101 protein-coding genes, 4 tRNA genes, 1 other RNA gene and 1 pseudogene (1 of these 107 running past the window's edge) are annotated in these 115,343 nt (G+C 62.8%); 59 read left to right on the plus strand and 48 right to left on the minus strand.

The genetic code is table 11. The features are described from left to right. Positions 1-357 precede the first annotated feature (357 nt). The 4 genes from dapB to grpE all read right to left on the minus strand — a co-directional run bounded on the left by dapB (position 358) and on the right by grpE (position 5,130). Complete coding sequence (dapB, locus tag EA795_RS05605; RefSeq protein ID WP_122076055.1) at positions 358-1,164, minus strand: 4-hydroxy-tetrahydrodipicolinate reductase; 807 nt, start codon at positions 1,162-1,164, stop codon at positions 358-360. A gap of 85 nt (positions 1,165-1,249) precedes the next feature. Then, a complete protein-coding gene (dnaJ, locus tag EA795_RS05610) occupies positions 1,250-2,377 on the minus strand; it encodes a molecular chaperone DnaJ (RefSeq protein ID WP_122076057.1) in 1,128 nt (375 codons plus the stop codon). A 170-nt stretch (positions 2,378-2,547) separates the two neighbouring features. After that, the gene (gene dnaK / locus EA795_RS05615; protein ID WP_014853942.1) at positions 2,548-4,461 is read right to left on the minus strand and encodes a molecular chaperone DnaK; all 1,914 of its coding nucleotides are present in this window, start codon (positions 4,459-4,461) and stop codon (positions 2,548-2,550) included. A 99-nt stretch (positions 4,462-4,560) separates the two neighbouring features. Next, positions 4,561-5,130: a nucleotide exchange factor GrpE gene (gene grpE / locus EA795_RS05620; RefSeq protein WP_014853943.1), complete on the minus strand. Its 570-nt coding sequence runs from the start codon at positions 5,128-5,130 to the stop codon at positions 4,561-4,563. A 190-nt stretch (positions 5,131-5,320) separates the two neighbouring features. Between grpE and recN the strand changes: the two genes are divergently transcribed. Next, positions 5,321-6,994: a DNA repair protein RecN gene (recN, locus tag EA795_RS05625; protein WP_122076059.1), complete on the plus strand. Its 1,674-nt coding sequence runs from the start codon at positions 5,321-5,323 to the stop codon at positions 6,992-6,994. A 69-nt stretch (positions 6,995-7,063) separates the two neighbouring features. Here recN and fur read toward each other — a convergent pair whose 3' ends face one another. Next, positions 7,064-7,471: a ferric iron uptake transcriptional regulator gene (gene fur, locus EA795_RS05630; protein ID WP_058076200.1), complete on the minus strand. Its 408-nt coding sequence runs from the start codon at positions 7,469-7,471 to the stop codon at positions 7,064-7,066. Between the two features lie 94 nt (positions 7,472-7,565). Between fur and EA795_RS05635 the strand changes: the two genes are divergently transcribed. Continuing rightward, positions 7,566-8,072, plus strand: coding sequence for an outer membrane protein assembly factor BamE (locus EA795_RS05635; protein ID WP_122076061.1), 507 nt, complete (start codon positions 7,566-7,568; stop codon positions 8,070-8,072). Between the two features lie 42 nt (positions 8,073-8,114). Here the strand turns inward: EA795_RS05635 and EA795_RS05640 are convergent, their stop codons facing one another. Then, positions 8,115-8,435, minus strand: coding sequence for an RnfH family protein (locus EA795_RS05640; RefSeq protein ID WP_122076063.1), 321 nt, complete (start codon positions 8,433-8,435; stop codon positions 8,115-8,117). After that, positions 8,428-8,862: a type II toxin-antitoxin system RatA family toxin gene (locus EA795_RS05645; RefSeq protein ID WP_014853948.1), complete on the minus strand. Its 435-nt coding sequence runs from the start codon at positions 8,860-8,862 to the stop codon at positions 8,428-8,430. The genes EA795_RS05640 and EA795_RS05645 overlap by 8 nt, the downstream gene beginning before the upstream one ends. Before the next feature lie 237 nt (positions 8,863-9,099). On the opposite strand from EA795_RS05645, the gene smpB reads away from it, so the two are divergent. Continuing rightward, entirely contained in the window at positions 9,100-9,582 is a 483-nt protein-coding gene (gene smpB / locus EA795_RS05650) for an SsrA-binding protein SmpB (protein ID WP_014853949.1), read from the plus strand. A gap of 39 nt (positions 9,583-9,621) precedes the next feature. Here smpB and EA795_RS05655 read toward each other — a convergent pair whose 3' ends face one another. Then, positions 9,622-10,404: a GntR family transcriptional regulator gene (locus EA795_RS05655; RefSeq protein WP_065983515.1), complete on the minus strand. Its 783-nt coding sequence runs from the start codon at positions 10,402-10,404 to the stop codon at positions 9,622-9,624. Positions 10,405-10,671: 267 nt separating this feature from the next. Between EA795_RS05655 and EA795_RS05660 the strand changes: the two genes are divergently transcribed. The 18 genes and pseudogenes from EA795_RS05660 (at position 10,672) to EA795_RS05745 (ending at position 31,696) form a co-directional block, all read left to right on the plus strand. Then, complete coding sequence (locus EA795_RS05660) at positions 10,672-12,366, plus strand: L-lactate permease (RefSeq protein WP_122076065.1); 1,695 nt, start codon at positions 10,672-10,674, stop codon at positions 12,364-12,366. Positions 12,367-12,478: 112 nt separating this feature from the next. After that, on the plus strand, positions 12,479-13,300 hold the full coding sequence (locus tag EA795_RS05665; RefSeq protein WP_014853952.1) for a (Fe-S)-binding protein: 822 nt from the start codon (positions 12,479-12,481) through the stop codon (positions 13,298-13,300). Then, entirely contained in the window at positions 13,297-14,736 is a 1,440-nt protein-coding gene (locus tag EA795_RS05670; RefSeq protein ID WP_122076067.1) for a LutB/LldF family L-lactate oxidation iron-sulfur protein, read from the plus strand. The genes EA795_RS05665 and EA795_RS05670 overlap by 4 nt, the downstream gene beginning before the upstream one ends. A gap of 90 nt (positions 14,737-14,826) precedes the next feature. Further along, a complete protein-coding gene (locus tag EA795_RS05675) occupies positions 14,827-15,498 on the plus strand; it encodes a LutC/YkgG family protein (protein WP_122076069.1) in 672 nt (223 codons plus the stop codon). After that, complete coding sequence (locus EA795_RS05680; RefSeq protein WP_122076071.1) at positions 15,495-18,344, plus strand: FAD-binding and (Fe-S)-binding domain-containing protein; 2,850 nt, start codon at positions 15,495-15,497, stop codon at positions 18,342-18,344. The genes EA795_RS05675 and EA795_RS05680 overlap by 4 nt, the downstream gene beginning before the upstream one ends. Before the next feature lie 161 nt (positions 18,345-18,505). Continuing rightward, complete coding sequence (locus EA795_RS05685) at positions 18,506-18,811, plus strand: PA2433 domain-containing protein (protein WP_014853956.1); 306 nt, start codon at positions 18,506-18,508, stop codon at positions 18,809-18,811. Positions 18,812-18,969: 158 nt separating this feature from the next. Then, positions 18,970-19,348, plus strand: a transfer-messenger RNA (tmRNA) gene (ssrA, locus tag EA795_RS05690). A gap of 167 nt (positions 19,349-19,515) precedes the next feature. Continuing rightward, the gene (locus EA795_RS05695; RefSeq protein ID WP_122076073.1) at positions 19,516-20,745 is read left to right on the plus strand and encodes a tyrosine-type recombinase/integrase; all 1,230 of its coding nucleotides are present in this window, start codon (positions 19,516-19,518) and stop codon (positions 20,743-20,745) included. Positions 20,746-20,786: 41 nt separating this feature from the next. Then, positions 20,787-21,251: a hypothetical protein gene (locus tag EA795_RS05700; RefSeq protein WP_122076075.1), complete on the plus strand. Its 465-nt coding sequence runs from the start codon at positions 20,787-20,789 to the stop codon at positions 21,249-21,251. Between the two features lie 76 nt (positions 21,252-21,327). After that, on the plus strand, positions 21,328-21,549 hold the full coding sequence (locus tag EA795_RS05705) for a helix-turn-helix transcriptional regulator (RefSeq protein WP_122076077.1): 222 nt from the start codon (positions 21,328-21,330) through the stop codon (positions 21,547-21,549). Next, positions 21,549-22,457, plus strand: coding sequence for a toprim domain-containing protein (locus tag EA795_RS05710; protein WP_122076079.1), 909 nt, complete (start codon positions 21,549-21,551; stop codon positions 22,455-22,457). The genes EA795_RS05705 and EA795_RS05710 overlap by 1 nt, the downstream gene beginning before the upstream one ends. Further along, complete coding sequence (locus tag EA795_RS05715) at positions 22,454-24,019, plus strand: DUF3631 domain-containing protein (RefSeq protein ID WP_122076081.1); 1,566 nt, start codon at positions 22,454-22,456, stop codon at positions 24,017-24,019. The genes EA795_RS05710 and EA795_RS05715 overlap by 4 nt, the downstream gene beginning before the upstream one ends. After that, a complete protein-coding gene (locus EA795_RS05720) occupies positions 24,019-24,315 on the plus strand; it encodes a hypothetical protein (protein WP_122076083.1) in 297 nt (98 codons plus the stop codon). The genes EA795_RS05715 and EA795_RS05720 overlap by 1 nt, the downstream gene beginning before the upstream one ends. 156 nt (positions 24,316-24,471) lie before the next feature. Next, positions 24,472-24,664, plus strand: a pseudogene (locus EA795_RS21610) (transposase); the annotation flags it as partial. 43 nt (positions 24,665-24,707) lie between these two features. Continuing rightward, complete coding sequence (locus tag EA795_RS05730) at positions 24,708-26,267, plus strand: type I restriction-modification system subunit M (RefSeq protein WP_122076085.1); 1,560 nt, start codon at positions 24,708-24,710, stop codon at positions 26,265-26,267. Next, positions 26,264-27,394 (plus strand): restriction endonuclease subunit S, encoded by a 1,131-nt coding sequence (locus EA795_RS05735; protein ID WP_122076087.1) that lies wholly within the window; start codon positions 26,264-26,266, stop codon positions 27,392-27,394. The genes EA795_RS05730 and EA795_RS05735 overlap by 4 nt, the downstream gene beginning before the upstream one ends. A gap of 1 nt (position 27,395) precedes the next feature. Next, entirely contained in the window at positions 27,396-28,601 is a 1,206-nt protein-coding gene (locus EA795_RS05740) for an AAA family ATPase (protein ID WP_122076089.1), read from the plus strand. Then, entirely contained in the window at positions 28,598-31,696 is a 3,099-nt protein-coding gene (locus EA795_RS05745; RefSeq protein ID WP_122076091.1) for a type I restriction endonuclease subunit R, read from the plus strand. The genes EA795_RS05740 and EA795_RS05745 overlap by 4 nt, the downstream gene beginning before the upstream one ends. 1,304 nt (positions 31,697-33,000) lie before the next feature. Here EA795_RS05745 and EA795_RS21005 read toward each other — a convergent pair. The 5 genes from EA795_RS21005 to EA795_RS05770 all read right to left on the minus strand — a co-directional run bounded on the left by EA795_RS21005 (position 33,001) and on the right by EA795_RS05770 (position 40,689). After that, entirely contained in the window at positions 33,001-33,159 is a 159-nt protein-coding gene (locus tag EA795_RS21005) for a hypothetical protein (protein WP_158601296.1), read from the minus strand. A gap of 126 nt (positions 33,160-33,285) precedes the next feature. Then, on the minus strand, positions 33,286-34,197 hold the full coding sequence (locus tag EA795_RS05755; protein WP_122076095.1) for a restriction endonuclease: 912 nt from the start codon (positions 34,195-34,197) through the stop codon (positions 33,286-33,288). A 28-nt stretch (positions 34,198-34,225) separates the two neighbouring features. After that, on the minus strand, positions 34,226-37,411 hold the full coding sequence (locus EA795_RS05760) for a type I restriction endonuclease subunit R (RefSeq protein WP_122076097.1): 3,186 nt from the start codon (positions 37,409-37,411) through the stop codon (positions 34,226-34,228). Beyond that, positions 37,412-38,716 carry a restriction endonuclease subunit S gene (locus EA795_RS05765; protein WP_122076099.1) on the minus strand — a complete coding sequence of 435 codons (1,305 nt, stop codon included), beginning with the start codon at positions 38,714-38,716 and terminating at the stop codon, positions 37,412-37,414. Then, the gene (locus tag EA795_RS05770; RefSeq protein WP_122076101.1) at positions 38,713-40,689 is read right to left on the minus strand and encodes a type I restriction-modification system subunit M; all 1,977 of its coding nucleotides are present in this window, start codon (positions 40,687-40,689) and stop codon (positions 38,713-38,715) included. The genes EA795_RS05765 and EA795_RS05770 overlap by 4 nt, the downstream gene beginning before the upstream one ends. A 683-nt stretch (positions 40,690-41,372) precedes the next feature. On the opposite strand from EA795_RS05770, the gene EA795_RS05775 reads away from it, so the two are divergent. The 4 genes from EA795_RS05775 to EA795_RS05790 all read left to right on the plus strand — a co-directional run bounded on the left by EA795_RS05775 (position 41,373) and on the right by EA795_RS05790 (position 44,482). Further along, positions 41,373-42,347: an ABC transporter substrate-binding protein gene (locus tag EA795_RS05775; RefSeq protein WP_122076103.1), complete on the plus strand. Its 975-nt coding sequence runs from the start codon at positions 41,373-41,375 to the stop codon at positions 42,345-42,347. A gap of 59 nt (positions 42,348-42,406) precedes the next feature. Continuing rightward, on the plus strand, positions 42,407-43,297 hold the full coding sequence (locus EA795_RS05780; RefSeq protein WP_058076193.1) for an ABC transporter permease: 891 nt from the start codon (positions 42,407-42,409) through the stop codon (positions 43,295-43,297). After that, positions 43,297-44,091: an ABC transporter ATP-binding protein gene (locus EA795_RS05785; RefSeq protein ID WP_014853959.1), complete on the plus strand. Its 795-nt coding sequence runs from the start codon at positions 43,297-43,299 to the stop codon at positions 44,089-44,091. The genes EA795_RS05780 and EA795_RS05785 overlap by 1 nt, the downstream gene beginning before the upstream one ends. Before the next feature lie 181 nt (positions 44,092-44,272). After that, positions 44,273-44,482, plus strand: a complete 210-nt coding sequence (locus EA795_RS05790) for a hypothetical protein (protein WP_014853960.1) — start codon at positions 44,273-44,275, stop codon at positions 44,480-44,482. A 4-nt stretch (positions 44,483-44,486) separates the two neighbouring features. On the opposite strand, the gene mdtD is transcribed toward EA795_RS05790, so the two are convergent. Further along, positions 44,487-45,899, minus strand: a complete 1,413-nt coding sequence (mdtD, locus tag EA795_RS05795) for a multidrug transporter subunit MdtD (RefSeq protein ID WP_122076105.1) — start codon at positions 45,897-45,899, stop codon at positions 44,487-44,489. A 316-nt stretch (positions 45,900-46,215) separates the two neighbouring features. Between mdtD and EA795_RS05800 the strand changes: the two genes are divergently transcribed. From EA795_RS05800 to EA795_RS05815, 4 genes are all read left to right on the plus strand, one after another. Beyond that, positions 46,216-46,749 (plus strand): iron transporter, encoded by a 534-nt coding sequence (locus EA795_RS05800; protein WP_014853962.1) that lies wholly within the window; start codon positions 46,216-46,218, stop codon positions 46,747-46,749. Positions 46,750-46,763: 14 nt separating this feature from the next. Beyond that, positions 46,764-47,096: a cupredoxin domain-containing protein gene (locus EA795_RS05805; protein WP_014853963.1), complete on the plus strand. Its 333-nt coding sequence runs from the start codon at positions 46,764-46,766 to the stop codon at positions 47,094-47,096. Positions 47,097-47,174: 78 nt separating this feature from the next. Then, positions 47,175-48,032 (plus strand): FTR1 family iron permease, encoded by an 858-nt coding sequence (locus EA795_RS05810; protein WP_122076107.1) that lies wholly within the window; start codon positions 47,175-47,177, stop codon positions 48,030-48,032. Continuing rightward, on the plus strand, positions 48,029-49,405 hold the full coding sequence (locus EA795_RS05815; protein ID WP_122076109.1) for a 4Fe-4S binding protein: 1,377 nt from the start codon (positions 48,029-48,031) through the stop codon (positions 49,403-49,405). Before EA795_RS05810 ends, EA795_RS05815 begins: the two co-directional genes overlap by 4 nt. A gap of 27 nt (positions 49,406-49,432) precedes the next feature. Here the strand turns inward: EA795_RS05815 and EA795_RS05820 are convergent, their stop codons facing one another. The 3 genes from EA795_RS05820 to EA795_RS05830 all read right to left on the minus strand — a co-directional run bounded on the left by EA795_RS05820 (position 49,433) and on the right by EA795_RS05830 (position 52,505). Then, positions 49,433-50,128, minus strand: coding sequence for an anaerobic ribonucleoside-triphosphate reductase activating protein (locus EA795_RS05820; RefSeq protein ID WP_058076937.1), 696 nt, complete (start codon positions 50,126-50,128; stop codon positions 49,433-49,435). Then, positions 50,125-50,289, minus strand: coding sequence for an anaerobic ribonucleoside-triphosphate reductase (nrdD, locus tag EA795_RS05825; protein ID WP_014853967.1), 165 nt, complete (start codon positions 50,287-50,289; stop codon positions 50,125-50,127). Before nrdD ends, EA795_RS05820 begins: the two co-directional genes overlap by 4 nt. Before the next feature lie 218 nt (positions 50,290-50,507). Then, positions 50,508-52,505 carry a ribonucleoside triphosphate reductase gene (locus EA795_RS05830; RefSeq protein WP_122076112.1) on the minus strand — a complete coding sequence of 666 codons (1,998 nt, stop codon included), beginning with the start codon at positions 52,503-52,505 and terminating at the stop codon, positions 50,508-50,510. A gap of 236 nt (positions 52,506-52,741) precedes the next feature. On the opposite strand from EA795_RS05830, the gene EA795_RS05835 reads away from it, so the two are divergent. Both EA795_RS05835 and EA795_RS05840 read left to right on the plus strand, forming a co-directional pair. Continuing rightward, complete coding sequence (locus EA795_RS05835; RefSeq protein WP_014853969.1) at positions 52,742-53,419, plus strand: Crp/Fnr family transcriptional regulator; 678 nt, start codon at positions 52,742-52,744, stop codon at positions 53,417-53,419. 98 nt (positions 53,420-53,517) lie between these two features. Then, positions 53,518-53,952, plus strand: a complete 435-nt coding sequence (locus EA795_RS05840) for a putative zinc-binding protein (protein WP_014853970.1) — start codon at positions 53,518-53,520, stop codon at positions 53,950-53,952. Positions 53,953-54,023: 71 nt separating this feature from the next. On the opposite strand, the gene ubiT is transcribed toward EA795_RS05840, so the two are convergent. From ubiT to ubiU, 3 genes are read right to left on the minus strand one after another with little or no spacing between them, the layout of a single operon-like run. Further along, on the minus strand, positions 54,024-54,515 hold the full coding sequence (gene ubiT / locus EA795_RS05845; protein ID WP_014853971.1) for a ubiquinone anaerobic biosynthesis accessory factor UbiT: 492 nt from the start codon (positions 54,513-54,515) through the stop codon (positions 54,024-54,026). Further along, the gene (locus EA795_RS05850) at positions 54,509-55,399 is read right to left on the minus strand and encodes a U32 family peptidase (protein WP_122076114.1); all 891 of its coding nucleotides are present in this window, start codon (positions 55,397-55,399) and stop codon (positions 54,509-54,511) included. The genes ubiT and EA795_RS05850 overlap by 7 nt, the downstream gene beginning before the upstream one ends. A gap of 20 nt (positions 55,400-55,419) precedes the next feature. Further along, complete coding sequence (gene ubiU / locus EA795_RS05855; protein ID WP_058076185.1) at positions 55,420-56,415, minus strand: ubiquinone anaerobic biosynthesis protein UbiU; 996 nt, start codon at positions 56,413-56,415, stop codon at positions 55,420-55,422. A 300-nt stretch (positions 56,416-56,715) separates the two neighbouring features. Between ubiU and rsmA the strand changes: the two genes are divergently transcribed. From rsmA to EA795_RS05890, 7 genes are all read left to right on the plus strand, one after another. Next, entirely contained in the window at positions 56,716-57,519 is an 804-nt protein-coding gene (gene rsmA / locus EA795_RS05860; RefSeq protein ID WP_014853974.1) for a 16S rRNA (adenine(1518)-N(6)/adenine(1519)-N(6))-dimethyltransferase RsmA, read from the plus strand. 11 nt (positions 57,520-57,530) lie between these two features. Further along, positions 57,531-57,914 (plus strand): Co2+/Mg2+ efflux protein ApaG, encoded by a 384-nt coding sequence (gene apaG, locus EA795_RS05865; RefSeq protein WP_014853975.1) that lies wholly within the window; start codon positions 57,531-57,533, stop codon positions 57,912-57,914. Continuing rightward, positions 57,911-58,735 (plus strand): symmetrical bis(5'-nucleosyl)-tetraphosphatase, encoded by an 825-nt coding sequence (locus EA795_RS05870; RefSeq protein ID WP_058076183.1) that lies wholly within the window; start codon positions 57,911-57,913, stop codon positions 58,733-58,735. The genes apaG and EA795_RS05870 overlap by 4 nt, the downstream gene beginning before the upstream one ends. Next, positions 58,732-59,058: a thiosulfate sulfurtransferase GlpE gene (gene glpE / locus EA795_RS05875; protein ID WP_122076116.1), complete on the plus strand. Its 327-nt coding sequence runs from the start codon at positions 58,732-58,734 to the stop codon at positions 59,056-59,058. The genes EA795_RS05870 and glpE overlap by 4 nt, the downstream gene beginning before the upstream one ends. 273 nt (positions 59,059-59,331) lie before the next feature. Beyond that, on the plus strand, positions 59,332-61,254 hold the full coding sequence (locus tag EA795_RS05880) for a PrkA family serine protein kinase (protein WP_014853978.1): 1,923 nt from the start codon (positions 59,332-59,334) through the stop codon (positions 61,252-61,254). A gap of 93 nt (positions 61,255-61,347) precedes the next feature. After that, positions 61,348-62,625 carry a YeaH/YhbH family protein gene (locus EA795_RS05885; RefSeq protein WP_065983768.1) on the plus strand — a complete coding sequence of 426 codons (1,278 nt, stop codon included), beginning with the start codon at positions 61,348-61,350 and terminating at the stop codon, positions 62,623-62,625. Positions 62,626-62,652: 27 nt separating this feature from the next. After that, complete coding sequence (locus tag EA795_RS05890) at positions 62,653-64,203, plus strand: SpoVR family protein (protein ID WP_122076118.1); 1,551 nt, start codon at positions 62,653-62,655, stop codon at positions 64,201-64,203. Between the two features lie 47 nt (positions 64,204-64,250). On the opposite strand, the gene dnaB is transcribed toward EA795_RS05890, so the two are convergent. The 8 genes from dnaB to rnr all read right to left on the minus strand — a co-directional run bounded on the left by dnaB (position 64,251) and on the right by rnr (position 73,702). Continuing rightward, positions 64,251-65,645, minus strand: a complete 1,395-nt coding sequence (gene dnaB / locus EA795_RS05895) for a replicative DNA helicase (protein WP_014853981.1) — start codon at positions 65,643-65,645, stop codon at positions 64,251-64,253. 158 nt (positions 65,646-65,803) lie between these two features. Beyond that, positions 65,804-66,250 (minus strand): 50S ribosomal protein L9, encoded by a 447-nt coding sequence (rplI, locus tag EA795_RS05900; RefSeq protein ID WP_014853982.1) that lies wholly within the window; start codon positions 66,248-66,250, stop codon positions 65,804-65,806. A gap of 21 nt (positions 66,251-66,271) precedes the next feature. Further along, entirely contained in the window at positions 66,272-67,165 is an 894-nt protein-coding gene (locus EA795_RS05905) for a hypothetical protein (RefSeq protein WP_058076930.1), read from the minus strand. Positions 67,166-67,200: 35 nt separating this feature from the next. Beyond that, complete coding sequence (gene rpsR / locus EA795_RS05910) at positions 67,201-67,431, minus strand: 30S ribosomal protein S18 (protein WP_014853984.1); 231 nt, start codon at positions 67,429-67,431, stop codon at positions 67,201-67,203. A gap of 28 nt (positions 67,432-67,459) precedes the next feature. After that, positions 67,460-67,879 carry a 30S ribosomal protein S6 gene (rpsF, locus tag EA795_RS05915; protein ID WP_014853985.1) on the minus strand — a complete coding sequence of 140 codons (420 nt, stop codon included), beginning with the start codon at positions 67,877-67,879 and terminating at the stop codon, positions 67,460-67,462. A 175-nt stretch (positions 67,880-68,054) separates the two neighbouring features. Next, positions 68,055-70,220 carry a PAS domain-containing protein gene (locus EA795_RS05920; protein ID WP_122076120.1) on the minus strand — a complete coding sequence of 722 codons (2,166 nt, stop codon included), beginning with the start codon at positions 70,218-70,220 and terminating at the stop codon, positions 68,055-68,057. Positions 70,221-70,418: 198 nt separating this feature from the next. Then, on the minus strand, positions 70,419-71,174 hold the full coding sequence (rlmB, locus tag EA795_RS05925) for a 23S rRNA (guanosine(2251)-2'-O)-methyltransferase RlmB (protein WP_014853987.1): 756 nt from the start codon (positions 71,172-71,174) through the stop codon (positions 70,419-70,421). Further along, positions 71,171-73,702: a ribonuclease R gene (rnr, locus tag EA795_RS05930; RefSeq protein WP_122076122.1), complete on the minus strand. Its 2,532-nt coding sequence runs from the start codon at positions 73,700-73,702 to the stop codon at positions 71,171-71,173. The genes rlmB and rnr overlap by 4 nt, the downstream gene beginning before the upstream one ends. A gap of 204 nt (positions 73,703-73,906) precedes the next feature. Between rnr and EA795_RS05935 the strand changes: the two genes are divergently transcribed. The 4 genes from EA795_RS05935 to EA795_RS05950 all read left to right on the plus strand — a co-directional run bounded on the left by EA795_RS05935 (position 73,907) and on the right by EA795_RS05950 (position 74,563). Beyond that, positions 73,907-73,993: transfer RNA gene (locus tag EA795_RS05935), tRNA-Leu, on the plus strand. Between the two features lie 103 nt (positions 73,994-74,096). Continuing rightward, a tRNA-Leu gene (locus tag EA795_RS05940) sits at positions 74,097-74,183 on the plus strand. A gap of 103 nt (positions 74,184-74,286) precedes the next feature. Further along, positions 74,287-74,373 (plus strand) — tRNA-Leu (locus EA795_RS05945). A 103-nt stretch (positions 74,374-74,476) separates the two neighbouring features. Beyond that, a tRNA-Leu gene (locus EA795_RS05950) sits at positions 74,477-74,563 on the plus strand. A gap of 148 nt (positions 74,564-74,711) precedes the next feature. On the opposite strand, the gene EA795_RS05955 is transcribed toward EA795_RS05950, so the two are convergent. The 11 genes from EA795_RS05955 to EA795_RS06005 all read right to left on the minus strand — a co-directional run bounded on the left by EA795_RS05955 (position 74,712) and on the right by EA795_RS06005 (position 87,716). Beyond that, entirely contained in the window at positions 74,712-76,007 is a 1,296-nt protein-coding gene (locus EA795_RS05955) for an adenylosuccinate synthase (RefSeq protein WP_122076124.1), read from the minus strand. A gap of 87 nt (positions 76,008-76,094) precedes the next feature. Continuing rightward, on the minus strand, positions 76,095-77,282 hold the full coding sequence (locus EA795_RS05960; protein ID WP_058076225.1) for an ATP phosphoribosyltransferase regulatory subunit: 1,188 nt from the start codon (positions 77,280-77,282) through the stop codon (positions 76,095-76,097). Between the two features lie 280 nt (positions 77,283-77,562). Then, positions 77,563-78,435 (minus strand): protease modulator HflC, encoded by an 873-nt coding sequence (gene hflC, locus EA795_RS05965; protein ID WP_014853991.1) that lies wholly within the window; start codon positions 78,433-78,435, stop codon positions 77,563-77,565. Beyond that, positions 78,435-79,622: an FtsH protease activity modulator HflK gene (gene hflK / locus EA795_RS05970; protein ID WP_058076173.1), complete on the minus strand. Its 1,188-nt coding sequence runs from the start codon at positions 79,620-79,622 to the stop codon at positions 78,435-78,437. The genes hflC and hflK overlap by 1 nt, the downstream gene beginning before the upstream one ends. A gap of 97 nt (positions 79,623-79,719) precedes the next feature. After that, positions 79,720-81,021, minus strand: coding sequence for a ribosome rescue GTPase HflX (gene hflX / locus EA795_RS05975; protein WP_014853993.1), 1,302 nt, complete (start codon positions 81,019-81,021; stop codon positions 79,720-79,722). Positions 81,022-81,033: 12 nt separating this feature from the next. After that, positions 81,034-81,288: an RNA chaperone Hfq gene (gene hfq, locus EA795_RS05980; protein ID WP_014853994.1), complete on the minus strand. Its 255-nt coding sequence runs from the start codon at positions 81,286-81,288 to the stop codon at positions 81,034-81,036. A gap of 95 nt (positions 81,289-81,383) precedes the next feature. Then, on the minus strand, positions 81,384-82,355 hold the full coding sequence (miaA, locus tag EA795_RS05985; RefSeq protein ID WP_014853995.1) for a tRNA (adenosine(37)-N6)-dimethylallyltransferase MiaA: 972 nt from the start codon (positions 82,353-82,355) through the stop codon (positions 81,384-81,386). Between the two features lie 96 nt (positions 82,356-82,451). Then, entirely contained in the window at positions 82,452-84,332 is a 1,881-nt protein-coding gene (gene mutL / locus EA795_RS05990) for a DNA mismatch repair endonuclease MutL (protein ID WP_122076127.1), read from the minus strand. After that, entirely contained in the window at positions 84,329-85,735 is a 1,407-nt protein-coding gene (locus tag EA795_RS05995; RefSeq protein ID WP_014853997.1) for an N-acetylmuramoyl-L-alanine amidase, read from the minus strand. Before EA795_RS05995 ends, mutL begins: the two co-directional genes overlap by 4 nt. A gap of 17 nt (positions 85,736-85,752) precedes the next feature. Next, a complete protein-coding gene (gene tsaE / locus EA795_RS06000; RefSeq protein ID WP_058076224.1) occupies positions 85,753-86,223 on the minus strand; it encodes a tRNA (adenosine(37)-N6)-threonylcarbamoyltransferase complex ATPase subunit type 1 TsaE in 471 nt (156 codons plus the stop codon). A gap of 2 nt (positions 86,224-86,225) precedes the next feature. Then, a complete protein-coding gene (locus tag EA795_RS06005; protein ID WP_122076129.1) occupies positions 86,226-87,716 on the minus strand; it encodes an NAD(P)H-hydrate dehydratase in 1,491 nt (496 codons plus the stop codon). A 69-nt stretch (positions 87,717-87,785) separates the two neighbouring features. On the opposite strand from EA795_RS06005, the gene queG reads away from it, so the two are divergent. Further along, positions 87,786-88,874, plus strand: coding sequence for a tRNA epoxyqueuosine(34) reductase QueG (gene queG, locus EA795_RS06010; protein WP_014854000.1), 1,089 nt, complete (start codon positions 87,786-87,788; stop codon positions 88,872-88,874). A 152-nt stretch (positions 88,875-89,026) separates the two neighbouring features. Here queG and EA795_RS06015 read toward each other — a convergent pair whose 3' ends face one another. The 3 genes from EA795_RS06015 to mpl all read right to left on the minus strand — a co-directional run bounded on the left by EA795_RS06015 (position 89,027) and on the right by mpl (position 91,443). Beyond that, a complete protein-coding gene (locus tag EA795_RS06015) occupies positions 89,027-89,323 on the minus strand; it encodes a YceK/YidQ family lipoprotein (protein ID WP_122076131.1) in 297 nt (98 codons plus the stop codon). Between the two features lie 24 nt (positions 89,324-89,347). Further along, a complete protein-coding gene (gene ubiX, locus EA795_RS06020; protein ID WP_014854002.1) occupies positions 89,348-89,977 on the minus strand; it encodes a flavin prenyltransferase UbiX in 630 nt (209 codons plus the stop codon). 116 nt (positions 89,978-90,093) lie between these two features. Next, entirely contained in the window at positions 90,094-91,443 is a 1,350-nt protein-coding gene (mpl, locus tag EA795_RS06025; RefSeq protein WP_122076133.1) for a UDP-N-acetylmuramate:L-alanyl-gamma-D-glutamyl-meso-diaminopimelate ligase, read from the minus strand. A gap of 287 nt (positions 91,444-91,730) precedes the next feature. Between mpl and psrA the strand changes: the two genes are divergently transcribed. The 8 genes from psrA to eutC all read left to right on the plus strand — a co-directional run bounded on the left by psrA (position 91,731) and on the right by eutC (position 101,637). Continuing rightward, positions 91,731-92,831 carry an iron-containing alcohol dehydrogenase PsrA gene (gene psrA / locus EA795_RS06030; RefSeq protein WP_122076135.1) on the plus strand — a complete coding sequence of 367 codons (1,101 nt, stop codon included), beginning with the start codon at positions 91,731-91,733 and terminating at the stop codon, positions 92,829-92,831. A 96-nt stretch (positions 92,832-92,927) separates the two neighbouring features. After that, positions 92,928-94,214 carry an MFS transporter gene (locus EA795_RS06035; protein ID WP_058076164.1) on the plus strand — a complete coding sequence of 429 codons (1,287 nt, stop codon included), beginning with the start codon at positions 92,928-92,930 and terminating at the stop codon, positions 94,212-94,214. Between the two features lie 14 nt (positions 94,215-94,228). After that, a complete protein-coding gene (locus EA795_RS06040; protein WP_058076163.1) occupies positions 94,229-95,149 on the plus strand; it encodes a LysR substrate-binding domain-containing protein in 921 nt (306 codons plus the stop codon). A 20-nt stretch (positions 95,150-95,169) separates the two neighbouring features. Next, positions 95,170-95,997, plus strand: a complete 828-nt coding sequence (phnX, locus tag EA795_RS06045; RefSeq protein WP_058076162.1) for a phosphonoacetaldehyde hydrolase — start codon at positions 95,170-95,172, stop codon at positions 95,995-95,997. Between the two features lie 136 nt (positions 95,998-96,133). After that, complete coding sequence (gene exaC, locus EA795_RS06050; protein ID WP_058076915.1) at positions 96,134-97,654, plus strand: acetaldehyde dehydrogenase ExaC; 1,521 nt, start codon at positions 96,134-96,136, stop codon at positions 97,652-97,654. A 190-nt stretch (positions 97,655-97,844) separates the two neighbouring features. Next, entirely contained in the window at positions 97,845-99,293 is a 1,449-nt protein-coding gene (gene eat / locus EA795_RS06055; RefSeq protein WP_058076160.1) for an ethanolamine permease, read from the plus strand. Between the two features lie 9 nt (positions 99,294-99,302). Continuing rightward, a complete protein-coding gene (locus tag EA795_RS06060; RefSeq protein WP_122076137.1) occupies positions 99,303-100,694 on the plus strand; it encodes an ethanolamine ammonia-lyase subunit EutB in 1,392 nt (463 codons plus the stop codon). Positions 100,695-100,842: 148 nt separating this feature from the next. Beyond that, positions 100,843-101,637, plus strand: a complete 795-nt coding sequence (gene eutC / locus EA795_RS06065) for an ethanolamine ammonia-lyase subunit EutC (RefSeq protein ID WP_014854007.1) — start codon at positions 100,843-100,845, stop codon at positions 101,635-101,637. Between the two features lie 5 nt (positions 101,638-101,642). Here the strand turns inward: eutC and EA795_RS06070 are convergent, their stop codons facing one another. Genes EA795_RS06070 through EA795_RS06080 form a run of 3 tightly spaced genes read right to left on the minus strand, consistent with a single transcriptional unit; the run spans position 101,643 to position 104,179 of the window. Next, positions 101,643-103,196, minus strand: coding sequence for an alkaline phosphatase D family protein (locus tag EA795_RS06070; RefSeq protein WP_122076139.1), 1,554 nt, complete (start codon positions 103,194-103,196; stop codon positions 101,643-101,645). Between the two features lie 27 nt (positions 103,197-103,223). Then, the gene (locus tag EA795_RS06075) at positions 103,224-103,652 is read right to left on the minus strand and encodes a RidA family protein (RefSeq protein ID WP_122076142.1); all 429 of its coding nucleotides are present in this window, start codon (positions 103,650-103,652) and stop codon (positions 103,224-103,226) included. Next, positions 103,649-104,179 (minus strand): carboxymuconolactone decarboxylase family protein, encoded by a 531-nt coding sequence (locus tag EA795_RS06080; protein WP_122076144.1) that lies wholly within the window; start codon positions 104,177-104,179, stop codon positions 103,649-103,651. Before EA795_RS06080 ends, EA795_RS06075 begins: the two co-directional genes overlap by 4 nt. A gap of 134 nt (positions 104,180-104,313) precedes the next feature. On the opposite strand from EA795_RS06080, the gene sigJ reads away from it, so the two are divergent. The 3 genes from sigJ (at position 104,314) to ppa (ending at position 106,739) form a co-directional block, all read left to right on the plus strand. Continuing rightward, a complete protein-coding gene (gene sigJ, locus EA795_RS06085; protein ID WP_122076146.1) occupies positions 104,314-105,192 on the plus strand; it encodes an RNA polymerase sigma factor SigJ in 879 nt (292 codons plus the stop codon). A gap of 66 nt (positions 105,193-105,258) precedes the next feature. After that, the gene (locus EA795_RS06090) at positions 105,259-106,071 is read left to right on the plus strand and encodes a M90 family metallopeptidase (protein ID WP_122076149.1); all 813 of its coding nucleotides are present in this window, start codon (positions 105,259-105,261) and stop codon (positions 106,069-106,071) included. A gap of 140 nt (positions 106,072-106,211) precedes the next feature. Then, positions 106,212-106,739, plus strand: a complete 528-nt coding sequence (gene ppa, locus EA795_RS06095; RefSeq protein ID WP_014854012.1) for an inorganic diphosphatase — start codon at positions 106,212-106,214, stop codon at positions 106,737-106,739. Between the two features lie 125 nt (positions 106,740-106,864). On the opposite strand, the gene EA795_RS06100 is transcribed toward ppa, so the two are convergent. Both EA795_RS06100 and EA795_RS06105 read right to left on the minus strand, forming a co-directional pair. Continuing rightward, the gene (locus tag EA795_RS06100; protein WP_014854013.1) at positions 106,865-107,473 is read right to left on the minus strand and encodes a LysE family translocator; all 609 of its coding nucleotides are present in this window, start codon (positions 107,471-107,473) and stop codon (positions 106,865-106,867) included. A 124-nt stretch (positions 107,474-107,597) separates the two neighbouring features. Beyond that, complete coding sequence (locus EA795_RS06105; protein ID WP_122076151.1) at positions 107,598-108,500, minus strand: LysR family transcriptional regulator; 903 nt, start codon at positions 108,498-108,500, stop codon at positions 107,598-107,600. A gap of 112 nt (positions 108,501-108,612) precedes the next feature. Here EA795_RS06105 and EA795_RS06110 point away from each other — a divergent pair, with 112 nt between their 5' ends. Further along, on the plus strand, positions 108,613-109,041 hold the full coding sequence (locus EA795_RS06110) for a VOC family protein (protein ID WP_122076154.1): 429 nt from the start codon (positions 108,613-108,615) through the stop codon (positions 109,039-109,041). Further along, the gene (locus tag EA795_RS06115) at positions 109,038-109,625 is read left to right on the plus strand and encodes a glutathione S-transferase family protein (protein ID WP_122076156.1); all 588 of its coding nucleotides are present in this window, start codon (positions 109,038-109,040) and stop codon (positions 109,623-109,625) included. The genes EA795_RS06110 and EA795_RS06115 overlap by 4 nt, the downstream gene beginning before the upstream one ends. Positions 109,626-109,976: 351 nt before the next feature. On the opposite strand, the gene EA795_RS06125 is transcribed toward EA795_RS06115, so the two are convergent. Continuing rightward, on the minus strand, positions 109,977-111,536 hold the full coding sequence (locus tag EA795_RS06125) for a TerC family protein (RefSeq protein WP_122076160.1): 1,560 nt from the start codon (positions 111,534-111,536) through the stop codon (positions 109,977-109,979). Between the two features lie 664 nt (positions 111,537-112,200). On the opposite strand from EA795_RS06125, the gene EA795_RS06130 reads away from it, so the two are divergent. The 3 genes in view from EA795_RS06130 to EA795_RS06140 are tightly spaced (at most 8 nt apart) and all read left to right on the plus strand, a layout consistent with a single transcriptional unit that may run on beyond the window. After that, positions 112,201-113,535: a flippase gene (locus tag EA795_RS06130; protein WP_122076161.1), complete on the plus strand. Its 1,335-nt coding sequence runs from the start codon at positions 112,201-112,203 to the stop codon at positions 113,533-113,535. Continuing rightward, entirely contained in the window at positions 113,532-114,593 is a 1,062-nt protein-coding gene (locus tag EA795_RS06135) for a nitroreductase family protein (RefSeq protein ID WP_122076163.1), read from the plus strand. The genes EA795_RS06130 and EA795_RS06135 overlap by 4 nt, the downstream gene beginning before the upstream one ends. Before the next feature lie 8 nt (positions 114,594-114,601). After that, positions 114,602-115,343, plus strand: partial view of a polysaccharide pyruvyl transferase family protein gene (locus tag EA795_RS06140; protein WP_122076164.1) — the 5' portion only. It continues 431 nt past the right edge of the window; only the first 742 of its 1,173 coding nucleotides appear in the window; it begins with the start codon at positions 114,602-114,604; its stop codon lies off the right edge, out of view.

Below are 115,343 nucleotides of genomic sequence, written 5' to 3' on the forward strand. Positions count from 1 at the left end.
AGCTATGAACAATTTTCCCCGGACACTAGTGAAGCTCTGCGTGGGAACGCAGTCAGAGGCGCTCTGCGCCTCAGGAGGGACGCAGAGCGTCCGCGTCTTGTACCCACGCAGAGCGTAGGCACCATCAATGCCGTGCCCGTTACGCCAACCTACTCAGGCCTCAGGCAGGCCTGCGGACCGCAATCGCCGAAGGCGCGCCTCCACAGGGTCCGGTGCGGCACCGGCTGCTTTCGTGGGAGGCCCGACCTCGGGGCGATGCTTTGAGCCTTGGCAGGCCTGCGATCGGCAATTGTCGCGAGGACACATCTCCCACCAGTTCGGGGGAGTATCTGCCGCTTTGCGAACGGCTGTTTTTCGCTACTTCAGCCCCAGCACATCCTGCATGTCGTACAGGCCGGCCGGCTTCTGGTCGAGCCACAAAGCCGCGCGGACCGCGCCCTTGGCGAAGGTCATTCGGCTGGAGGCCTTGTGGGTGATCTCGACGCGCTCGCCCTCGGCGGCGAAGAGCACGGTGTGATCACCGACCACGTCCCCGGCGCGCACGGTGGCGAAGCCGATGGTGTCGCGCTGACGCGCGCCCGTCTGCCCTTCGCGGCCGTAGACCGCGACTTTCTGCAGATCGCGCCCGAGCGCATCGGCCACCACCTCACCCATGCGCAGGGCGGTGCCGGACGGCGCATCGACCTTGTGCCTGTGGTGCGCCTCGATGATCTCGATGTCGACCTCGTCGCCGAGCACCCGCGCGGCGGTGTCCAGCAGCTTGAGGCAAAGATTCACGCCAACGCTGAAGTTGGCGGCGAAGACGATCGGGATCTCCTTGGCCGCGGCAGCGAGACGCTCCTTCTCGTCCACGGAAAATCCAGTGGTGCCGATCACCATCGCCTTACCAGCGCGACGGCAGACTTCCAGGTTCTTCAGGGTGACCGACGGGTGGGTGAAATCGATCAGCACGTCGAACTCGTCGACCGCTTTCGCCACATCACCGGTCAGCGGCACGCCCAGACGGCCGATTGCCGCCAGTTCGCCAGCGTCCGCACCGACCAGGGTACTGTCCGGTCGGTCGATCGCCGCGGTAAGCCCGGCAGCGCCCGCGGTCTGCTGCACCGCCTCGATCAGGGTCTTGCCCATGCGCCCCGCGGCGCCCATCACTGCTATACGTCGCATAACTCAAAGCTCCAAGCTGAAAGCCTGAAGCTGGAAGCTGCCCCGGCGCGTTTCAGGCTTCCGGCTTCAAGCTCCCAGCTTCCGATCAGACATCGCCGAAAAAGCGTTTCACACCCTCGAACCAACCGCTGGCCTTGGGCGAATGAGAGGTGTCGCCCTGAAGCGTGCCACGGAATTCTTCGAGCATTTCACGCTGGCGCTTGCTCAGGTTGACCGGCGTTTCCACCGCCACCCGGCACAGCAGGTCGCCTGCCGCACCACCACGCACCGGCGCCACACCCTTGCCGCGCAGGCGGAACTGCTTGCCGGTCTGGGTGCCTTCGGGGATCTTCAGCTTGACCCGGCCATCCAGCGTCGGCACTTCCAGCTCGCCGCCCAGCGCCGCGTCGGCGAAGCTGATCGGCACCTCGCAATACAGATGCTTGCCGTCGCGCTGGAAGATCGCGTGCTCACGCACGTTGACCACCACGTACAGATCACCCGCCGGGCCACCCTGGGTACCGGCCTCGCCTTCGCCGGTCAGGCGAATGCGGTCGCCCGTGTCGACGCCTGCGGGCACCTTCACGGAAAGCGTCTTCTGTTCTTCGACGCGGCCCTGGCCGTGGCAGCTGCCACAAGGATCGGAAATCATCTTGCCGCTGCCATGGCAGCGCGGGCAGGTCTGCTGCACGGAGAAGAAGCCCTGCTGCATGCGCACCTGACCGATGCCACCACAGGTGGTACAGGTGACGGGGCTGGTGCCCTTCTTGGCACCGGAGCCATTACAGGTCTTGCATTCGGCCAGGGTCGGCACGCGAATGGTCACCGTCGTGCCGCGCACGGCTTCTTCCAGATCCAGCTCCAGCGTGTAACGCAGGTCGCTGCCGCGCTGGGCACCACCGCGCGAACTGCCGCGGGTGCCGGTGAAGAAATCGCTGAACACGTCGCCGAAGATGTCGGAGAAGTTGGCGCCGCCATAGGCCGCACCTGCGCCAGCCCCCATCTGCGGATCGACACCGGCGTGGCCGTACTGGTCGTAGGCCTGGCGCTTGCTCGCATCGGAAAGCACTTCGTAGGCTTCGTTGGCTTCCTTGAAGGCTTCCTCAGCCGCCTTGTCACCCGGATTGCGATCGGGGTGGTGCTTCATGGCGAGGCGGCGGTAAGCCTTTTTCAGCTCCGCCTCGCTGGCGCCACGCTCGACACCCAGCACCTCGTAATAATCACGTTTGGCCATAAATTTCCTGAACCTTCAAATTCGTACCCTCCAGACACGCCGACGCGGGAGCAAGCCCCCGCGCAGCGGTCACGCCTGTCGCGAACGCGTCGCGGCAAGCCGGAAGGACAGGCAACCCGCGCTGTTTGCGACAGGCTGCGCGCCCTTCCATGTGGGTCACAAGTGGCGGATTACTTGTTGTCCTTGACCTCTTCGAACTCCGCATCGACCACATCGTCGCCCGGTTGCGCGCCGTCGCCAGCCGGCTGGCCTTCGCCACCCTGAGGCTGCTCGGCGTACATCTTCTGCGCCAGCGGCGTGGAAGCCTGGGACACCGCAGCGATCTTGGCTTCGATCTCGGCCTTGTCGTCGCCCTTGATGGCCACTTCCAGTTCGCCGATGGCCTTCTCGATGCTGGCCTTGTCTTCCTCGGTGGCCTTGTCGCCCGCCTCGGTCAGCATCTTGCGCGTGGCATGGACCAACTGGTCGCCCTGGTTGCGCGCACCGGCCAGCTCTTCGAACTTGCGATCTTCCTCGGCATTGGCCTCGGCGTCGCGGACCATCTGCTCGATTTCTTCCTCGGACAGACCGGAGTTGGCCTTGATCACGATGGACTGATGCTTGCCGGTGGCCTTGTCCTTGGCGGACACGTGCAGGATGCCGTTGGCGTCGATGTCGAAGGTGACTTCGATCTGCGGCATGCCACGCGGCGCCGGCGGAATCTCGGCCAGGTCGAAGCGACCCAGCGACTTGTTCTGCGCCGCCTGCTTGCGCTCGCCCTGCAGCACGTGGATGGTCACGGCGCTCTGGTTGTCGTCGGCGGTGGAGAACACCTGCGACTTCTTGGTCGGGATGGTGGTGTTCTTCTCGATCAGCGGCGTCATCACGCCACCCATGGTTTCGATACCCAGGGTCAGCGGGGAAACGTCGAGCAGCAGCACATCCTTGACGTCACCGGCCAGTACCGCGCCCTGAATGGCGGCGCCCATGGCCACGGCTTCGTCCGGGTTGACGTCCTTGCGCGCTTCCTTGCCGAAGAACTCGGCGACTTTCTGCTGCACCAGCGGCATGCGGGTCTGACCGCCGACCAGGATGACATCGTCGATCTTGCCGACGTCGATACCGGCATCCTTCAGCGCGATACGGCACGGCTCGAGGGTACGCTGCACCAGGTCCTCGACCAGGGCTTCGAGCTTGGCACGGGAAATCTTCACGTTCAGGTGCTTGGGACCGCTGGCATCGGCCGTGATGTACGGCAGGTTGACGTCGGTCTGCTGGCTGGAGGACAGCTCGATCTTGGCCTTCTCGGCGGCTTCCTTTAGGCGCTGCATGGCCAGCGGGTCACCCTTGAGGTTCATGCCGCTTTCTTTCTTGAACTCGTCGACCAGGTAGTCGATCAGGCGGATGTCGAAGTCTTCACCGCCGAGGAAGGTGTCACCGTTGGTGGCCAACACTTCGAACTGGTGCTCGCCGTCGACTTCGGCGATCTCGATCACCGACACGTCGAAGGTACCGCCGCCCAGGTCATAGACGATCACGGTGTGGTCGCCCTTGGCCTTGTCCATGCCGTAGGCCAGCGCCGCCGCGGTCGGCTCGTTGATGATGCGCTTGACGTCGAGCCCGGCGATGCGGCCGGCATCCTTGGTGGCCTGGCGCTGGCTGTCGTTGAAGTAGGCCGGCACGGTGATCACCGCTTCGGTGACCGGCTCGCCGAGGTAGTCTTCGGCGGTCTTCTTCATCTTCTTGAGGATTTCCGCGGAAATCTGCGGCGGGGCCATCTTCTGGCCATTCACTTCCACCCAGGCGTCGGCGTTGTCGGCCTTGACGATCTTGTAGGGGACCATCTGGATGTCTTTCTGCACGACGTCTTCGTCGAACCGGCGACCGATCAGTCGCTTGACCGCGAACAGTGTGTTGTGCGGGTTGGTGACCGCCTGGCGCTTGGCCGACTGGCCAACCAGGATCTCGCCATCGTTGGCATACGCGATGATCGACGGCGTGGTACGTCCGCCCTCGGCGTTCTCGATGACCTTGGCCTGGCCGTTTTCGAGGATGGAGACGCAGGAGTTGGTGGTCCCCAGGTCGATACCGATGATTTTGCCCATTTGTCTATCTCCGAAATCTTGGATGAAATCCGCGCCTGTTTACCGGCTGCGGGTAACACAAAAACGCTTGGCTACCAGATGGGGGTCGGCAGCCAGAATTCAAGCCTTCTCGTCAATCGAAGGCGGGGTTTGCGCCGGCGCCTTGCTGACCACCACCATTGCCGGACGCAGCAGACGGCCGTTGAGCAGGTAACCCTTCTGGAACACCTTCAGCACGCTGCCCGGTTCGGTGTGCGTGCTTTCCTCCATCGCCATGGCCTGATGATGCTCCGGATTGAACGGCTGGCCATGGGGATCGACCGGCTCGAGCTGGTAGCGTCCCAGCGTGTCCAGCAACAGCTTCAGCGTCAGCTCGACACCCTCGCGCATCGGCCGGATCGCCTCGTCGTCGGGGCTGGAAAGCTCGAGCCCACGCTCGAGGCTGTCGACCACCGCCAGCAGGTCACCGGCGAATTTCTCCAGGGCGAACTTATGCGCCTTCTCCACATCCTGTTCGGCGCGACGACGGATGTTCTGCAACTCGGCCGCAGTACGCAGAGACTGATCCTGCGCAGCCGCCAGCTGTTCCTCGAGGGACTGTACGCGTGCTGCCAGATCCTCGGTCACCTCGGCTTGCGCCTCTTCATTCTCTTCGGGGACCTGGTTATCCAGGTTCTGCTCATCGGCCATGTGATCCTCCTCATCAAGACGTCAGCGAGCCAGCGCTCGCGCTTGAGCGCCTATATGGGGGCGCGAAAGCGAGGTTCAAGGGAAAAACCGAATGCCATCAACAACGAGTATCGCCAGTTGCGATCTGCCGCTTGAAGCGGCCCGCAAAACCACTGTATAAATAGCCAGCCACGAAACCGGGAGCCCTGCCATGCTGGTTCATCTGTCCGTTCACAACTACGCCATCGTCGAACACCTCGATCTCGAACTGCAGCGCGGCATGAGCGTGATCAGCGGGGAAACCGGTGCCGGCAAATCGATCATGCTCGACGCCCTCGGCCTCACCCTGGGCGATCGCGCCGACAGCAGCGTCGTGCGCGTCGGCGCGGACAAGGCCGACATCCTCGCCAGCTTCGACCTGGATGACATCCCCGATGCGCGCGCCTGGCTCGCCGAGCGCGACCTGGACAATGACGGCCCCTGCATCCTGCGTCGCGTCATCACCGCCGAAGGGCGCTCGCGCGGCTACATCAACGGCACGCCCTGCCCCCAGGGCGACCTCAAGGCGCTCGGCGAGCTGTTGATCGACATCCACGGCCAGCACGAGCACCAGTCATTGCTCAAGACCGATACCCATCGCCGCCTGCTGGACGAATACAGCGGCAGCCAGGAACTCGCCCGCCAGGTGCAACTGGCCGCGCAACGCTGGCGCCAGACCCGGCAGGCCCTGGAGCGGCTGAGCAATACCAGCGATGACCAGCGCGCACGCCACCAGCTGCTGAGCTACCAGCTGGAAGAGCTGGAAGCGCTAGCCCTCGAGGACGGCGAGCTGGAACAGCTGGAGCATGAGCACAAGAACCTGGCCAACGCCGAACAGCTGCTCGGCACCTGCCGTCAGGTGCTGGACATGTGCAGCGAAAGCGACGCCGGCAACGTGCTGTCCGCCCTCACCTCGAGCCTGCAGCGCCTCACTGCGTTCCAGAGCCAGCCGGGCGCACTCGGCGAAGCCGTCAACCTGCTGGCCAGCGCGCAGATCCAGGTGGAAGAAGCCGTCGGCGAGCTGAACCGCTTCCTCGACCATTTCGATTCCGACCCCGAGCGCCAGCAGGCGCTGGAAGAACGCCTGGACAGCATCTATACCCTGGCGCGCAAGCATCGCGTGCAGCCACCCGAGCTGCCGGCGCTGCAGCAGCGCCTGCTCGAAGAACTCGAAAGCCTCAATGCCGATGACGAGGCACTGGAGCGGCTGAGTGAGGAGCTGACGGCCTATGCCCGGCACTACCAGGAGAAGGCGACCGAGCTGAGCGGCGTTCGACAGCAAGCAGCCGAGGCGCTGGCCGCCTCGGTAGAGACCGAAATCCAGCGACTGGGCATGCCTGGCGGCAAGTTCAGCATCGCACTCAAACCCAGCGCCGACGGCGAGCATCCTCCGCACGGCCTGGAACAGGTGGAGTTTCTCGTCAGCGCCAACCCCGGCCAGCCGCTGCGCCCATTGGCAAAGGTGGCTTCAGGCGGCGAGCTCTCGCGCATCAGCCTGGCGATCCAGGTAATCACCGCACAGACCTCGCGCATACCGACCCTCGTATTCGATGAAGTCGATGTGGGCATCGGCGGCCCTACCGCCGAAGTGGTCGGCCAGCTGCTGAGGCGCCTCGGCGAGCGCGGCCAGGTGTTGACCGTCACTCACCTTCCGCAGGTTGCCGCCCAAGGTCACCATCACCTGTTCGTGCACAAGGCCCGGGGGCGCGACGAAACCCATACGGCGGTCGCCACGCTGCAAGATCACGAACGCATCGAGGAGGTCGCTCGCATGCTGGGCGGGGTCGACCTGACCGAGCAGGCCCTGGCCCATGCACGGCAGATGATCAGCACCGCCCAGGCATGAGCGCGATTCACGCATGAAAAAGGCGACCCGCGGGTCGCCTTTTTTGCACTTGCCATGTCAAAGCCGTTATCACTCGGCTTTCTTGCGCACGTAGAGCACCAGATTGTGATCGACCAATTCGTAGCCGTGGCGCGCGACGATCTCTTTCTGCAGATTTTCGATGTCGTGATCGAAGAATTCGATGACATCGCCGGTATCGACGCAGACCATGTGATCGTGATGGCCACCGTCGGCCAGCTCGAATACCGCATGGCCGCCATCGAAGTTGTGGCGGACAACCAGTCCCGCCGCCTCGAATTGCGTCAGCACACGATAGACCGTAGCCAGCCCGACATCCTCGCCGGCCTCCATCAGCGCCTTGTAGACATCTTCCGCACTCATATGGCGTTGATCGGTGCTGTCCAGCATCTGCAGGATCTTGACCCGCGGCAGGGTCACCTTGAGGCCAGCTTTGCGTAGTTCGCTATTTTCAACCATGGTTGGCTTTCTCACTGCTGCTGTTTCGCAGCCTCCTTCAATACGGGTATGATCCGGGTCTTTGCCCAGCCAAGATAGTGGAAGTCACCCACCGATGCAAAACACCAAGCTCATGCTGTCCAGTCTCACGCTTGTGGGTCTGTTCGCACTCGCCGGTTGTTCATTCCCCGGGGTTTACAAGGTCGACATTCAACAGGGCAATGTCGTTACGCAAGACATGATAGACCAGTTACGCCCGGGAATGACCCGATCTCAAGTGCGGTTTATCATGGGCAGCCCGCTGATCACCGACACCTTCCATGCCAGCCGCTGGGATTACCTGTACAGCATCCAGCCTGGCGGCGGGCAGCGCCAGCAGGAGCGTGTCAGCCTGGTGTTCAACGACAGCGATCAACTGGCAGGCCTGGCCGGCGACTTCCTGCCGGGCGTCAGCCGCGACGAGGCGATCCTGGGCGCCCAGCCGACGACCACCGAACCCCTGCAGCCGACCACGGAAGATGAACGCCCGGCGCCAGGCTCGTTGCTCGAGCAGATTCAAGGTGACGTCGATGCCGCAGAGCCGGTACCGGTGCCCATCCCCGAACCGCTGGAAACCAACTGACAAGCGAGTCCACGTCGAGCCCGGTAGAACGGGCTCCACACCTTATTCCTCAGCCGCCTCGGCCTTGTTCTTCGCCGCCTTGGCGGCGCGCTGCTTGCGCACCTCTTTCGGGTCGGCGATCAAGGGTCGGTAAATCTCCACCCGCTCGCCCTCTTCCAGCACTCGCTCATCCGGCTTGGCCACTGCCTTGCCGAAAATCCCCAGCGGGGCGGTCGCAAGATCCAGTTCGGGAAAATGCGCATCCATGCCCGACTGCACCGCTGCCACACGCACCGTCGTGCCCTGAGGCACGGTCAGTCGGAGCAGTTTCTGCTTGTCCGCCCGGGCATAGACGACCTCGATGGCAATGGCCTGCTTATCCATAGAGTTGCTTCGCGCGATCACAGAAGGCATCGACCAGGGTATTGGCCGCCTGATTGAACAAGGGGCCAAGCGTGGCCTTGACCAGCGGCCCGGCATAATCGAACGTCAGGTCCAGGCTGATCTTGCAAGCCTTCTCCCCAAGCGCCTTGAATTCCCAGATACCGTGCAGGTGGCTGAATGGCCCCTCCTGCAGACTCATCTCGATACGCTTGCCCGGCTGCAGCTCGTTGCGGGTCAGAAAGCGCTGACTCATCCCCGCTTTCGCCACGGTCATGCTGGCTTGCATCTGCGTCTCGCTGGCAGACAGCACTTCGGTGGCGGAGCACCAGGGGAGGAACTGGGGATAGCTGGCTACGTCGTTGACCATGTCGAACAATGCGTGCGCCGGGTACGGCAGCAGTGCCGAGCGTTGAATATGTGTCGTCATGCAGACCCTTCTACTTCATCAGTCGACAGCCAAAGACCGCCACGACCGTCGACACCAGAGCATCGACAGCAAGGAACCAGCGCCCGCAGCATTCGCCGGATCAAGGCACTACCGGCACACGAGCGAGCGGAAAGATGGCACATTGTCGGGGATAACGCCCTTCCCTCTCAAGTTTGATGCCACGGCGGCGCGCAGGTTATCGCCAGCCGCAGCGTCACTCCCTATAATGCGCAACCTATGGCCAAACAGAAGAAACAGTCCCCCGGGACCATCGCGCTGAACAAGAAAGCGCTACACGATTACTTCATCGAGCAGAAATTCGAGGCCGGCCTCGTTCTGGCTGGTTGGGAAGTGAAAAGCCTGCGCGCCGGCAAGGCGCAACTGGTGGACAGCTACGTGCTGCTCAAGGATGGCGAGGCTTGGCTGATGGGCTGCCACATCACCCCGCTGACCACCGCCAGCACCCATGTCATCGCCGACCCGACGCGCACCCGCAAGCTGCTGCTCAACAAGCGCGAGCTGGGCAAGCTGTTCGGCGCCGTGCAGCAGAAGGGCTACGCCTGTGTCGCCCTTTCGCTGTACTGGAAGAAGCACATGATCAAGTGCGAGATCGCCCTGGCCAAAGGCAAGAAGGAATTCGACAAGCGCCACACCGAGAAGGAACGCGACTCGGCCCGCGAGATCCAGCGCGCCATGCGTACCAAGGGCAAGGACGACTGAGGCGCCGGCAACCTGGCTGGCGCTCTGGCGCCAAATCCCCTATAGGCCTTTCACCTTGTCGCCGTGCCTGCGTTGCGCCCGGGCCAGGCGCCGAGCTTCCTGCTGCCCCTCGGCCAATACTTCTTGCACGTAGTTGATATGTCGGTGGATCACGTTGCGGGCTTCGTCCGCGCGGCGTGCCATGATCGTCTCGTACAGCTCCCGATGCTGGCTCATGAGCATGTCGCGGGTTTCGTCACGCAGGGCATACATCCCCCCGATATTGGTCACCACGTTGCGCCTGAGCAGATCGAACAGGCCGCGAATGGTGTGCAGCAACACCGCGTTGTGGCTGGCTTCGGCGATGGCCAGGTGGAACTGCGCATCGGCCGCGCCCTCCTCGGCACGGGTCACCTTGCCTTCTCGTGCATAGCAGCTCTGCAGCGCCTCGAACGCCTCGGTCAGGCGCTGACGATCCACCTCGGTTGCGCGCAACGCGGCGTAATAGGCACAGCTGCCTTCCAAGGTGTGACGAAACTCCAGCAGATCGCGCTGGGCATCATCATTGTTCTCTAGCAGGTGCAGCAGCGGGTCGCTGAAAGTCGAGCCCAGCGACTCGGCCACGAAGTTACCGCCGCCGTGGCGACTTACCAGCAGCCCCTTGGCAGCCAGCTTGTGGATCGCCTCCCGAAGCGAAGGCCGCGACACGCCGAACTGTTCCGCCAACGCCCGCTCCGCCGGCAAGCGCTCGCCCGCCTTGAGCGTGCCCTCGAGGATCATCGCCTCGAGCTGAGTGACTATGTCATCCGCCAGCCGGCGGGGGCGCACCATTCCTACTTCCATTTCCACCCTCTACTGGTCTTACCAATAAGATCGAAGCCTAGCGATCGCCTTGAATACCTGCAAGGAGGCCAGCTGCGACCAAAGTCTATGGCGAGCTAATTGACGCATAAATATCGAGCTCTTACGCTGACTGTCTCTCTCGCACGATTGGTATTACCAATTTACAAGATAGCCAAAAAGCAGAGGAATCAAGCGTGAGTTCTTTCCATAACAATTCCATGGTCCGCTCCGGGCCCCATCTGAACCGAACTGCAGGGGGAGCCTGACATGTCCAACGGACTGCTTGCACTTTTCGCTTTCACACCCATTCTACTCGCAGCGGTCATGCTGATCGGACTTCGTTGGCCGGCCAGCCGCGCCATGCCGCTGGTGTACCTGTTTACGGCGGCCATCGGGCTGTTCGTCTGGGACATGACCTTCAACCGAATCATCGCCTCGACACTGCAAGGCCTGGTGATCACCCTCGGCCTGTTGTGGATCATCTTCGGCGCCATCCTGCTGCTGAACACCTTGAAGCATTCCGGCGGCATCACCGCCATTCGTGCCGGCTTCACCACCATCAGCCCTGATCGCCGCATCCAGGCCATCATCATCGCCTGGCTGTTCGGCTGCTTCATCGAAGGCGCATCCGGCTTCGGCACGCCCGCAGCGATCGCAGCCCCCCTGCTCGTCGCCGTCGGCTTCCCGGCCATGGCCGCTGTGCTGATGGGCATGCTGGTACAAAGCACGCCGGTATCCTTCGGCGCCGTCGGCACGCCCATCGTGGTGGGCGTCAACAGCGGCCTGGATACCGCGACCATCGGTGCGCAACTGGTCGCCCAGGGTTCCAGCTGGGACAGCTTCCTGCAACAGATCACCAGCAGCGTGGCCATCACCCATGCCATCGTCGGGACCGTGATGCCACTGGTCATGGCAATGATGCTGACGCGTTTCTTCGGCAAGGAAAAAAGCTGGAAAGCCGGCTTTGAAGTACTTCCGTTCGCGATCTTCGCGGGCCTGGCCTTCACCCTGCCCTACGTCGCCACCGGCGTCTTCCTCGGCCCCGAATTCCCGTCACTGCTGGGTGGCCTGATCGGCCTGGCCATCGTGACCACCGCAGCTCGTTTCAATTTCCTGGTGCCGAAGAACACTTGGAACTTCGCCGATGCCAAGGAATGGCCGGCAGAGTGGCTGGGCACTGTCGAGATGAAACTCGAAGACCTTGCTGCTCGCCCGATGAGCGCCTTCCGCGCCTGGCTGCCCTATGTGCTGGTGGGTGCGTTGCTGGTGATAAGCCGAGTCTTCCCTGAAGTCGGTAGCGCACTGAAGTCGGTGTCCATCGCCTTCGGCAATATCCTTGGCGAGGCAGGAATCAGTGCCAGCATCGAGCCCCTGTTCCTGCCCGGCGGCATTCTCGTCGCGGTGGTGCTGATCACCTTCTTCCTGCATGGCATGCGCGCATCGGAGCTGAAGGCCGCGGTCAAGGAATCCAGCAGCGTTCTGCTCAGCGCCGGCTTCGTACTGCTGTTCACCGTGCCGATGGTGCGCATCCTGATCAACTCCGGCGTCAATGGGGCGGACCTGGCCAGCATGCCGATCGTCATGGCGCGTTACGTGGCCGACAGCGTGGGCGGGATCTATCCATTGCTGGCGCCGTCCGTAGGTGCCCTGGGTGCCTTCCTGGCCGGCTCCAACACTGTCAGCAACATGATGTTCAGCCAGTTCCAGTTCGGCGTAGCCCAGTCACTGGGGATTTCCGGCGCAATGGTAGTCGCCATCCAGGCCGTGGGCGCCGCCGCTGGTAACATGGTCGCGATCCACAACGTGGTCGCGGCATCCGCCACCGTGGGCCTGCTCGGGCGGGAAGGCTCGACGCTGCGCAAGACCGTGTGGCCTACTCTGTACTATGTGCTCTTCACGGGGGCGATCGGCCTGATCGCCATCTATATGATGGGCGTTACCGACCCGCTGGTCGGACTATAAGAAAAAACAGAAACATGAAACGAGCCTTGCCCCTTCGGGGGCAAGACTGCATTCCATAACCGCACTTAGCAGCCTGCTTGCGGATAACCGGGCCCACCCGGAGACCAAACTGATGAGCGAACTCTTCTATGACGCCGCGCCCAACGCCACCCGCGTTGCGCCGCCGCTGCCGAAACCGCGCCAGTACCCCGCCAAGCCGAGCCAGGTCTACCTGTTCGGCACCTGCGTGGTGGACCTGTTCTATCCCGAGGCCGGCCTGGATGCCATACAGCTGCTGGAACGCGAAGGCCTGACCGTGCATTTCCCGCAAGGGCAGACCTGCTGTGGCCAGCCGGCCTATACCACCGGCTACACCGACGAAGCGCGCAAGGTGGCCCGTGCACAACTGGCGCTGTTCGCCAATGACTGGCCGGTGGTGGTGCCCTCGGGTTCCTGCGCCGGCATGCTGCGCCACCACTATCTGGAACTGTTCAAGGATGAGCCGGAAAGCCTGAAGAAGGCCCAGGCGCTGGCCGAGCGCACCTTCGAACTGGCCGAGTTCCTGCTTTATGTCTGCAAGGCCGAGTTCCGCGACCAGGGCACTCAGGTCAAGGTCGCCCTGCATACCTCCTGTTCCGCACGGCGCGAGATGAATACGCACCTGCACGTGCGTGAACTGCTGGCTCAGCTGGGCAATGTCGAGCGCGTCGAGCACGATCACGAAAGCGAATGCTGCGGCTTCGGCGGCACCTTCTCGGTGCGCATGCCGGATATCTCCGGCGCCATGGTGCTGGACAAGACCCGTGCGCTGAAGGAATCCGGCGCCCACCAGGTAGTCAGCGCCGACTGCGGCTGCCTGATGAACATCAACGGTTCGCTGGAAAAACAGCGCGAAGCACTTCGCGGCCAGCATCTGGCGTCCTTCCTCTGGCAACGCACGGGAGGTGCCCGATGAACGCTCCACAACGGATTCCCGCAATCGAGCTGGACTTCAAGGGCCGCGCCCACAACGCCTTGGGCGACGATCAGCTGCGACGCAACTTCCGCACGGCGATGGACTCGCTGATGACCAAGCGCGCCGCCTCCTTCAGCGACGCCGACGAACGCGAACGCCTGCGTGAGATGGGCAACCATATCCGCGCTCGCGCCCTGTCCAAGCTGCCGGAACTGCTGGAACGCCTGGAAGCCAACCTGACCCGCAACGGCGTGCAGGTGCACTGGGCGGAGACGGTGGAAGAAGCCAACCAGATAGTGCTGAAGATCGCCGAGGCTAGGCAGGCCAAGCAGGTGATCAAGGGCAAATCCATGGTCAGCGAGGAAATGGAGATGAACCATTTCCTCGAAGGCCACGGCATCGAGAGCCTGGAATCGGATATGGGCGAGTACATCGTCCAGCTCGACAACGAAAAGCCCTCGCACATCATCATGCCGGCCATCCACAAGAACGCCGGCCAGGTCGCATCCCTGTTCACCGACAAGCTCGGCGTGGAATACACCAAGGACGTCGATCAGCTCATCCAGATCGGCCGCCGCACTCTGCGGCAGAAGTTCTTCGAGGCCGATATCGGGGTCTCGGGCGTCAACTTCGCGGTGGCCGAAACCGGCACCCTGCTGCTGGTGGAGAACGAGGGCAACGGGCGCATGTCGACCACGGTGCCGCCGGTGCATATCGCCGTGACCGGCATCGAGAAGGTGGTGGAGAACCTGCGCGACGTGGTGCCGCTGCTCTCCTTGCTGACCCGCTCGGCCCTCGGCCAGCCGATCACCACCTACGTCAACATGATCTCCAGCCCGCGCAAGGCGCATGAGCTGGATGGCCCGGAAGAGGTGCACCTGATCCTGCTGGACAACGGCCGCAGCCAGGCCTTCGCCGACAGCGAGCTGCGCCAGACGCTCAACTGCATCCGCTGCGGCGCCTGTATGAACCATTGCCCGGTGTACACCCGCGTTGGCGGCCACACCTACGGCGAGGTATACCCAGGCCCCATCGGCAAGATCATCACCCCGCACATGGTCGGCCTGCACAAGGTACCGGACCACCCCAGCGCCTCGTCGCTGTGCGGCGCTTGTGGCGAAGTCTGCCCGGTGAAGATCCCGATCCCGTCGCTCTTGCGCCGCCTGCGCGAGGAAAACGTCAAGGCACCGGACGATCCGCACAAGGTCATGCGCGGCCAGGGCAGCAAGTATTCGAAAAAGGAACGGATGATCTGGAGCGGCTGGCGCCTGCTCAACACCAGCCCTGCGCTGTACCGGGTCTTCAGCTTCTTCGCCACCCGTCTGCGCAACCTGACGCCGTCCAACGTCGGCCCCTGGACGCAGAACCACAGCGCCCCGAAACCGGCTGCCCGCTCGCTGCACGAGCTGGCCAAAGAACACCTTGAGCACAGGTAGGGTGGAAAACTCGCCCGCGATTTTCCACCGCCCGCCTCGGTGGATAAGGCTCGCGCCGTTATCCACCTTACGCATGCCATGGAGCTGCCAATGAGCGCCAAAGCCAACATTCTCGCCAAGCTGAAGAAAAGCCTGGAAGGCACCACCCCGGTAGTCGATGACTACGACGAGTCGCTGGTCACCCAACCCTGGAGCTACGCGCCGGAGCAGCGCATCGCCCGTCTGCGCCAGCTGATGGAAGCGGTGCACACCGAAATCCACCTGACCAGCCAGGCAGCCTGGCCCGCCCTGCTGGAGCAGTTGCTGCACGACCGCCCGTTACCCAGCCTGCTGATCGCCCCGACCACGCCTTACGGCCAGCGCTTCGCCGAGCATTGCGCCGGTCGCGAAGGGCTGCCGACGCTCAAGGCCTACGACCGCCCCGTCGAGGAATGGAAGGACGAACTGTTCAACGACACCCCGGCCAGCCTCACCGGCACCCTCGGCGCCATCGCCTCCACCGGCAGCCTGATCATGTGGCCGACCCGCGAAGAGCCGCGACTGATGAGCCTGGTGCCGCCGGTGCATTTCGCCATCCTCAAGGCCAGCGAAATCCACGACAACTTCTACGAGATCCAGCAGAAGTTCCAGTGGGCCGCCGGCATGCCGACCAACGCACTGCTGGTCTCTGGCCCCTCGAAGACCGCCGACATCGAGCAGGTGCTCGCCTACGGCGCCCACGGACCTAAGGATCTGATCGTGCTGATCCTGGAGGACGCATGAACGCCGCCGTATCGCTCGAACGCTCGCCGCTGCCGGCAGCTTTCCTCGCGGCGGTCGAACGCCTGATCCCGGCCGAGCGCCGCTTCGACGACCCGCTCTCGACCCTGGCCTTCGGCACCGACGCCAGCTTCTATCGACTGGTGCCCAAACTGGTGGTGCGCGTCGAGTCCGAAGCCGAAGTGGTCGGCCTGCTCAAGCTGGCCCACACCGAGAACGTGCCGGTGACCTTCCGCGCCGCCGGCACCAGCCTGTCCGGCCAGGCGATTTCCGACTCGGTGCTGATCGTGCTGGGCGACAACTGGAACGGCCGCGAGATCCGCCACGGCGGCGCGCAGATCCGCCTGCAGCCGGGCGTCATCGGCGCCAATGCCAACGCCGTGCTGGCGCCGCTGGGGCGCAAGATCGGCCCCGACCCGGCCTCGATCAATGCGGCGAAGATCGGCGGCATCGTCGCCAACAACTCCAGCGGCATGTGCTGCGGCACCGCGCAGAACAGCTACAAGACCCTCGCCGGCCTGCGCATCGTGCTGGCCGACGGCACCCTGGTCGACAGCGAAGACCCGGCCAGTGTCGCCACCTTCCGCCAGAGCCACGCCGCGCTGCTCGACGAACTGGCCGAACTGGGCCGGCAGACCCGCGCCAACAGCGAGCTGGCGGCGAAGATCCGTCACAAGTACCGGCTGAAGAACACCACCGGCTTCTCGCTCAACGCCCTGGTCGATTTCGACGAGCCGCTGGACATCCTCAACCACCTGATGGTCGGTTCCGAAGGCACCCTGGGCTTTATCAGCGCGGTGACCTACGACACCGTGCCCGATCACCCGCACAAGGCCAGCGCGCTGATCGTCTTCCCCGACGTGGAAAGCTGCTGCCTGGCCGTGCCGGTGCTCAAGCAGCAGCCGGTCTCGGCCGTGGAACTGCTGGACCGGCGCAGCATGCGCTCGGTGGAGAACATGCAAGGCCTGCCGGAGTGGGTCAAGGCGCTCTCCGCCAATGCCTGCGCGCTGCTGATCGAGTCCCGCGCGGCGACCCAATCGCTGCTGCACGAGCAGATCAACCTGATCATGGCGTCCATCGCCCACTTCCCGGTGGAGAAGCAGGTCGACTTCAGCGAAGACCCGGTCGTCTACAACCAGCTCTGGCGCATCCGCAAGGACACCTTCCCAGCCGTCGGCGCCGTGCGCCAGACCGGCACCACGGTAATCATCGAGGACGTCACCTTTCCCATCGAACGCCTGGCCGAGGGCGTCAACCGCCTGATCCAGCTGTTCGAGACGCACGCCTACAGCGAGGCGATCCTGTTCGGCCATGCCCTGGAAGGCAACCTGCACTTCGTCTTCACCCAGGGCTTCGACGACCCGGCCCAGGTCGCCCGTTACGAAGCCTTCATGCACGACGTCACCCAGCTGGTGGCCGTGGAGTTCGGCGGCGCCCTGAAGGCCGAGCACGGCACCGGGCGCAACATGGCGCCCTTCGTCGAGCTGGAGTGGGGCAGCGAGGCCTATGCGCTGATGTGGAAGATCAAGCGCCTGCTCGACCCCACCGGCATCCTCAACCCGGACGTGGTGCTCTCCGAAGATCCGCAGATCCACCTGAAGAACCTCAAACCGATGCCCGCCGCCGACGAGATCGTCGACAAGTGCATCGAATGCGGCTTCTGCGAGCCGGTCTGCCCGTCCAACGGCCTGACCCTGACGCCGCGCCAGCGCATCGTCATCTGGCGCGACATCCAGGCCAGAAAACGCGCCGGTATCGATACCTCCGAGATCGAGCGGCTCTATCACTACCACGGCGTGGAGACCTGCGCCGCCACCGGCCTCTGCGCCCAGCGCTGCCCGGTGGGCATCAACACCGGCGACCTGGTACGCAAGCTGCGCGGCAGGGAAGCCCACAAGACCGGCACCGCCAACTGGCTGGCCGACCACTTCGCCACCGCGGTGCAGGGCACGCGCTTCATGCTGCACGTGGCCAACGGCGCGCACCTGATCATGGGTACGAAGGGCCTGGCGAAGATGTCAGCCGCCATGACCAAGGCCAGCAAGGGGCGCGTGCCACAGTGGACGCCGGCCTTGCCGCAACCGCTGCAGCGGCTGCACCTGCCCAAAGCGCAGCCCCAGGATGAGCGCCCGCGCGTGGTCTACCTGGCCGCCTGCGTCTCCCGCGCCATGGGCCCGGCGGCACGCGATCAGGAGCAGCAGCCGCTACTCGATGCGACCCGCTCGCTGCTGGAGAAAGCCGGCTACCAGGTGGTCTTCCCCGACAACCTCAACGATCTCTGCTGCGGCCAGCCGTTCGCCTCCAAGGGCTACGCCGAGCAGGCCGAGCGCAAGCGCCAGGAAACCCTCGACGCCCTGCTCAGGGCCAGCCGCGGCGGGCTCGACCCGATCTACTGCGACACCAGCCCCTGCACCCTGCGCCTGGTGCAGGACCTGGCCGACGAGCGCCTGCAGGTCTACGATCCGGTCAAGTTCATCCGCACGCAGCTGCTGGACAAGCTGGATTTCGTCCCGCAGGACGCGCCGATCGCCGTGCACGTCACCTGCAGCACCCAGCACCTGGGCGAGGCGCAGGCGCTGATCGACATCGCCCGGCGCTGCGCGAAAGAAGTGGTGGTCCCCGAAGGCATCCACTGCTGCGGCTTCGCCGGCGACAAGGGCTTCACCACACCGGAGCTGAACGCTCATGCACTGCGCAGCCTGAAGGACGCGGTGCAGGTCTGCGAGGAAGGCATCTCCACCAGCCGTACCTGCGAGATCGGCCTGTCGCAGCATGGCAGCATCGACTATCACGGCCTGGTCTATCTGGTGAATCGCGCCAGCCGCAGCAAGGGTGCGTCACCGGCCTGATCGATGCCGGGGCAAGGACGCCCCTTCATATAAATGAAACGCTTGAGCGCAACCGCAGTCCCAATTTCAGGGCCCGGCAGTCGGAGGGCTCCATTTGCCTCGGCGCCGCCACAGCAGTTCATCAGGCAGGCCCGCCGGGAAACAACCCCTGGAGGACGCTCATGAAACGATTCGCCCTACTTGCCACAGCCGCGCTGCTCGCCAGCCCGGTCGCCTTCGCCGACACGAATCTCTGCCAGACGAATCTGCAGGAAATCGACGACAACATGGCCACCAATATGGCCACCCTTGGAGAGCCGGCCAAGAGCCAGGTCGAAGAGTACGTCGAACAGGCCAGGCAGGCACAACAGTCAGGCGACACCGAAGCCTGTATCGCGCATACCACCAAGGCGTTGCAGGAACTCAAGGGTCCTGGCAGCTCCGGCAGTGGCGGCACCAGCGGAACCGGCTCGGGAGCCAGCAACTGACTTCATCAGTCGGACGCGAGCAGGTCAGCATGCTGGCCTGCCCTTTTTAATCTCATACCTTGAAATCCGACCAGCTACCCTCATCTATCGACCAAGCGTTCGACGCAGCTCCCGCTTTGGCGTAGACTGCGCGGGCATGAAGCTGCAAGCCGCTTCATGGGGCCGATTAGGATTCGACGCCGGTAACGAAACTCTAGGTGCATGCCGAGTTGGTAACAGAACTCGTAAATCCACTGTTGCAAACTTATAGTTGCCAACGACGACAACTACGAAGGGTACGCGCTAGCCGCCTAACCTTCATCTGGTCGCTTCGGCGCCAGCGGTCATGAGGGGATGCCTGTAAACCCGAAATGACTGTCAGACAGAACAGGATCGCCGCCAAGTTCGCTGTAGACGTAACGGTTAAAACTCATACAGCTCGCTCCAAGCACCCTGCCAATCGGGCGGCGCGGAGTTAACTCAGTAGATCTGGCTAAGCATGTAGTACCGACAGCGGAGAACTGGCGGACGGGGGTTCAAATCCCCCCGGCTCCACCAAATGTAAGTTTCCTCATGTTCCCACATGCACCGGAAACACCCCAAGAAGCCCGCCCCGTGCGGGCTTTCTTGTTTCTGTATGCTCCCCTATGCCCCTCTATAGCATTGCTTGCCGTGTATGCCTGTGTGTATGCTTCCGGATAAGTTGAACCGGAGGCATACAGAAGATGAAGCGTAGCGAGATCAAGCGCCGCCCATTGGCTGACACCGTGCTCGCTACCCTAGAGCCCGAGAGCTCCGTGTACCGGGAGCTGGACGGCAATGGCCTGTATTTCCGCGTCAAGCCGAGCGGGCAGAAGTCCTGGGAGCTCCGCTACAAGAAGGCGGACGGCAAGTGGTCCTGGTTGGGCATGGGCGGCTATCCCGAGGTGAGCGGGGCGCTGGCTCGCCAGAAGGCCGCGAAGCTGCGCGACAGCACGGCGAAGGACGGGAGCGCACTGGCGACCAAGCGCGCCATCCGTGCCTCCGAGATTGAGGCCGCCAACAACACATTCGAGCACCTTGCCCGCGAGTGGTACGCCATCAAGTGCAAGACCTGGACTGAAGGAACAGGCGTTCGCACCATCGGCGCCCTCGAAAAGCATGTATTCCCCGTATTTGGCAAACGACCGCACACGGGCATTATGCCGATGGAGTGGATGGAGTTCCTGCGCGGCATGGAGCAGACCGGTATCGTTGAGCAAACCAGCCGCGTGCGAGGCATGTGCAGAGAAATCTACGACCTTGCCCGAGTTACCGGGCGCGCCACCCACAACCCACTCGAAGGGCTGCACAAATTTCTACTGACCAAACCAGTGGAGAACTTTGCCCATGTATCCGTTGAGGAGCTCCCTGCCCTGCTCAGGGCCATCCGCTCCTACCCCCATGCACCCGATGTACGCATAGGCCTGCAACTGCTGACGATGCTCGCCTGCCGACCATCCGAGTTGCGAGAGGCGCGCTGGGAAGAACTAAACCTCGATACAGGCCTCTGGCTGATCCCTGCAGAGCGCATGAAACGCCGCCGCGAGCATCTGGTGCCACTGCCTGCTCAGGCTGTTGCCCTGCTACGCGAACTACAGAACATCACAGGCAACTATGCGCTGCTGTTCCCCGGCAAAGGCAAAACCACCCAGCCACGCAGCAACACCGTATTTCTAATGGCTCTGCGCCGTCTGGGCTACGAAGGCCGGCAGACCGGCCATGGTTTTCGTCACCTGGCCAGCACCATCCTCAACGAAAACGGCTTCGACTCGCAGCACATTGAGGCCCAGCTTTCCCACGTCAAGGAAGGCGTCCGAGGCGTCTACGACAAGAGCACTTATCTGGAGCAGCGCAAGGTGATGATGCAGTGGTATGCCGATCACTTGGACAAATTGGCGGCAGGCAATGTCGTGTCACTCAAGCGCCAGGCATGACGAACCCACTGCTATAACTCGCGCCTACATAGGTAACTCAAATGCGCAAATGGGACGACGTAACCCACGGAGGGCTCCTCTCAATAATCGAGTACCTCAAATGCAACTTTGATCCCGAGCTGTCACGCAAGGTGATCGAGCTTTTCCATGAGCGAATGCAAGACGACGAGTATGTCGCCCCGGACGTACTGTATGCACTGATGAAGCATGTGTTTGCCCGGATCATGGAAGGGCAAAGTGCCGACCAAGCCTTTGGCTTGAAGCGCATCAAGGGCAAATACAGTCGGACAGACACTTATGAGCGGGACATGCATGCCGCAGCCATTGTTGTTCTGAATTTACGCAAAGGCTGCAAATGGCTGGATGCGGTCGCCGATGCCTCCGAAACCCTGAATATCAGTGAAAGCACCGTGAAGCGAGCATGCGATGACTTCCGCGAAGGGTTTGAATTGCTGCCAGACGACGTTCTGATGCAAATGACCAGTCACTACGCGCGCTCAACATAAACGCACTTATGGTGATTTAGAGCACTCCACCTGGCCTATCTACCTTGCGCCCCGTAACCCATACGGAGGCGCTCAGATGCACCCTACCCACCCCGCGATTGACCAAGCTCTCATCCCTCAGACTGAGGTCTGCAAAGTCATTGGCCAGACCCGCTCCGGGCTGGACAAGCTGCGCAAGAAAGACCCGACCTTCCCCAAGCCCATCAAGTTCGGCAGCAGCCGCCAGGCTACGGCCTACTACGTCATCGCCGAGCTGAACGCCTGGCTGGCCGCAAAAATCAAAGAGCGTGACGCCTAATGGGCCCCGCTCTGCGCTTCACCCCGCTTGCAGTGAGCGATGCCGAAGTGTTGTTCCGCGACAAACTGGCTGCCACCTTCGGCGCGATGGATTGGCAGCCGGTAGCGGATGGTTCGATTCACCGCTTCCATGTCCCCGGCGACAAAGCCGGGACGCATAACGGCTGGTATGTGCTGTCCGCCGATGGCATCGTCTCGGGCTGCTTCGGTAGCTGGAAGGCCGGCAGCTCGTACACCTGGAGCAGTCGCAAGCCTGCCAATCCGCTGGAGTCCCAACTGATCGCCCAGCGCATAGCGCAGGCCAAACGTCAGCGGGATGCCGAGCAGTACCAGCGCCAGCAGTCCACTGCCGAGTATGCCAATCAGCTGTGGCGTGATGCTCGCCGCGCAGACCCCAATCATCCTTACCTGATCGCCAAGGGCTGCAGCCCGTACAACCTGCGCCAGCGGGGTGACGTGCTGCTGGTACCGCTGTATCACGACGGCAAGTTGGTGAACCTGCAACGCATCGGCGCCAATGGGCAAAAGCGATTCCTCTCCGGTGGCCGGGTGAAGGGCTGTTACTCGCCGCTCGGACTCATCACCGCAGGGCAACCGATGTACCTGTGCGAAGGCTGGGCCACGGGCGCCACCCTGCACGCCGAGACGGGCCACCCGGTCGCCTGCGCGATGAACTGCGGCAATCTGCTGGAGGTAGGCCGCCACCTGCAACGTCGCCACCCAGACGCGGTGATGATCTTCGCCGCCGATGACGACCGCCAGACCGAGGGCAACCCCGGCCGGACTGCCGCCACTTCCGCTGCCGCCGCCCTAGGCTGCGACCTGATCCTGCCCCCCTGGCCGGCTGACGCCCCTCTGCACCTGACTGACTTCAACGACCTGCGCGAATGGGTGAAGGCCGGAAAATGACTACTTCCGAATTCCAATTGATCCCCGCCTCCGTCACTCCCGACCCAATAGCCGAGGCGATTGCCAAGCTCAAGGAGGATGCCGGTGCTCTGTTCGAGCCCGACGTTCTGGCGCTGCTGCGCGAGGTGCGCGGCAGTGACCCGGCCCGCTGGGCGCGCTACCGGCAAGCCATCAAGGCAGCTGGCGCCGTGAGCATGGCCGACCTGGAGCGGTTGACCAATACCAGCAACACCGATGTCGGGGGGCGTGATGAGCTGTTCGCCCCTGTGACGATCCACCCCAATCCTGTGGATGGGACCGAGCTGCTGAACGAGATCACCGCAACCATTCAACGCCACGTCATTGCCGACACGCCGACTATCCACGCCGCCACGCTGTGGGCTGCGTTCACCTGGTTTATCGACGTTGTGGACGTGGCACCGATTGCCAACATCACCGCTCCGGAGAAGCGCTGCGGCAAGACCGTTATGCTGGGTGTGCTGGCGCGTCTGTCGTGCCGTCCACTCGCGGTGTCCAACATCGCCCCAGCGGCACTGTTCCGCGCCTTGGAACTGTGGACACCGACCCTGCTGATCGATGAGGTGGACGCCTTTCTTGCCGAGCACGAGGAAGCGCGCGGCATCCTGAATGCAGGCTTTACTCGTGACAGCGCCTTTGTGATCCGCTGCGTGGGCGACGGCCACACCCCGACCAAGTTCAACGTCTGGGGCGCCAAGGCTCTGTGCGGTATCGGTAAGATCGCCGACACCTTGGAAGATCGCAGCATTCCGTTGCGCCTGCGTCGCAAGATGCCAGGGGAGCGCACGGTTAAGATGCGACACGCTGCCCCGGAACACTTCGCCGTCCTGGTGGGCAAGCTGGCCCGCTTCGCCGTAGATAAGCGGGAGGCCGTTCGCCTGGCCAGGCCGGCCGAGATCGAAGGTTTGAACGACCGCGCGAATGATGCTTGGGAGCCGCTGCTTGCCATCGCCGGTGTGGCGGGGGGCGACTGGCCGCGCCTGGCTCGCCAGGCAGCCGTCACCTTGCACGGTCTGGAAGGAGAAGCACCCAGCATCGGCGCCGAGCTGCTGGGCGACATTCAAGCCGCATTCGAGCGTAAGCACACCGCCAAGCTCTTTAGCGCCGACCTGCTGCAAGCGTTGTGCGACGACGAGGAATCGCCCTGGGCAACCTGGAACCGGGGCAAACCGATTCAGCTCCGGCAACTGTCGCGCAAGCTGGCCGAGTTTGGCATCAAGTCGAAGGACGTTCGTCAGGGCTACGAGGTGAAGAAGGGCTACCACCTGGAGCAGTTCGCAGATGCCTTCGAACGCTACCTGTGCGCGGCCGACTCGCTCACTTCCACCAACACCCTCCCTGCAAGCGCTACACCGCTACAGTCCAGTAATGAAAAGGCCTACAGCGTTGCGGAGAGCGCTATTCCTCATGCCCCAAAAGAGCTTTCCGCTACAAGCAAAGCTAAAGCTAGCGCGGGTTGTAGCAATGTAGCGGATCAAACACCCCCTTACGACAACGAGGACGCAAAGCCGCTGTGGGATGAAAACGACACGGAGGAGCTGTAATGGGCGCCGCTATCGATTTCCTCCGCGAGCGTGGCTTGACGGCCCAGGCCAAGGGGAAACGTATCGTCGTTTCCCCTGCATCGAAGCTGACCCCTGATGTTCGCCTGTACGTGAAAGCCCACCGCCTGGAACTGCTCGCAGAACTAGCGGCGAATGACGGTCTGGAGCGCCGCAGCCATTGGCAGATAACCCTCGGAGGCAAAACCATCTGCACCATGGTTGGCGAGCCAGTGACTCATGCAGAAGCCTTGGAGGCCGCACATTGGCGCTGGCCAAATTCCGGCATCTTGGAGTAATCCTGACTAAGCAAGACTTGCAAGTTGAACAGCGCTCTAAGGAAATTCTGAAGAAGACTTCCCGTTTCTGGTGAAATACTCCCATCCCGTTACCCGAGCTTTTCGATGAGGTAGATGGCCTTCGCCGATGCTGAGTACGTCGGCAAACGCAAGTAGATCCGCAAGAAATTGCTCCTGATTGAGATGGGCCAGGTGTTGCCGTGGCAAGCTTGATAGCCTGACCGAGCCGCATCCGAAGGGCGAAGGGGGCCGTCCAGCCTATCCGCTATTGGCCATGCTGTAGGTGCATCCGCTGCAGAACTGGTTCGGCGAATCAAATCCACCGTCTCACTCAAGTCACTTCATCACGCGATGGAGAGACCAAGTAACCGAGTTGAATTAGGAAAATCAGAATGACCAGTATCCAACAACGTGCCGAATTACAACGCCGAATCTGGCAAATCGCCAACGATGTACGTGGTGCAGTCGATGGCTGGGACTTCAAGCAGTACGTGCTCGGCGCACTGTTCTACCGCTTCATAAGCGAGAACTTCGCCAGCTACATCGAGGGCGGTGACGAGAGCGTCAACTACGCCGAGTTGCCCGACAGCGTGATCACCGCAGACATCAAAGACGACGCGGTCAAGACCAAGGGCTACTTCATCTACCCTAGCCAACTGTTTGCCAAGGTGGCCGCCAGCGCCAGTACCAACGAGAGCCTGAATACTGATCTCGCCGCTATCTTTGCCGCCATCGAAGCCTCCGCCAACGGCTACCCCTCCGAGCACGACATCAAAGGCCTGTTTGCCGACTTCGACACCACCAGCAACCGCCTCGGCAACACTGTTAAAGACAAAAACACCCGCCTGGCCGCCGTACTCAAAGGCGTGGCCGAGCTGGAATTCGGCCATTTCGACGCGGCCCATATTGATCTTTTTGGTGATGCCTACGAATTCCTCATCTCCAATTACGCCGCCAACGCAGGCAAATCCGGTGGCGAGTTCTTCACCCCGCAGCATGTGTCCAAGCTGATTGCCCAGCTCGCCATGCACAAGCAGACCAGCGTCAACAAGATTTACGACCCGGCCTGTGGCTCCGGCTCACTGTTGCTGCAAGCCAAAAAGCACTTCGACGCCCACATCATCGAAGACGGCTTCTTCGGGCAGGAAATCAACCACACCACGTACAACCTGGCGCGGATGAACATGTTCTTGCACAACGTGAACTACGACAAATTCAACATCCAGCTGGGCAACACACTAATTGACCCGCACTTTGGCGATGACAAACCGTTCGATGCCATCGTCTCCAACCCGCCGTATTCGGTGAAGTGGATCGGCAGCGATGACCCCACGCTGATCAACGATGAGCGCTTTGCCCCGGCTGGCGTGCTCGCACCAAAATCCAAGGCCGACTTCGCTTTCGTACTGCACGCGCTCAGCTACCTCTCCAGCAAAGGCCGCGCCGCCATCGTCTGCTTCCCCGGCATTTTTTATCGTGGCGGAGCTGAGCAGAAAATTCGCAAGTATCTGGTGGATAACAACTATGTCGAAACGGTGATTTCGCTGGCGCCCAACCTGTTTTACGGCACTACCATCGCCGTGAACATTCTGGTGCTTTCGAAACACAAAACCGACACTACCACCCAGTTCATTGACGCTAGCGGATTGTTCGAGAAAAAAACGAACAACAACGAGCTATCAGACGCACACATCGCGCAAATCATGCAGGCGTTCGACAGCAAGGCTAATGTCGATCACTTCGCGAAGTCGGTGCCGTTTGAGCAGGTGGCCGCTGCCAACGATTACAACCTGTCGGTCAGCAGCTATGTAGAAGCACGCGACAACCGCGAAGTGGTGGATATTGCCCAGCTCAATGCCGAGCTGAAAACCACTGTTGCCAGAATCGACCAGTTGCGCAAAGACATTGACACCATCGTCGCGGAGATTGAAGGCGAGGAGTTGCAGGCATGAGCAGCGTGAGCTTTTTAGAAAAGCTGCTGGATGGGGTTGCAGTGAAGTGGATCGAGGTTGGCGAGTTAGTTGCACCTCAGCGCGGGAGAAGGCTCGTCAAAAGCCAATTGGAAGAAGTCGGCAGTTATGCCGTCTATCAGAACAGCATGAAGCCGCTCGGCTATTACCATGAAAGCAATGCTCAAGCTGGGGCAACTTTTGTGATTGTTGCCGGCGCAGCGGGTGAGATTGGTTTTAGCGATGTTGCTTTCTGGGCCGCAGATGATGTCTATTTTTTCCCAGAAGAAAATACTGTTAACAACAAATACCTTTATCACTTTCTTTTGATGAAACAGCATGAGATTTCATCTCAGGTTCGGAGGGCAAGCATTCCGCGCTTATCAATAGCCGCTGTTGAGAAGCTAGAAATCCCCATCCCCTCTCCAGATAATCCCAAAAAATCGCTGGAAATTCAGACCGAAATCGCCCGCATACTGGACGCCTTCACTGAGCTGAACGCCAAGCTGACCACCGAACTGACCGCCGAGCTGAGCGCCCGCAAAAAGCAATACAACTACTATCGTGACCAGTTGTTGAGTTTTGAAGACGAGGAAGTGGAGTGGAAGACGCTGGGGTCGATTACAACAAGTATTGCGTCAGGGCGAAATAAGGCTCGAACTGCCGAGGGCACCGTTCCAGTCTATGGATCGACAGGCCTGATCGGCTTTACTAGCGACGCAGCCTACTCGGGCGACGTAGTTCTTGTTGCTCGCGTCGGCGCGAATGCCGGGCGAGTTAATGCGGTATCCGGAGATTTTGACGTATCCGATAACACGCTCATAATTCGCCCCATAGATGCGTGGAATCTTCGATTCGCTTTTCACCAGCTTACGCACATGAATTTGAATCAGTACGCGGTAGGTGGTGGTCAGCCACTGGTTACGGGCAGTCTTTTAAAGAGCTTGCAAGTCCCGCTTCCTTCATTGAAAGAGCAAGAGCGCATTGCGGGCATTCTTGATAAATTCGACGCCCTAATAAACTCCATCAGCGAAAGTCTTCCCCGCGAAATCGAGTTACGCCAGAAACAGTACGAGCATTACCGCGACCTGCTGCTGAGCTTCTCCCAGCCGGAAACTGCAGAGGCATAACATGGGCAAGACGCTGAACGAAATCGCCAAGCAGCTGAAAGACGCCGACAAGAAGGTGCAGCTCATCTACGCCTTCAACGGCACAGGCAAGACACGTCTATCGCGGGCATTCAAGCAGGAGATTGATCCCAAGGTGGAGGGGGATGATGCGCCATTATCGGACTTGGCAGACAAGAGGATTCTCTATTACAGCGCCTTCACCGAAGACCTGTTTTACTGGGACAACGACCTGGCGCTCGACGCCGAGTACAAGCTGAAAATCCAGCCGAATTCGTTTACCGACTGGGTACTGAAAGACCAGGGGCAAGACCAAAGCATCATCAGTACGTTTCAGCGCTACACCAGCGACAAGCTCACGCCGCGATTCAATGAAGAGTACAAAACCAAAGGCGAGGGCGACAAAGAGATCACGGTCAAAGCTTTCTCTGAGGTGACGTTCTCACTGGAGCGCGGCGATGACGAGAATTCAGGAAATCTAAAAATCTCTAAGGGCGAAGAAAGCAACTTCATCTGGAGTATTTTCTACACACTGCTCGAACAGGCGATTTTCACGCTAAACGATGTTCAACCTGACTACCCTGAACCGACACCATTTGACAACCTGCAGCATGTGTTCGTCGACGATCCTGTCAGCTCTTTGGATGACAACCACCTGATCCAATTGGCCGTAGACCTTGCACAGATTATTAAATCCAACAAATCCAGCATCAGGTTCATCATTACGACTCATAACCCAGTTTTCTTCAACGTGCTTTGCAACGAGTTCGGCAGTGATGAAAAAACCGAGCACTACAGCTGGAAATCAAAATGGCTCAGCAAGTGGCGACTGGAGAAAAATGAGGACGGCACTCTTAACTTAGTAGCGCAGCCCAATGACTCCCCTTTTGCATATCACTTACATCTAATATCGCTGCTTGAGGAGGCCATTAAAAGCGGGCAGATCGAAAAATATCACTTCAATCTACTGCGGAATATTCTTGAAAAAACGGCGACATTTCTCGGACACAAACGGTGGGAACATCTCCTGCCGGAAACAGCCGATGGTTTGCCCAACCCTTCTGCAAAGCGGATTGTTAACTTCTCGAGTCATTCGAAGCATGCTGCCGAAGAAGTGCAGCCACTGAAGCCAGAAGAAAAGAAGATCCTTGAAAACTTGCTGAAACACATAGTCGAGCGCCATGGATTTTGGCGGGAAGAAAACACATGATCGAATACAGCCCCATCGCAGAATCGAAGAATTTCATCGTTCTGGATAAATACACCCAAGAGTGGAAGATCGCCGAGAGCTACCAGAGCGAAAGTGATCTGGAGCGAGAGTTCATTCAGGACTTGGTAAATCAGGGCTACGAATACCTGCCCGCCCTGAACACAACGCAGGCATTACTGGCGAATGTGCGTTTGCAGCTGCAGACGCTGAATAATGTGCAGTTTGCCGAAGGGGAATGGCAGCGCTTTATCGAGACCTTTCTCGACAAGCCCAGCGAAGGCATCGTTGGGAAAACCCGCAAGATTCACGACGACTATATTCACGACTTCGTCTTTGACGACGGGCGCATCCAGAACATCTACCTGCTGGACAAGAAGAACATCGCCCGCAACAAGCTGCAGGTGATCAAGCAATTCGAGCAGACTGGCAGCCACGCCAACCGCTACGACGTGACGATTCTGGTCAATGGCCTGCCGCTGGTGCAGGTAGAGCTGAAGAAGCGCGGCGTGGCAATTCGCGAAGCCTTCAACCAGGTGCACCGCTACAGCAAGGAGAGCTTCAACAGCGAGCAATCCCTGTTCAAGTATCTGCAGCTGTTCGTGATCTCCAACGGCACCGACAGCCGTTACTTCGCCAACACCACGCAGCGCAACAAGAACAGCTTCGACTTCACCATGAACTGGGCGAAGGCGGACAACACGCTGATCAAGGATCTGAAGGACTTCACGGCCACCTTCTTCCAAAAGCACACGCTGCTCAATGTGCTGCTGCACTACTCGGTGTTCGATGTCAGCAACACCCTACTGGTGATGCGCCCGTACCAAATTGCAGCCACCGAGCGCATTCTGTGGAAGGTCAACAGCGCGTATCAGGCGAAGAACTGGAGCAACACGGAAAGCGGTGGATTCATCTGGCATACCACCGGCTCGGGCAAAACGCTGACCAGCTTCAAGGCCGCGCGCCTGGCCACCGAGCTAGAGTTCATCGATAAGGTCTTCTTCGTAGTGGACCGCAAGGATCTGGACTACCAGACCATGAAGGAATACCAGCGGTTTTCACCGGACAGCGTGAATGGCTCTGACAGCACGGCGGGCCTCAAGCGCAACCTGGAGAAGGACGACAACAAGATCGTCGTCACCACCATCCAGAAGCTCAACAACCTGATGAAGAGCGAGGGCGACCTGCCTATCTACGGCAAGCAGGTGGTGTTCATCTTTGACGAGTGCCATCGCAGCCAATTCGGTGAAGCACAGAAAAACCTGAAGAAGAAGTTCAAGCGCTTCTATCAATTTGGCTTTACCGGCACGCCGATCTTCCCCGAGAACGCCCTGGGCGCGGAAACCACCGCCAGCGTGTTTGGCCGTGAACTGCATTCGTACGTGATCACCGATGCGATTCGCGATGAAAAGGTGCTCAAGTTCAAGGTGGATTACAACGATGTGCGCCCGCAGTTCAAAGCCATCGAAACCGAGAAGGACGAGAAAAAACTGAGCGCGGCGGAGAACAAGCATGCCTTGCTGCACCCAGACCGCATCCGCGAGATCACCCAGTACATCCTGAACAGCTTCCGGCAGAAGACCCACCGCCTGCAGGCGGGCAACAACGGTTTTAACGCTATGTTTGCGGTCAGCAGTGTGGACGCTGCCAAGCTGTACTACGAGAGCTTCAAGGAGCTACAGAAAGGCAGCGACAAGCCATTGAAGGTGGCCACCATCTTCTCATTCGCGGCCAATGAGGAGCAGGACGCCATTGGCGACATCCAGGATGAGACCTTTGATGTATCGGCAATGCACCTCAGCGCCAAGGAGGCTTTGAGCACAGCCATCGCCGACTACAACGCGCTGTTCAAGACCAACTTCAGCGTGGACAGCAACGGTTTCCAGAACTATTACCGCGATCTGGCCAAACAGGTCAAAGCCAAGGAAATCGACCTGCTGATCGTGGTGGGCATGTTCCTGACTGGCTTTGATGCGCCCACGCTGAACACTCTGTTTGTGGATAAGAACCTGCGCTACCACGGGCTAATGCAGGCCTACTCGCGCACCAACCGCATTTTTGACGCCACCAAGACCTTCGGCAACATCGTCACCTTCCGCGACCTGGAGCAAGCGACCATCGACGCCATCACCCTGTTCGGTGACAAGAACACCAAGAACGTGGTGCTGGAGAAGAGCTACAAGGAGTACATGGAAGGCTTCACCGATGCGACCACCGGAGAAGCGCGACGTGGCTTTGTGGACGTGGTGAAGGAGCTGGAAACACGCTTCCCCGACCCCGCTGCCATTGAAAAGGAAGCCGACAAAAAGGCGTTCGCCAAACTGTTTGGTGAGTATCTGCGCGTGGAAAACGTGCTGCAGAACTATGACGAGTTCGCCAGTCTGAAGGAATTGCAAAGCGTCGATATGACCGACCCAGCAGCGGTGGAAGCGTTCAAAGCCAAACACTATTTGAGCGATGACGACCTGACCGCGCTGCAAGCCATCACGCTCCCGCCCGAGCGGAAGGTTCAGGACTATCGCTCGACCTACAACGACGTGCGCGACTGGCTACGCCGAGAGAAGGCGGGGGCTGAGAAAGAGAAGTCCACCATCGACTGGGATGATGTGGTCTTTGAGGTGGACCTGCTGAAGTCGCAAGAGATCAATCTGGACTACATCCTGGAGCTGATCTTCGAGCACAACAAGAAGATCAAGAGCAAGTCGGAACTGGTGGATGAGGTGCGTCGGGTGATCCGGGCCAGTCTTGGCAACCGTGCCAAAGAGAGCTTGCTGGTGGACTTCATCAATCAGACCGATCTGGACCAGATTGGCGACAAGGCCAGCGTAATTGAGGCCTTCTTCACTTTCGCTCAAGCGGAACAGCATCGCGAGGCGCAAGAGTTGATCAGCGCTGAAAACCTGAATGCCGAGGCGGCAAGGCGCTATATCGCTACTTCACTCAAGCGGGAGTTCGCCAGCGACAGCGGCACGGAACTGAACGCAGTGCTGCCCAAGATGAGCCCGCTGAACCCGCAATACCTAGCCAAGAAGCAGAGCGTGTTCCAAAAGATCGCCGCTTTTGTTGAGAAATTCAAAGGCGTGGGTGGGGCGATCTAGTTAGGTCCTCCATCCGCCCTGAAGTCGGTACGCAGGAAATCAGTCGGTTAACGAGCCATGCTAGTAAGCAGGTTAGCGTGGGTGTAGTTAACGCATGGTGGTTAACAAGCCGGTTAACAGGGTATTGGCCTGTTTGAGGGGTGCAGAGCAATCCCATGTGGGCTGGCCCGCCGCCAAGCCGAGTGCGAGGATGGTTCAGGTGCTGTCTATCGGGACGGTTTGGTCTGGGCTGGTATCCAGGGCATTGGTATCCAGGCTGGTATCCACAGAAATGCGTGTTTTTAGGGCTAGAGCCGAGGGCCGAAAAGTCCCAGAGAAAGTGGGTTTGCGCACAGTCCGCGCGATGCCGACGGCAGACGTCAGCCCTTGATCTCCGCGCCTGAAGCGATAACGGATAGCCGGGCCAGCCAAGACAATGGTTGGCAGGACGGGATTAGTGGTTTGCTTAGTGTGGGAGCGGACCTGAGAAAACCTCAGATCGTCAACGCCGTCGCCGAAACGCGAAAACGCCAGGGGGTGGGGTAACACGGTAAACGCAGCATACGCTGCGGGTTATCTGCCTGAATGACAGGTTTTGACAGGTTCTCTGTGCGGTAAACGCAAGTACGCAAGCAGGTGGTACGCAGCCAGGTACGCACGGAAACCTGTCATTTGGGTTGCCTTCCCAAGTGGCTTCGCAGCCAGACCGTTATCCCCGTAGGTTGCTTTAGATATCGTGTGCTGCGAGTAGGTAACCATTGGCCTGTCGAGGTGCGACAGATCATCCTCTTCGCCCTCCCCTTTGCCTTGGTTGTCTTCCTTGTCGTGGTTGTCCGTCTTGTACATTTCTGCCTCCGACTTGGTGAGCCGCTGACATTAGCTCCAGCGGTGGCTGCTGAATGATTTCCGCCACTTTGATTAGCGCTTGGCTGTTTGGCAGTGCAGCCAGCTAGGTTTCCATAGTTGGTTACTAAGCTAGTTTCCACAGAAAAGCATTTTTCAGGGCTCGCCTCACCGGTCCGGACTTGCCTAGAAAAGTTCGACGCCGGTTCAGATGCCTCAGTCCGCAGAAGTATCCGCCCTGGAACCCAAAGACACGTCATTGGGGCGGAACATCAAGATGTGTAGGCAGGGTGGTCGACCTGGGAGCAGGCGGCTTGAGGGCGCGGGCTCAATCAATCAGTTAGGCCGGGAAGTGACTGATCAAGAAGCGAGAAAGCGGAGCTCAACGTTGGCCAGCAACAGGCCACGTGTATGCCTGTATGTATGCCTGATAATTTTCGACATGGATAACTCATTAAAAATCAATCTGTTATCTATCCAGTTCAGGTGACCCCGGCCCACCAATTTTGAAGACTCGAACCCCTGATTTTCCTAGAGAAGATCAGGGGTTTTGCTTTCTGGGGTAGCGGGTGTCGAAAGAGGTCGAAGGTTTGCGGCTGCTGATCGGCAGCGGCGATCTCGGCAAAATTGCTGATTGTCATCGAGCCATCCGGATACAGCCTCCATGAAATATTCCTTCAGCGGAATAGTGGCGTTTAGGAAGCGCTGGCAGCGGGTATTGCTGTAGGGCTGACTGCTACCGAAGGGTGGACTCGACGCCGAAAAGGCTATTCCTCCGCAAAGTAGTCACTGTCCAACTGCTTCACCTCGTACACCTGCTTAACGCTCACGCCCAGGTTGTTCTCCACCATCAACCGCGCCAGCTCCACGCCGTCGATGAGCACCACCTTGATGTCCAATCCAAGCGCCGCCTCTCGAGCACCAGCGGAGAAGTCCGAGGTAGTGATAAACACGCCCTTGCGCGCCCGCTGCCGGGTCAATGCGCCGATGAATTTGTCGATTTCGGGCCGATGTACCGTATTGCTCCAGCGCTTGGCCTGCAGGTAGATCACGTCCAGGCCGAGCTTGTCTTCCTTGATGATGCCGTCGATACCATCGTCGTTGGTGGCCTGGGTCGCCTTACCAGCCTCCTTACGCGAACCGCCGTAGCCCATGGCGAGCATCAGATCGACCACCAGTTGTTCGAAGAAGCTTGGCGTTGCCGCCCGTACCTGTGCCAGCAGCTCATCGGCGAGTGACTGCAGCAGCGCCTGGTGCGCCTCTGCCAGTTGTTCATCTGGCGTCGTTTCGGCGGCATCGAGCGCTACCACGGCCGGCGCATCTGCCGCCTGGGGCTTGGCGGTATGAAAGTCGGCAAACTCGGGAAACTGCTTCAACCAGCTCACGGTGATGCGTTGCGGGCCGCTGATCAGCGCGTCCCGGCCGCGTGCGGTGATCTGCACCATGCCTTTGGCTGGAATGCACAGCAGGCCGGCCTTGTTCAGGTAGGTGCGCGCCCAGCCCACACGGTTGTTGATCACCGTTTGATTACCTGAAGGCAATCGCTCTTTGCGCTCGTCCTCCGTCAGTTGGAACTGATCGGCAACGCGCTCGCGTAGCTCATTGAGTGCCAGCGGCACACCATCCTGCACGGTTGCCAGCACCGGGCGCATCACGCTTTGAAAATCCGGAATTGCCATTTCTACGTCCTTTCCCTGTTCGTGGCATTCACATGCCGCGCATACCGCTCTCATCGAAGCCGGTCGCCGACTTCAGCATCTTCAAAATCACTAACGCAAACGCCCGGCTCTTGGTTTCGTTATCCAGCACTTCCAGCGACATTTTTTCGTTGTCGGTCATGGCGTCCAACACGGAGTCCAGCACGCGCTTGGGGAACAAGCCATGCATCACCTGCTCTACCGAGTGATTGTTGACTTGGGCCATCACGTCTTCCTGGCGGCTGATGCGGTTGGCGATGCCGGTGAGGAATTGCAGTTGGTCTTCATCGCTCACCTCCGCGCCGAAGATATCGTTCAGAGCCTCGATGATTTCCGACAGGCGCTTCTTCTCCGGGTCATGGGCCTTGCCGCTGCCTAGCGCACTCGCTGGATCGAGGCCGTAATTGCCTTGCTCCTCGCTCAGCCGCAACTGATGCTCGGCGCGCTTGCGAAGACGGTAATGGCTCAACTGCAGCTCACCAAGATCTACGTCATCCTGATCCAGGCGATCAATACGCAGCAGCGGATACAGGTGCTTGGCATACACGCACAGCTGCTCCAGCTCGCGATCCTCATAGGGAATGATCTGCGAGAGGAATTCGTACAAGCGCACGAAGCTCTGCAGGTTCTTGCGGAACAGATCGAGTTGATCCACCTGCTCGCCGGCTTCCTTCACGGCTGCCTCGGCCTTTTTCAGGCCGGCGCTGTCGCCGTTCTTCTCGGCGGCACGCTTGAACTCCAGCGCGTGCTGGCGTGATTCCTGGGCCAGCTTGTAGCGTTTGGCAAAACGCTCCCTCGCAGGCGCGCAGTAGTAGCTGAGCTTGCTGGCGGCGGCCTTGGGGTCGAAGAAAGCCAGCGCGAACGCTGTCACTTCCTCCCAGTGGTAAATGCCCTCCGCATCCAGCTTCTTCTGCAGGTCATAGATGAGCTGCGGGTCGGTCACGTCGGTCAACTCGGCCTTGGTGTAGTACGGCAGGAAGGCGTCGAGAATGTCCTTGGCGTCATTGAAGAAGTCGAGGATGAAGGTCGGCTTGCTGTCGCCGAAGGTGCGGTTCAGGCGCGACAGGGTTTGCACGCAGTCCACGCCCTGCAGCTTCTTGTCCACGTACATGGCGCACAGCTTGGGCTGGTCGAAGCCGGTCTGGTACTTGTTGGCGGCGATCATCACGTTGAAGTCCTGGGTGTCGAAGGCTTCCGCCAGGTCGCGCCCGTTCAGGCCGGGGTTAAGCAGGCTGCTGCTTTCGGTCACCTCTTCGGGGATCACCCCGTCCGGCAACACGCTGCCGGAGAAGGCCACCAGCGGATGCACATCGTTGTAGCCCATCTGCTTCACATAGGCCTGCACCGCCAGTTGGTAGCGCACCGCCTCCTGGCGGCTGCTGGTGACCACCATGGCCTTGGCCTGGCCGCCCAGCAGGTGACGGATATTGGCGCGGAAGTGCTCGACGATCACCTCCACCTTCTGGCTGATGTTGTACGGATGCAGGCGCACCCAGCGCGCCAGCTTCATGCGCGCCTTTTTCGAGTCCACTTCCTCGTCGTCGCCTTCCGGGTGGGCGATCTTCCAGGCGGTGCTGTAGGTGGTGTAGTTCTGCAGCACATCGAGGATGAAGCCTTCCTCGATGGCCTGGCGCATGGAGTACAGGTGGAACGCCTCGGGCTTGTTGTCGGCACTGGGCGGCAATGTCGGGTCGGATACGCGACCAAATAGCTCCAGGGTCTTGGCCTTGGGCGTGGCGGTAAAGGCGTAATAGCTGATGCGCTCGTTGGGCGCGCGGGCAGCCACGGCAGCGTCCAGCAGCTCTTCGGCGCTGATTTCCTCAGCCTCCGGCGCATCGCTGCCGAGAATCTGCTTGAGCTTGCTGGCCGATGAGCCGGTCTGCGAGGAATGCGCCTCGTCGGCGATCACCGCATAGCGGCCGCTCGCCAGCTTGGGGTACTTGTCCAGCGCATCGAACAGCGCCGGGAAGGTCTGGATAGTGACGATGATGATGCGCGTCTGCTCAGCAAGCGCCTCGGCGAGTTGCTCGGATTTGCTCTGGCTGCCGATATCGCGGGTGATGCACTTGACCACGCCCTGGGCGTGCTCGAACTGGTAGATGGTGTCCTGCAGCTGCTTGTCCAGCACGGTACGGTCGGTAATCACGATCACCGAGTTGAACAACCGCTGGCCCTCGGCATCGTAGAGCGAGGCCAGCTGATGCGCAGTCCAGGCAATCGAGTTGGACTTGCCGGAACCTGCGCTGTGCTGGATCAGGTAACGCTTGCCCGGCCCTTCGGCGCGGGTGGTCTCGATCAGCGTGTTGACCACTTCCCACTGGTGATAGCGCGGGAAGATCAGGGTTTCCTTAGGTCTGCGGTTGCCGTCGGCATCCTCTTTCACGCTCTTCTGCAGGTGCAGGAAGCGGCCCAACACCTTGAGCCAGGCATCGGGCTGGAACAGGCGCTGCCACAGGTAACCGATGGCGTATTGGCTGTCGTCCGGCGCAGGCGGGTTGCCGGCACCGCCGTCGAGGCTGCCGAGGTTAAACGGCAGGAAGAAAGTCTCCTTGCCGGCCAACTTGGTGGTCATCGCCACTTCATCCTGGCTTACGGCGAAGTGCACCAGCGCACCACGCTTGAAGGTGAGCAGCGGCTCGGGCTTGCGCGTCAGTGGGTCTTTCACCGGGCGGTCGTAGCGGTACTGGCGCTTGGCGTTTTCCACGCTCTGTTTGAACTCGCTTTTCAGCTCCAGCGTAGCGACGGGGATGCCGTTGACGAACAGCACCAAGTCCAAGCGGGGGTTGTACTCGCCCTCGCGGTAGTGAGGGGAATACGACACCTCCGGCACCACGCGAAGGCGGTTGCATTGGTAGCGCTTGAGGGTATCCGGGTTCATGCCGTGGTCGGGCTGGAAGCTGCACGCCTCGATCTTTACCCCCGGCAGCTTGAAGCCGTGGCGCAGCACCTCCAGGGTGCCGTCCTGCTCCAGCTCGCGTACCAGCTTCTGCACCAGCACGGCGTCCGGGTTGTTCGGGCTGGCCTTGGCGAACTTGTCCCAACGCTCCGGCCAGGCGTCCTTGAAGTAGCCAAGAAAGTCCTCGGTATACAACGCCGCGCGTCGGTCATAACCGCTGGCCGGGCCGGTGAGCCAGCCCTGGGCGACCATGGCGGAGATAATGTCCTGCTGGAACTGGGCTTCCTTGCTGTCCGCCATTTATACGGCCTCTGCTACTTCTGATTTGGGGGCTTTGATGCTGGCCGGTGGCTGCCAGCCGCGTACGTCGATTTTGCCGGTAACGGCGGCGGAGATCAGGGCTGAGCGGCGTTCTTGAAGGAACCCAATCAGTTTTTCTGCCTCGGCGGTCGTGCTCAAGTTTTTTGAAGAGTCAACAGAAAGAAACTCGGCGATCTGCTGCTGCTCTTCCAACGGCGGGAAGGCAAATCGGTACTTCCGAAGCTGCTCTGCCGTCAGGTGGTCAATGGTCGTCTGATTGCCGCCCGCGACGAAAACCCCTTGCTGAGTAGCCATTTCCATGACGTAAAGGAAAAACTCGGAAGTATCCTTCTTAAGACTATGCGGGCGTAGCCGGTGAAGCGCCTTTTGGTAATAGCACTCATCCAGCTCACCTCGCCATATCGCTGAACGACCAACATAACTTCCACCTTCATTGACCAGAAGGTCGCCATGTCTGAGACGGTACATAGACTGCACATCCGGCGGAAAATCCATCACTGGAAGGTCAGCCGTATTGATTGAGTGCCACTGAACATCAAAAACACGGAGGTATGGCTTTAGGTGCTCGCCCTGAGCACGTTGTTCATTAAGCATTCGCCCGAGTTGTATTTCATAGCGATAGTTAGTTGGCACTACATCCCAATGCGCCGGCACCTCGCCCAGCCACTCCACGCCGGAGTCTTTCATCGGCACCGTTGGATCGAGGCCTTTGGTGACGGCGTGGGAGATCACGGCCTGGCGCTTTTCCTTGAGCAATTCGATCAGGCGCTGCTGCTCTTCGATCAGCGCGTCGATGCGGGCGGTTTCGTGGTCGAGGAAACGGGAGATTTGGGTTTGTTCGAGCTTGGTCGGGATTGCTGCTGGATGGTTCAGCAAATCGGCCTGGGTCATGCTCGGTAGGGCTGTACTGGTTGAGTAATAACCAAAAGGGATAGTGAGCGAGTTGTAATAAAAAAACTTTGCGCAGGCTCCTTTGGAAATCTCGGTGTAAAACATGGTGTCCACCGTCCAGAACCTGCCATTGATATAGAGCGGTTTGTCAATGGTCCCCTTGCGACCAAGCAAAACCGACTCACCCTCATAAAGGTACTGAGTAGCATTCGAGAACTGCCCTCCAGAACCAATTACTGGGTACTCTCCATCTGAGCTTTCAACCTCCTTGTAGTCTCTCCCATTGCGTATCTGCGCCATATTTTTCAGGGAGCCCATGACCCAATGCTCGGGGACTTCCCCCAGCCACTCAACCCCAGAATCCTTGTAAGCCGGATACGTCGGAAAACTCATGCCGACAGCCCCTCGATCATCTGCTTGATGCGGTCGGTGCAGGCTTTAAGGTCTCGGTCGATCTCTTCTAGCGGACGTGGCGGCTGGAACACGTAGAAGTGGCGGTTGAAGGGAATCTCGAAACCAACGATACCGACTTCGCCGTCCTGCGCGTCCGTCTTGCTTTCGTCGATCCAGGCATCCGGCACATGGGGTTTCACTTCGCGCTCGAAGTAGTCGTACACCGACTGGCCCAGCGGCACGTTCTCGTTGTCGCGAAGGCCGGCATCGGATTCCGGCTGGCCTTTGACCATGCAGATGTCCGCCTCGGGGTCGCGCTCGCTCAGAGCATTGAGGATGGCCTTCAGCTCGGGCGCGCTGGGCGATACATCGTGAGCGCTGAGCGCCTTCTTCAGCAGCTTGCTGAACTGCTCGCGGTTACGGTGCAGCCCGCTGGCGTCCATGGTCTGCAGGGCTTCGATCAGCCGCTGGCGTGCCGGGGCTTCCAGCTTCTCGATGGCTTTTTCTTCCCGTACTTTTTCGATGCGCCGGCTGCTTACCTGGAAGTTCAGGCGCAGCGGGCGTTCGACGGTGATGCGCCGGTAGCCGAAGGCTTCGACGGGGAAGATCTTGCTTTGCGCGGTTTCCTCGAAGCGGCCATACAGGCGCACCAGATCACTGATCTGCTCCTCGGTAATGTACTGGCGCTTGCTGCCCAGCGATTTGCGCATCTTGGCGAAGTGCTGGCTGCCGTCGATCAACTGCACCTTGCCCTGGCGCACAGCGGCCTTGTGGTTGCTCAGCACCCACACATAGGTGGCGATGCCGGTGTTGTAGAACATGTCGGTGGGCAGGGCGATGATGGCTTCGACCAGATCGTTCTGCAGCAGGTAGCGGCGAATCTCCGACTCGCCCGAACCGGCGCCGCCGGTAAACAGCGGCGAGCCGTTGAGGATGATGCCGATGCGCGAGCCACCTTCACGCGGGTCACGCATCTTGCTGACCAGGTGCAACAGGAACAGCAGCGAGCCATCGGACACGCGCGGCAGGCCGGGGCCAAAGCGGCCGTTGAAGCCCTTGTCCTTGTGCTCGTCGGTGATCTGCTTCTGGACCTTCTTCCACTCCACGCCGAACGGCGGATTGCTGAGCATGAAGTCGAAGCGGTTGTTAGCCAACTGGTCGTCGGACAGGGTGTTGCCCAGCTTGATGTTGGTGACGTCCTGGCCCTTGATCAGCATGTCCGCCTTGCAGATGGCGTAGGACTCGGGGTTGAGCTCCTGGCCGTGCAGCGACACGGTGACTTGCTGGCTGATGGACTGGATGTACTCGTCGCCCTCGGAGAGGAAACCGCCGGTGCCGGCAGTCGGGTCGTAGATGGTGACGATGCTGTTGGGCTTGAGCTTGTCGTCCTGCCCGGTGATCACCAGCGAGGTGGTCAGGTGCACGATATCGCGCGGGGTGAAGTGCTCCCCGGCGGTTTCGTTGGAGCTTTCCGCGAACTTGCGGATCAGCTCTTCGAAGATAATGCCCATGCCGAAGTTGCTGATGCGCTCGGGGCTCAGGTCGGTGGCGGCAAAGCGCTGCACCACCTGATAAAGCAGGTTGGCGGCGGCGAGCTGCTGCACGAAGTCTTCAAAGTGGAAGTGCTCGAAGATCTCGCGGGCGTCCTTGCTGAAGAACTGCACGTAGCTCATCAAGTCGGCAGCGGTCTGGGTGTCGGACAGCGTGCCGAGGGTCAACTTGGAGGCATTGAAGAACTGCTGCCCGGCCGCGCGCAGCAACAGCCGCTCACGCACCAGATCAGGCCGGCCTTCCTGCGCATAGGACTCACGGATCACCGCTTCCTTGGTCGGCTCCAACACACACTCCATCCGCCGCAGCAGGGTGAACGGCAGGATGATGCGGCCGTACTGCGACTGCTTGAAATCACCGCGCAGCAGGTCGGCAATCGACCAGAGAAAGGCGGCCGTCTGGGAATGGTTTTCCGTGTTCACGCAACTGCTCCAGGGCGATCGGTAAAAGCGGCTACTTTAACCCGAGCGGCGGCAGTCGATCAGACAAAAGAGGACACCTGCCTTCGTTTGCAGCCGCCGCTGGAACCAGCCCAGAATAGGTAGAGGGTTCAACTGCTGTAAAAGGTGGTACACAGCGCGCAATACGCAAACAGGTACACGGCGAATAGGGCCGGTTAACAGAACGCTTTAACAGACTGCTTACAAAGCCCGTTACCAAACCAGGTAGTTACCACCGAAAACCACCTCTCAGAAGATACCTGGAGGCCTTCGAACTCCTGATATCCGCCTGGTATCCACGGAACAGCAAACGGCCGTTATCAGCAATCGAATGCAAACGCCCCGACCGAAGAACAACGATTACCGACACGCGCCAGGCCCTCCATCAGCCACCCCACATATCTGGTCTTTGGCCGCCGGCTTTACTGGCAAAAATGCACCTATCCCCATATTCTCGTCCCGGCACTCTCGAACGCATCGACGGCAGCTCGCCACGGGCGGCTGGTCGATGAGGTTCGCCGTGTTGGGCAAGGCGCGTGACAGCCCTGGCGGACCAGTGCCAACCCGGTTCGCCAAGTTATCGCCAACCCTTGACCCGTGACTCGCTCGAACACGGACACAAAAACAACCAGACAGGGCCGAAGAGCCCGATAGGATATCCAAGCATGCTGAAGTCACCCCTAACCAAATGGCTGTCCCTGGGCGCCTTCGCCCTGACTCTGGCTACTCCGTTCGCGGCCGGCGCCGCCGAGCAGAAATCCGTGGCGGCCACCGCCATCGTCGAGCATCCGTCGCTGGATTCCGTGCGTGATGGCGTGCGCGCCGCGCTGGAGCAGGCTGGCTACAGCGGCGATAACCTCAAGTGGCAGTACCAGACCGCCCAGGGCAACACGGCCACCGCCGCGCAGATCGCCCGTAAGTTCGTCGGCGATCGCCCTGACGCCATCGTCGCCATCGCCACCCCCTCAGCCCAGGCCGTGGTCGCCAGCACCAAGTCCGTACCGGTGGTGTTCGCCGCCGTGACCGATCCGGTCGCCGCCCAGCTGGTACGCAACTGGGAACCCTCCGGCACCAACGTCACCGGCGTCTCCGACGAGCTGGAACTGGATCGCCAGATGGAACTGGTCAAACGCGTGATACCCGACGCCAAGCGTGTGGGCATGGTCTACAACCCCGGCGAAGCCAACTCAGTGGTAGTGGTCGAGCGCCTGCGCGAGCTGCTGCCGGAAATGGGCATGACCCTGGTCGAAGCCGCCGCTCCGCGCTCGGTGGACGTGGGCTCGGCCGCTCGCAGCCTGGTGGGCAAGGTGGACGTGATCTACACCAACACCGACAACAACGTGGTCTCGGCATACGAGTCGCTGGTCAAGGTCGGCATGGACACCAAGACCCCGCTGATCGCCTCGGATACCGACAGCGTCAAGCGTGGCGCCATCGCGGCGTTGGGCATCGACTACTACCAGCACGGCATTCAGGCCGGTGAACTGGTGGTACGCCTGCTCAAGGGCGAGGAACCCGGCAGCATCGCGCCGCAGAAGACTGCCGAGCTGAGCCTGTCCATCAACCGCTCTGCTGCTGCCGCCCAGGGTGTCACCCTGTCCCAGGAGCTGATCGACTCGGCCGCCGAAGTCATCGAATGATCTGACCTGCGCCGGCGCACCTGACGCCGGCGCAGCCGCTCACCAAAGGCACATCACCCATGTCACTGTTTTCCCTGTTTGGCGCCCTTGAAGTAGGCCTGATCTTCGGCCTGGTCGCGCTTGGCGTGTTCATCTCCTTCCGTCTGCTGCGTTTCCCCGACCTGACCGTCGACGGCAGTTTCCCGCTGGGCGGCGCCGTCTGCGCCGTGCTGATCGCCAATGGCACCGATCCTTTCCTGGCCACCCTCATCGCCACCGCCGCCGGCGCGCTGGCCGGCGTGGTCACCGCGGCACTCAACGTACACCTGAAGATCATGGACCTGCTGGCCAGCATCCTGATGATGATCGCGCTCTATTCGATCAACCTGCGCATCATGGGCCGGCCCAACATTCCGCTGATCATGGAACCGACCATGTTCAGCATCCTGCAGCCCCAGTGGCTGAGCGATTACGTGGCCCGGCCGCTGATCCTGCTGCTGGTGGTGATCGCCGCCAAGATTCTGCTCGACCTCTACTTCTCCACCCGCCAGGGCCTGGCCATCCGCGCCACCGGCTCCAACCCGCGCATGGCCCGCTCCCAGGGCGTCAACACCGGCGCCATGGTCATCCTCGGCATGGCCATCTCCAACGCCCTGGTGGCCCTGGCCGGCGCCATGTTCGCCCAGACCCAGGGCGGCGCCGACATCTCCATGGGTATCGGTACCATCGTCATCGGTCTGGCGGCGGTGATCGTCGGCGAAAGCATCCTTCCGGCACGGCGCATCTTCTACATGACCCTGGCAGTCATCCTCGGGGCGATCATCTACCGCTTCTTCATCGCCCTGGCGCTGAACAGCGATTTCATCGGGCTGCAGGCCCAGGACCTGAACCTGATCACCGCCGTACTGGTGGTCATCGCCCTGGTCATCCCGCTGATCAAACAGCGCCTGACCCGCAGGAGGCATGCCTGATGCTCAGCGCGCAGAATCTCAAGATCACCTTCAACCCCGGCACGCCCATCGAGACGCGGGCCCTGCAGGGGCTGTGCCTGGATATTCCCACCGGCCAGTTCGTCACCGTGATCGGCACCAACGGCGCCGGCAAGTCAACCTTCCTCAACGCGGTTTCCGGCGACCTGTCGGTGGACAGCGGCACGCTGCTGATCGACGACGAAGACGTCACCCGCCTGCCGGTGTGGAACCGTGCCAGCCGCGTGGCCCGGGTGTTCCAGGACCCCATGGCCGGCACCTGCGAAGACCTGACCATCGAGGAAAACATGGCCCTGGCCCAGCAGCGCGGCCAGCGCCGTGGCCTGGGCTGGGCCGTGCAGTCCTCCATGCGCGAGGAATTCCGCAGCCACCTGGCCACCCTCGGCCTGGGCCTGGAAAACCGCCTCACCGACCGCATCGGTCTGCTTTCCGGCGGCCAACGCCAGGCTGTCAGCCTGCTGATGGCGGCGCTGCAACCCTCGCGCATCCTGCTGCTGGACGAACATACCGCGGCCCTCGACCCACGCACCGCAGACTTCGTCCTGCAACTGACCGCTCGCATCGTCGCCGAAAAACAGCTCACCACCATGATGGTCACCCACAGCATGCGTCAGGCGCTGGACATCGGCGACCGTACCGTGATGCTGCACCAGGGCCAGGTGGTGCTGGATGTGGCCGGGGACGAACGCAAGGGCCTGGACGTGCCGGACCTGCTGCAGATGTTCGAGAAGGTACGGGGCGAGAAGCTGGCGGATGACGCACTGCTGCTCGGCTGAACGATGCGCAGCCCGGACACGCTTCACTGTCCGGGCGCTGATCGGGGATGCGGACAGCACCGTTCAGCGGATTAGCCGAGCGGGACGATGAGCGGATACGGCAAACGACGCAGCGAATGTCAGAATGACATCACCGCTGCGAGGCGCAGCCCTTTTCCCCGAATCGAACGCGAGCCTGCCGATGTCTGCCGAAAAACTCTACACGATCGTCCTGGAGCACAGCCTGGAAGTGCTTCTCGAAGCTGCCACGATGGAGCAGGTCGAGGCCTTCTGGGACGCGCATGACAGCCACTATTTCGGCCTGCGCATGGAGAACGAAACGGGGCCGCACGTTCGCGTGATCGTCACCGACGAGATACCCGAGGAAGAAGCCGAGCTGTGCGCCGGCTAACCGCTCACTCCACGTCGACCAACCTGGCCGCCATCTTCTGCTTGCTGTCCAGTTGAAAGAACAGCGCGGCGGCCAGCATCGACATGCCGCCAATGCACAGGAACGTCAGCTGGAATGCCCGCAGCACGGCCTCGCCGTCGGCGCCGGGCACCGTGAAGCCACCCAGCAAGGCCCCGGCCGAAGCGACGCCGAGACTCATCGACAGCTGCACCACCACCGACAACAGCCCATTGCCGCTGCTGGCATCCTGATAACTGAGCCCGACCAGGGTAACGGTGTTCATCGCCGTGAACTGCATCGAGTTGACCATGCCGATCAGGCTCAGGTGCAGCAGCAACAGCAGCGTGGGCGTCGCCGCATCGATGGTGGCCAGGCTGGCGATGAGGCTGCCCAGCAGCAAGGTGTTGCCGATGAGGATGCGCCGATAACCGAGGCGGTCGATCAGCGGCTTGGCCAGCGGCTTGATCAGCATCGCGCCGGCCGCCAGCGGAATCATCATCATCCCCGCCTGCGCCGGTGAGTAACCCAACGCCACCTGCAGCAACAAGGGCAGCAGGAAGGGCAGCGCGCCACTGCCCAGCCGGGCGAACAGATTGCCGAAGATGCCGACCGCGAAACTGCGGATACGGAACAGCGATGGGCTGAACAACGGCTTGTCCACATGCCCGGCACGCAACCAGTAGGCAGCCAGGCAAGCGCTGCCGATCACCATCAACAACAGTACCCGCGCGTGCGGCATGTGCATTTCGCCCAGGCCTTCCAGCGCGATGGTGATCAGCACCATCGCCGCCCCGAACAGGATGAAACCGAAGGTATCGAAGCGTATCCGCTCGGTGCTTTTCAGGTCGGGCATGAAGCGAAACGCCGCGATGCCGCCCAGCAGCCCCACCGGCAGGTTGATCAGAAATATCCAGTGCCAGGACGCATACTCGACCAGCCAGCCACCCAGTGTCGGACCGATCAGCGGGCCGACCATGCCGGGCAACGCGATGAAGGTCATCACCCGCACGAATTCGCTGCGCGGATAGGCACGCAGCACTACCAGGCGCCCCACCGGCAGCATCAGCGCCCCACCCATGCCCTGTATCACACGCGAGATCACCAGCTGGTTGAAACTGGTGGACATCGCGCAGAACAGCGAACCGAGGGTGAACAGCACGATGGCGGAAAAGAAGATACGCCGCGTGCCGAAGCGGTCCGCCAGCCATCCCGACGCCGGAATCAGCAACGCCACGGTCAGCATGTAGGCGATGACCACGCCCTGCATGCGCAGCGGATTCTCGGCCAAATCCCGCGCCATGGCCGGCAGGGCCGTGTTGAGAATGGTGCCGTCGAGGGTTTGCATGAAGAACGCGATGGCGACGAGCCACGGCAGCACCCGGGCGGTGCGGGCGTCCAGCACAGCGGTTTGAGGCATGGGCTTCCCTGATTGAAAAATGCATATGGTAGGCCGCGAGCCAGCTCGATACACAGCTCATTTCCGCTCGCGGCGCTTTCCTGAACGTCGCCGCGCGGTCTGATGAACCGGCTCGCAAGGGTGTGACAACTTAACGCAGCGGGATACTCGCAGCCCTTTTCAACCGCGCGCTTGAGCCTTCTGAGCCTTCACCTCAGAGCAGACCCGCCCTATACGTAACAAAGTATTTCGTTCAGAATTGACGCGAATCATTATCGTTAAGTCTTGCGGATGCGAGTCTTGCTTCGTCATTCATAACGCTCCTCACGGAGGCTACATGCGTATTCCCGTTACCCTCGCCATCGCATCGCTGATGCTGACGCCCCTCGCCCAAGCCAAGGAATACCCCATCGGTGAACCGCAGCAATGCGGCGGCATGGAAGTCGGCGCAGTGTATCTGCAGCCGGTGGAGATGGAGCCGGCCGGCATGATGCGCGCCACGGCCGAATCCGACATTCACCTGGAAGCCGACATCGCCGCCACCGAAGACAACCGCAACGGCTGGCAGGAAGGCAGCTTCGTGCCCTACCTGAACATCAAGTATTCCCTGAGCAAGAAAGGCTCGGACGAGAAGATCGAAGGCGACTTCCACCCGATGGTGGCCAACGACGGCCCGCATTACGGTGACAACGTCAAGCTGATGGGCCCCGGCAAGTATCAGCTGACCTTCACCATCCTGCCGCCGGGCGGTGGTCACACCATGTTCGGCCGCCACGTCGACAAGGAAACCGGCGTCGCGCCCTGGTTCGAACGCTGCGAACTGAACTACGAGTTCACTTACGCCGGCATCGGCAAGAAAGGCGGCTATTGAGCCGGAGGCCAGCCATGCGACGCGTCCTGTTGCACCTGCTGCCCCTGTTCGTCGTCGGCTTTGCCGGCGGCGCCCAGGCTGGCCTGCCCACTTACGAGCTGACCATCCGCGACGGCCATTTCGAGCCGGCGACCCTGGAGGTGCCGGCCCGTCAGCGTTTCAAGATCATCATCAACAACGCCGGCAGCGGCCCGACCGAATTCGAGAGCACGCCGCTGCGAGTGGAAAAGGTCCTCTCGGCCGGCGTCACCTCGTTCGTCGTGATTCACCCGCTGAAACCGGGCCGCTATCCCTTCTTCGACGAGTTCCACATGGATCTTCCCGAAGGGGAAATCATCGCCAAGTAGTCCCTGTGGTCTGCACGGCCAGGGTCTCGATCTCGACAGACCGAACCCGCCATCAGGCCACCCAACAGGAGAAGCGCCATGGGCCAATCCATGTTCATCGTCTGGCGTGAAAGCGTCGAGGCCCTGCTGGTCATCGGCATTCTGCACGCCTGGCTGAGCCAGCAACCGGATAATCGCCATGCGTTGCGCATGCTCTGGGGTGGCGTGGCCGCCGGGCTTGGCCTGGCGACGCTGCTGGCCTGGGGCATTCTCAGCGCTGGCGACTGGCTGGCCGGCCCGGCGGGCGAATGGTTCCAGTGCGCCATGCTGCTGGTGGCCAGCCTGCTGATCCTGCAGATGGTCGGCTGGATGCATCACCACGGGCGCGACCTCAAGCGCAGCCTGATCGACAACGCCAGCGCACACCTGAGTCAGGGCAGCGGCATCGGCCTGCTGGTGCTGGCGATGCTCGCCGTGGCCCGCGAGGGGAGCGAGACGGTGGTGTTTCTCTATGGCATCGGCCATCAACAGCAAGGCACGGACCTGATGGGCTTCGCCATCGGCGGCGTGCTCGGCTTCGTCCTGGCGTTGCTCAGCTACGCCGCGCTGCAAGCCGGCAGCCGGCTGTTTTCCTGGAAGCGTTTCTTCAAGGTCAGCGAAGCCCTGTTGCTGCTGCTCGGCGCGGCCCTGCTGATGGCCGGGCTCGACCGCTTCAGCGGCCAGTTGATGGGCATGGACATTCCGGAAGTGTTCTACAGCCTCTTCGGCGATCCGCTCTGGGACACCTCCGCCCTGCTCGATGACGGCAGCACCCTGGGCAGCACCGTCGCGGGGCTCACCGGCTACCGCGCCATGCCATCGCTCGCCGCCGTGGTGCTGATGGGGCTGTACTGGCTGGCCGTCTGGGCCTGGTTGCGAGCGAAACCGGAGGCTCGTCTGGAGGCTCGCGTCGCATGATCACCAACGCTCCCTGGCTGGCGCGCGTCGGTAATCTGCTGCGCCAGCATGCCAAGGCCATCCGGCTGATCCAGTGGCTGGTAGTCGGCTTTTATCTGATCCTGCTGCTGGTGCCAGCCGTCCTCTCACTGCCGCCGTCCGAGGCGCGCATGCTCGACAACATCACGGTGTTCGCCCAGTTCCTGTTCTGGGGGCTATGGTGGCCCTTCGTGCTGCTGTCGATGGTGTTCTTCGGCCGTCTCTGGTGCGGCGTGCTCTGTCCGGAAGGCTCGCTCAGCGAATGGATCAGCTGGCGCGGGCTGAACAAGGGCACACCGCGCTGGATCCGCTGGAGCGGCTGGCCGACCGTCGCCTTCATTCTGACCACCGTCTACGGCCAGCTGATCAGCGTGTACGACTATGGCCGGGCCGCAGCGCTGATTCTCGGCGGCTCGACCGTGGCCGCGATGCTGGTGGGCTTTCTCTACGGACGTGGCAAGCGCGTCTGGTGCCGGCATCTGTGCCCGGTGAGCGGCGTGTTCAGCCTGCTCGCGCGCCTGGCGCCGGTCCACTACAAGGTGGACGAGGAGCGCTGGCAGGCCAATCAGGGGCCGCACCTGCCCACGCCAAACTGCGCGCCGCTGATCGACATCCGCCGCATGCAAGGCAACAGCGACTGCCATGCCTGCGGTCGCTGCAGCGGCCAGCGCGGTGCCGTCGCGCTGAGCGCACGCTCGCCCAACCAGGAAATCCTCATCGTCGGCAACCCGCCACAACATGGCCACTGGGACAGTACCTTGCTGCTGTTCGGCATGATCGGCCTGGCGATGGGCGCCTTCCAGTGGACGGTCAGCCCCTGGTTCATCACGCTCAAGCAGACCGCCGCCGAATGGCTGGTGGATCGCGATATCTTCTGGCCGCTCGAAGCCAACGCGCCCTGGTGGCTGCTGACGCACTATCCGCAGGCCAACGATGCCTTCAGCTGGCTCGATGGCGCGGCGATCCTGAGCTATATCGGCGCCAGTTCGCTGGTGATCGGCGGCGCGCTCTGGTTGCTGCTGCGTGGCGCGGTACGCCTGATGAGCCGGGGCGACAACCTGTTCCACCACCTGGCGCTGACCTTGACGCCGCTCGGCGGGGCCGGGCTGTTTCTCGGCCTCTCGGCGACGACCATCAAGCTGCTGCGTTATGAAGGTTTCATCCTCGCCTGGGCGCAGCCAACCCGAGCGCTGATGCTGGCCGGCGCGGTCGCCTGGAGTCTCTACCTGGCCTGGCAGGTGATCAGCCGCCACGGCGCCAACGGCCTGCGCCGACTGACCGCCTTTGCCTGTGTAGGCCTGGGCACCGCGGTCGTCGGCTATGGTTGGTATCTGCAGTTCTGGGGCTGGAGCTGAGGTTCGCGGGATCGAGCCATGCCCTGCTCAACCGCGCAATACGAATGATGGAAACAGCTTGCCCATGCGCTCCCACAGACGCAGCTGATCATGGGGGGCGCGGCTGTCCGGCAGGCTCTCGTCGAGCATCCGAGCGGTGCGCACGCATTGCACGACGAAGCGTTCGACACCTTGCCTGCGCAGGCGCTGGGCCATCTGCCAGAGCCGATCGGCATCGAACAGGTGCCAGTGCACGGTGGTGCGGCATTCATGGGCGACGCCGCTGTCGAGCAGATGCTCGAGGCTTTTCCAGTTGGCTTGGCCGCTTCCCTCCACACCGGTGATCAGTGTGCTGTGCTCCGGCAGGGCCTTGATGTCGAAACCCACCCAGTCCACCAGCGGCAGTACCTGGCGAAACAGCCTGGGTTTGATCCCGGCACTGTGCAGGCCGACCTTGAAGCCCATGGCGCGTACCTGGGCAATCGCCTCGGGCAAGGCCAGTTGCAGGGTCGGTTCACCGCCGCTGAAGACGACCGCCTCGAGCAGGCCGACGCGCTGTTTCAGGAAGTCGATAATTTCCTCCCAGGGTCTTTCCTGCGCGCCGCAGGCCGGGATCAGCTGCGGATTGTGACAGTAGCGACAGCGCCAGCCACAACCCTGGCAGAACAGCACGCAGGCCAGGTGATCGGGAAAATCCAGAGTGGTCAGGGGGACCAGCCCCCCGACCCGCAGGTTTGCCGTCACGCCGCAGCGACCCGGGCAGCAGCCTCGGTGAAGTGCTGACGCTCCTGGTGCTCGGACTGCTTGCCGGGATTGAACGCGGCGACCGGGCGGTGATACCCCATGACGCGGGTCCAGACTTCGCAGCGCTGGCGTTGGGCTTCGGGCAGTTGGCTGGCTTTCATATGTGGCTCCTTCAATAACGGATGGGTGAAACATTGATCGCTCCTACGCTCTGCGTGGGAACGCTGGTCACGACGCTCCGCGTCGTTGGGACGCGGAGCGTCCCGCTGCAGGTCCCCACGCGGGAGCGTAGGAACCATCTTCGAATCGGTGCATGGCTGGTTCGCGAGCAAGGACTCGGCGTCCCCCTCGCTCCTACACGATCAGGCCGGGTGCTTTTTTAATCCTGCTGTTTGGCCAGCAGCGTCTCGTCGCATTTCGGGCAGAACTCGTGCTCACCGGCCAGGTAACCGTGCACGGGGCAGATGGAGAATGTCGGGGTGACCGTCAAATAAGGCAGCCGGAAACGACCGAGCGCCTTGCGCACCAGGTTCTTGCAGGCCTGGGCCGACGAAATCTGCTCGGCCATGTACAGGTGCAGCACGGTGCCGCCGGTGTACTTGGTCTGCAGTTCGTCCTGCAGCGCCAGCGCCTCGAAGGGATCGTCGGTGAAGCCCACCGGCAGCTGCGAGGAGTTGGTGTAGTACGGCGCCTCGGCCGTGCCCGCCTGGAGGATGTCCGGGAAGCGCTTGCGGTCTTCCTTGGCGAAGCGGTAGGTGGTGCCTTCGGCCGGCGTGGCTTCGAGGTTGTAGAGATGGCCGGTTTCTTCCTGGAAGCGCACCAGCACTGCCCGCACATGGTCCAGCAGCTCGATGGCCAGGGCGCGGCCGGCCGGCGTGTGCAGGCCTTCGGCGTCCTCGGTGAAATTGCGGACCATCTCGTGCAGGCCGTTCACGCCGATGGTGGAGAAGTGATTGCGCAGCGTGCCCAGGTAGCGCTTGGTGTAGGGATAGAGCCCGGCATCCATGTGATGCTGGATGACCTTGCGCTTGACCTCGAGGCTTTCCTTGGCCATTTCCAGCAGCGCATCGAGGTGCTCGTACAATCCGCGGCGATCACCCTGATGCAGGTAGCCCAGGCGCGCGCAGTTGATGGTCACCACGCCGAGCGAGCCGGTCTGCTCGGCGGAGCCGAACAGACCGCCGCCACGCTTGAGCAGCTCGCGCACGTCCAGCTGCAGGCGGCAGCACATGGAGCGCACCTGGTTGGGCTGCATGTCCGAGTTGAGGAAGTTCTGGAAGTACGGCAGGCCGTAACGCGCCGTCATCTCGAACAGGCGGTCGGCGTTTTCGCTGTCCCAGGGAAAGTCGTGGGTGATGTTGTAGGTCGGAATCGGGAAGGTGAACACCCGGCCGAGGCCGTCGCCGGCCTGCATGACCTCTATATAGGCGCGGTTGATCAGCTCCATTTCCGCCTGCAGGTCGCCATAGGCGAAGGGCATCTCCTCACCGCCGATGTAGGGAATCTGCTCGCGCAGATCCTCCGGGCAGACCCAGTCGAAGGTCAGGTTGGTGAAGGGCGTCTGCGTGCCCCAGCGCGACGGCACGTTGAGGTTGTAGATGAACTCCTGGATGGCCTGGCGGATTTCGCCATAGCTCAGGTCGTCCTTGCGCACGAAAGGCGCCAGATAGGTATCGAAGGAGCTGAACGCCTGGGCGCCGGCCCACTCGTTCTGCAGCGTACCGAGGAAATTGACCATCTGCCCCAGCGCGCTGGACAGATGCTTCGGAGGCCCGGCCTCGACCCGTCCGGGAATGCCGTTGAAGCCCTCGTTGAGCAGCGAACGCAGCGACCAGCCGGCGCAGTAGCCGGCCAGCATGTCGAGGTCGTGGATATGCAGGTCGCCCTCGCGATGTGCGGTGCCGATCTCCGGACTGTAAACCTCGTCCAGCCAGTAGTTGGCCGTGACCTTACCGGACACGTTGAGAATCAGCCCGCCCAGCGAATAGCCCTGGTTGGCGTTGGCGCGCACGCGCCAGTCCTCGCGGGAGAGGTACTCGTTCATCGAGGAGGCGACATCGACGATGGCCTTGCGGTCGCGGCGCAGACGCCCATGCCGCTCGCGATAGACGATGTAGGCACGCGCAGTGGCGTAGTGTCCCGCCTCCATCAGCACCCGCTCGACGGTGTCCTGCACCAGCTCCACGTCCACGACCCGCCGCCGGAGTCGTGCCTGAATGCCCTCCGCCAACACCTGCGCCGTCGCGATATCGAATTCGCCCGTTGCGCTGCCCGCCGCCTCGATTGCCCGAGCGATCTTGTCGCGTTCAAAGGCCACCAGGCGCCCATCGCGCTTACGCAACGAAACCGGGTGTCTGTACTCTGCAAGTTCGCTCATTGCAACCCCATCACCATATATAGATTAAAAATAACCACCAGACACAAGATGATGTGCAATGTAGGGAATATGGCCGGATAACGAATTGACCATGGTCAATTTGGACGGGCTGTTTTTCGCGCCGTGGCCGGTCTACCTACGACGGGCGATCTTGTCTGGGATCAAGGAAGGATGGGCGCGCGATTTTCTAGGATGCAGCCTCGAACAATCCCGGTCCCGCGCCAGGGGAGGAAACCATGCTCACCGAAACATCCTTGATCGCGGAGCTGCGTCGTCATCACCTGTTCGCCCGGCTGCCCGAAGCCTCGCTGCAGGAGGTATGTGCTTCGGCCAATCTCAAGCGCTTGCCGGTCGGCGCAGCCCTGTTCCACCAGGGCGACAAGGCCGATCGCTTCTATTTCCTGTTCAGCGGCCAGGTGAAACTGCACCGGGTCGTCAGTGACGGCCAGGAGAAGCTGGTGGAAATCATTCGCCCCGGCGAGTCTTTCGCCGAAGCCCTGCTGTTCACCGGCGCACCCAACTATCCGGTCAGCGCCACGGCACTCAAGGCCAGCCTGGTAGCCAGCCTGCACGGCGCGCATTACCGCCGCATGCTCGAAGAACACCCGAGCATCTGCCTGGATATCCTGGCCACGCTCAGCATCCGACTGCACCAGCGCCTCAATGAAATCGACACCCTGACACTGGCCAACGCCAGCCACCGGGTGGTGCGTTTTCTGTACCAGGCCCAGGAAGGCGAAAGCGGCGTGGTTACGCTGGACGTGCCCAAGCGCCTGATCGCCTCGAAGCTGGGGATCCAGCCGGAAACCTTCTCGCGCATCCTGCATCGGTTGATCGACTCGGGCATGATCGCCGTGCAGCGACGACGCATCGAGATCCTCGACAGCAAGGGCCTGGCGGCCTATCAGGAATAGGCTGCGACCGATTGCCCCAGGGTTCTTGATTGCCGTCAACGCCCCCGGAAGGCTCGAGAGGAGATACTCGCCGGGTCAAATTGCCAGAGGAGAACGCCATGCCCAAGCCAACCACTCTGCCACTGGTGTACTCCTGCTCGGGCTGCTCCAACGTCGCGCAACTGGCCAACACCCTGGCCGTACGCCTGGATCGCGCCGGGCTGGCGGAAATGTCCTGCATCGCCGGGGTTGGCGGGCGGGTCAATTCGCTGGTCAACAAGGCCAACTCGGGCCGTCCCATCCTCGCCATCGACGGCTGCCCGCTGCACTGCGCGCGCGCCTGCCTGGCGCAACATGGGGTGACCGCCGACGTGCACATCACCCTCAGCAGCTACGGCTTGCGCAAGCGTTACCGCGAGGACTGCAGTGAAGACGAGACCAATCTGCTTTTCGAAGACATGAAGGGCATCATCGCCAGCGACCGCATGCGGCCCAAACCCCAGCAGAAGGCCAGCCACGGCGGAAAGAGCGTGCCCATGTCGCTGGTTCGCTGACAGCCCGAAGGCTCCGCAATCACCAAACACCCGCGCAAGCCTTCACGGCCGGCGCGGGATCGCCATATCCATCAAGTGGCCGACTGTGCCCGTCCGGCCTGCGCCACTTCTTCCCCGGCGCCCTGCAGCCCCTTCCACAGCCAGGCCGGAAGCATGTCCGGATCCAGGCTGTCGATCAGGTTCTTGATCGCCAGCCCCAGCTCGGTATCGCCCTCGATGACCAGGCGACGACGGAAGAACAGCGTATCCGGGTCTTCCTGACGGCTGGCCAGCAGCAGGAACTCGCGCCAGTTACCGCGGATGGTGACCTGCACCGGCGCCTGTTCGGCGATACGCAGGCGCTTGCGCTCGCAGGTCAGGCACCAGCCCAGTTTCAGGTCGACCACTTCCAGGCGCATCCAGCAACCCTCGAGGACCTCGAAGGCATCATCGGCCAGTGGCTCGGCGAACACATGATTCAGGCTGCGCTCGAGCGCCAGGCGCTGCAGCGCGAAGGGCATGCGTGCGGCCAGCGGCAGCAATCTTTCACCCAGGTGCAGCAGATGCGTGCGAGGCCTCAGCATAGTCCGGCCTCCTCGGCGCGCATCATGCCCGGCTGGCCATGCCAATAGCCGTTGCAGCCGTCCACGGCCAGTGGCGGCATGGCGCCGTTGCGCACCGCATCGAACGCCGCAACCACCTCGGGCATGCCCGCCGCACGCGGGCTCAGGCGCAACAGGTCGGCACCGCTGGCCTCGAGCGCCGGGTAATCGGCCAGCAAGTTGCTGACCGAGGCCGACATGGTCTGGATGCCATTGATGGTGAACAGGGCCTCACCCTCTTGGCTGAGCAGCGGAATACCCTCGGGGTAGTTCTGGCAGCAGAACTGGCAATCGTCCTTGGGGCGATTCTCCGCGCGGGCGGTAAAGCAACGCGCCGAATATGCCAGCGGCAGGTGCCCATAGGCGAAAATCTCGAGCTCCGGCATGGCCACATCCAACGTCGCCAGCTGCGCGCGGGCATCGCGAACCATCGCGCCGGAGATCTCCACCGGCGGCACCCAGCGACACATGCCGCTGCCCACCAGCTCCGCCAGGGCGTAGCCGTTGTAGAGGTTGAGCGCCGGACCACCGACGAAGGGCAGGCCCTTTTCCGACAGGTACTGCACCGCGCCCATGTCGTTGGCTTCCACCAGCAGCTCGCCGTTGTCGCACAGGCGACGCAGGCCGGACAGTTCGGACGCCGCCTCGACCAGCGTCAGCCCGGACAACACGATCTGTGCCGAGGATTCCTGGGCCAGGTCGCGACCCAGCCCGATCCAGTCGTCCAGGCTCATGGCGCGACGCTTGGAGCAGACGGTTTCGCCCAGGTAAATCACGTCCAGCGGCAGGCTGGCCATGTCGGCATAGAAGTCCAGCGTTTGCTGGCGGTCCCAGTAGAACAGCACGGGGCCGAGACTGAGTTTCATGGTTGATCCCCTTGGAAGAGTTACTGCCACGCCCGGTGATAAGCGCCCAGCGTGGTTTGCGAGCCTTCGGACAGGCCGTCCAGCGCCTCACGCCACGCCGGCTGCACGGCATAGCGCTGCGGCGCCTGCTGGTACGAATCCAGTGCGGTACGCCAGACCCGGGTGACCTGCTCGACATAGGCCGGGCTGCGCTGGCGCCCTTCGATCTTCACCGCCTTGACGCCGATCGCCTCCAGCTCGGGAATCAGGTCCAGGGTGTTCAGGCTGGTGGGCTCCTCCAGCGCGTGGAAACGCTGGCCGTTGACCATGAAGCGGCCCTTGCAGAGGGTCGGATAACCCGCCGACTCGCCCTCGGCATAACGGTCGATCAGGACATTATTGAGGCGTGAGGTCAGCCCTTCGGGCTCTTCGCTCCAGCGCACCGCCTTGGCGGGCGAGCAGACGCCGCAGAGATTCGGCGACTCGCCCGTCAGGTAGGACGACAGGTGGCAACGCCCCTCGGCCATGATGCACAGGCTGCCGAAGGCGAACACCTCGATGGGCACCGGGCTGCTGGCCGCCACCTGCCTGACCTGCTTGAGCGAAAGCACGCGCGGCAACACGGCGCGCGTGATGCCGTAGCGCTCGCGATAGAAGCCCAGCGATGCGGCATTGGTGGCCGAGCCTTGAACCGAGAGGTGCAGCCTGAGTTTCGGATGCCGTTTGCTGGCATAGCCGAGCACACCGGGATCGGCGGCAATCAGCGCATCGACCCCCAGGTCGGCGGCCTGGTCGACGGCCCGCTGCCAGCGAGCCCAGCCAGCCGGTTGCGCGTAGGTATTGACGGCGATGTACAGCTGGCGTCCTTTTTCGCGGATTAGCTGCAGGCCCTTGTCGAGCTGTTTGTCATCCATGTTCAGGCCCGCGAAATGGCGGGCGTTGGTGTCGTCTCGAAAACCGACATAAATGGCATCGGCGCCCTGCTGGACGGCGGCCTTGAGCGCGGGCAGGCTTCCTGCCGGGCAGACCAGTTGCATGGCAACTCCTGAACATTCGGATTCGTGCGCGCCGGCGATGACAGCGGCGCGCTCTGGAGGCTGAAAGGAAAACAGCCGGCAGTCTAGGCAGATGCCCCATGGCGGACATTGATGAGCGTCAAGGCGCGTTTGCCCCTGAAGTGGCGTAGGGCCGAACTTGTTCGGCCAGGGGCCTACGGGAGGCCGAACAAGTTCGGCCCTACGAATCGGCCCGTTTTTTACTGCCCTCGCCTGCTAAAATGCGCGCCTTATCCGCATCCAGCTTCAAGCCTCGAGCTTCAAGCTGCTTTGGAGCTTTCGATGTCCGACTACCAGCACCGCGCGCGCAAGCGTTTCGGTCAGAACTTTCTTCACGATGCCGGTGTGATCGACCGGATCCTGAGGGCCATACATGCCAAGCCGGGCGAGCAGCTCGTCGAGATCGGCCCGGGCCAGGGCGCGCTCACCGAAGGCCTGCTGGGCAGCGGGGCGAACCTCAATGTGGTGGAGCTGGATCTCGACCTGATCCCCATCCTGCAGGGCAAGTTCGCCGGCCATGAGAACTTTTCGCTGCATCAGGGCGATGCGCTGAAATTCGATTTCGCTCGACTGAGCGAGACGCCCGGCAGCCTGCGGGTGGTCGGCAACCTGCCCTACAACATTTCCACGCCGCTGATCTTCCACCTGCTCGACCATGCCCGGCTGATCCGCGACATGCATTTCATGCTGCAGAAGGAAGTCGTCGAGCGCCTGGCCGCACAGCCCGGCGGTGGCGACTGGGGCCGGCTGTCGATCATGGTGCAGTACCACTGCCGCGTGGAGCATCTGTTCAACGTCGGACCGGGCGCCTTCAACCCGGCGCCCAAGGTGGATTCGGCCATCGTCCGGCTGGTGCCGCACGAGGTGCTGCCGCATCCGGCGCGCGACCATCGCCTGCTGGAAAACCTCGTGCGCCAGGCGTTCAGCCAGCGCCGCAAGACCCTGCGCAACACGCTCAAGGGCATGCTGGATGCCCAGGCCATCGAGGCCGCCGAAGTCGATGGCAGCCAGCGCCCCGAGCAGCTGGACCTGGCCGCCTTCGTCCGCCTGTCCGATCAACTCTTCGCTCGTACCGAGCAAGCCTAGCGAGCAGAACCATGCCTGAAGATCTCCGCTACCGGATCGACGTCAGCGTCACGCCCCAGTACCTGCCCGAGCAGTCGCAGCCGGAACAAAGCCGCTATGCCTTTGCCTACAGGGTAACCATCGAAAACAAGGGCCAGCTCTCGGCACAGCTGCTGTCGCGCCACTGGATCATCACCGACGGCGACGGGCAGGTGCAGGAAGTCCGCGGTGCCGGCGTGGTCGGCGAACAACCGCTGCTGGCGCCCGGCGAACAGCATGTCTACACCAGCGGCACCCTGATGAATTCCAGCGTCGGTACCATGCAGGGCAGCTACCAGATGCTGGCCGAGGACGGTCACAGCTTCGATGCGATCATCGCCCCTTTCCGCCTGGCCGTTCCCGGAGCACTGCATTGACCACCTACGCTGTCGGCGACCTGCAAGGTTGCCTGGAACCCCTTCGTTGCCTGCTGCAGCGGGTCGATTTCAGCCCGTCCCGTGATTGCCTGTGGCTGGCCGGCGATATGGTGAACCGCGGCCCGCAGTCGCTCGAGGCGCTGCGTTTCGTGCGCGACCTGGGCAGCTCGGCCGTCACGGTGCTGGGCAACCATGATCTGCACCTGCTGGCCGTGGCGCACGATATCGAGCGCCTGAAACGCGCCGATACGCTCAAGCCCATTCTCGATGCGCCCGATCGCACCGACCTGATCGACTGGCTGCGCCAGCAGAAACTCGTCCACCATGACGCCGAGCGCAAGGCCACCATGGTGCATGCCGGCATCCCGCCGCAGTGGACGCTGGAAAAGGCGCTCCGGCGTGCCGCCGAGGTCGAGCAGGTGCTGCGTGACGATGCCCTGCTGCTGCCCTTCCTGGACGGCATGTACGGCAACCAGCCCGCCAAGTGGGACAAGGACCTGCACGGTGTGCCACGCCTGCGGCTGATCACCAACTATTTCACCCGCATGCGCTTCTGCAAGGCCGACGGCACCCTGAACCTGGAGGCCAAGGAAGGCCTGGACAGCGCGCCGGCCGGATTCGCCCCCTGGTTCAGCCACCCGAACCGCAAGACCCGCGGCTGCAAGATCATCTTCGGCCACTGGGCGGCGCTGGAGGGCCAGTGCGACGAGCCGAACGTGTTCGCGCTGGATACCGGTTGCGTGTGGGGCAACTCGATGACCCTGATGAATCTCGACAGCGAAGAACTGCATCACTGCGATTGCGAGGCCAGAGCCAAATGAGCGATTTCAAACGCATCGGCGCCGAACAGGCGCAAAAACTGCGCAGCGAAGGCGGCGTCATCGTCGACATCCGCGATGCGCACAGCTTCGCCGAAGGGCACATTCCCGGCTCCACGCGCCTGGACAACCACTCGCTGCCCGACTTCATCGCCGCCGCCGATCTGGACCAGCCGTTGATCGTCAGCTGCTACCACGGCCACTCCAGCCAGAGCGCGGCCGCCTATCTGGCGCATCAGGGATTCTCGGACGTCTACAGCCTCGACGGCGGCTTCGAAGGCTGGCGCAACCAGTTCCCGCAGGACATCGAACGCGGTCAGCCGTAAAAAATAATTCCCCGCCAAGGCCGCAGGTGGCGCGGCCTTGAGCGGATGTTCCGACGAAACGCCGCGCTGAAAGCGCCACCGCCCCCTTGAATTCGCCGAATCCGAACTATCCTTGAGTCAAGGCCATCCAAGCAGGTGAAAGCCGGAAAAACGGCTACCGGGCCTCAGGTTTCGATCGTTAGGTGTTCGGGGGGACTCCACAGGCCGATCCTTGGCCGGCTCCAGAATGCCTGATGACAACACCGGCTCCGCGCATCGTCCGAGGTGAAGTCAATGAGCATTTTCAGCCATTTCCAGCAACGATTCGAAGCGACCCGCCAAGAGGAGTTCTCGCTCCAGGAATATCTCGATCTCTGCAAGGAAGACCGCAGCACCTATGCCACCGCAGCCGAGCGGTTGTTGATGGCCATTGGCGAACCCGAACTGGTCGACACCTCGACCGATCCTCGCCTGTCACGGATTTTTTCGAACAAGGTCATCCGCCGCTATCCGGCCTTCGAAGATTTCCACGGTATGGAAGATTGTATCGACCAGATCGTGTCCTACTTCCGCCATGCCGCCCAGGGCCTGGAAGAGAAGAAACAGATCCTCTACCTGCTCGGCCCGGTGGGTGGCGGCAAGTCCTCGCTGGCCGAGAAGCTCAAGCAGTTGATGGAGAAGGTGCCTTTCTACGCCATCAAGGGCTCGCCGGTGTTCGAGTCGCCGCTGGGGCTGTTCAACCCGGCCGAAGACGCGCAGATCCTCGAGGAGGACTACGGCATACCGCGGCGCTACCTCAATTCGATCATGTCGCCCTGGGCCACCAAGCGCCTGCAGGAGTTCGGCGGCGACATCAGTCAGTTCCGCGTGGTGAAGCTCTATCCCTCGATCCTCAACCAGATCGCCATTTCCAAGACCGAGCCGGGCGACGAGAACAACCAGGACATCTCCGCGCTGGTGGGCAAGGTGGATATCCGCAAGCTGGAAGAGTTTCCGCAGAACGATGCCGACGCCTACAGCTACTCGGGCGCACTGTGCCGGGCCAACCAGGGCCTGATGGAATTCGTCGAGATGTTCAAGGCGCCGATCAAGGTGCTGCATCCCTTGCTGACCGCCACCCAGGAAGGCAACTACAACAGCACCGAGGGCCTGGGCGCGATTCCCTACAGCGGCATCCTGCTGGCCCACTCCAACGAGTCGGAATGGCATACCTTCCGCAACAACAAGAACAATGAGGCCTTCATCGACCGCATCTACATCGTCAAGGTGCCCTACTGCCTGCGTGTGTCGGACGAGGTGAAGATCTACGACAAGCTGCTGTTCAACAGTTCGCTGTCCACCGCTCACTGCGCGCCGGATACGCTGAAGATGCTCGCTCAGTTCTCGGTGCTCTCGCGCCTGAAGGAACCGGAGAACTCCAACATCTACTCCAAGATGCGCGTCTACGACGGCGAGAACCTCAAGGACACTGACCCCAAGGCCAAGTCGATCCAGGAATACCGCGACACCGCGGGCGTCGACGAGGGAATGAACGGGTTGTCCACGCGCTTCGCCTTCAAGATCCTGTCCAAGGTGTTCAACTTCGACCCGCACGAGATCGCCGCCAACCCGGTGCATCTGCTCTACGTGCTGGAGCAGCAGATTGAGCAGGAGCAGTTCCCCGCCGAGGTACGCGAACGCTACCTGCGCTACCTCAAGGAATACCTGGCGCCGCGCTACGTCGAATTCATCGGCAAGGAAATCCAGACCGCCTACCTGGAGTCCTACAGCGAGTACGGCCAGAACATCTTCGACCGCTACGTGCTCTACGCCGACTTCTGGATTCAGGACCAGGAATACCGCGACCCGGAAACCGGCGAAATCCTCAATCGCATGGCCCTCAACGAGGAGCTGGAGAAGATAGAGAAACCCGCCGGCATCAGCAATCCGAAGGATTTCCGCAACGAGATCGTCAACTTCGTGCTGCGCGCCCGGGCCAATAACAACGGCAAGAACCCGTCCTGGCTCAGCTACGAGAAGCTGCGCGTGGTGATCGAGAAGAAGATGTTCTCCAACACCGAGGACCTGTTGCCGGTCATCAGCTTCAACGCCAAGGCAAGCAAGGAAGACCAGAAGAAGCACAACGACTTCGTCGTGCGCATGGTCGAGCGTGGCTACACGGAGAAACAGGTGCGCCTGCTCTCGGAATGGTATCTGCGGGTGCGTAAATCGCAGTAACCGAAAAGCCGCTCGGAGCTGGAGGCTGAAGGCTGGACAACAGAGCAGCACGTCGTCCGGCCCAGCCGCCAGCCCTCAGCCCGGAGGGCTCGCATGAGCTATGTGATCGACCGTCGCCTGAATGGCAAGAACAAGAGCACGGTGAACCGCCAGCGCTTTCTGCAGCGTTACCGTGGGCATATCAAGAAAGCGGTGGAGGAAGCCGTCAGCCGGCGCTCCATCACCGACATGGAGCATGGCGAGCAGATCAGCATTCCCGGTCGGGATATCGACGAGCCAGTGCTGCATCACGGTCGTGGCGGCCGCCAGACCATCGTTCACCCGGGCAACAAGGATTTCGTTGCCGGCGAGCGCATCCCCCGCCCTCAGGGCGGCGGGGGCGGCGGCGGTGCGGGCAAGGCCAGCAACAGCGGCGAAGGCATGGACGACTTCGTGTTCCAGATCACCCAGGAAGAGTTCCTCGACTTCATGTTCGAGGACCTGGAGCTGCCCAACCTGGTCAAACGCCACATCACTGGCGCCGATACGTTCAAGACGGTACGCGCCGGCATCAGCAGCGAAGGTAATCCATCACGTATCAACATCGTCCGCACCCTGCGCTCGGCCCATGCGCGGCGCATCGCCCTGTCCGGCAGCAGCCGTGCCAGCCTGCGCGAGGCCAAGGTCGAACTGGAGCGGCTCAAACGCGAAGAGCCGGACAATTTCAGCGATATCAAGACGCTCGAGCAGGAAATCGAGCGTCTGAGCGCGCGGATCAACCGGGTGCCCTTCCTCGACACCTTCGACCTGAAGTACAACCTGCTGGTCAAGCACCCCAACCCCAGCTCGAAAGCCGTGATGTTCTGCCTGATGGACGTCTCGGGCTCGATGACACAGGCCACCAAGGACGTCGCCAAGCGCTTCTTCATCCTCTTGTACCTGTTCCTCAAGCGGAACTACGACAAGATCGACGTGGTGTTCATCCGCCATCACACCAGTGCCAAGGAAGTCGACGAGGAGGAGTTCTTCTACTCGCGGGAAACCGGCGGCACCATCGTCTCCAGCGCGCTGAAGATGATGCAGGAGATCATGGCCGAACGTTATCCGGCCAACGAATGGAACATTTATGCCGCGCAGGCTTCCGATGGCGATAACTGGAACGATGATTCGCCCCTGTGCCGTGACATCCTGGTCAACCAGATCATGCCGCAGATGCAGTATTTCACTTACGTGGAAATCACCCCGCGTGAGCATCAGGCGCTCTGGTACGAATACAACCAGGTGGCCGAAGCCTTCCCCGAAAGCTTCGCCCAGCAACAACTGGTCAGCGCGGCGGACATCTACCCGGTGTTCCGCGAACTGTTTCAGCGAAGGATGGACAGGGTCGGCTGAGGCCTAACTGATCGAGGGGTATGCCGCATGAAACGACAGCCGATTTCCACCGGCTCGGAATGGACCTTCGACCTGATTCGCGCTTACGACCGCGAGATCGGTCGCATCGCCGAAGGCTACGCGCTGGATACCTACCCCAACCAGATCGAAGTGATCACCGCCGAACAGATGATGGACGCCTATGCCTCGGTGGGCATGCCGCTGGGCTATCACCACTGGTCCTACGGCAAGCACTTCCTCAGCACCGAGAAATCCTACACGCGCGGGCAGATGGGGCTGGCCTACGAAATCGTGATCAATTCGGACCCCTGCATCGCCTACCTGATGGAAGAGAACACCATCACCATGCAGGCCCTGGTGATCGCCCACGCCAGCTACGGACACAACAGCTTCTTCAAGGGCAACTACCTGTTCCGCACCTGGACTGACGCCAGTTCGATCATCGATTACCTGGTCTTCGCCAAGCAGTACATCATGCAGTGCGAGGAGCGCCACGGCATCGAGGCCGTGGAAGACCTGCTCGACTCTTGTCACGCGCTGATGAACTACGGCGTCGACCGCTACAAGCGCCCCTACCCCATCTCCGCCGAGGAGGAACGGCGACGGCAAAAGGATCGCGAGGCGCACCTGCAACGGCAGATCAACGACCTCTGGCGGACCATCCCCAAGCTTGGCGACAAGGATGACGAGCGCGAGCGCGATACGCGCTTCCCGGCCGAGCCGCAGGAAAACATTCTCTATTTCGTGGAGAAGCACGCGCCGTTACTGGAGCCCTGGCAGCGCGAGATCGTGCGCATCGTGCGCAAGATCGCCCAGTACTTCTACCCGCAGCGCCAGACCCAGGTCATGAACGAAGGCTGGGCGACCTTCTGGCACTACACGCTGCTCAACGATCTGTACGACGAGGGGCTGGTAACCGACGGCTTCATGATGGAGTTCCTGCAATCCCACACCAGCGTGATCTACCAGCCAGGCTTCGACAGCCCTTATTACAGCGGCATCAACCCCTACACGCTGGGCTTTGCGATGTACCAGGACATCCGCCGCATCTGCGAGAACCCCACCGAGGAGGATCGCCGCTGGTTCCCGGACATCGCCGGCAGCGACTGGCTGACCACGGTGAAGTTCGCCATGCAGAACTTCAAGGACGAGAGTTTCATCCTGCAGTTCCTCTCGCCCAAGGTGATCCGCGACCTGAAACTGTTCAGCATTCTCGACGATGATCACAAGGACGAACTGCTGGTACCGGCGATCCACGACGAGAGCGGCTATCACACCATTCGCGAGCTACTGGCGGCGCAATACAACCTGGGCAACCGCGAGCCCAACGTACAGGTCTGGAGCGTGGACCGCCGCGGCGATCGGTCACTGACCCTGCGCCACCAGCAGCACGACCGCAAGCCGCTGGGCAGCTCCACCGAAGAGGTGCTGAAGCACCTACATCGCCTCTGGGGCTTCGATGTGCACCTCGAATCCATGCAGGACGATGCGCTGGTCAGCCGTCACCACATCCCGCCCCGGCCCGAGACCGAAGGCGAAAGCAAGTTCCCCGGTATGAATTTCGCGGCGACGAACTGACAGGTCGGGCGCTGCCCGACCTGCCGCAGGCCTAGCGGCCTTCGTCGTTACTCATCGTCGAACTGGTAGCTGCCCGGCGCCAGGTTCTCGAAGCGCGAGTACTTGCCAAGGAACGCCAGGCGCGTGGTGCCGATGGGGCCGTTCCGCTGTTTGCCGATGATGATTTCGGCAACGCCCTTGTATTCGGTTTCCGGGTGATAGACCTCGTCCCGGTAGACGAACATGATGATGTCGGCGTCCTGCTCGATGGCCCCCGATTCACGCAAGTCGGAGTTGACCGGACGCTTGTTGGGCCGCTGTTCCAGCGAGCGGTTGAGCTGCGACAGCGCCACCACCGGACAGTTGAATTCCTTGGCCAGGCCCTTCAGCGAGCGGGAAATCTCCGAAATCTCGTTGGTACGGTTGTCACCGCTGGAGCCCGGGATCTGCATCAGCTGCAGGTAGTCGACCATGATCATGCCGATCTCGCCATGCTCGCGTGCCAGGCGTCGGGTACGCGCGCGCATTTCCGAAGGCGAAATACCGGCGGTGTCGTCGATGAACAGCTTGCGATCGTTGAGCAGGTTGACCGCCGAGGTCAGCCGCGGCCAGTCGTCGTCGCTCAGCTTGCCGGTACGCACCTTGGTCTGGTCGATGCGTCCGAGCGACGCCAGCATACGAATCACGATGGAGTCGGCGGGCATTTCCAGCGAATAGACCAGAATCGCCTTGTCCGAGCGCAGCACGGCGTTTTCCACCAGGTTCATCGCGAAGGTCGTCTTACCCATGGAGGGGCGCCCCGCGACGATGATCAGGTCCGCCGGCTGCAGGCCGCTGGTGGCCTCGTCGAGATCGGTAAAGCCGGTGGACAGCCCGGTGATCGCCTCGCCGGCGTTGAACAGCGAGTCGATGCGATCGATGGCCTTGACCAGGATGTCATTGATACCGATGGGGCCGCCGGTCTTCGGCCGCGCCTCGGCGATCTGGAAGATCATCCGCTCGGCTTCGTCGAGGATTTCCTCGCCGGTCCGCCCCTGCGGCGCATAGGCGCTGTCGGCGATCTCGTTACTGATGCCGATCAGCTGGCGCAAGGTGGCGCGCTCGCGAATGATCTGCGCGTAGGCCTTGATGTTGGCCACCGAGGGCGTGTTCTTCGCCAGTTCGCCGAGATAGGCGAGGCCGCCCACCTGTGGCAGATGCCCTTCCTTGTCCAGTTGCTCGGACAGAGTCACCACGTCGAACGGCGAATTGCGCTCGGCCAGGGCGAAGATGGCACGGAAGATCAGCCGGTGGTCATGGCGATAGAAGTCGCCATCGGAAACCTGATCGAGCACCCGTTCCCAGGCGTTGTTATCCAGCATCAGGCCGCCGAGCACGGCCTGCTCGGCCTCGATGGAATGCGGCGGCACCTTGAGCGCGGCGGTTTCCAGATCGTATTGCTGGGGGATGCTGATGTCGTTCATGGCCACTCGTTACTTCTTCGGTATCCGTTGGTTTCGCGACAGGCGGAAACCATCGAATGCCCGGTATTCAGAAAGACAAAGGGCACGCTCCACTCGCATGGAAAGCGTGCCCGATGTTACTCGTCAGGTGCCAGCAGCACCAGACGAGAGACGGCGTTTCAGCCGGCTACGACGATCAGCTTGACGGTCGCTTCGACGTCGGTGTGCAGGTGCACGGCCACGTCGTATTCACCAACCTGACGGATGGTGCCGTTCGGCAGACGAACTTCGCTCTTGGCCACTTCGACGCCGGAGGCGGTCAGGGCATCGGCGATGTCGGCAGTACCGATGGAACCGAACAGCTTGCCCTCATCGCCTGCGGTAGCAGTGATGGTGACTTCCAGTTCGGCCAGCTGAGCGGCACGGGCTTCGGCAGAAGCCTTGCGCTCGGCAGCCGCTTTTTCCAGCTCGGCACGACGTGCTTCGAACTCGGCGATGTTGGCCGGCGTAGCAGCGGTGGCTTTGCGCTGGGGCAGCAGGTAGTTACGACCGTAGCCCGACTTGACGTTTACTTTGTCGCCCAGGTTGCCCAGGTTCGCGACTTTTTCCAGCAGGATGACTTCCATTTGAGTCTTACCTCTTAACTTTTAACCTTCACCGTTCGCAGGCCCTGCACCACCGTCAGGGGAGGCACGACCGCGAAAATCAAACAGACTGTCGACAATGGCCATTACGGCCAGTAACGGATAAACCAACTGCATGAACAGCACCAGCGTGACATAGAGCCCCACCAGCCAGAACCGAGACATCCGCTTCTGTGCGACTAGACCATGCACCAGCGCGGCGCCCGCGAATACCAGCGGCACGCTGCATATCGGAGCCAGCATCGCCATCTGCACGCCGATGCTGGGACCGAGCAACATACCGGCCAGTAACAACATCGCCAGCAGCGGCGACAGCCGCAACGCCCGGAACTCCTCGGCGAAGCCGCCCGGGTTGTACAGCAACGCCTGCCAGTAACGCCCCAGCATCAGGCTGAGCAACGTGACGATCTGCAGCAGAGCAGCGAGCAAACCGGTCAGGACGGGCGCCAGCAGCGATTCCAGCCGCGCCTGCTCTTCCGGTGAAAGCTGCTGATAGGCATCCGACAGCACACTCGGCAACGCCTTCTGCAACTCGCTGGCCAGAGCCGTGATCGACTCGCCAAACACCATGCCCAGTCCCCAGGCATACAACATCCCGAGGCCCACGCTGCACAACATCACACGAGGCCAGGAACCCTGGCTGCGCAACAGCAGCGCCAACGCCAGCGACCCGAGCAATACCAGCAAGGTCCGCGGATCGCCGAAATACCACCAGGCCAGAGCCGGCAACACACCCCAGCTCAGTACGCCCAGCGCATCGTTGAGGCCACGGCGCAGCAACACCAGGCTTCCTGCGGCGGCACTCAGCCAGAACAACATCGGCAACGCCGCCGCACCCGCCACCACGAAGATGGCCTGCATACGGCCGCGCATGATGTACTCAGCCAGGGCGCGCATGCGATCTATCCTTTACTTCTGTCGACCAAGCCCGATCAACGGCCGTGGCTGTCGGTGTAGGGCAGCAGGGCCAGGTAGCGGGCGCGCTTGATAGCGGTGGCCAGCTGACGCTGATAGCGTGCTTTGGTTCCGGTGATACGGCTGGGAACAATCTTGCCGGTTTCGGAAATGTAGGCTTTCAGAGTGTTCAGATCTTTGTAATCGATCTCTTTCACGTCTTCAGCGGTGAAACGGCAGAACTTACGACGACGGAAAAAACGTGCCATGAAATAGGCTCCTCAATAGATCCGGGGATTACTCGTCAGCGTTATCGCTGCTGTCACTGTCGCTGTCGTTGCCACCGGCATTGTCAGTTTCAGGACGGTCGCGACGCTCGCGGCGTTCGCTACGGTTTTCCTCAGCCTTGAGCATCTCGGACTGTTCGGTCACGGCTTCGTCGCGACGGATGATCAGGTTACGGATGACGGCGTCGTTGTAGCGGAAGTTGTCTTCCAGCTCGGCCAGTGCCTTGCCGCTGCACTCGACGTTCAGCATCACGTAGTGAGCCTTGTGCACGTTGTTGATGGCGTAAGCCAGCTGACGACGGCCCCAGTCTTCCAGGCGATGAATCTTGCCACCGTCTTCTTCGATCAGCTTGGTGTAACGCTCCACCATGCCGCCGACCTGCTCGCTCTGGTCCGGATGAACCAGAAAGATGATTTCGTAATGACGCATGATTGCTCCTTACGGGTTGCAGCCTGCCGCGAAATGCAGTCAGGCAAGGAGTGAATGACTTGTTTTCCTGCCCGTCGACAAGGCGCGCAAACGCCTGCCGGCCAGGCAAGGGGCGCCATTCTAGAGAAGGGCCGTCACGGGCGCAAGGCGCGCTGGTGAATATTTGACCAGTCCTTCAGCCACGCCGCGGCGCAAGTGCCCGCTCGGCCCGGAGGTTGTCGAGCAGCGTGCGGACCTGGTGGATGTCGTAGGGCTTGAGCATGGTGCGAAGGTCTCGCAGCCCCTCCCGGTGGACATCGACCGGATAGCCCGAGGCGATGACCACATCCACATCGGGATGGTGCTCCTGAGTCCGGCGTGCCAGCTCGATACCGCTCATGCCGGCAAGCCCGACATCCGTCAGCAACACATCGAACGAATGGCTTTCCAGCTGCTCGAGCGCAGTCTCCGCCGACTCGATGAGCGTCACCCGGTGGCCGAGCTCGCTCATGACCTCGCCCGTCAGCATGCGCAGCGTAGGATCGTCCTCGACGAACAGGATATCCAGGCCGGCAGACGGAGCGTCGACCGGGGCAGGCATCGCTGCCGAGGCACCGGTCGCCGATGCCGGTTCCGGTCGGACCTCACCAGATCCGACTGCCTCAGGATCGCGCGGCAGATAGAGATGCACGGCGGTTCCGCCCTGCTCTTCGCTTTCCAGAACGACGAAACCGCCGCTCTGCCGGACGAATCCGTACACCATGCTCAGGCCGAGGCCTGAGTTGCTTTCGTGCCGGGTGGTGAAATAAGGTTCGAACGCATGTGTCCGCACCTCGGAGCTCATGCCCGAGCCATCGTCGATCACGCTCAGCAATACGTAGTCGCCCGGCCCCGCATCTGACCATGCCGCCGCGCTGGCGGCGTCCAGCGTTCGATTGCGCGCCCGCAGCAGCAAGCTGCCGCCTCCCGACATGGCGTCGCGTGCATTGAAGGCGAGATTGAAAAGCACCGTCTGCAGATTGCCGACATCGGCAAAGACTGGCCACAGACCGGAATCGATATCCAGCTCCAGTCGAACACCGCTGCCCAGCGAGCCAGCCAGCAGGCCGCGCATCTCGTCGAGCATGCTCCCCAGCTCGATCTGCTGGGGCTGCAACGACTGACGACTGGCTACGGCGAGCAACTGCCGCGCCAGCTGAGCGCCCTTCTCGACGCCACTGACCGCCGACTCCAGGCGGCGTATGGCGGTTTCATCATGGCCCAGGCTGCGGCGAAGCAGCTGCAGGTTGCCGCCGATAATCTGCAGCATATTGTTGAAGTCGTGCGCGATCCCCCCGGTGAGCTTGCCAACCGCCTCGAGCCGCTGGGACTGCGCCAGGGCTGCTTCGGCGGTACGCCGCTCGGCCTCGCTCTGGAACAGCTCGCGCGTGCGCTCACGCACCCGCTCCTCCAGCCGCTCACGGTACTCCTGCAGCTCCATCTGGCTGCGCTGCTGCTCGGTCACATCGTTGCCCTGGACGAAGATTCCCGATACCTGACCATCGTTCTCGATGATCGGCTGGTAGATGAAATCGACAAAGACTTCTTCCTGCCCCATGCCGGGCTGTCGCTGCAGGAGTGCCCGCATACGCTTGCCGACATAGGCCTCGCCGGTTGCATAGACGTGATCGAGCAGACCAAGAAACGCCTGCCCCTCTACCTCGGGAAGCCCTTCGCGGACCGTCTTGCCGAACAACTGCCGGTTTCCGGTCAACCGCTGATACGCATCGTTGACGAACTCGAACACATGGTCGGGACCGCGCAGGAAGCAGATGAAGCCCGGCGCCTGGGCGAACAGCATGCGCATCCGATTGCCTTCGTCCTGCAGCGTCCTGGCCCGCCAGAGCACAGCGCCCTCGAGTTGCTGCACAGGCTGTTGACCGACGCCACTCTCGCGGAGCGAACCCGTGGCGGCGCTTTGCAACTCGGTGATGTCCATGGTGTGCTGCAAGATGGCGATGACTTCGCCGTGCTCATCGAGGATCGGCGTGTGCGTCGCGCTCCAGTAGCGATCCTGATGCTCGTGCGCGCGGGCGCCCTCCAGAGCGATGGAATAACGGATCACCGGCAGCGGATCGACGCTCTTGCGGCTGATGGCGCGCTCCAGGGAATCCAGCAGCTCTCGAACATGTGTCGCCTCGGGACGCTGAGGATCGACGGCGAATGCCTCATGCAGCCGCCGCCCGCGAATCGCCTCGAGCGAGCGCCCCGTCAACGCCAGGTACGCCGCGTTGGCATCGATGATGACCAGCTCTGGATCGAGCAGCACATAAGCATTGGGCGACAGACGAAACAGGCTCTCGAATGACGGGCGTTGCGGCATTACCACCTCCATGATGAGACCTTGCTCCGCGCGCGGCACTGACGGCCCGCTACGCCGTGGACGCCACGGGAGACGAACCGAACAAACGGGCAGACGTCGTGCAGATCATTGACCGCGAACCGCACAATTGGTTTAAGAGGCCGTTCAAACGCGGCATTCACGTTTCAACGGCCTGTACAGGGATGAATCGAGCGAGCCTCAGTTCGGGGACGTGGCCGCCTGGCGCTGACGCAGCGCTTCGAACAGGCAGACGCCGGTGGCGACCGAGACGTTGAGACTGCTGACGCTACCTGCCATCGGCAGGCGCACCAGGAAGTCGCAATGCTCGCGTGTGAGACGCCGCATGCCCTTGCCTTCGGCTCCCATGACCAGCACCGTGGGGCCCGTCAGGTCCTGGGCGTAGATCACCTGCTCGGCCTCGCCTGCGGTACCTACCACCCACAACCCGCGCTGCTGCAGCTTCTCCAGTGAACGCGCCAGATTGGTCACCGCCACCAGCGGGACCACCTCCGCCGCACCGCAGGCCACCTTGCGCACGGTCGCGTTGAGCGTCGCGGCCTTGTCCTTGGGCACGATGACCGCCAGCGCACCCGCGGCATCGGCGGTGCGCAGGCAAGCGCCGAGGTTGTGCGGGTCGGTCACGCCGTCGAGAACCAGCAGCAAGGGCGGCCCCTCGGCACGATCGAGCAGCTCTTCGAGCATGGCCTCCCCCCAGACCTGGCTGGGGCTGACTTCCGCCACGACGCCCTGGTGAACACCCTCGACCCAGGCATCCATCTCGCGGCGCTCGCACTGACCGACACGTACCCTGGCCTGCTCGGCCAACTCCAGCAGAACACGGACACGGGGATCGCCACGCCCCTCGGCCAACCAGACCTGCTTGACACGCTTGGGATGGTGGCGCAGCAACGCCTCGACCGCATGCAGGCCATAGACTCGTTCGAGATCACTCATGACTTGGCCTTACGCTTGCGCGGTGCACCCTCGGCGGCGGGCTTGCCACCGGCCTTGGCATTCGCCTTCGGCTTGCCGGAGTTGCGTTTCGGCTTTCCGGAAGCCGCCGGCTTGCCAGCCTTGGCCTCGGCCAGCAACGCCTTTTTCATCTCGCGGCTCTTGCGCACATCGGCATCCGGCTCCTCGCTTCGCGATGCGGAGCGATCACCCTTGGCCCCTTGCTCGGTCCTGCGCGCACCTGCACGCCCGCCGTCGGCCGGAGCGCCCTTGCCCTGGCTGCCACCGCTGATCAGCTCGAAGTCGATCTTGCGTTCGTCGAGATCGACCCGCATGACCCGCACTTCCACGCTGTCGCCGAGGCGGAAGCTGCGGCCGCTGCGCTCGCCCGAAAGGCGATGATGCAGCGGATCGAAGTGGTAGTAATCGCCGGGCATCGCCGTGACATGCACCAGGCCTTCGACGTAGATGTCGGTCAGCTCGACGAACAGGCCGAACCCGGTGACCGCGGTGATGACACCCGGGAAGGTTTCGCCGACGCGATCCTTCATGAACTCGCACTTGAGCCAGTTGACCACATCCCGCGTGGCCTCGTCGGCGCGCCGCTCGGTCATCGAGCATTGCTCGCCCAACTGCTCCAGCGCCGCCTCGTCATAGGGGTAGATGCGCGCCCTGGGCATGCTGGTCGCCCCTTCGCGACGCACGTGCGGCGTGTCGCGGCGCGAACGGATGACGCTGCGAATGGCACGATGCACCAGCAGGTCCGGATAGCGCCGGATGGGCGAGGTGAAGTGCGCGTAGGCTTCGTAGTTCAGGCCGAAGTGGCCATGGTTGTCGATGCTGTAGACGGCCTGGCTCAGGGAACGCAGCATCACCGTCTGGATCACGTTGAAATCCGGGCGTCCCTGGATCCGCTCCAGCAATGCCTGGTAATCCTTGGGCGTCGGGCCCTCCTTGCCCTTGTGCAGGGTCAGGCCCAGCTCGCCGAGGAAGGCACGCAGCTTTTCCTGGCGTTCCAGCGGCGGCCCGTCGTGCACGCGATACAGCGCCGGAACCTCGTGTTTTTCCAGGAAGGTCGCCGTCGCCACGTTGGCGCAGAGCATGCATTCCTCGATCAGCTTGTGCGCATCGTTGCGCTCGGTGGGCTTGATCTCGGCGATCTTGCGCCCCGAGCCGAAGACGATACGGGTTTCCTGAGTCTCGAAGTCGATCGCGCCACGGGTATGCCGTGCCTTGATCAGCAAGCTGTACAGGGCATGCAGCTGCTTGAGGTGTGGCAGCACCTCGGCGTATTCGCCGATCAGCCGCTTGCCCTCCGCCGATTTCGGCTCGGTGAGCATGCTGTTGACCTTGTTGTAGGTCAGCCGCGCATGGGAATGGATCACCGCCTCGTAGAACTGGTAGTCGGTCATTTTTCCCGACTTGTTCAGGGTGATCTCGCAGACCATCGCCAGGCGATCCACATGGGGATTCAGCGAGCAGAGCCCGTTGGAAAGCTCTTCGGGCAGCATCGGCACGACACGTTCGGGGAAGTAAACCGAGTTGCCGCGCAGCTCGGCCTCCTTGTCTAGCGCCGAGCCGACCTTCACGTAATGCGAGACGTCGGCGATGGCGACATACAGGCGGAAGCCGCCGGCAAAGCGCTTCCAGCCACTGGGCTTCTCGCAATAGACGGCATCGTCGAAGTCACGCGCATCTTCGCCGTCGATGGTGACGAACGGCAGATGACGCAGGTCGACACGCTTCTGCTTGTCCTTCTCCTCCACCTCGGGCTTGAGCCTGGCCGCTTCGCGCAGTACGGCTTCGGGCCAGACGTGCGGGATATCGAAACTGCGCAGCGCCACGTCGATCTCCATCCCCGGCGCCATGTAGTTGCCGATGACCTCGACGATGTCGCCCTGAGGCTGGAAGCGCTGGGTCGGCCAATGGGTGATCTTCACCTCGACGAACTGGCCCGGCTTGGCGTTCATCGACCGCCCCGGCGTGACCAGCACTTCCTGCTGGATCTTGGGGTTGTCGGCCATGACGAAGCCGATACCGCTCTCTTCCTGATAGCGCCCCACGATGCTCTCGTGGGCACGGCTGATCACCTCGACGATCGCGCCTTCCCGACGTCCACGACGATCGAGCCCGGAAACCCGCGCCAGACAGCGGTCGCCGTCGAAGACCAGGCGCATCTGCGCGGGGCTGAGAAAGAGGTCGTCGCTCTTGTCGTCGGGAATGAGGAAACCGAAGCCATCGCGATGGCCGCTGATGCGCCCGCAGACCAGATCCAGCTTGTCCACCGGGGCATAGGTGCCGCGCCGAGTGTAGATCAGCTGGCCGTCGCGCTCCATGGCGCGTAGCCGGCGACGAAGCGCTTCGATGTCTTCATCGGAGATAAGCCCGAACTCTTCGACCAGTTCCTCACGCGACGCCGGGGAGCCACGTTCGTCCAACTGCTGGAGAATCAGCTCGCGGCTGGGAATGGGGTTTTCGTATTTCTGCGCTTCACGCGCGGCCTCGGGATCGAGGGATTGCCAATCGGCCATTAAGAAGTGTCACCTTTGATTCGTGTATAGAGGCAGAACGCCCTATATCTATTGAAGCGCGAAACGCGCTCAGACGGCAGCTTTAGCTCCAATTATTTTTCTGCGCGAGGGCTTTACAAGGCATAACCTCGCCCGTATAGTTCGCGCCCACAATGTCTGGTAGACGTTGTATCACGGAAACGGCCAAGCAACATCGTTTTCAGTGCCCAGGTGGCGGAATTGGTAGACGCACTAGGTTCAGGTCCTAGCGGTGGCAACACCGTGGAAGTTCGAGTCTTCTCCTGGGCACCATTATTCAATGACTTTCCCGCTTCGGCTGGAGATTCATGCAAGACGGAGTTTGTCGGCTCCGACCAGCAATCGACAACAAGTCGGTGAGTGATCATCGCAATGTGCCCAGGTGGCGGAATTGGTAGACGCACTAGGTTCAGGTCCTAGCGGTGGCAACACCGTGGAAGTTCGAGTCTTCTCCTGGGCACCACTCTTCAATGACTTTCCCGCTTCGGCTGGAGATTCATGCAAGACGGAGTTTGTCGGCTCCGACCAGCAATCGACAACAAGTCGGTGAGTGATCATCGCAATGTGCCCAGGTGGCGGAATTGGTAGACGCACTAGGTTCAGGTCCTAGCGGTGGCAACACCGTGGAAGTTCGAGTCTTCTCCTGGGCACCACTCTTCAATGACTTTCCCGCTTCGGCTGGAGATTCATGCAAGACGGAGTTTGTCGGCTCCGACCAGCAATCGACAACAAGTCGGTGAGTGATCATCGCAATGTGCCCAGGTGGCGGAATTGGTAGACGCACTAGGTTCAGGTCCTAGCGGTGGCAACACCGTGGAAGTTCGAGTCTTCTCCTGGGCACCACTCTTCAGAAAAAACCGAGCCCCTGGCTCGGTTTTTTCGTTTCTGCACCACGCCTTTCCTCATCAACACACATCTCACGCGCCAACCCGCATCGCGAGCGGAAAGCAAAAGGCCGCCCGAAGGCGGCCTCTGCTCGAGCCATGCCGACTCAGGCGTACGGATGGCGCAGCACTATGGTCTCGTTGCGATCCGGCCCCGTGGAGATGATGTCCACCGGCGCCTCGATCAGCGCTTCGATACGTTTGATGTAGGCGCGAGCATTGGCCGGCAGCTCGTCCAGGCTCTTGGCGCCGACGGTCGACTCGCTCCAGCCCGGCATCTCTTCGTATACAGGCTGCAGACCATCGTAGCTGTCGGCATCGGTCGGCGCATCGACCAGCACCTCGCCATTGCGATCCTTGTAGGCGACGCAGATGCGGATGGTTTCCAGGCCATCGAGCACATCCAGCTTGGTCAGGCAGATACCGGAGATGCTGTTGATCTCGATGGCGCGACGCAGGATCACCGCATCGAACCAGCCACAACGGCGCGCACGCCCGGTGGTGGAGCCGAATTCATGACCGCGCTCGGCCAGGCGTGCACCGATATCGTCGAACAGCTCGGTAGGGAACGGACCAGAGCCCACACGGGTGGTATAGGCCTTGGTGATACCGAGGATGTAGTCCAGGTACAGCGGACCGAACCCCGAACCCGTGGCGGTGCCGCCAGCGGTGGTGCTGGAGCTGGTCACGTAGGGATAGGTGCCATGATCGATGTCCAGCAGTGAACCCTGCGCACCTTCGAACATGATGCAGGCGTCCTGCTTGCGCAGCTCGTGCAGGCGAGCCGTGACGTCGGCCACCATCGGCCGGAGAATCTCGGCATAGCCCAGCGCCTCGTCGAGGGTCTTCTGGAAATCCACCGGTTCGACCTTGTAGAAATTCTGCAGAACGAAGTTGTGATACTCCAGCAGCTCGCGCAGCTTGACCGCGAAACGCTCGGGATTGAACAGGTCGCCGATGCGCAGGCCGCGACGCGCCACCTTGTCTTCGTAGGCCGGGCCGATGCCACGCCCCGTGGTGCCGATCTTGCCTTCCGAGCGCGACGCTTCGCGGGCCTGATCCAGGGCCACGTGATACGGCAGGATCAGCGTGCACGAAGGGCTGATGCGCAGGCGCTCGCGCACCGGCACGCCCTTCTCTTCCAGTTTGGTGATCTCGCGCAGCAGCGCATCGGGTGCGACCACGACGCCATTGCCGATCAGGCACTGCACGTTTTCACGCAGGATGCCGGACGGAATCAGATGCAGGACGGTTTTCTCGCCGTCGATGACCAGCGTATGCCCTGCGTTGTGGCCACCCTGGTAACGCACTACCGCAGCCGCCTGGTCGGTCAGCAGATCGACGATCTTGCCCTTGCCCTCATCACCCCACTGGGTGCCCAGGACCACGACATTCTTACCCATAACCCTTTGTCCTCGTTGGCGAAGCATGCCGGCCACAACAACCGGCTAAATATCGGAACCAGCCCAGCGCTACGTGCGCGGCTGCCATCAGGACGCCAGTGGCGCCACCGTCCAGGTCTCGTCTTGCAATATCAGCTGACGATCGCAGCCAGCCGTTGCCGCGGTCTCGCCATTCTGTCCATCCAGCGCCTGCACCACGCGCTCACCTTCCCGGCGCAAGCGACTGATCTGCTGCCAAAGCGCCGCATCGTCGCCATATGGCGCCCAGATGCCGCTCAGCCTGCTGTCCAGCTCGGCCTTGCCCAGGCTCACCAGCGTCTTCAGGTCGGTAGAGAAGCCGGTAGCCGGACGGGCGCGCCCGAAGTCGGCACCGATGTCATCGTAGCGGCCACCCTGCGCGATGGATTGACCAACGCCCGGCACGAACACAGCGAACACCACCCCGGTGTGGTAGTGATAGCCGCGCAGCTCGCCCAGGTCGAAGTAAAGCGGCAGGTCTGGATAACGGAGAGCCAACTGATCGGCGATGCGGATCAGCGCCTCCAGCGCCTCGGTCACCGGCGCCGGCGCCTTGGCCAGCACCTGACGCGCCGCATCGAGGGTTTCGCGCCCGCCGCACAGGCGCGCAAGCGCCTGCAACATGGCGGCCAGCGAGGGCTCGACAGCGGCCGTCAGCTCGGCGATCTCATCCATCGCCTTGCGCTGCATGGCATCGAACAGGCGCTGCTCCGCCTCGCCGGAAAGGCCCGCCGCTCGCGCCAGGCCACGATAGATGCCGACGTGCCCCAGATCCATGTGCACATCCGGCACCATCGCCAATTCGAGCATTTCCAGCATCAGGCTGATGACTTCGATATCGCTGGAGGTGCTGCTGTCGCCGTAGAGCTCGGCGCCCAGCTGGATGGGGCTGCGCGAAGTGGCCAGCGCCCGCGGCTTGGCATGCAGGACACTGCCGGCATAGCACAGGCGACTCGGTCCCTCGCGGCGCAATGTGTGCGCATCGACGCGGGCCACCTGCGGCGTGATATCGGCACGCAGTCCCATCTGCCGACCGGATAGCGGGTCGATCACCTTGAAGGTTTTCAGATCCAGGTCCTGCCCCGATCCACTCAACAGCGATTCGAGAAATTCCACGTGCGGGGTGATGACCAGCTCGTAGCCCCAGCGCTGGAACAGGTCCAGCACTCGGCGTCGTGCCGTTTCGATACGCGCCGCCTCGGGCGGCAGCACCTCTTCGATGCCATCTGGCAGGAGCCAGCGGTCTACCGTTGCCATTTCGCCATCACCTCTCGATACGGCAAGCCTAGTCAAGCAGACGAAACCGAGCTACAGCCTGGGCCGGCCATCGGTCGCGTGCGATTGTATGTTTTCGAACCATGGCGCCAGGGCCACGCCCTTTTCAGGGAATCAGCATGGCCAGCCATGCCGGGAGTCAGCCAGCGCACCCACAGGAACGCAGACGTAAAAAAGCCGGGAGTTTCCCGGCTGGCGGATCATAGCAATGTTTTGCCAACGGGTCACCCGACGGGCGTTGTCGCCCGCCGGGTGGGTGCCGTCACTGCGCCGTGGAGGACTCCAGATAGCGGAAGAAATCGCTCTTGGGGTCCAGCACCAGCACATCTTCCTTGTTGGCGAAGCTCTCGCGGTATGCCTGCAGGCTGCGGTGGAAGGCGTAGAACTCCTGGTCCTGCCCATAGGCCGCCGCGTAGATCGCCGCCGCCTGCGCATCGCCGTCACCGCGCAGCTCTTCGGCCTCGCGGAAGGCCTCTGCCAGCAACACCCGACGCTGGCGATCGGCGTCGGCACGAATACCTTCGGCCAGTTCCTTACCCTTGGCGCGATGCTCGCGGGCTTCACGCTCACGCTCGGAGCTCATCCGCTCGAACACGCTGCGGTTCACCTCACGCGGCAGGTCGATACCCTTGACGCGCACGTCCACCACCTCGATGCCCAGCTCCTGCTGCGCCGCACGATTGAGGGTGTTGGTGACCTGCGCCATCAGCTCGTCTCGCTGCCCCGACACCGACTCGTGCAGGGTGCGCTTGCCGAACTGGTCGCGCAGTGCGGCCTCGAGGCGCCGCGCCAGGCGTTCATCGGCAATCTGCTTCATGCCCGAAGTCGCGGTATAGAAACGCTCGGCATCATCCACGCGCCACTTGGCATAGGAATCGACCATCAGCGCCTTCTTCTCCAGCGTCAGGAAGCGCGACGTGGTGCTGTCCAGCGTCATAAGGCGCGCATCGAACTTGCGCACGCTGTTCACGTAGGGGATTTTCATGTGCAGGCCAGGCTTCACATCCGGCTCGACGATACGGCCGAAGCGCAACATCACGGCGCGCTCGGTTTGCGAGACGATGTAGAAGCTGTTCCACAGCACGATCGCCAGCACGACGCCTACGATAAGGGCCGTCAGGGACTTGTTGCTCATCAGCGGCTCTCCCTAGTACGTACTTCACGCGGATCCAGCTCTGGCGGCAGGCGAGTGCTCTGCACTGCAGCGCCAGCCGGCGCAGAGGCCGAAGAGGAAGCCGATCCGCCATTGCCGCGACTGTTGATCATCTTGTCCAGGGGCAGATAGAGCAGGTTGTTCTGCCCACTCTCGCCGGTCACCAGGACCTTGCTGGTGCTGCTCATCATTTCCTGCATGGTTTCCAAGTACAGACGCTGGCGGGTAACGTCCGGCGCCTTGCGGTACTCGGCCACCAGCTTGCTGAAGCGATCCGCCTCACCCTGAGCGCGGGAAATCACCGCCTCACGGTAACCGGCAGCCTCTTCGAGCATCCGCTGCGCCTGACCGCGCGCCTCAGGGATCACACCGTTGGCATAGGATTCGGCCTGGTTTTTCTCGCGCTGCTCGTCTTCACGCGCACGAATCACGTCGTCGAATGCTTCCTGCACTTCACGCGGCGCCGCCGCACTCTGCAGGTTGACCTGGGTGACGATGATGCCGGTGCCGTAGTTGTCGAGGAAGCGCTGCAGGCGTTCCTTGACTTCGCCAGCCATGGCCTCACGACCTTCGGTCAGCACCTGGTCCATCGCGGTCGAACCGACCACATGGCGCACGGCACTGTCGGTGGCATGCTGCAGGCTGACTTCCGGCTGATCGACGTTGAGCACGAAGGACTGCAGGTTGCTGATCTTGTACTGGACGGTCAGCGGCACCTCGATGATGTTTTCATCCTCGGTGAGCATCTGCCCCTGCTTGGAGTAGGAGCGCTCGCGCGTGACGTTCGCCTGGAACTTGCGATCGATCGGCGGGAAGTAGATGTTCAGGCCCGGCCCAACCGTCTCGTGATACTTGCCGAAGCGCAGCACCACGGCCTGCTCCTGCTCGTCGACGATGTACACCGCATTGAACAGCCAGACCGCCAGCAGTACCACCAGACCGATCCAGAGCAATCCCAGACCGCCGCGTCGGCCGCTGCCGCCACCGCTGGAGCCATTGCCACGCTTCTTGTTGCCGCCAAACATGCCGTTGAGGCTTTCCTGCAACTTGCGGAAGGCCTCATCGAGGTCCGGCGGCCCTTTCTGATCGCCGCCACCGCGTCGACCACCACCGCCACTACCCCAGGGATCCTGGTTATTCGAGTTGCCACCCGGCTCATTCCAAGCCATAGCGCTCTCCATTCAAAAAAAGCTAAAGACGCGCCATGCGCACGCCCGCCAATGCTACCGAAAGCCCGATGCGAGCGGCCAACTGCCGCCTCGGGCATTATTGCAAAGTGTGTTGTTCAAAGAATTCTGCCGGCTGGAAGCCTTCCCGGCTGATCAATCGGTGCAACTCTACCCGCTGCAGGCGAACCTGAAGAAGGCTACCGCCCTCCTCGTCATGCGCTTCGGACTGTACCGCACCCAGGCCGAACAGCTGCGCGCGCATTCTCGCGAGTCGCTGCGGCAGCCTCAGGGTGCCGATGAACAGATCGTCGCCCAGCAGCTCGGCGACGGCCTGTCGCAACAGATCGAGCCCGAGGCCCTGCTGCGCCGAAACCCACACCCGCCGCGGAACGCCATCGGCATCGCGCTGGATCTGCGGCTCGATGCCTTCCATCAGGTCGACCTTGTTGTACACCTCGAGCAGCGGTACTTCCTCGGCGCCAATCTCGCCGAGTACCGCCAGTACCTGTTCGATCTGCTCGTCACGTTCGGGCTCGTGGGCATCGATGACGTGCAGCAGCAGGTCGGCGTTGCTCGACTCTTCGAGCGTCGCCCGAAAGGACTCGACCAGCTTGTGCGGCAGATGGCGAATGAAGCCCACGGTATCGGCCAGGACCACCGGCCCGAGATCGTCCAGTTCGAGACGCCGCAGGGTCGGGTCCAGGGTCGCGAACAACTGGTTGGCGGCATAGACCTCCGCCCGGGTCAGCGCATTGAACAGCGTGGACTTGCCCGCGTTGGTGTAGCCCACCAGGGACACCAGGGGCACATCCGCGCGACGTCGCCCGCGCCTCGCCTGCTCGCGCTGGCCGCGAACCTTCTCCAGGCGCTGCTTGATCTGGCGGATGCGAATGCGCAACAGGCGACGGTCGGTTTCCAGCTGGGTTTCACCCGGCCCACGCAGGCCGATACCGCCTTTCTGGCGCTCCAGGTGGGTCCAGCCGCGCACCAGACGCGTGCTCATGTGTTCCAGCTGAGCCAGTTCGACCTGCAGCTTGCCTTCATGGGTGCGGGCGCGCTGCGCGAAGATATCAAGAATCAGACCGGTTCGATCGAGCACGCGGCATTCGAGCGCACGCTCGAGGTTGCGCTCCTGACTGGGTGTCAGGGTGTGGTTGAAAATGACCAGCTCGACCTCGTCGTCCTTGACGAGATCATGCAGCTCTTCGACCTTGCCGCTGCCGATCAGATACTTGGCAGAAGGCTGATGCCGAGCCACGTTGACGAAGCCAACGGTCTCGGCTCCGGCCGAACGCGCCAGCTCCCGAAATTCCTGGGGATCTTCACGCGCCGAGGGATCCTGGCCATCCAGGTGCACCAGGATGGCCCGTTCACCACCGCCGGGACGTTCGAAGAACAAAGACGGCTCCCTTTAGTCGTTGCCCGACTCGGACTGCTCGCTATCCCCGGCAACGGGCAGGCGTACGGGACGACCCGGTACGACAGTGGAAATCGCATGCTTGTACACCATCTGGCTGACGGTGTTCTTCAGAAGAATGACGAACTGGTCGAAGGATTCGATCTGGCCCTGCAGCTTGATGCCGTTGACCAGATAGATGGAAACCGGGACGCGTTCCTTACGCAGTGTGTTGAGGTAAGGGTCTTGTAGCGAATGCCCTTTTGACATGTGCCGCACTCCTTAGAGGATCAATTTTTTCGTTAGTTTTTAGAATCAAAGCCGCCCGATCCACTGTTCTGAGAATAGACGGTCAATCTGTCATGTCAGCCCAATATGGAGAGCGATTGCAGGTATTTCAATGCTCGCGGCAGATTGTCGCAGGCCGAACTCTCCAGCCAATGCGTATGACCCCAGCTTCGCAACCAGGTGAACTGCCGTTTGGCCAACTGTCGGGTCGCGATGATGCCACGCTGAATCATTTCATCCCTGGAAAGCTGACCGTCCAGATATTCCCAGACCTGGCGATACCCCACTGCCCTCATCGAGGGCAACCCAAGATGCAGGTCACCACGTTCACGCAGCCTTTCGACCTCTTCGACGAACCCCTGTTCGATCATCTGGACGAAACGCTGCTCGATGCGCTGGTGCAACAGGTACCGTTGAGCGGGAGCGATCGTTAGCTGGGCAACAGTATAAGGCAAGACACCCTCGCCCGTAGCGCCATCTCCGGCTTTTTGCGACCTTTGTCTGGCGCGGTGTTCGCTCATGGTCATGCCGCTGACTCGAAAAACCTCCAGCGCACGCACCAACCGCTGCGGATCGTTGGGATGGATGCGCGCCGCCGACTCCGGATCGATTTCGGCGAGCTCACGATGCAACGCCTGCAAACCCTCGGCAGCGACTTGCTCTTCCAGTGCCGCACGCACCTGGGCATCGGCAGCGGGCATGTCGGCCAGCCCATCGCGCAGCGCCTTGAAGTACAACATGGTGCCGCCGACCAGCAGCGGAATGCGTCCGGCCGCCGTGATTTCAGCCATCGCCGCCAGCGCATCGGCGCTGAATTCGGCAGCCGAATAGCTTTGCGCCGGGTCGAGGATATCCACCAGGCGATGGGGAAAGGCCTCCAGCAGTTGCGCCGAGGGCTTGGCGGTGCCGATATCCATCTCGCGATAGACCAGGGCGGAATCGACGCTGACCAGCTCGCAGGGCAGCGCCCGAGCCAGTTCGAGCGCGAGATCGGTCTTGCCCGAGGCCGTGGGGCCCATGAGGAAGATGGCGGGAGGCAACTGAGGCATCTGAAGGAATCCAGAAAAGCAGGAGGCTTAACAAAAAGGCATGCGAGCCGCGACTGCTCCCAGCCTCGGACGCCAGCACCTTTATCGTTTCGTGGCTTATCGACCGCGCAGAAACAGCTTGTCCAGATCCGCCATCCCCAACTGGGTCCATGTCGGACGGCCGTGGTTGCACTGGCCGCTGCGTTCGGTCTGCTCCATGTCGCGCAACAGGCCATTCATTTCCGGCAGGGTCAGGCGGCGATTGGCGCGAACGGCACCGTGGCAGGCCATGGTCGCCAGCAACTCGTTGAGATGCGCCTGGATGCGGTCGCTGGTGCCGTATTCCAGCAGATCGGCCAGGACATCGCCGACCAGCCGCGTCGCCTCCGCCTGCTTGAGCAACGAGGGAATCTGGCGGATCGCCAGGCTTTCCGGCCCCAGCCGCTGCAGCTCGAAACCGAGCATCTGGAACCACTGCGCATGCTCCTCGGCACAATCGGCCTCGCGCTGACTGAGGGAAATCGTCTCCGGCACCAGCAACGGCTGCCCCCGCAGGCCTTCGCTGGCCATGGCCGTCTTGAGGCGCTCATAGGTAATCCGCTCGTGCGCGGCGTGCATGTCCACCAGCACCATGCCCTGGGCATTTTCCGCGAGGATGTAGACCCCCTTGAGCTGCGCCAGCGCATAACCCAGCGGCGGCACGTCTTCATGAGACTCCGGCAACGAGGCCACGCCGGCCTGGGGCAACGGCGCGAAGAACTCGCGATAGGCACCCTGGGCTTCGGCGGTATGGCTACCCGTCGGCGTTGGTCGCGGCGCCTGGTAACCGGGACCCGGGCCGCGCCAGGGCTGCGTTTCGGTTTGCGGTTGCTCAAGCACGCTGGCCGACAGGCTCATCTCGTTCTGCCCGGCGAACTCGCCTGCTGCCAGGCCACTGACCTGGGTCATCGACGTCACACTCGCGGGCGCCGCCAGCTGATCCTCCGGCCGCACATCGCCAAGCGCACGATGCAGGGTGCCGTAGAGGAAATCGTGGACCATGCGATTGTCGCGAAAACGCACCTCATGCTTGGTCGGATGCACGTTCACATCCACCACGGCCGGATCGACATCGAGGAACAGCACGAACGTCGGGTGACGACCGTTGAACAGCACATCGCGGTATGCCTGGCGCACAGCATGGGCCACCAGCTTGTCGCGCACCATGCGCCCGTTGACGTAGAAATACTGCAGGTCCGCCTGGCTGCGCGAGAAGGTCGGCAGGCCGACCCAGCCCCACAACCGCAAGCCGCTGCGCTCCACCTCGATCGGCAACGCCTGCTCGAGAAAGGCCGAGCCGCATACCGCTGCGACCCGCCGCGCCCGAGCGGCGTCGTCGCCGACCGCATGGAGGGCGAGCACCGCCTTGCCGTTGTGGCGCAGATGAAAGCCGACATCGAAGCGCGCCAGCGCCAGACGCTTGATGACTTCCTGCAGATGGTCGAATTCGGTCTTCTCGCTGCGCAGGAACTTGCGCCGCGCCGGAGTATTGAAGAACAGGTCGCGCACTTCCACCGAAGTACCAACCGGATGCGCCGCCGGCTGCACCCGCGCCTCCATGTCGCGGCCCTCGGTTTCCACCTGCCAAGCCTCGGCCGCCTCGGCGGTGCGCGAGGTCAGGGTCAGGCGCGACACCGAACTGATCGAGGCCAGCGCTTCGCCGCGGAACCCCAGGCTCATCACTCGTTCCAGGTCTTCCAGGTCGCGAATCTTGCTGGTGGCGTGACGCGCGAGCGCCAGCGGCAGGTCTTCCGCCGATATGCCCGAGCCATCGTCGCGTACCCGCAGCAGTTTCACGCCACCCTGCTCGACTTCCACATCGATGCGGCGGGCACCCGAGTCCAGGCTGTTCTCGAGCAACTCCTTGATCACCGAAGCCGGCCGCTCGACCACTTCCCCCGCCGCGATCTGGTTCGCCAGCCGCGGATTCAGCAGCTGGATACGCGCCGTCCCGGTCATGGCTGGGACGCCAGCGTGGTAGCGGGAATCTGCAAGGTCTGGCCAACCTTGATTACGTCGCCCTTGAGCTTGTTGGCGGTGCGCAGCGAGCCGAGGCTGACCTGGTAGCGCTGGGCCAGCAGCGCCAGGCTCTCGCCGGAACGCACCACGTGCTCGCGCGGGCCGCTGGCGATCTTGCCCGAATCACGCAGCCAGGCGACGTAGGTGCCAGGCGGTGGATTTTCATGGAAGAACTGCCGCACGCCCGTATGAATCGAACGTGCCAGCGCCTGCTGATGCGCGGACGTCTGCAGCTTGCGCGCTTCGGAAGGGTTGGTGATGAATCCCGTCTCGACCAGGATCGACGGAATATCCGGCGATTTCAGTACCATGAATCCGGCCTGCTCGACCCGGCTCTTGTGCAGTCGGGTGATGCCGCCCATCTTGCTCAGCACCTTTTGCCCCACGTTCAGGCTGGACGCCAGGGATGCCGTCATGGACAAGTCGAGCAGCACTCCCGCGAGCATCTGGTCTTCACCGAGACTGACACTGCCGGCACCGCCGATCAGGTCGGAGCGGTTCTCGCTGTCCGCCAGCCAGCGCGCGGTTTCCGAGGTAGCCCCCCGATCCGACAGGGCGAACACCGAGGCGCCATAGGCCGACGAGCGCGGCGCGGCATCGGCATGAATGGAGACGAACAGATCGGCACCCTTCTGACGGGCGATCTCGGTGCGTTTGCGCAGCGGAATGAAGTAATCGCCCGTGCGTACCAGCTCGGCGCGGAAGCCCTTCTCGGCGTTGATCTGGCGTTGCAGCTCCTTGGAAATCTGCAATACCACGTTCTTTTCATAGACCTTGCCCGGGCCTATGGCTCCCGGATCCTCGCCGCCGTGCCCGGCATCGATGGCGATCACGATGTCGCGCTTGCTGCTGGGCAACGGTGGCAGCTTGATCGCCGGCAGGGTGGGCGACACGGGCGTCGCCGGGGTTTGCGGCGTGGTGGTGACCGGCAGCTTGGCCGGGCTGTCGGCATCCTGGTCGAACAGGTCGACCACCAGGCGATGCCCGTACTGCTGGTTCGGCGGCAGGGTGAAGCTCTTTGGCGAGACCTGGGCTTTCAGGTCGATGACCAGGCGCAGGGTATTGTTGTCGAACTTGCCGGAACGCAGGCCGGAGATCGGGGTGTTTTCCAGTGCCAGCTGCTCGAAGGGCTTGCTCGCGTTGCCGCCCTCGACATCGATCACGATGCGATTCGGTGCGGTCAGGGTGAACACCTTGTGTTCCACCGGTCCCGACAGGTCGAAGACCAGCCGGGTGTTGTCCGGCGCGCGCCAGAGCCGCACGCTCTGGACCTCGGAGGCCGCCAGCACCTGAAACGCCGCGAACATCAATGCCAAACCACTAACCAGTGCGCGTATGCGCATACCCAACCTCATGTTATTCATTGATTACCGACGGTCAGGACAGAACACCAGGCTTCGCCGCGCTCGCTTCGCGGCGTCAAACACAATGCACGGCCGGCGTCACGGGGTGTAATGGTAATGTCCAGGTCGGCCTTTGGCAAAATGCCCGCACCGCGCTCCGGCCACTCTACCAGGCACAGCGCATCCCCTTCGAAGTAGTCGCGAATACCCAGGAATTCAAGCTCCTCGGGATCCACCAGCCGATAAAGATCGAAATGAAAGACCCGCACGGCGCCTATCTCATAGGGCTCGACCAGGGTGAAGGTGGGACTCTTGACCTTGCCCTCATGCCCGAAGCCCCGGATCAACCCGCGCGACAAGGTCGTTTTCCCCGCGCCGAGATCGCCATGCAGATAAAGGGTGCCCTTGCCGCCGGTCGCCTCGGCGATCCTGGCCCCCAACGCCAGCATTGCCGACTCGTCGCCAGCGAACAATGTCAATTCAGGCATAGTCAATTCAGGCATGGCGAATGCTCCTCCAGCAACAGGCGAATTTCGACAAACAGATCGCTGGCAGCCAACCCGCGGCCTTGACGCCCCAGGCGCTCGCCCGCCCGCGCATGCAGCCAGACCGCCAGCGCGGCGGCCTCGAACGGCGCCAGGCCCTGGGCCAGCAAGGCGCCGGCCACACCCGCCAGCACATCGCCCAGGCCCGCGCTGGCCATGGCTGGATGGCCGCGGTCGCACAACGCCAACCGGCCATCGGGCGAGGCGACCAGCGTGCCTGCGCCCTTGAGCAGCGCCGTGCAGTCATAGCGCGTCGCCAGCGCGCGGACCGCCCCCGGACGGTCCGCCTGGATCTGCGCCACGCTGGTCTTCAGCAACCGCGCCGCCTCGCCGGGGTGCGGCGTGATCAGGCACTCGCCCGGCAACGCGACGGCACCTGTCGCCAGCAGATTCAGCGCATCGGCATCCCATACCTGCGGCACCTGACGCTGCGCCGCCAGCGACAGCAAACTGCGCCCCCACGGCGCCTGACCAAGGCCGGGGCCAACCACCAGCACGTCGGCACGCTCGACGAGTGTCGTCAGCCCATAGGTGGATTCGACGCCATGGCACATGATCTCCGGCTGGCGCACCAGCGAGGCCGTGACATGCTGCGGGCGTGTTGCCAGGCTCACCATGCCGGCACCGCAACGCAACGCTGCCTCGGCACTCAGCAGCGCGGCGCCGCCAGTGCCCAGGTCACCGCCTATCACCAACACCTGGCCGAAGCTGCCCTTGTGCGCGGTGGGTGAACGCGGCGCCAGGCGCGGCAGTGTCGATTCGCATAGCCGCAGCCCCTCTGGATGCGTCTGCACGAGAACCTCCACTGAGGCCTGAAGATCGTCGAAGACCAGCGCACCGACCCGATCCGGGCCTTCTCCGGTGAACAGGCCCAGCTTGAGCCCGATGAAGCTGACGCTCAGATCGGCGCGCACCGCACAACCAAGAATCCGCCCGGTATCGGCGCACAGTCCCGACGGCAGGTCCACCGCCAGCACCGGCAGGCCACTGGCGTTCATCGCGGTGATCGCCGACGCGTAGGGCTCGCGCACCTCGCCGGCAATACCGGTGCCCAGCAGCGCGTCCACCAGCACGCCTTGCAACAGCGCATCGGCATGCCAGGCCTCGATGGCGACTCCGGCCTGCCGTGCCTCGCCGAGCGCCAGCGCCGCATCGCCCTGCAACTCCTGCGGATCGCCTACCGCCAGCACCCTCACCTGCCAGCCGGCACGCTGCGCCAGCGCCGCAATCAGGTAACCGTCACCGGCGTTGTTGCCGCGCCCGGTCAGCACCGTCAGCACGCCAGCCTCCGGCCAGCGTCGGCGCAGCGCGCGCCAGGCCGCATGGGCCGCGCGCTGCATCAACTCGAAGCCGGGCGTGCCGGCGGCGATCAGACGTGCATCGATCTCGCGCACCTGGGCGGCGGTAAAGAGGGCAGCGGGCAAGGTATCGGTCATCGGCGCAAGGATCATCGGCTGGAATATCTGGCAGAATTATACGCACCCGCCCACTAGATCGTCCCTTCGATGTCCAGTTCCGCCCTAGATCCCGCCGCCCTCGCCCAGTCCATCAAGGAGTGGGGGCGTGAGCTCGGCTTTCAGCAGGTAGGCATCACCGGCGTCGACCTGGCCGAGCACGAAGCGCATCTGCAACGCTGGCTGGAGCAAGGCTACCAGGGCGAGATGGACTACATGGCCGCCCACGGCAACAAGCGTTCACGGCCCGACGAGCTGGTACCCGGCACCCTGCGGGTGATCTCCCTGCGCATGGACTACCTGCCCGGCGACACACGCATGAACCAGCGCCTGGCCCAGCCGGAGAAGGCCTACGTCTCGCGCTATGCGCTGGGCCGCGATTATCACAAGCTGATCCGCAAGCGCATCCAGCAACTGGCCGAGCGCATTCAGCAAGTGGTCGGCCCCTTCGGTTTCCGCGCCTTCGTCGACAGCGCGCCGGTGCTGGAGAAGGCCGCCGCGCAGCAGGCCGGGCTCGGCTGGATCGGCAAGAACACCCTGCTGCTCAACCGCAAGGCCGGCAGCTGGTTCTTCCTCGGCGAGCTGTTCGTCGACATCGCCCTGCCCGTCGACGAGCCGATCACACGCGACCACTGCGGCAGTTGCCACGCCTGCCTGGACATCTGCCCCACGGAAGCCTTCGTCGGCGAACGGATACTGGATGCGCGGCGCTGCATTTCCTACCTGACCATCGAGCTGAAAGGCCCGATCCCGGTCGAGCTGCGCGGCAAGATCGGCAACCGCGTGTTCGGCTGCGACGATTGCCAGATCGTCTGCCCCTGGAACCGCTTCGCCAAACCCACCGAACAGACCGATTTCCATCCCCGCCACAGCCTGGACAATGCCGAGCTGGCGGAGCTGTTCCGCTGGACCGAGGACGAATTTCTCAGCCGGACCGAAGGCTCGCCGTTACGCCGCGCCGGTTACGAGCGCTGGCTGCGCAACCTGGCGGTGGGGCTGGGTAACGCGCCGTCGAGCATTCCGGTGCTGGAAGCCCTGCAGGCGCGCCGTGACGATTCTTCTGAGCTGGTGCGTGAGCATGTGCAATGGGCGCTTACGCAACATGCTGAACGGGCCAACAGCCTGGAAGATCGACCGTAGGGCCGAACTTGTTCGGCCACTGGGTGGCCGATGGGGCCGATGGCCGAATGAATTCAGCCCTACAGAGCGGCTTACTCGTCGCTGACGAAATGGTGCTGCGGAATGGCCCTGGCGCAGCATGCTGAACGCGCCACCAACTGAAAACCGCCTATTTACAAGCCGCCGCGAACGCCCAGCCCGACTCCCAGCTCAGCAGCCACCGCGAACGGCAACAGCAGCGTGTCGAGCACCAGACTGGCCGGCAGGTCGAGGGCGACGTATTTCGGCGCCGCAGCACCGAAGCGGTCCTGCGCACAGCAGCCGCCATTGAGGCTGTACCAGTCGAGGCGGGTACCGGAATAGATGATCGGCGCGCCGGGCTTGGCCGCATCGAGGGTGCGAACGGTGGCGCAGCCGGGTAGCAGCAGGATGGCGACCAGCGCCGTGCCAAGGGCAACACCGCGCTTCATGGCCCCTCCTCTGCTCGGCTGCTCTCACTCGTCACTGACGAAATGGTGTTCGCCCCAGCGCGGCAGCATGTCCTGCGGAATCTGCAGCAGATTGAGGATGCGTGCGACGACGAAATCCACCAGGTCGTCGAGGGTCTGTGGCTGATGATAGAAGCCTGGCGAAGCCGGCAGGATCACCGCGCCCAGATTCGACAGCTTGAGCATGTTTTCCAGGTGGATGCTCGAATAGGGTGCCTCGCGCGGCACCAGGATCAGTTGGCGGCGCTCCTTCAGCGTCACATCCGCCGCACGCTCGATCAAGTTGTTGCAGGCACCGGTGGCAATCGCCGACAGGGTGCCGGTGGAACAGGGCACCACCACCATGGCGGTCGGCGCGCCAGAGCCGGAAGCCGGCGGCGCCATCCAGTCCTCCTTGGCGAACACGCGGATCTGCCCGGCCGCGGCACCGGTGTACTCGCTGAGAAAAGCCTGCATCGCCTGCGGCTTGGCCGGCAGCACCACATCGGTCTCGGTGGCCATCACCAGTTGCGCGGCCTTGGAGATGAGGAAGTGCACCTCGCGATCCTCCTGAACCAGGCAGTCGAGCAGGCGCAAGCCGTATTGCGCGCCGGAGGCGCCGGTCATGGCCAGGGTGATGCGTTCCGGTCCGCTCATGCAGCCTCCAGTTTCTTTCCAATCCCACGCGTGGAAATGCCTTCGGCGATTTCCACCCTACCCATCCACGGTCATCGTAGGGTGGAAAACCGCGAAGCGTTTTCCACCATGGGCGGTCAGCGCAACGCCTCCGCCAGCTTGCCATGCAGCCCGCCGAAGCCACCGTTGCTCATGATCACCACCTGGGTGCCGGGCGCGACCTGGGCCTTGACCCGCTCGATGATGGCCTCCAGCGAATCGCAGACCACCGCCGGCACCGGGCAATTGGCCGCGGTGCCGGCCAGGTCCCAGCCCAGGTTCGGCGGCGCGTACCAGACCACCTGATCGGCCTGGCGCACCGACTCGGGCAGGCCGTCGCGATGCGCGCCGAGCTTCATCGAATTGGAACGCGGCTCGATCACGGCGATGATCGGCGCATCGCCGACGCGCTTGCGCAGGCCATCCAGGGTGGTGGCGATGGCGGTCGGATGGTGAGCGAAGTCATCGTAGATCGTCACGCCGTCGATCTCGGCGACCTTCTCCATGCGCCGCTTGACGCTGCGGAATTCGCTCAACGCCTCGGCACCCTGCTTCGGCAATACGCCGACGTGGCGTGCTGCCGCCAGGGTTGCCAAGGCATTGGCAACGTTGTGCCGGCCGGTCAGTTCCCAGTCGACGACACCCTGTACCTCCCCTTGGAAGATCACTTCGAAACGCGAGCCGTCCTCGCTGAGCAGCCTGGCCTGCCAGTCGCCCCCTTCGCCAGTGGTCTGCACCGACGACCAGCACCCCATGCCCAGCACGCGCTCGATGGCCTCCTCTGTGGTCGGGTGGATGACCAGCCCCTCGCCGGGAATGGTTCGCACCAGGTGATGGAATTGCCGCTCGATCGCTTCCAGATCGGGAAAGATATCCGCGTGATCGTATTCCAGATTATTCAGGATGGCGGTACGCGGACGGTAATGGACGAACTTGCTGCGCTTGTCGAAAAAGGCGCTGTCGTATTCGTCCGCCTCGACCACGAAGAACGGCGTGCCGCCCAGCCGCGCGGAGATGCCGAAGTTCTGCGGCACACCACCGATCAGAAAGCCCGGGCTCATGCCGGCGTGCTCCAGCACCCAGGCCAGCATGCTGCTGGTGGTGGTCTTGCCGTGGGTGCCCGCCGCGGCCAGTACCCAACGGCCCTGCAGCACGTGGTCGGCCAGCCACTGCGGGCCGCTGACATAGGGCAGGCCTTTGTTCAGCACGTATTCCACCGCAGGGTTGCCACGCGACAGCGCGTTGCCGATCACCACCAGATCCGGCGCCGGATCGAGCTGGCTCGGCTCATAGCCCTGGGTCAGCTGGATGCCCTGGGCTTCCAGCTGGGTACTCATGGGCGGATAGACATTGGCGTCGGAGCCGGTGACGCGATGGCCCAGTTCTTTCGCGAGAACGGCCAGCGAACCCATGAAGGTGCCGCAGATGCCGAGAATGTGAATATGCATGAATGACCTCGAAGAACACCGCGCTCGAACCCCGTCGCAGAAAGGCTCAGGCGTGAAGATTGCGCAGCAGATTAGCACGAGAACCAAGGGGCCAGCCGCGATCGGCTCCGGAGTATTCCGCGTGTCGCGACACCGGCCCGTCGTTGACACCGAGTGCGATGCGCTTTCGCTCAGGTATCGGCTGAACCGATACATACCCACGAACAATCGATTGGCTCTTATCGACACTGCGAGGCAAGTATGACTCCCCGGTCACCTACCTAAAAACAAGATCCAGGAGACTTCGCATGTCGCAAAAATTTCACAATCCAGTCGCGACGTTCTTCGGCAACGACAGCCTGAAAGAAATCCGCACCCTTACCGAAAACCAGCACGTCGCGCTGGTCACCTTCCCCGAAGCGCGCTCGCTGGGTCTGATCGATCGGGTCCAGGCGTTGCTCGGCGATCGACTGGCCTACATCGTCGAGGACGTTCAACCCAATCCCGACGTGGCGCAACTGGCCGGCCTGTACGAACGTTTCTGGCAACAGGCCGGGCACTGCCACACCGTGATAGCACTGGGCGGTGGCAGCGCCATCGACACCGCCAAGGCGCTGATCGTCGGCACCCAGAGCGGGCGCTTCAACGAACTACTCGAGTTGCTGGCCGCCGGCCAGGCCTTCACCCCGGCCCAGGCCAAGAGCCTGATTGCCATTCCCACCACCGCCGGGACCGGCAGCGAGGTGACCCCTTGGGCGACGATCTGGGATTCGGCGAACCTGAAGAAGTACTCCCTGCACCTGGAATGCACATGGCCCAAGGCCGCGATCATCGATCCACAGCTGATGCTGACCGTTCCGCGGGGCATCACCGTATCCACCGGGCTGGATGCGCTCTCGCACGCGATGGAATCCATCTGGAATGTGAACGCCAACCCGGTATCGGACACCTTCGCCGTATCGGCGATAGGTGATGTGCTGGCGTGCCTGCCAGCGCTCTGCAAGGACCTGGGCAACCTCGAACTGCGCGCGCGGATGGCCCTGGCAGCAATGAAGGCCGGGCTGGCGTTCTCCAACACCAAGACAGCCCTCGCCCACTCGATTTCCTATGAGATGACCCTGCGCCACGGGCTGCCCCACGGCATCGCCTGCTCCTTCACCCTGCCGATGGTCCTGGGGCTGGCCTGGGGACGCGACCCCGCGCGCGACCAGGTGCTGCAACAGGTGTTCGGCCCCGACCTCGGCACCGCCCAGCAGCGACTGCGGCAATTCCTGCACAGCCTGGACGTGAAGACCGATTTTTCCGATTACGGCGTCGACGCCAACGAAGCGGAACAGATCGTCGGCTACGCCCTGCTCGGTGCCCGCGGCAAGAACTTCATCGGCGCCGAACGAAGTCCCGTGCACTGATCCGCCAGGGCTCGGCCCTTCCTCGTTATCCCTGCACCTCAAAGTGAGCCGGCGCGCATTGCCGCACGTCGGTCTATAACAAGAAGGATAAACACGATGACAATCGCAGAAACGCTACCGACCACCTCCAGCAAATCCTTCCGGCGGATGCAATGGCGCATGCTGTTGGCCGCCATGTTCTGCTACCTGTTCTTCTATACCGGCCGGCAGACGTTCGGCTTCGCCATTCCCGGCATGCAGGAAGAGTTCGGCCTGTCCAAGCAGACGCTTGGCTGGGTCTCGACGGGAATGCTCTGGGCCTATGCCATCGGCCAGGCGATCAACGGCAACCTGGGCGACAAGTACGGCGGCCGGCGTATGATGAGCGCCGGCGCGATCCTCTCCTGCGGCGCGAACTGGGTCGTCAGCTTCGCCTCGGGCCTGACCAGCCTGTTCGTACCCTGGGCGCTGAACGGCTATTTCCAGGCGCTCGGCTGGGCACCGGGGAGCCGACTGCTGTCGAACTGGTGGGCCGTGAGCGAACGGGGCAAGGTGTACGGCTTCTACGTGTTCGCCGCCGGATGTGCCTCGATCCTGTCCTACGTCACCTCGCTGGTGGTCATCGACGTGCTGCATCTGGAATGGCGCTGGATCTTCCGCCTGCCCGTGCTGCTGATGCTCGCCGGTGGTATCTGCTTCTACCTGATCGCCCGGGAAAAACCCGAAGACATGGGCTACGCCCCGGTGGACACGGGGGTCGCGAACGAACAGGACAAGATTCACGAGAGCAGCGACGGCCAGCAGGAGAGTTCCCGCCAACGCTACCTGGCCGTGCTGAAGAACCCCCGTGTGGCGATTGCCGCCGTGGCGCTCGGCTTCCAGAACGCGGCCCGCTACGGCCTGATCATCTGGGTACCGGTGCACTTCATCGGCAGCGACTGGAAAAGCGGCGACTCCTGGCTGAACCCGACCTGGATCACGGTCGCGCTGCCGGTAGGCATGGCCGTGGGCGCACTCAGCAACGGCTGGATTTCGGACAAGCTGTTCGGCTCCAAGCGCTACCTGGCGATCATGCTCTACATGGTCCTCGGTGCGCTGACCAGCCTGTGGATGTGGAACCTGCCCGGCCATAGCATGATCAGCCTGGTGGCCCTGTTCCTGTGCGGCTTCTTCGTCTACGGCCCGGCATCATCGTTCTGGGCGCTGTGCCCCGACCTGGTGGGCGCCAAGCGCGCCGGCACCGCCACCGGCATCATGAACTTCTCGTCCTATCTGTTCGCCGGGCTGGCCGAGCCGCTGATCGGACATATCCTGGACCTGAGCGGCAACACCTCGCCGATCTTCCTGGTCGTCACCACAGCGTGCCTGCTGAGCGCGACCGTCGCCTACTTCGTCAAACGCTGAGCAGGGGCCGAGGCATGTACCAATACCACAAGTGGCTTCGCTCCTTTCACGCGGTGGCCCGAACCGGCAGTTTCACCCAGGCGGCGCTGTTCCTCAGCCTGGGCCAGCCCACGGTGAGCGAGCAGGTCACCGCGCTGGAGCGCAAATTCGCCGTGGAGCTGTTTCACCGCCGCGGCAGGAATACGGTGCTGACTGATGCGGGACAGCAGCTGTACGCCATCACCCAGGGGATCTTCGGCCAGGAGGACGAAGCGCTCCAGCTGCTACAGAGCTTCCATCAGAAAAAGAAGGGGCTGGTGCGCATAGGGGCCGTATCGCCACCCATCGCCATGAGCCTCACCTACGAGCTGATGCGCCGTCACCCGGAGATCGAGGTCGGCACCTCGTTCACCACCGAAGCCGAAACCCTGGAGCGCCTGTACAACTTCGATATCGATGTGGCGATCCTGGCGCTGACCGATGTCGATCGACGCCTGCATACCCAGCTGTACCAGACCCATCCGATCGTCGCCGTGGTGCGCAGCGATCACCCCTGGGTCACGCAGCAAAGCGTCGACCTGCGAGAAGTCGAAGGCCAGGCGGTGGTCCTGCGCGAGCAGGGATCGCGCACGCGCCAACTGGTCGAAAACGCTTGCCAGGCCAAGGGCATAGCACTGAACTGCGTGATGCAGCTCAACAGCCGCGAAGCCATCGTGCACAGCATCGCCCAGGGCATCGGCATCGGCTTCGTCTCGGCGGTCGAGTACGCGGAACTTCCCGGAACCCGGGCCATCCGTTTCGCCGGCGACCCGCTGCATATCGACTACTTCCTCTGCTGCCTCGCCGTGCGCCGCAACCGCGCGCTGATCGCCGATCTGTTCAATACCCGCCCCGGCGCCGACCCACCCCGCAGCGAGGCCACCCAGGCCACCGATCCGGCAACCAAACCAGACTGAATCATCCTTGGAGTAGAACAATGAACTATCAACAACCCACACAACTGCAGGCCGCCATTCTCGATTGGGCCGGCACGGTCGTCGACTTCGGTTCCTTCGCACCGACCCAGATTTTCGTCGAGGCCTTTGCCGAGTTCGGCGTGCAGGTCAGCCTGGAAGAGGCTCGCGGCCCCATGGGCATGGGGAAATGGGATCACATCCGGACCCTGTGCAACGTCCCCGAAATTGCCGAGCGCTATCGCGCCGCCTTCGGCCACCTGCCCAGCGACGAGGATGTCACCGCCATCTACGAACGTTTCATGCCGCTGCAGATCGCCAAGATTGGCGAGCATTCGGCACTGATTCCCGGCGCGCTGGAAACCATTGGGCAGTTGCGTGAAAAAGGCCTGAAGATCGGTTCCTGCTCCGGCTACCCCGCCGTGGTGATGGAAAAGGTCGTGCAACTGGCCGCCACCAACGGCTACGTGGCCGACCATGTGGTGGCGACCGACGAAGTGCCCAATGGAAGACCACACCCGGCCCAGGCACTGGCCAACGTGATCGCGCTGGGCATCAGCGACGTCGCCGCCTGCGTCAAGGTCGACGACACGACACCGGGCATTCTGGAGGGCCGCAGCGCCGGCATGTGGACCGTCGCCCTGCTCTGTTCCGGCAATGCGCTGGGCCTGGACTACGCTGCCTACAAGGCGCTACCGGCCGAAAAGCTCGCAGCGGAGCGAGCTCGCATCGCACAGCAGTTCGAAGCGTCGCGGCCACACTACATGATCGACACCATTGCCGACCTGCCGGCCGTGGTGGAGGAGATCAACGGTCGACTGAAACGAGGTGAAATGCCGCAAGCCGGCTAAGCTTGCTGATGCGGTCACACTGATTTTTCACGTGGTTTGACGCCGGTATCGAGCCAGGGCGTCATCCCATCGCGGCTCGCAGCACGCTCCGAGTCAGCGTGCTGCCCCTTCCCACTCCACAAGAGAGATCGCCGTCATGATTTACGCAAAACCCGGTACGCCTGGCGCCGTCCTGTCCCTCGAAGCGCGCTACGGCAACTACATCGGTGGCGAATTCACCGCCCCGGTCAACGGTGAATATTTCGTCAATACCAGCCCGGTCGATGGTTCGGTCATCGGCGAATTCCCCCGCTCCGACGCCGCCGACATCGAAAAGGCGCTGGACGCCGCCCACGCCGCCGCGGACGCCTGGGGCAAGACCAGCGTGCAGGCCCGTTCGCTGATCCTGCTGAAGATCGCCGATCGCATCGAAGCCAACCTGGAAAAGCTCGCCGTCGCCGAAACCTGGGACAACGGCAAGGCGGTGCGCGAGACACTGAACGCCGACATCCCGCTGGCGGCCGACCACTTCCGCTACTTCGCCGGCTGTATCCGCGCCCAGGAAGGCACCAGCGCCGAGATCGACGAACACACCGCGGCCTACCATTTCCATGAACCGCTGGGCGTGGTCGGGCAGATCATCCCGTGGAACTTCCCGATCCTGATGGCCTGCTGGAAGCTCGCCCCGGCCCTGGCCGCCGGCAACTGCGTGGTCCTGAAGCCCGCCGAACAGACTCCGCTGGGCATCACCGTTCTGGTCGAACTGATCGGCGACCTGCTGCCGCCGGGCGTACTCAACATCGTCCAGGGCTTCGGCAAGGAAGCGGGCGAGGCACTGGCCAGCAACAAACGCATCGCCAAGATCGCCTTCACCGGCTCCACCCCGGTGGGCTCGCACATCATGAAGCTGGCGGCCGAGAACATCATCCCGAGCACCGTCGAGCTGGGCGGCAAGAGCCCGAACATCTACTTCGAAGACATCATGCAGGCCGAACCGACCTTCATCGAGAAGGCCGCCGAAGGGCTGGTGCTGGGCTTCTTCAACCAGGGCGAGGTCTGCACCTGTCCGTCGCGGGCGCTGGTACAGGAATCCATCTACTCCTCCTTCATGGACGTGGTGATGAAGAAGGTCGCGCAGATCAAGCGCGGCGACCCGCTGGACACCGACACCATGGTCGGCGCTCAGGCCAGCCAGCAGCAATTCGACAAGATCGTCGGCTACCTGGAGATCGCCCGCCAGGAAGGCGCCGAGGTGCTGACCGGCGGCGGTGTGGAGAAACTCGAGGGCTCGCTCGCGTCGGGTTACTACATCCAGCCGACGCTGCTCAAGGGGCACAACAAGATGCGCGTGTTCCAGGAGGAGATCTTCGGCCCGGTGATCGGCGTGGCCACCTTCAAGGACGAGGCCGAGGCACTGGCCATCGCCAACGACACTGAGTTCGGCCTGGGCGCCGGCGTCTGGACCCGCGACATCAACCGCGCCTACCGCATGGGTCGCGGGATCAAGGCCGGACGGGTGTGGACCAACTGCTACCACCTGTACCCGGCGCATGCCGCGTTCGGTGGCTACAAGAAGTCCGGTGTCGGTCGCGAAACCCACAAGATGATCCTCGACCATTACCAGCAGACCAAGAACCTGCTGATCAGCTACGACATCAACCCGCTGGGCTTCTTCTGAAGCACCGCGCGGGCGGCGCCGGCCGCCCGCGCTCGAACAAGACACCTGCCGGGCGCCGTCATGGTGCCGTGGAGCCCGGAAAGGTGCGTTCCTGCCGCACTCTGCAGACAAAACGCGCCGAACCTACAGGTTCTGGCGCAGGGCATGACGCTTGCTAGGGAGAGTTGCCAACCACCTGCGAGGAACGATCATGGCTCTCGAACACAGCAGTTCCACGTCACCGCAACATGCCGTCGACTTCGAAGCCGTCGGCAGCAGCTACTTCCAGGAACGCGAACTCAAGAAAGGCGCCGCCGGCTGGGTGCTGCTGGTCGGCCTCGGCGTCGCCTACGTGATTTCCGGCGACTACGCCGGCTGGAACTTCGGCCTGGCGCAAGGCGGCTGGGGCGGGTTGTTCATCGCCACGCTGCTGATGGCCACCATGTACTTGTGCATGTGCTTCTCCCTCGCCGAGCTGTCGTCGATGGTGCCCACGGCAGGCGGCGGCTACGGCTTCGCCCGCACGGCGTTCGGCCCGCTGGGCGGCTTTCTCACCGGCACGGCGATCCTCATCGAATATGCCATCGCACCGGCGGCCATCGCGGTGTTCATCGGCGCCTACTGCGAATCGCTGTTCGGTATCGGCGGCTGGATGGTCTACCTCGCCTTCTACATCGTCTTCATCGGCATCCACATCTTCGGCGTCGGCGAGGCGCTCAAGCTGATGTTCATCATCACCGCCGTCGCCGCGCTGGCGCTGGGCGTGTTCATCGTGGCGATGGTGCCGCACTTCTCGGTGGCCAATCTGATGGACATTGCACCCACCACGGCAGCGGGTGCCAGCGCCTTCCTGCCGTTCGGCTACGTCGGCATCTGGGCGGCGATTCCCTATGCCATCTGGTTCTTCCTCGCCGTCGAAGGCGTGCCGCTGGCCGCCGAGGAAACCAAGAATCCGCAACGCGACATGCCGCGCGGGCTGATCGGCGCCATGCTGGTGCTGTTGGCCTTCGCCGGGCTGATCCTGCTGGTCGGACCGGGTGGCGCCGGCTCCAGCACGCTGATCGAATCAGGCAACCCGCTGGTGGAAGCGCTGACCACCGCCTACGGCTCGTCCACCTGGATGAGCGGCTTCGTCAACCTGGTCGGCCTGGCCGGACTGATCGCCAGTTTCTTCTCGATCATCTTCGCCTACTCGCGGCAGATCTTCGCGCTGTCGCGGGCCGGCTACTTGCCGCGCAAGCTGTCGCTGACCAACCGCAACAAGGTACCGGTGCTGGCGCTGGTGATCCCCGGCCTGGTCGGCTTCGCCCTTTCGCTGACCGGCCAGGGCGACCTGCTGATCCTGGTGGCGGTGTTCGGCGCGACCATTTCCTACGTGCTGATGATGGCTTCGCACATCACCCTGCGCCTGCGCCGCCCGGACATGCATCGCCCGTACAGGACGCCCGGCGGCATCTTCACCTCGGGCGTCGCCCTAGTGCTGGCGTGCATTGCCGTGATCGCGGGCTTCCTGGTGGACCCGCGCGTGGTGGTCGGCGCGGCGATCATCTACGGCATCTTCATTGCCTACTTCGCCTTCTACAGCCGCCACCACCTGGTAGCCGGCACGCCGGAAGAGGAGTTCGCGGCAATCGAGAAAGCCGAGGCGGCGCTGCACTGAGGAGGCGATATGGGCTACTCGCACGACGTAGGCGGCACCACCTGGCGCTTCGACGACCTGCGCGAGCTGATGGCCAAGGCCAGCCCGGCGCGCTCCGGCGACCTGCTCGCCGGGGTTGCCGCCGGCAGCGATGCCGAGCGCGTGGCGGCGCAGATGTGCCTGGCCGAGGTGCCGCTCAGGCGTTTTCTCGACGAGGCGCTGATCCCCTACGAAGAGGACGAAGTCACCCGGCTGATCATCGACAGCCATGATGCCGCCGCTTTCGCGCCGGTCAGCCATTTGACCGTGGGGGATTTTCGCAACTGGCTGCTTGGCGATGAGGCCGACGGCGCCGCGCTGGCGGCCCTGGCGCCGGGGCTGACGCCGGAAATGGTGGCGGCGGTGTCGAAGATCATGCGCGTGCAGGACCTGATCCTGGTGGCGCAGAAGCCGCGGGTGGTGACGCGCTTTCGCAACACCATCGGCCTGCCGGGGCGGATGTCCACCCGCCTGCAACCCAACCACCCCACCGACGACGGTGCCGGCATCGCCGCGAGCATCCTCGACGGCCTGCTCTACGGCAACGGCGACGCGGTGATCGGCATCAACCCGGCCACCGACAGCACCGCCGGCATCTGCGAGCTGCTGAAGATGCTCGACGCCATCATCCAGCGCTACGAGATCCCAACCCAGGGCTGCATCCTGACCCACGTCACCACCTCCATCGCCGCCATCGAGCGCGGAGCGCCGCTGGACCTAGTGTTCCAGTCGATCGCCGGCACCGAGGCGGCCAACGCCAGCTTCGGCATCAGCCTGGCGACCTTGCAGGAAGGCTACGAAGCCGGGCTTTCACAGAAACGCGGCACGCTCGGCGACAACTTGATGTACTTCGAGACCGGCCAGGGCAGCGCACTGTCGGCGGGCGCCCACCATGGCCTCGACCAGCAGACCTGCGAAGCCCGCGCCTATGCCGTGGCGCGCCGCTTCAAGCCGCTGCTGGTGAATACCGTGGTCGGCTTCATCGGCCCGGAGTATCTGTTCGACGGCAAGCAGATCATCCGCGCCGGGCTGGAGGACCACTTCTGCGGCAAGCTGCTGGGCGTGCCCATGGGTTGCGACATCTGCTACACCAACCACGCCGAAGCCGACCAGGACGACATGGACATGTTGCTGACCCTGCTCGGCGCGGCCGGCATCAACTTCATCATGGGCATCCCGGGTTCGGACGACGTAATGCTCAACTACCAGACCACCTCCTTCCACGATGCGCTCTACGTGCGCCAGGTGCTGGGCCTCAGGGCCGCGCCGGAATTCGAGGCGTGGCTGGCGAAGATGGACATCCTGCGCCAGGACGGCAATCGCCTGCGCCTGGGCCCCGAGCTGCCCGAGCCATTTCGCCGGGCACTGGAGCAACTGGCATGAACCACTCCGCCGACGCCACCTGCATCCCGGTGGAAAACGCTGCGCGGTTTTCCCCCCTACGCCGGCACACCCACCGCAGCCGTAGGGTGGAAAACGACCGCAGGTCTTTTCCACGCGTCTGGCCGTGATACCTGAAAACGAGGTAGCCATGCCCTCCCATCCCCCCACCACGCCCAACCCCTGGCAACACCTGCGCCAGCTCACCCCGGCGCGCATCGCCCTCGGTCGCGCCGGCACCAGCCTGCCCACCCGCGCGCAGCTGGACTTCCAGTTCGCCCACGCCCAGGCGCGCGACGCCGTGCACCTGCCGCTGGACAGCGAAGCGCTGTTGCACGCCCTGCAGCAACATGAGCTGGATTGCCTGCGCCTGCACAGTGCCGCCGCCGACCGACAGCTCTACCTGCAACGCCCGGACCTGGGCCGGCGCCTGGACGAACCCAGCGCCGCGCGGCTGGATGAGCTCGATCAACCAGCCTGCGACCTCGCCCTGGTGATCGCCGACGGCCTCTCGGCGCTGGCCGTGCAGCGCCACGCTCTGCCGATGGCGCTGAAGATCGTCGAACACTGCCGCAGCGAAGGCTGGTCGCTGGGCCCGATCAGCCTCGTCGAACAAGGCCGTGTGGCCATTGCTGACGAGATCGGCCAGCGACTCGAGGCGCGTATGACGGTGATCCTGCTGGGCGAACGCCCCGGCCTCAGCTCGCCGGACAGCCTGGGCCTCTACTTCACCTGGGCGCCACAAGTCGGCCGCCACGACGCCCAGCGCAACTGCATCTCCAACATCCGCCCCGAAGGTCTCGCCTACAACCTCGCCGCGCACCGTCTGCTGTATCTGATGCGCGAAGCCTGCCGCCGCCAGCTCTCCGGCGTGCAACTGAAGGACGAAGCCGAGGTACCGACGCTGGACGGCACGTCCCGCGCCGGCAACTTCCTGCTCGGCTGAGCGGCTCAGGTCGGCTGCCAGGGCTCCAGGGCCTGGCTGAAGACGACGCTGCCGTGAATGTCGCGCAGGCTCACGGCAAGCGAGCCGGACTGACCGTCGATCGCCACCTCGCCGAAGAACTGGTAGCCCGCCCGCGGTGAGCTGTGGGGCGTGGGCGCGAACTTCTGAAACACCACGTCCGGGCCGAAGGTGCCATCCAGCGGGCTCGGGCCGAAGCTGGCGACGGCGTTCAGCGGCCCGGCGACGAACTCCCAGAACGGTTCGAACTGCTGGAACGCCGCGCGGTTGGGGTGGTAGTGGTGCGCCGCACAGTAGTGGACATCCGCGGTCAGCCACAGGGTGTTGCGCACGCCCGCTCGCTGGATGAAGGCCAGCAGCTCGGCAATCTCCAGCTCGCGTCCGAGCGCCGCGCCGTCGTTGCCATTGGCGATTCCCTCCCAGCGCGGCCCATCGGTTATGTGCAGCCCAATGGGCATGTCCGCCGCGATGACTTTCCAGGTAGCCCTCGAGGCGTGCAGCTCGCGCTTGAGCCAGACCAGTTGCTCCTGACCGAGAAAGGCCGTCTCCGCTCCCTGCTCCCTTTGCAGGTTATGGGTGTTCGGCCCGCGGTGGCTGCGCATGTCCAGTACGAACATCTCCAGCAGCGGCCCATAGCTGACCTTACGATAGATGCGCCCCAGCCCGTCGCCGCGGGACTGGCGCATCGGTGCGTACTCCAGATAGGCCTGGCGCGCGCGGCGTACCAATGTATCGACATCGCGCACCTGGTAACGGCCGTCCAGTTCCATGCCCGGCGACCAGTTGTTGGTCACCTCGTGGTCGTCCCACTGCCAGATCTGCGGCACCTCGGCGTTGAACGCGCGCAAGTGCTCGTCCAGCAGGTTGTAGCGGTAGTTGCCACGGAATTCGTGCAGGGTCTCGGCAACCTTGCTCTTCTCTTCAGTGACCAGATTGCGCCAGAGGCTGCCATCCTCGGCCGCCACTTCGGCGGGGATCGGCCCGTCGGCGTAGATCACGTCGCCGCTGTGCAGAAAGAAATCCGGGTGGCGCTGGCGCATGGTTTCGTAGATGCGCAGACCACCGAAGTCCGGGTTGATCCCGTAGCCCTGGCCACACGTATCACCGCCCCAGACGAAGCGGATATCGCGCGGCTGCTTCGGTGCGCTGCGCAGGTGGCCGAGCCAGGGTTCGCCGGGCACGCCGCTGCCGGCATCCTCGAAACGCGCGCGGTAGAAGATCGACTGGTCCGCCGGCAGCCCTTGCAGGTCGACACGGGCGGTGAAGTCCACGCTGGCATCGGTGAGCGGCGAGATCACCCGCCGCGGATTACCGAAACGGCTCTGGGTGTCCCACTCGACGATCAACCGGGCGGGCCGGTCGCAGCGGCTCCAGATCAGCGCACGGTCGCCCATCACATCGCCGGACTGTACGCCATCGACCATCTGCGGCCGGGCGCTCGGCGCGGCGATGATGGCAGGCGCGATACCCATCGCCGGCAGGACGATGCCGGCGCCGAGGCCCTGCAGCAGCTGGCGGCGCTTGTGATCCGGTGCGCTCATGGCGACTCTCCGTGCTCGGCGTTGCGGCTAGACCTCGTCCAGCAACACCACGGCTTCCACCTCGAACAGCATGCCGTCCAGCGCCAGGCGCGGTACCGGGATCAGCGTGCAGGCCGGTTTCGGCCCGCGCCCCAGCGCATGCACCAGTTCCTCGCCGAATACCTGCAGGCGCGCCTCGCTGTGATCCACGATGAGCACGGTCAGCTTGGCGATCTGCTGCGGCGTGCCGCCCGCCGCTTCGATGGCGGTGCAGAGGTTCTTCAGCGCCTGGCGCACCTGCTCACAGAAAAGCGCCGACAGCCAGCCATCGGCTGTCTCCCCTCCCTGCCCGGCGATGAAGGCGAGCCGCGCACCGGGCGGCAGCAGCGCCACATGGGAATAGCCGTTGGGCGCCGGATCGTACAGCCCCGGCGGATTGAGCAGCGACAGGCCGTTACGACCCGAACCTTCAGTCATGGGGTACTCCTCCCGGTTGTGTCACGCAGATCGGCGAAGCGCTCCAGCGCGTGCTTCATCGCCCCATCGAGATCGCCGGGCCGGTACTGGCCCGGCTCGCGGCCGAAGGCGACGTTCAGCCGATTCCAGCTGTTGATCGCGACCAGGACAAAGGTCAGCCGGGTGATCGCCCGCGGCGAGAAATGCTCGGTCAACTCACCGTAGCAGCGGTCCAGTATTTCGCCATCCGGCAGCCGGGTGACCGCCTCGGTCCAGGCCAGCGCGGCGCGTTCGGCCGGGCTGTAGACGTTGGCCTCGCGCCAGGCCGGTAGCAGCAGGATGCGCGGCAATGGTGTTTCCAGCGCCAGCAGGTCCTTGCTGTGCATGTCGATGCAATAGGCGCAGCCGTTGAGCTGCGAGGCACGCAGTTCCATCAGCGACAGCAGTTGAGGGTCCGGATCGGATTCGTGCAGGTAGCCGCTGATGGCGGTCAGCGCCTGCAGGGGCAACGGGTCGGCGTGCTTGAGGTAATCGAGGCGAAGGGTCATGGGAAACTCCAGCTCAGTCGGAAGTGACACAGCCAGGACGCAGCCTCTCGACGCGTTGTGACAACCAACAGCGACTGTCACAGCGGCGCACCCCGATCCGTCCATACTGGACGGACCAACCAAGAGGAGTCGCCGTGCAAGCCAGGACGGATTTCTATCAGACCCTGCAACCAAAGCTGTTCGGCCTGGCCTACCGCCTGCTGGGCAGCCGCGCCGACGCCGAAGATCTGTTGCAGGACGCCTGGTTCAAGTGGATCGCCGCCGACACCGACACCATCCGCGATGGCGAGGCCTGGCTGGTCACCGTGGTGACGCGGCTGGGCATCGACCAGTTGCGCCGCCGGCGCGCCCGCCGCGAGGAATATCTCGGGCCCTGGCTGCCGGAACCCTTGCTCGGTAGCACCGACAACGAAGCCGAACGGTTGATGGATGTCGGCGCGGATATCTCCATGGCCTTTCTGGTAGCACTGGAGCGCCTGGGTGCGGAGGAACGCGCGGCCCTGCTGTTGCGCGACGTGCTGGACCATTCCTACGAACAGATCGCCGACACCCTGGGCAAAAGTCCCGCGGCCTGCCGCCAGATCATCAGCCGCGCCCGCCGACGGGTGCGCGACGAGCGACCACGCTTCACCGTCGATCATGCGGCGCATCGGCGGTTGGTGGAGCGCTTCGCCGCCACGCTGCTCGACCCGGACGGCATGGCCTTCGCCGAACTGCTCGCCGAGGACGTGAGCTGGATGGCCGACGGCGGCGGCCAGGCGAGCGCGGCTTCGAAAGTGCTGCACGGCGTGCGCGCCTCGGTGCGGCTGGCGGTCGGCATCGCCCGGCGCGCGGCTGGCCAGTGGCACACCCGGATCGCCTGGATCAACGGCGAACCCGGTGTGCTGGTGCTGCATGGCGAGCGCATTCATGCGGCGATGACGCTGGTCAGCGACGGCCAGCACATCCGGCGCATCTATTCGGTAGTCAATCCGCACAAGCTGCCTCAGGCCAGCCGGGACGTCGTCCATTGAGGTGCGCCGCTTGCCGCCTATCGCCACCACGCTTATGGTTGAGCGCCCTTCCGCTGGAACCTCCGCATGTGGTCATTTCGCGCCTGGCAGCGCAAACGCATTCTTGCCCGCAACCCGCTCAGCCCGGAGCTCTGGCGGCGCGTGCTCGACAGCCTGCCGATGCTCGATGGTTTGAGCGATGAGGAGCTGACGCGCCTGCGCGAGCGCGCCGTGCTGTTCCTGCACGATAAACGCCTCACGCCGCTACCGGGTGTCGACCTGCAGCCCGAAGATCGCCTGCGCCTGGCGCTTCAGGCCCAGCTGCCGTTGCTGCACCTGGCCGAGCTCGGCTGGTATCGCGGCTTCCACGAGATCGTCCTCTACCCGGACGACTTCCTCAGCCCGCAGAAGCATCGCGATGCCGCGGGCGTCGAGCACGAGTGGGATGCCGAACACAGCGGCGAAGCCTGGCTGCAGGGGCCGGTCATCCTCGCCTGGCCGGGCGTGCAGCAAAGCGGCGGCTGGGAAGGCTACAACCTGGTGATCCACGAACTGGCGCACAAGCTCGACATGCTCAACGGCGATGCCAACGGCCTGCCACCGCTGCACCGCAGCATGCGCATCGGCGACTGGGCCGGCGCCATGCAGAGTGCCTACGACGCCCTGAACGACGCGCTGGATGCCGATCCGGACGCGCAGACGCCGATCGATCCCTACGCGGCGGAAAACCCGGCGGAGTTCTTCGCCGTCACCAGCGAGTACTTCTTCAGCGCGCCGGACCTGCTGCAGGAAGCCTTCCCCGAGGTCTATGCGCAGCTGGCGGCCTTCTATCGCCAGGACCCGCTGGCCCGGCTCGAGCGCCTGCAACAGGAGCATCCGCAATACGTGGAACCTCGCTGACGCCCGGTCGTCGAATGCGCGCACCACCCCGCCGGTACCTGTTGCGTCCGAGCGGCGTGGCAAAATGCCCGACAGTGCGCCTATAATCGCGCCCACTTTTTTCGCCCCAGGCCGCGTTGGCCGACCACGGAGCAATCTTCATGAGCTACAGCAAAGTCCCGGCCGGCAAAGACCTGCCCAACGACATCTACGTCGCCATCGAAATCCCGGCCAACCACGCGCCGATCAAATACGAAATCGATCACGACACCGATTGCCTGTTCGTCGACCGTTTCATGGCCACCCCGATGTTCTACCCGGCCAACTACGGCTTCATCCCGCACACCCTGGCCGACGACGGCGACCCGCTGGACGTGCTGGTCGTGACGCCCTACCCGGTCGCGCCGGGCTCGGTCATCCGCTGCCGCCCGGTCGGCGTGCTGAACATGACCGACGAAGCCGGCGGCGACGCCAAGCTCATCGCCGTCCCGCACGACAAGCTGACCCAGCTGTACGTGGACGTTAAGGAATACACCGACCTGCCCCCTCTGCTGATCGAGCAGATCAAGCACTTCTTCGAGAACTACAAGGATCTGGAGAAGGGCAAGTGGGTCAAGGTCGAAGGCTGGGAGGGCGCCGACGCCGCCCGCGCCGCGATCACCAAGGCGGTTGCGGCTTATCAGAAGTAAGCCAGCGACACCCCGAGAAAGCCGGCCACAAGCCGGCTTTTTTATGCCCGCCGGAAACCTGAAGTCTCACAAAGAAGTGGACCTTGCGGATGCGAACGTCTGAGGCGCCGATGGGCCGGAACCGTTCACATACGTAGAGGAAGGGCAGCACCAATCGCGACGAAAACGCCGCCGCAGGCCTGATTGAAACGTCGTCCGACGCGGGCGAGCCAGGGCCGGATTCGGTGCGCACCGCTCGCCAGCGCGAACTCGGTGACGATCTCGGTCGCCGCGAAGGTGGCGGCCACCACGGCGAACTGCTGCAACAGGCTGCGCTGCGGGTCGATGAACTGCGGCAGGAAGGCGCTGAAGAAGAGCAGGCACTTGGGATTGGTAGCTGCCGAGAGCAGGCCCTGCCGGAACAGCAGCCAGCCTTTCGCCTCGATCCGTTCGCTCACGGCCACCGAAATGGCAGGCGAGCGCCAGACCTGGATACCAAGCCAGACGAGGTAAAGGCCGCCGAGCCATTTCAGGGCCGTCAGCCAGTGCACGGAGGATTGGATCAGCGCGCCGATGCCGAACATGCACAGCGCGATGACCAGCACGAAACCCAGCGCGCCACCGAGGATGGTGAATGAGGTCTTGCGGCTACCATGCATGGCGCCATGGGTCAGCGCGAGCAGACCATTAGGCCCCGGCGACAATGACAGGCCTGCCGATGCCGCCAGGAAGATGAGCCAGGTTTCGAATTGCATGGGTCAGTTCGCTCTGCTGGGGCTGCCCGGGGAGCCCGGTATCGAGGCAGTGTATGCGCTCTGCGGGTCAGGTCTGGAAAAAGTTTTCCACCCCGGCCAGCACCTCGGATCGGAAGTTGCCAGCCTAGCCGGCATCGGGATCAGGGGTGAGTTCTTCCAGCTGCGGGCAAGCCCATTCGACGAAGGCCCGCACGCGCGGCGAAAGCTGAAGGGAATGGGGATAGACCAGTTGGATGGGCAGGTCCAGGGGCTCGAAATCCCTGAGAATCCTCACCAGGCGTCCGTCGGCCAGCTCATCCACCACTTGATAATGCAACAACCGGGTAATGCCCAGGCCCTGCACGCAGGCCTGGCTTGCGGCTCGAATCTGATTGCAGACCAGCCTCGGAGCGATTTCCTCGGCCTGCTCCTTGTCTGCGTGCCGGTAGTACCAGTGCCGTCCTTGCGAGGCGAGCGTGATGCACGCGTGCTCCCGCAGCGAGCCGGGGCTGTCGATAGCCGGGGCAGCGCGAAGGTAATCCGGGCTCGCGCAGGTGACGAGCCGGGTGGCGCCGACCTTGCGCGCCACCAGAGCCGAGTCGGGCAGATGGCCGATGCGCAGCGCGAGGTCGAGACGCTCATCGAGCAAGGGAAGCATCTGATCGCTCAGGCTCAGCTCGACCCGCAACTGCCCATGCTCCGCGAGAAAGGCGTTCACGAGCGGCGCGATGTAGCGTTGCCCAAACTCCACGGGCGCGGTCACGCGCAGCAGGCCACGAACGATGCCGTCGCGCGCCTCCAGCCGCTGTTCCATGTCATCGAAGTCAGCGAGCATGCGCCGGCTCCAGGCCAGGTACTCCGCTCCTTCGTCGGTCAGTGCCATGCGCCGGGTGCTGCGGTTCAGCAAGCGCACGCCCAGGTAGCGCTCCAGCGCCGCCAGCGAGCGAACCAGCGACGCCACGGACTGACCCGTCGCATCGGCCGCCGCGCTCAGGCTGCCGTTGTCGACGATCCGCACGAAATTGGCGATTGCCTTGAGCCTGTCCATTGCCACCTTTCGATCTGTGCGATTACCGCATAGCTATTGTCAGGTCCGCGGCATAGGTGAAACGCCGGCTCCGACTGAAACTGCAGGGACCTAGGTCACCGGAGTTCAACAGATGAACCAACGAAGCAATCCCGCCCGGATTCTCGCCTACGACCATATCGGAATTCGTGTCAGCGACAAGGGCCGGGCGATGTCCTTTTATCAGGCGCTCGGCTTTGTGGAGAGCGCAAGCTTTCCGTCGTTCGAGGCCAACGAGATGCTCAGCCCGGGTGGCGTGCGGATCAATCTGATCTTCAATGGCGCGCGCCTGCCCGATGCCCACAACGCTCTGCTGGATGCTCCGGTCAAGCTACCGGGCATGACCCATCCGGCGTTCATCGTCGATGATCTCCAGGCGCTCGAGGCCTGGCTGAGCGAGCAGGGAATCGTTGTCACCGAGGGGCCGCATCCCATCGGCCCGCGGAGGGTCGCGCTGTTCATTCGCGACCCCGACGGCAATGTCCTCGAATTCAATCAAATCGTCCAAGGAGCCAAGCAATGAAACTCTACGACCTGGAAGCATCCGGTAACTGCTACAAGGTGCGGCTTTTCGCGGCGCTGGCCAACATCGAGCTGGAAAAGGTTCCGGTGGATTTCCTCAACGGAGCGCACAAACAGCCGCCGCTTTCGGACATGAACCCCCTGGGTCAGCTTCCTGTCCTGGAGGACGGCGCGCAGGTCTTCCGTGATTCCCAGGCGATCCTGGTCTACCTCGCCGGTGCCTACGGCGGCCTGGCCTGGTGGCCGGCCCATCCGCAAGGCCAGGCGGAAATCGTCCAGTGGCTCTCGTTCGCCGCCAACGAGGTTCAGCACAGCCTTTGCGCGGCGCGGCTGGTACAGAAGTTCGGCTATGACCTGGACCAGTCGGCGGCGCTGGCGAAGGCGCCCGCGGTTCTCGCGCTGCTCGATGCGCACTTGCAACGCCACGACTGGCTGGCGCTGGGGCGACCGACGATTGCCGATTGCGCGGTCTACCCCTACGTCGTGCTGTCGCCGGAGGGCGGCGTGGAGCTGGAGCCATACAGCCATGTCGCGCGCTGGATGAAGCGGATGGAAGAGCTGCCCGGTTTTCTGCCCAAGCCCTGAGCCAGGGAAGACTGTCTGGCCAGGCGCCCCTGGCCCCTCTCCCGTGAGGTAACAGGGGCACCTAAATGGCTAGGGTCTGTTCCCGTTTCGTACGCGTCCGCGCCGGAGCCTGTTTTTGCGCGAGGCAAGGCACGAGAAGCGAAGTTTGGTCGTTCCAAATAAGCGACGAGAAACGCCGCATCGCGCAAAAACAGGCCCGGCCCGAAGGGTTGCGCGGCAAATGTCGCCATGCGGCGTTGCGGAACTTGGCAAGGGAGCGACCATTGCCTGCGTCCCGCGCCTTGCGGAACGCCGCCCGGCCTGGCGACATTTGTCGCAGCAACGCGGAGTGCGACGAAACGGGAACAGACCCTAGCGGGTCGCTTCCTGCGGTTTCAACAGCATCTTCGCCACGCGCCGGTCCTTGACTTCGACCACGCTCAGTTTCCAGCCGGCGTATTCGATCTGGTCGCCGATGATCGGCAGACGGTCCAGCTCGCTCATCACCAGCCCCGAGAGGGTCTGGTAATCGTCCGTGGCTTTGGCGTGGAAGCCCAGCTGGTCGCGTAATACGGCCAGGTTGATGGCGCCGCTCACGCGATAGCCGCCTTCGACGGTTTCGATATCCGGGCCGTCTATCTCGCTGGCGTCGGGCAGTTCGCCGGCGATTGCCTCGAGAATGTCGGTCAGGGTCAGCAGCCCTTCGAAATGGCCGAACTCGCTGACCACGAAGGCCACGTGGGTCGAGGCCTGGCGCATCTGTTCCAGCGCATTGAGCACGGAGCAGCTGTCCGGCAGGAAGATCGGCGCACGCACTAGGCTTTCTAGGTCCGGCTGATGGCCCTTGAGCAGTTCCTTGAACAGCTCCTTCTTGTGGATGTAGCCCAAGGGCTCGTCCAGGGACCCGCCGCGGGTGACCACCAGGCGCGAATACGGCGACTCCAGCAAGGCTTGGTGGACCTTCTCGAGCGGCTCTTCGAGGTTGATCCGGTCCACTTCCATGCGGTCGGTCATGGCCTTGCGGATCGACTGCTCGGCCAGGCTCAGCACGCCGCTGATCATCACCCGCTCGCGGCGATCGAACAGCAATTGCTCGTCGCCCAGGTCACCGACCATGTCGGCGATGTCGTCGCCCACTTCGTCGGCCTCGAGACGCCCGCCCAGCAGGCGCATCACTGCATGCGCGGTGCGCTCGCGCAGGCCGCGCTCACCCTGCAGGCTGCGCTTGCGGCGCGAGCGGGCGAACTGGTTGAAGAACTCGATGAGGATCGAGAAACCGATGGCCGCATACAGATAGCCCTTCGGAATATGGAAGCCCAGGCCTTCGGCGGTCAGGCTGAAGCCGATCATCATCAGGAAGCCCAGGCAGAGCATGATGACGGTCGGCCGCGCATTGACGAACGCGGTCAACGGCTTGCTGGCCAGGATCATCAGACCCATCGAGATCACCACCGCGATCATCATCACCGGCAGGTGCTCGACCATGCCCACCGCGGTGATCACGGCATCCAGCGAGAACACGGCGTCGAGCACGATGATCTGCGCCACCACCGGCCAGAAGCCCGCATAGACCTTGCTGCCCGACACCTGGTGGGTACGCCCCTCGAGCCGTTCGTGCAGCTCCATGGTGGCCTTGAACAGCAGGAACACGCCGCCGAAGAGCATGATCAGGTCGCGGCCCGAGAAGGTATGGCCGAAGACCTCCAGCAGCGGCTCGGTGAGCGTCACCAGCCAGGCGATGCTGGCCAGCAGGCCGAGGCGCATGATCATCGCCAGGCTCAGGCCGATCAGGCGGGCTCGGTCGCGCTGCTCGGGCGGCAGCTTGTCGGCGAGGATGGCGATGAACACCAGGTTGTCGATTCCCAGGACTATTTCCAGGACGATCAGCGTGAGAAGGCCCAGCCACGCGGTTGGATCAGCAATCCATTCCATTTCAGAACATGCTCGTGCAGGAAAGACGGGTACGGCCAGCCGCTCGGTGAACTACGGCGGTAGCCAGATCGAATGATCGAGGGAAGAAACAGGGAATAGGCGCCGCTTGGGCTCGGCAACGCGGAAGGCTGCCGGATATCGGGGATGCTCTCGGCCTGTCAGGCGAGAGCGGGCTACAACTGTCGCTGTCCATAAAGGTTCGATGAAGAAAAAGGGATGGGCAGATTAATGGAATTCAGCGCGCGTTTGTCCGCCAATCGTTACGGCGTTTTACGCCGCTCGCGCTTGGCAGGCGTCGCGAAAGGCACGCTTACAGACTGATTCGACTGCTGACACACGGGATCCGACGAACTGCCTGGTGCACTCCGGGAGCGCCCGGCTGACTGCCAAACCAGGCCCCGTTACAGCCTCGCTCCGGTTCGCCTTCGCTCGCCGCAAACCCACGCATTACCGCCCTTTCAGGCCTGGCAGCCCATCCACCACGGCAGGCGGCGGGCGGTCGTGCAAACCCCGTCGCAAAGCCCGGGAGAAAGCGCCAGCAGCCCTGCGCCGCACGTCTGCGACTGGTCGCCGACCGGAACAAGCCCCCCGATGTCGGGTCAACCCTGCGTCGAAACAGGTGCCCCCCCACAGGCACCGCGAACTCCGAGGCCGGCTTCACCCGATGAGCGCAACCGCAATCCGATCCCTTTACCAGAAGCTGCGACTGTACCTGTTCAATACCTCATGGATGATGGCCGAGCGCCTGCTGAACATCGGCGTGGGCTTTGCCGTGGCGATCCTGCTGGCCCGTTACCTGGGACCGGAGCGGTTCGGCATCCTTTCCTATGCGATCTCGGTCACGGCGATCTTCGCCTCCGCCGGCCACATGGGCCTGGCCGGGCTGGTGGTGCGCGAAGTGGTGCGCGAGCCGCACGAGGTGCCGAAGATCCTGGGCACCACCTTCATGCTGAAGCTGACCGGCATGGCCATCGGCTTCCTGCTGGTGCTGGGATATGCCGTGCTGTTCGAGGAGATCGGCAGCCTGGAGTTCTGGATGCTGCTGATCGTCGCCTCGGCGATCTTCTTCCAGACCTTCGATGTCGTCGAGTACTGGTTCCAGTCCCAGGTGCAGGCCAAGTATCCGGCCATCGCCAAGTCCAGCGCGGTACTGCTGGCCGCGGCGCTGAAGGTCGGGCTGATTCTCTCCGGCGCCGGCCTGCTGGCCTTCGCCTTCGCCCATACGGCGCAGTTCGTCGTCGCCGCGCTGATTCTCGCCTACCTCTACAAGAGCACGACCCGCACATCGGTGATCGACTGGCAGGCGAACCTCGCCAAGGCCAAGCAGTTGCTCAGCCAGGGCTGGATCATCTACCTGAGTTCGATCTTCGCGGTGATCTACATGAAGATCGACCAGATCATGCTCAAGTGGATGGTCGGCGCGCAGGAAGTGGGTGTCTACGCGGTGGCCGCGCAGTTGTCGGAGGCCTGGTACTTCCTGCCGATCGCCGTGGTCGCCTCGTTCTTCCCGAAGCTGATCAAGCTGCGCGAAAGCGACAGCGAGCTGTTCAACCGGCGCCTGCAACAGCTGTTCGACTTCCTCTTCCTGGTCGCCATCGCGGTGGCGCTGGTGGTGACGCTGGTCGCCGGGCCGGTGATCGCCCTGCTCTTCGGCAGCAGCTATCAGGACTCCGCTTCGGTGCTGACCATCCATATCTGGGGCGGCGTGTTCATCTTCATGCGCGCCCTGTTCAGCCGCTGGATCCTGATCGAGAACGCGCTGATGTTCTCGCTGATCACCCAGGGCCTGGGCGCGCTGTTCAACGTCGGCCTCAACGTCCTGCTGATTCCGCGCCACGGCGCCGAGGGCGCCGCCATGGCGACGGTCATTTCCTATGCGATCGCCTCCTATGGCGCGCTGCTGCTGCATCCCAAGACCCGGCCGGTGTTCTTCATGATGACACGATCCCTTTTCAGTCCGTTTCGCTATGCATACAGCGCCGTAGGAGCGACCCGATGAACCTCAAGTCAATCGCCCAGGCCCTGCCCGAGCCGCTCAAGACACCCCTCAAGCAGGCCCGCGACGGCATCGGTCTGGCACTGATCAGGCTGTGTTCCCGTAACGGCTTCATGGCCTCGTTGTACTACTGCTTCCTGAGTCGCGAATTCGACCGCGAGCACCGCGCGGTGCTGCTCGGCCGGCTGCGCTTCGCCCGACTGATGCGCCGCAAGGGCGAGAACGATCCCTTCCTGCGGCGCAATGTGCACCGTCTGGAGAAAGGTCTGATCATGCGGCCGCGGCGCGGTACCTTCGCCGACGACTACATAGGCGCCACCGTGCGCTGCTACGCCGATGCCGCCCTCAGCAGAGGCATGCCGACCGGCCAGCAGCGCTGGGCCGGCGATGTGCTCAACGACTATTTCGCCGCCGTGGGCAGCACGCCGCGTATCGATTCGGCGCGCGATACCTTTGCCAGCGTGCAGGTCCGCGGCGATGCCAGCCGCTGCGTGCCCTACCCGCACAGCCAGTTGCCCGAATGCCCGGTCAGCTACGAACAGTTGCTGGTGCTGTTCCGGCGCCGCCGCTCGGTGCGCTGGTACCTGGACAAGCCGGTGGACAACGAGCTGATCCGACAGGCGGTCCGCGCCTCCAGCCTGGCGCCCTCGGCGTGCAACCGGCAACCCTTTCGCTTTCACGTCATCAACGACCCGGCCAGGGCCGCGGATGTCGCCAGTTGCGCGGGCGGCACGGCGGGCTTCCACGACAACCTGCCCTGCCTGATCGCCGTGGTCGGCGACCTGGGCGCCTACCCCGAGGCGCGCGATCGGCACGTCATCTACATCGACGGCTCGCTGGCCGCCATGCAGCTGATGCTGGCGTTCGAGAGCCTCGGGCTCTCCACCTGCCCGATCAACTGGCCGGACATCGAAGCAGCCGAACGCCGCCTGGCGCAGAAGCTGGGCCTGGCCTACCACGAACGCACCGTGATGCTGCTGGCGGTGGGCTACGCCGACCCGACCGGAGGCATCCCCTACTCGGACAAGAAGACCGACGAAGAATTGATCGTATTCACATGAGGTAAACGATGTTCATCGAAATCAGAAAGGCCGGCTTCATCAACAAGGGCGCGGAGCTGATGCTGCACGCCGCTCAGCAGAAGCTGAAGGAGCGCTATCCCGACGCCACCTTCGTCATGGCGCCCACCTCCAAGCGTTCGGATCATCCTTACCACAACCTGGTGAAGCTGGGCTTCTATCCCAAGGCCTCGCTCTGGCGCTACGGCATCCAGTGGGGCAACCTGGCCAACCTGGCACCACGCCCGTTGCGGGAAATGTACGGCGTGGTCCTCGACCGTGAAGTCGACGTGGTGATAGACGCCGCCGGTTTCGCCTACAGCGACCAGTGGGGCGAAGGGCCGTGCAGCGAGCTGGCGCAGTCGGCCAGGGCCTGGAAGAAGAACGGCACCAGCGTCATCCTCCTGCCCCAGGCGCTGGGGCCGTACGCCTCGGAGCGCAATCGCAAGGCGATGAAGACCGTGGCGGAGAACGTCGACCTGATATTCCCCCGCGAGCGGGTCTCCTACGAACTCCTCACCGAGGTGGTGGGCGAGCAGCCGAACATCCGCCAGGCGCCCGACTTCACCAACCTGATTGCCGGCGTACTGCCGGAGAACTTCGATGCCGAGCAGAACCGCTTCTGCATCGTTCCCAACTGCCGGATGCTCGACAAGACCGACCAGGCGACACGCGATGCCTATCTGCCCTTCCTGATCAAATGCACCGAATTGCTGCTGCGCAAGAACGCCCGGCCCTTCGCCCTGGTGCACG

This window comes from Stutzerimonas nitrititolerans (genome assembly GCF_003696285.1).
GTDB classification, from domain to species: Bacteria; Pseudomonadota; Gammaproteobacteria; order Pseudomonadales; family Pseudomonadaceae; genus Stutzerimonas; species Stutzerimonas nitrititolerans.

Coding starts and splice junctions, on each gene's coding strand:
- dapB (WP_122076055.1), bottom strand. CDS start 1,164: ATGCGACGTATAGCAGTGATGGGCGCCGCGGGGCGCATGGGCAAGACC.
- dnaJ (WP_122076057.1), bottom strand. CDS start 2,377: ATGGCCAAACGTGATTATTACGAGGTGCTGGGTGTCGAGCGTGGCGCC.
- dnaK (WP_014853942.1), bottom strand. CDS start 4,461: ATGGGCAAAATCATCGGTATCGACCTGGGGACCACCAACTCCTGCGTC.
- grpE (WP_014853943.1), bottom strand. CDS start 5,130: ATGGCCGATGAGCAGAACCTGGATAACCAGGTCCCCGAAGAGAATGAA.
- recN (WP_122076059.1), top strand. CDS start 5,321: ATGCTGGTTCATCTGTCCGTTCACAACTACGCCATCGTCGAACACCTC.
- fur (WP_058076200.1), bottom strand. CDS start 7,471: ATGGTTGAAAATAGCGAACTACGCAAAGCTGGCCTCAAGGTGACCCTG.
- EA795_RS05635 (WP_122076061.1), top strand. CDS start 7,566: ATGCAAAACACCAAGCTCATGCTGTCCAGTCTCACGCTTGTGGGTCTG.
- EA795_RS05640 (WP_122076063.1), bottom strand. CDS start 8,435: ATGGATAAGCAGGCCATTGCCATCGAGGTCGTCTATGCCCGGGCGGAC.
- EA795_RS05645 (WP_014853948.1), bottom strand. CDS start 8,862: ATGACGACACATATTCAACGCTCGGCACTGCTGCCGTACCCGGCGCAC.
- smpB (WP_014853949.1), top strand. CDS start 9,100: ATGGCCAAACAGAAGAAACAGTCCCCCGGGACCATCGCGCTGAACAAG.
- EA795_RS05655 (WP_065983515.1), bottom strand. CDS start 10,404: ATGGAAGTAGGAATGGTGCGCCCCCGCCGGCTGGCGGATGACATAGTC.
- EA795_RS05660 (WP_122076065.1), top strand. CDS start 10,672: ATGTCCAACGGACTGCTTGCACTTTTCGCTTTCACACCCATTCTACTC.
- EA795_RS05665 (WP_014853952.1), top strand. CDS start 12,479: ATGAGCGAACTCTTCTATGACGCCGCGCCCAACGCCACCCGCGTTGCG.
- EA795_RS05670 (WP_122076067.1), top strand. CDS start 13,297: ATGAACGCTCCACAACGGATTCCCGCAATCGAGCTGGACTTCAAGGGC.
- EA795_RS05675 (WP_122076069.1), top strand. CDS start 14,827: ATGAGCGCCAAAGCCAACATTCTCGCCAAGCTGAAGAAAAGCCTGGAA.
- EA795_RS05680 (WP_122076071.1), top strand. CDS start 15,495: ATGAACGCCGCCGTATCGCTCGAACGCTCGCCGCTGCCGGCAGCTTTC.
- EA795_RS05685 (WP_014853956.1), top strand. CDS start 18,506: ATGAAACGATTCGCCCTACTTGCCACAGCCGCGCTGCTCGCCAGCCCG.
- EA795_RS05695 (WP_122076073.1), top strand. CDS start 19,516: ATGAAGCGTAGCGAGATCAAGCGCCGCCCATTGGCTGACACCGTGCTC.
- EA795_RS05700 (WP_122076075.1), top strand. CDS start 20,787: ATGCGCAAATGGGACGACGTAACCCACGGAGGGCTCCTCTCAATAATC.
- EA795_RS05705 (WP_122076077.1), top strand. CDS start 21,328: ATGCACCCTACCCACCCCGCGATTGACCAAGCTCTCATCCCTCAGACT.
- EA795_RS05710 (WP_122076079.1), top strand. CDS start 21,549: ATGGGCCCCGCTCTGCGCTTCACCCCGCTTGCAGTGAGCGATGCCGAA.
- EA795_RS05715 (WP_122076081.1), top strand. CDS start 22,454: ATGACTACTTCCGAATTCCAATTGATCCCCGCCTCCGTCACTCCCGAC.
- EA795_RS05720 (WP_122076083.1), top strand. CDS start 24,019: ATGGGCGCCGCTATCGATTTCCTCCGCGAGCGTGGCTTGACGGCCCAG.
- EA795_RS05730 (WP_122076085.1), top strand. CDS start 24,708: ATGACCAGTATCCAACAACGTGCCGAATTACAACGCCGAATCTGGCAA.
- EA795_RS05735 (WP_122076087.1), top strand. CDS start 26,264: ATGAGCAGCGTGAGCTTTTTAGAAAAGCTGCTGGATGGGGTTGCAGTG.
- EA795_RS05740 (WP_122076089.1), top strand. CDS start 27,396: ATGGGCAAGACGCTGAACGAAATCGCCAAGCAGCTGAAAGACGCCGAC.
- EA795_RS05745 (WP_122076091.1), top strand. CDS start 28,598: ATGATCGAATACAGCCCCATCGCAGAATCGAAGAATTTCATCGTTCTG.
- EA795_RS21005 (WP_158601296.1), bottom strand. CDS start 33,159: ATGACAATCAGCAATTTTGCCGAGATCGCCGCTGCCGATCAGCAGCCG.
- EA795_RS05755 (WP_122076095.1), bottom strand. CDS start 34,197: ATGGCAATTCCGGATTTTCAAAGCGTGATGCGCCCGGTGCTGGCAACC.
- EA795_RS05760 (WP_122076097.1), bottom strand. CDS start 37,411: ATGGCGGACAGCAAGGAAGCCCAGTTCCAGCAGGACATTATCTCCGCC.
- EA795_RS05765 (WP_122076099.1), bottom strand. CDS start 38,716: ATGAGTTTTCCGACGTATCCGGCTTACAAGGATTCTGGGGTTGAGTGG.
- EA795_RS05775 (WP_122076103.1), top strand. CDS start 41,373: ATGCTGAAGTCACCCCTAACCAAATGGCTGTCCCTGGGCGCCTTCGCC.
- EA795_RS05780 (WP_058076193.1), top strand. CDS start 42,407: ATGTCACTGTTTTCCCTGTTTGGCGCCCTTGAAGTAGGCCTGATCTTC.
- EA795_RS05785 (WP_014853959.1), top strand. CDS start 43,297: ATGCTCAGCGCGCAGAATCTCAAGATCACCTTCAACCCCGGCACGCCC.
- EA795_RS05790 (WP_014853960.1), top strand. CDS start 44,273: ATGTCTGCCGAAAAACTCTACACGATCGTCCTGGAGCACAGCCTGGAA.
- mdtD (WP_122076105.1), bottom strand. CDS start 45,899: ATGCCTCAAACCGCTGTGCTGGACGCCCGCACCGCCCGGGTGCTGCCG.
- EA795_RS05800 (WP_014853962.1), top strand. CDS start 46,216: ATGCGTATTCCCGTTACCCTCGCCATCGCATCGCTGATGCTGACGCCC.
- EA795_RS05805 (WP_014853963.1), top strand. CDS start 46,764: ATGCGACGCGTCCTGTTGCACCTGCTGCCCCTGTTCGTCGTCGGCTTT.
- EA795_RS05810 (WP_122076107.1), top strand. CDS start 47,175: ATGGGCCAATCCATGTTCATCGTCTGGCGTGAAAGCGTCGAGGCCCTG.
- EA795_RS05815 (WP_122076109.1), top strand. CDS start 48,029: ATGATCACCAACGCTCCCTGGCTGGCGCGCGTCGGTAATCTGCTGCGC.
- nrdD (WP_014853967.1), bottom strand. CDS start 50,289: ATGAAAGCCAGCCAACTGCCCGAAGCCCAACGCCAGCGCTGCGAAGTC.
- EA795_RS05830 (WP_122076112.1), bottom strand. CDS start 52,505: ATGAGCGAACTTGCAGAGTACAGACACCCGGTTTCGTTGCGTAAGCGC.
- EA795_RS05835 (WP_014853969.1), top strand. CDS start 52,742: ATGCTCACCGAAACATCCTTGATCGCGGAGCTGCGTCGTCATCACCTG.
- EA795_RS05840 (WP_014853970.1), top strand. CDS start 53,518: ATGCCCAAGCCAACCACTCTGCCACTGGTGTACTCCTGCTCGGGCTGC.
- ubiT (WP_014853971.1), bottom strand. CDS start 54,515: ATGCTGAGGCCTCGCACGCATCTGCTGCACCTGGGTGAAAGATTGCTG.
- EA795_RS05850 (WP_122076114.1), bottom strand. CDS start 55,399: ATGAAACTCAGTCTCGGCCCCGTGCTGTTCTACTGGGACCGCCAGCAA.
- ubiU (WP_058076185.1), bottom strand. CDS start 56,415: ATGCAACTGGTCTGCCCGGCAGGAAGCCTGCCCGCGCTCAAGGCCGCC.
- rsmA (WP_014853974.1), top strand. CDS start 56,716: ATGTCCGACTACCAGCACCGCGCGCGCAAGCGTTTCGGTCAGAACTTT.
- apaG (WP_014853975.1), top strand. CDS start 57,531: ATGCCTGAAGATCTCCGCTACCGGATCGACGTCAGCGTCACGCCCCAG.
- glpE (WP_122076116.1), top strand. CDS start 58,732: ATGAGCGATTTCAAACGCATCGGCGCCGAACAGGCGCAAAAACTGCGC.
- EA795_RS05880 (WP_014853978.1), top strand. CDS start 59,332: ATGAGCATTTTCAGCCATTTCCAGCAACGATTCGAAGCGACCCGCCAA.
- EA795_RS05885 (WP_065983768.1), top strand. CDS start 61,348: ATGAGCTATGTGATCGACCGTCGCCTGAATGGCAAGAACAAGAGCACG.
- EA795_RS05890 (WP_122076118.1), top strand. CDS start 62,653: ATGAAACGACAGCCGATTTCCACCGGCTCGGAATGGACCTTCGACCTG.
- dnaB (WP_014853981.1), bottom strand. CDS start 65,645: ATGAACGACATCAGCATCCCCCAGCAATACGATCTGGAAACCGCCGCG.
- rplI (WP_014853982.1), bottom strand. CDS start 66,250: ATGGAAGTCATCCTGCTGGAAAAAGTCGCGAACCTGGGCAACCTGGGC.
- EA795_RS05905 (WP_058076930.1), bottom strand. CDS start 67,165: ATGCGCGCCCTGGCTGAGTACATCATGCGCGGCCGTATGCAGGCCATC.
- rpsR (WP_014853984.1), bottom strand. CDS start 67,431: ATGGCACGTTTTTTCCGTCGTCGTAAGTTCTGCCGTTTCACCGCTGAA.
- rpsF (WP_014853985.1), bottom strand. CDS start 67,879: ATGCGTCATTACGAAATCATCTTTCTGGTTCATCCGGACCAGAGCGAG.
- EA795_RS05920 (WP_122076120.1), bottom strand. CDS start 70,220: ATGCCGCAACGCCCGTCATTCGAGAGCCTGTTTCGTCTGTCGCCCAAT.
- rlmB (WP_014853987.1), bottom strand. CDS start 71,174: ATGAGTGATCTCGAACGAGTCTATGGCCTGCATGCGGTCGAGGCGTTG.
- rnr (WP_122076122.1), bottom strand. CDS start 73,702: ATGGCCGATTGGCAATCCCTCGATCCCGAGGCCGCGCGTGAAGCGCAG.
- EA795_RS05955 (WP_122076124.1), bottom strand. CDS start 76,007: ATGGGTAAGAATGTCGTGGTCCTGGGCACCCAGTGGGGTGATGAGGGC.
- EA795_RS05960 (WP_058076225.1), bottom strand. CDS start 77,282: ATGGCAACGGTAGACCGCTGGCTCCTGCCAGATGGCATCGAAGAGGTG.
- hflC (WP_014853991.1), bottom strand. CDS start 78,435: ATGAGCAACAAGTCCCTGACGGCCCTTATCGTAGGCGTCGTGCTGGCG.
- hflK (WP_058076173.1), bottom strand. CDS start 79,622: ATGGCTTGGAATGAGCCGGGTGGCAACTCGAATAACCAGGATCCCTGG.
- hfq (WP_014853994.1), bottom strand. CDS start 81,288: ATGTCAAAAGGGCATTCGCTACAAGACCCTTACCTCAACACACTGCGT.
- miaA (WP_014853995.1), bottom strand. CDS start 82,355: ATGCCTCAGTTGCCTCCCGCCATCTTCCTCATGGGCCCCACGGCCTCG.
- mutL (WP_122076127.1), bottom strand. CDS start 84,332: ATGACCGGGACGGCGCGTATCCAGCTGCTGAATCCGCGGCTGGCGAAC.
- EA795_RS05995 (WP_014853997.1), bottom strand. CDS start 85,735: ATGCGCATACGCGCACTGGTTAGTGGTTTGGCATTGATGTTCGCGGCG.
- tsaE (WP_058076224.1), bottom strand. CDS start 86,223: ATGCCTGAATTGACATTGTTCGCTGGCGACGAGTCGGCAATGCTGGCG.
- EA795_RS06005 (WP_122076129.1), bottom strand. CDS start 87,716: ATGACCGATACCTTGCCCGCTGCCCTCTTTACCGCCGCCCAGGTGCGC.
- queG (WP_014854000.1), top strand. CDS start 87,786: ATGTCCAGTTCCGCCCTAGATCCCGCCGCCCTCGCCCAGTCCATCAAG.
- EA795_RS06015 (WP_122076131.1), bottom strand. CDS start 89,323: ATGAAGCGCGGTGTTGCCCTTGGCACGGCGCTGGTCGCCATCCTGCTG.
- ubiX (WP_014854002.1), bottom strand. CDS start 89,977: ATGAGCGGACCGGAACGCATCACCCTGGCCATGACCGGCGCCTCCGGC.
- mpl (WP_122076133.1), bottom strand. CDS start 91,443: ATGCATATTCACATTCTCGGCATCTGCGGCACCTTCATGGGTTCGCTG.
- psrA (WP_122076135.1), top strand. CDS start 91,731: ATGTCGCAAAAATTTCACAATCCAGTCGCGACGTTCTTCGGCAACGAC.
- EA795_RS06035 (WP_058076164.1), top strand. CDS start 92,928: ATGACAATCGCAGAAACGCTACCGACCACCTCCAGCAAATCCTTCCGG.
- EA795_RS06040 (WP_058076163.1), top strand. CDS start 94,229: ATGTACCAATACCACAAGTGGCTTCGCTCCTTTCACGCGGTGGCCCGA.
- phnX (WP_058076162.1), top strand. CDS start 95,170: ATGAACTATCAACAACCCACACAACTGCAGGCCGCCATTCTCGATTGG.
- exaC (WP_058076915.1), top strand. CDS start 96,134: ATGATTTACGCAAAACCCGGTACGCCTGGCGCCGTCCTGTCCCTCGAA.
- eat (WP_058076160.1), top strand. CDS start 97,845: ATGGCTCTCGAACACAGCAGTTCCACGTCACCGCAACATGCCGTCGAC.
- EA795_RS06060 (WP_122076137.1), top strand. CDS start 99,303: ATGGGCTACTCGCACGACGTAGGCGGCACCACCTGGCGCTTCGACGAC.
- eutC (WP_014854007.1), top strand. CDS start 100,843: ATGCCCTCCCATCCCCCCACCACGCCCAACCCCTGGCAACACCTGCGC.
- EA795_RS06070 (WP_122076139.1), bottom strand. CDS start 103,196: ATGAGCGCACCGGATCACAAGCGCCGCCAGCTGCTGCAGGGCCTCGGC.
- EA795_RS06075 (WP_122076142.1), bottom strand. CDS start 103,652: ATGACTGAAGGTTCGGGTCGTAACGGCCTGTCGCTGCTCAATCCGCCG.
- EA795_RS06080 (WP_122076144.1), bottom strand. CDS start 104,179: ATGACCCTTCGCCTCGATTACCTCAAGCACGCCGACCCGTTGCCCCTG.
- EA795_RS06090 (WP_122076149.1), top strand. CDS start 105,259: ATGTGGTCATTTCGCGCCTGGCAGCGCAAACGCATTCTTGCCCGCAAC.
- ppa (WP_014854012.1), top strand. CDS start 106,212: ATGAGCTACAGCAAAGTCCCGGCCGGCAAAGACCTGCCCAACGACATC.
- EA795_RS06100 (WP_014854013.1), bottom strand. CDS start 107,473: ATGCAATTCGAAACCTGGCTCATCTTCCTGGCGGCATCGGCAGGCCTG.
- EA795_RS06105 (WP_122076151.1), bottom strand. CDS start 108,500: ATGGACAGGCTCAAGGCAATCGCCAATTTCGTGCGGATCGTCGACAAC.
- EA795_RS06110 (WP_122076154.1), top strand. CDS start 108,613: ATGAACCAACGAAGCAATCCCGCCCGGATTCTCGCCTACGACCATATC.
- EA795_RS06115 (WP_122076156.1), top strand. CDS start 109,038: ATGAAACTCTACGACCTGGAAGCATCCGGTAACTGCTACAAGGTGCGG.
- EA795_RS06125 (WP_122076160.1), bottom strand. CDS start 111,536: ATGGAATGGATTGCTGATCCAACCGCGTGGCTGGGCCTTCTCACGCTG.
- EA795_RS06130 (WP_122076161.1), top strand. CDS start 112,201: ATGAGCGCAACCGCAATCCGATCCCTTTACCAGAAGCTGCGACTGTAC.
- EA795_RS06135 (WP_122076163.1), top strand. CDS start 113,532: ATGAACCTCAAGTCAATCGCCCAGGCCCTGCCCGAGCCGCTCAAGACA.